This is a genomic window from Sphingopyxis sp. HIX (assembly GCF_001468285.1).
Taxonomy (GTDB): domain Bacteria; phylum Pseudomonadota; class Alphaproteobacteria; order Sphingomonadales; family Sphingomonadaceae; genus Sphingopyxis.
In genome coordinates this window covers 55,361-147,321 of sequence record NZ_LNSB01000004.1, presented here as the reverse complement: position 1 = coordinate 147,321, position 91,961 = coordinate 55,361, and the positions used below count along the sequence as shown (strand labels likewise).

Below are 91,961 nucleotides of genomic sequence, written 5' to 3'. Positions count from 1 at the left end.
CCTCCACCACCCTGCGGGTGGTCCCCCTCCCCACGGCTTCGCCGCAGGGAGGATTAGAATGACCGCTCCCGCCCAAAACCCGCCGCACCGTTGCTACGACTTCAACCCCGCCACCACCGGCGCCAACGCCTTAGCCGCCGCTTCCTCCGCCGCCACCTCGGCCGCGCGATAGGCCGCCAGCACCGCCCGCGCCGCGTCGCTCAGCATCGCGCCCGCGCCCGGCCGTGTCTCGACCAGCGGCACCGCGAAGCAGCCATTCATTTCCTCGACGAGCAGCCACGCGCGGCGGTAGCTCATGCCGATCGACCGCGCCGCGGCCGAGATCGAGCCATGCGCGTCGATCGCCTCGAGCAGCGCCGCCTTGCCCGGCCCCATCGCGATGGCGTCGCCGCGCCGGACGCGCAGCCTGAGCGCGATCCGGCCGGCGTCCACCATCACAGCGCGCCGTGGCAGTGCTTGTATTTGCGCCCCGACCCGCACGGGCACGGCGCGTTGCGGCTGATCTCCAGCTCGGCATAAGGATTTTCGCCCTGCGGCAGGTCGGGCCGCGGGATCTGCATCGGCGGCAGCGTGTTGGCGATCACCCCCAGCGAGCCGCCGTCGATGTCGGCGCTGTTGTCGTCGCCGGTGAACGGGTCGATATGCGTCGTCAGGAAGTCGGGCAGGTCGGGGAGCGGCATCGGCTCGGGCTCCTCGAAGCGCAGGTCGAGCCGCGCCACGGTGCGCGTCACATCCTCGCGGATGTTCGAGAGCATGCGCTCGAACAGGCCGAAGGCTTCCTGCTTATATTCGTTGATCGGCTGCTTCTGCGCATAGGCGCGCAGGAACACGACCTGGCGCAGCGCGTCGAGCGTCGAGAGATGCTCTTTCCAATGATGGTCGAGCGTCTGGAGCAGCACCGACTTCTCGATGCTCTTCCACGTATCGCCGTCGACCAGCGCGGCCTTTTCGGCGGCGACCGCGTCGGCGCGTTCCTGGATGCGTTCCTCGAACACCTCGGGGTCGACCGCATCTTCCTGCATCCAGGCGTCGATCGGCAGGTCGAGGTCGAGGATGTTCGCGACGCGCATCTTCATGCCCTCGACGTCCCACTGCTCGGGATAGCTGCCCGGCGGGCAGGCGTCGGCGACGATCGCGTTCACCGTCTCCGCACGCATCGCATACATGACGTCGTCGACGGTCTCGCTGTCGATGATCTCGCCGCGCTGCTCGTAGATCACCTTGCGCTGGTCGTTCATGACGTTGTCATATTCGACGACCTGCTTGCGGATGTCGTAGTTGCGCGCCTCGACCTTCTTCTGCGCGGTCTCGATCGCCTTCGACAGCCATTTCGACCCGATCGCCTCGCCGTCCTCCAGATTCTTGTTCATCATCTTGGAGAAGAGCGTGTCGGGGCCGAAGATGCGCAGCAGGTCGTCGTCGAGGCAGAGGTAGAATTTGCTGAGGCCCGGGTCGCCCTGGCGCCCCGAGCGGCCGCGCAGCTGGTTGTCGATGCGGCGGCTTTCGTGGCGCTCGGTGGCGAGCACGAACAGCCCGCCGGCGGCCTTCACCGCCTCGCGCTCGGCGGCGACCTCGGCCTTGATCCGTTCGACCGCGGCATCGCGCTCGGCGCCCTCGGGCAGGTCCTTCAATTCGTCCTCGATGCGGAACTCCTCGTTGCCGCCGAGTTTGATGTCGGTGCCGCGGCCCGCCATGTTGGTCGCGATGGTCACCGCGCCGGTGCGCCCCGCCTGCGCGACGATATGTGCCTCGCTCTCGTGGAAGCGCGCGTTCAGGACGCTGTGCGGCACGCCTTCCTTTTCGAGGTAGGATGACAGCAATTCGGACTTTTCGATCGACACCGTGCCGACCAGAACCGGCTGGCCGCGCTCGTTCGCCTCGCGAATCGTCTTGGCGATCGCCCCGAACTTGTCGGTGATATTCTTGTAGAACTCGTCCTCGTCGTCCTTGCGCGCGATCGGGCGGTTGGTCGGGATGGTGACGCAGTTCATCTTGTAGATGTCGAAGAATTCGGCGGCTTCGGTCGCCGCGGTGCCGGTCATGCCCGACAGCTTCGGGTACATGCGGAAATAATTCTGGAAGGTGATCGACGCGAGCGTCTGGTTCTCGGGCTCGATCTGCACGCCCTCCTTGGCCTCGACCGCCTGGTGCAGGCCGTCGGACCAGCGGCGCCCGTCCATCATGCGGCCGGTGAATTCGTCGATGATCACGACCTTGCCGTCCTTGACGATATAGTCGGTGTCGAGCTTGAACATGATGATGGCTTTGAGCGCCTGATTGACGTGATGCACGACCTGCGTGTTCTCGATGTCGTAGAGATTGTCGCCCTGCAGCAGGCCCGCGGCCTCCAGCAGCCGCTCGACATGCTCGGTGCCGTCCTCGGTCAGGCTGATCGACTTGGACTTTTCGTCCTTCTCATAATCCTCCTCGACCAACTGATGCACGACCTCGTTGACGCGGATGTAGAGCTCCGACTTGTCGTCGGTCGGGCCCGAGATGATCAGCGGGGTGCGCGCCTCGTCGATCAGAATCGAATCGACCTCGTCGACGATGCCGAAATTGAACTGGCGGTGGACCATCTGCTGGCGGTCGAACTTCATATTGTCGCGGAGGTAATCGAAGCCCAGCTCGTTGTTCGTCGCATAGGTGATGTCGGCGTTGTACGCGTCGCGGCGCTGCATCTCGTTGAGGTTCGGCACGATCACGCCGGTGGTCAGACCGAGATAATTATAGATCGTGCCCATCCACTCGGCGTCGCGCTTCGCGAGATAGTCGTTGACCGTCACGACATGCACGCCCTTGCCCTCGAGCGCGTTCAGATAGCAGGGCAAGGTCGCCATGAGCGTCTTGCCCTCACCCGTCGCCATTTCGGCGATCTCGCCGCGGTGGAGCACGACGCCGCCGATCAGCTGGACGTCGAAATGGCGCATGCCGAGCGTGCGGACCGCCGCCTCGCGCACCGTCGCAAAGGCCTCGGGCAGGATGTCGTCGAGCGTCTCGCCGGCCTCCAGCCGCGCGCGCAGCTTGGTGGTCTGCGCCTGCAGTTCCGCTTCGCCCAGCGCCTGCATCGCGGGTTCGAAGGCGTTGATCTTGTCGACGATCTTGCGGATCGAGTTGACGTAACGGTCGTTGGACGAGCCGAACAGGCTCTTGGCAATGCTGCCGAACATGGCGAATTTCCTTGGGATATGAAGAGAGACGGGACCGCATTTGCGGCCAGGCGGCGGCGCACGGGGCGTCGCCGCGAAATCAGGGGTTCAGGCGCAATGCGCCCGGCAATCCGGCGCTATTCCAGCGCGCGGTCGCTGCCGATGAGCAGGCCGGGCAGGTGCGGCGGAGCGCTCTTGCGCGGCTTGCGGCCGGTGGTCACGGTACGGCGCGTCGGCGTCGTGGCGACGGGGCGGCGCTCGGCGTCGCTGCTTTCGGCCTGCCCGCTCGTTTCGGCGAGCAGGATCAGCGACCCCATGGCGGCCGGCGTCGCCGGCGCCGCCATGGCGCGATCCGCGCCGGCGAGTCCGGTGAGCAAAGCCAACAGGGTCAGCAACAAACGCAAAGAAAAAGGCCCCTTTTTCGTTCAACATGCGATTTATAGCACGCTGGATGCTGAACATAGGGTGAAAGCGGCGTCGCGTCCAGATGCCGCGGACTATTTCGGCACGTCAGCGGACGGCACATCCTCCACCTTGGTCTCCATGCTCATCCGGTAGCGCCGGCTCACCGGCTTTTGCGCCGCGTCGAGCGGCGGCAGGAAGGGCGCCATCTGGCGGATCGGACCGCAGCCATCGCGCATCTCGACACCGCGCATCCCCTTGGCCATGAAGCCGTCGACGCGCGCCGTACAATCGGTCACCGCCCCGGTCGCGTCGATGACATATTCGAGCAGCATGCTTCCCGATTCGGCGGGAAAGGGCGCGGGGCGGAGTTCGGGCCTCGACGCGGCGGGGGCAGCGTCCGCGCCCGCCGGCGGCAATCGCCAGACGAAATAATGGTTCACGCGTCCGGCCACCGGCTTGCCGTCGATATCGAGCGCGGGGTCGAATTGCCCCTTTTCCTTGAGGACCGCGCAGGTTGCAGCATCCAGCGCCGCATTGCCGCTACCCTGCGTGACCGTGCAGGCCTGCACCGCACCCGCCGCATCGATGTCCAGCCGGAAGCCGACGTCGCCCTCGGCCCCGGCGTCGAGCGCCGCCTTCGGGTACCGGCCCGCCATGTCGATGTTGCGCAGCGCCATACGCGGGGCGGGCGCGCGCGGGAAACTTTCGATATCGCCGTACTTGCCATAGCCCGTCGGCGGGCCCGCGGGGATGCCCCAGCGGATGCGGTTGGTGTAGGTGCCGCCCACCGGGTTGCCCGCCCGGTCCTTGCCCGGCTGGAAGCGCGCCCGGCTCATCGTCAGTTCGCAGGTTGCGGCGTCGAGGTCGGCATGCCCGCTGCTCGATACGATATCGCATTTTTGCGGCAGCCCGCTGGCGTCATAGGACAGGCGAAAACCCGTCGTACCTTCGCGCTCCTCGCGCATCGCCCGCGCCGGGTAATCGCTGTTGGTTACCCAGGTGCCCGGATTGGTGGTCGGGCTGCCGGGTTCCGACCGGTCGTCCTCCGCGCGCGCCGGCGGCAGCGGCGGCGCAGCCGAATCCGCCTGCATCGCCATCGCCGCAACCATCCACATCATCGCCCCGCCCGGCATCATAGTCCCCCTGTCTTTCCCTATCCGCCACACCGCCCGCCGATCGCGCGAGCCCGTCGCCGCTACCCCAATTCGGGATTCAATCCCTTCACTTCCAGAAGGAAGCTCTTCGGTTTCTTGAAGAATTTGCTCTTCCGGTTGACCTTCAGCCCGACGACCTCGGCCAGTTCCATCACGAAATGCACGCAATTGCCCTTGCCCAGGCTGTAGCTCGGCTGGTCGCGGTCCTGCCATTGCTGCACCTTCGCCAGCACCCGCGCATAGGTTCCGTCGTCGACGGTCACGCTGAACTGGCGGTCGCTCTTGCCGATATAGGCTTCGTCCTTGGTCTGGACATGGCCCTTGAGGATCGCCGGGCTGACCGATGTCGCGGTAAATCCATAGTTGAGATCCACCGCCTGCCCCGTCGCGTCGAGCGTGCCTTTGAGCGTGATGAAGGCGTGCGGGAAGCGATCGCCGAAATCATGGCTGTAGAAGCTGACGGTCACCGCCGCGGCCGCCGGCGCCGCAAAGCCGAGGCAAAAGGCGAGCAAGGTCAGGAGCATGCGGCCGAGGCGGGTCATCGCCCCCTGATAGCCAGCCGCCGCGGCGCTTGCCAAGCCGCGATTGCGGCTTGACGCGCGCGACTGCTTCGCATCATCTGTCACTGACATAAATGTAAGGAGAGGGCGCGGATGAGCAGGAAGGCGATTTTCATCACCGGCGGCGGATCGGGGATCGGCCGCGCGACCGCGCGCCATTTCGCTGCGCAAGGCTGGTTCGTCGGCATCGCCGACGTCAACGCGCAAGGGATCGACGAAACCGCGGCGCTGCTGCCCGAGGGCGCATCGTCGCGCCACGTCATGGACGTGCGCGACCGCGACCAGTGGCAGGCGGCGCTCGCCGATTTCGCCAAGGCGAGCGGCGGGCGGCTCGACGTGCTGTTCAACAACGCCGGCATCGGGTCGGGTGGGCAATATATGGACATGGATCCGCAAGAGGCCGACCGGCTGATCGCGATCAACTTCGGCGGCGTCGTCAACGGCATCTATATGGCGCTGCCCCTGCTCAAGGCGACCCCGGGGGCGACGATCCTCAACACCGGCTCGGCCTCGGGCTTCTATGGCGTCGCGGGACTCGCGGTCTATTCGGCGACGAAGTTCGCGGTGCGCGGGCTGACCGAGGCGCTCGAGATCGAATTCGCCAAGCATGGCATCAAGGTGCGCTCGCTGATGCCGGGCTTCATCGACACGCCGCTGCTCGACCAGGTCAGCGCCGACAGCAACGAACCCGCGCGCAACCGCCTGTCGGCGAGCGGCTTCGAGATCGTGCCCGTCGAGCGCGTCGGCGAAGCGGCGTGGGATGCGGTGCACGGCGCTAGCGTCCATGTCACCGTCGGCAAGATGGCGAAGCGCCTGTCGCGCCTCGCACGCTGGTTCCCGGGGCTGATCGTGCGCCAGTCGAAGAAGATCGACGCGCTGGGAGCAGCCGGAGGGCATTGAGCGGGCTGGTATCGGCTTTTGGGGTGGGGGGCGGACGTCTCCTAAACCGTCGCCCGCTACTTCGCCGCCCCGCACTGCACCGACCCGCTGCCGCTATTGCGCACGGTGCACACCGGCTTGCCCAGCACCACCACCTTGCCCAGCCCGCGCGTCGTCACCGCGGCGCTCTTCACCGCGCGGAAGACATGGTCGCCCGCGCCTTCGCTGTCGCTGACCAATGCGTCGACCGCCAGTGCGCCGGCATCGACCGCGCCCGCGCCCGACAGCGTCATCTGCGCGTCCTTGGCGGCACCGCCGAGCGTCATCGTGCCGTTGCCGATCATCGCGACCCCCAGCCGGTCGGCGGTCACCGTGCCGACGATCAGTCGCCCCGGCCCGCGCAGCCCGATCGACACGCGCGTGCCCTTGAGCTGGTCGATCTGCAGCGAGCCGGCGCCGACCAATGTCGCCGACCGCAAATTCGCGGCGTTGATCCGAACCGTCACGGTGCCCAATGGCGTGCGGCGCTTGTCGTCGCCCGCGAACTGCTTCATCCCGATCACCAGCCTGCCGTTCTGCGCCTCGACGGTCAGCCGGTCGAGCGCATCGGCGGGGCCGGTCGCGACCGCGCTGACCGGGCTCCGCGACACCACCTCGACGATGACGTCGGCGGTCACCTCGACCGCCTCGAAGCTGGTCAGGCCATAGCGTTTCTCGGCCGCCGACGCGGGCGCGGCGGCGGCGAACATCGCGGCGCCCAGCACCGCGCATCGGAAAATCGACGTCATGGCGCCACCCTAGCCCGCAGACTCAGGCGGCGCCAGCACGTCATTTGCAGGTCGCGGTGCCCGATCCCATCGTCTTGGTCGAACAGGTGCCGCCGCCCGTGATGTCGACGTCGCCCGAGCCCAGGATGCCGATATCGGCCTTGCCCGTCGCCTGCGCCGCGACATTGCCCGAGCCGGTGACCGAGACGTCGAGCGTCGCCGCGACCAGCCCGCCGGCGTCGATATCGCCCGATCCGGTGACGTTGAGGTCGCCCGAGCCGATGGTACCGCCCGCGATCTCGATATCGCCCGAGCCCGAGACGGTGAGCTCGGCGCTCTTGCCGGTGAGCTTCGCGACCTTGAGGTCGCCCGACCCGGTCAGCACGGCTTCGACCGCGTCGCCATCGACGGTGTCGGCGTCGATCGAGCCCGATCCGGTGAGGCGCACACCGCTGAGCTTGGGCATGGTGATCGCGATTTCGACATCGTCATGGTCGCGGCTCGAAAAGCTGAAGCCTTCGCGCTTGCGTCCGATCGACAGCGTCGTGCCGTCGAGCTTGATCTCGAGGTCGTCGATCTCGGCCTTCGGCCCCTTGGCGGTGATCGAGAATTTTTCGCCCTGGCGGATGGTGACGTCGTCGGGACCCGCAACCGCGACCGCCGTGAAGCCGGTGAGCGCGAAATCCTGCGTCGTCGGCGGACCCGCGTCGCGCGTCTCGCTCTTGGCGTCCTTGTCGCCGACGGTGACCTTGCCGTCGCACGCCGCCAGCGTCATCGCGAGAGCCAGCGGCAGCGCCGCGATCGTCCATTTCCACATAACCATCTCCTTTGTGTATTGCTTGTATAACACACGGCGAGCGGATCTGTCCACCCCGGCCTGCCATCTTGTCGCCACCTTCGCGCGCCACAGACGCCGCTCCCCCTCACCGAAAGCAGACGAAGATGAGCGTAGCGTTTCGCCGCGAAAGCGACGACGAGCATATGGAACCCGCGTTCGAATGGCCGATCCCGGTCGGTCCGAACCTGGTCACCCCGCGCGGATTGCGGCTGCTCGGCGAAGAGGCGGCGCGGCTCGCCGATGCCATCGCGAACGCCGCCGACGAGGAGGCGCGCAAGAAGCTGCAGAAGCGCCAGCGCTATGTCCACACGCGCCAGTCGACCGCCGAGGTGCAGGCCGCGCCCGGTGCCGATACCGTCGGCATCGGCAGCAAGGTGAGCTTCACGTTGAACGGCGCGACACGCGTGCTGACCATCGTCGGCCATGACGAGGCCGACCCGGCGCAGGGAACGATCGCCTTCTCGGCCCCGCTCGCCCGCGCGATGATGGGCGCCGAGGTCGGCGAGGCGCTCGACTATCAGGGCCGCGAGGATGCGATCACCATTCTCGCGACCGCGACCGATCCGGAGACGCAAGCATGAAGGACAAGTTCGAGCGCCACAAACAGCCGTGGACCGCGGCCGAGATCGACAAGCTGCATGCGCTCGCCAAGAAGGGCATGGCGCTCAAAGCCATCGCCAAGGCCCTGACGCGCAGCGAGGAATCGGTGAAGACCCGCGCCAAGGCCGACGGCCTGTCGATCGCGAAGCTGCACTGAGACACGATGTCCCTTTCGTGCTCCCCCTTTTCCCTCCCCCTCGATGGGGGAGGCAGCGAGACTTGGCGGCAAGGCCGCCTAGTCGCAGCGGAGGGGGTGCGCTCGCGGCCTGACACGGCGGCGCAAGGCCGCACCATCACCCCCATCCAACTCCGCCTAGCCGCCGAGCGGCAAGGCTTCGTATCCTTCCCCCATCAAGGGGGAAGAAAAGCGTGAGTGCCGCCGATTATGATGCCATCGTGCTGGGCGCCGGCGCGGCCGGGCTGATGTGCGCCGCGGTCGCGGGGCAGCGCGGGCGGCGCGTGCTGCTGCTCGACCATGCCGACCAGGTGGGCAAGAAGATCCTGATTTCGGGCGGCGGGCGGTGCAACTTCACCAACATCCATACGCGACCCGAAGCCTATATCTCGGCGAACCCGCATTTCGCCAAATCGGCGCTCGCGCGCTACACCGCCGCCGATTTCATCGCGCTCGTAGAGGCCTATGGCATCGCGTATCACGAGAAGACGCTGGGCCAGCTCTTCTGCGACGGCTCGGCGAAGCAGGTCGTCGCGATGCTGCTGGCGGAGTGCGCCAAGGGCGGCGTCGATGTGCGTGTCGGCCAGCCGGTCGGCGCGGTGTCGCACGTCGATGGCCGTTTCACCGTCCGTTTCGGCGATCAGGATTTTTCCGCCCCCGCGCTCGTCATCGCGACCGGCGGGCCCTCGATCCCCAAAATGGGCGCCACCGGTTTCGCCTATGAGCTCGCGCGGCAATTCGGCCTCAAGGTCGTCGAGCCGCGCCCCGCGCTCGTCCCGCTGACGCTGGGCGGCGACGATGTGCTGTTCCGCGACCTCAGCGGCGTCGCGACCCCGGTCGAGGCGCGCGCGGGCAAGGCGGCGTTCCGCGAAGCCGCGCTCTTCACCCACAAGGGGCTGTCGGGTCCCGCGATCCTGCAGGTCAGCAGCTACTGGCGCCACGGCGAGCCGGTGACGATCGACTTCCTGCCCGATGCCGCGCCCGGCTGGCTGCTGGGCGCCAAGCGTGCGCGCCCGCGCGCGACGCTAGCATCCGCCCTCGCCCTCCCCGATCGCCTCGCCCAGACGCTGGCCGAGCGCCTCGCGCTACCCGGCGAACTCGGCGCCCAGACCGACCGCAAATTGACCGATGCCGAAGCACGCCTCAGGCGCTGGACCTTCCACCCCAACGGCACCGAGGGTTTTGCCAAGGCCGAGGTCACCATCGGCGGAATCGCCACCGCGGGCCTGTCCTCGCAAACAATGATGGCCAAAAGCGTCCCGAACCTCTATGCGGTCGGCGAAGCCGTGGACGTCACCGGGTGGCTGGGCGGCTATAATTTTCAATGGGCCTGGGCCAGCGGACATGCCGCGGGACAGGCGCTTTAGGAAAAACCAAGAAAATTCCTCGGGATGCTGGCGGGACGAATAGCCCCGTCGTTGAGGCATCGATGGCCATGTGGCGGCGAGGGAACACAGAAAACGGCACAACGCCGCACAGGATAAGAAGAACAATGGCTTTCGATCACCTTTCCCCCGTCCTTTCGGACGCCCTCACCGCGCGCGGTTACGAAGCGCTCACCCCCGTCCAGGCGCAGGTCGTCGAAGCCGACGCGTCGGGCCGCGACCTGCTCGTCTCGGCGCAGACCGGCTCGGGCAAGACCGTCGCCTTCGGCCTCGCCATGGCCGAGCAGCTGATCGAGGACGGGCGCCTGCCCTTCGCCACCTCCCCGCTGGCGCTGATCGTCGCGCCGACGCGCGAACTCGCGCTGCAGGTCAGCCGCGAGCTGAGCTGGCTCTACGCCAAGGCCGGCGCGCGCATCGCGACCTGCGTCGGCGGCATGGACGCCAGCAAGGAACGCCGTAATCTCAATCAGGGCGTGCATATCGTCGTCGGCACCCCCGGGCGCCTGCGCGACCATCTCGAACGCGGCGCGCTCGACCTCGCGGCGCTGCGCGTCGCGGTGCTCGACGAAGCCGACGAGATGCTCGACATGGGGTTCCGCGACGATCTCGAGGAAATCCTCGACGCGACCCCCGACACGCGCCGCACCTTGCTCTTCTCGGCGACGCTGCCCAAACCCATCGTCCAGCTCGCCAAGCGCTACCAGCAGGACGCCCTGCGCATCTCGACCGTGGGCGAGGATCGCGGCCATGGCGACATCAGCTATCAGGCGGTGACCGTCGCCCCCGCCGACATCGAGGGCGCGGTGATCAACCTGCTGCGCCTGCACGATGCCGAGACCGCGATGCTGTTCTGTGCGACGCGCGACAATGTCCGGCGCCTGCATGCCAGCCTGACCGACCGCGGTTTCGCCGCCGTCGCGCTGTCGGGCGAGCATAGCCAGAACGAGCGCAACTCGGCGCTGCAGGCGCTGCGCGACCGTCGCGCCAAGGTCTGCGTCGCCACCGACGTCGCCGCGCGCGGCATCGACCTGCCCAGCCTCAGCCTCGTCGTCCATGTCGAGATCCCGCGCGACGCCGAAACGCTCCAGCACCGTTCGGGCCGCACCGGCCGCGCGGGCAAGAAGGGCACCGCGGTCCTCATCGTCCCCTATCCGCGCCGCCGCCGCGTCGATGGCATGCTGCGCGGCGCGCGGATCAACGCCGAATGGATGGACGCGCCGACCGCCGCCGATGTGCGGCTGAAGGATCAGGAACGGCTGATCGAAAAATTGCTCGCCCCCGTCGAGCACGAGCCCGAGGATATCGAACTCGCCCAGCGGCTGATGGCCGAACGCAGCGCGGAGGATATCGCCGCCGCGCTCGTCCGTGCCCACCGCGCGTCGATGCCGGCGCCCGAGGATCTGATCGACAACAGCGCTCGCCCGCGCGGCGAGCGTCCCGAACGCGGCGAGCGCGGCGACCGCTTCGAACGTCCCGAGCGCGGCGAACGGCGCGAGCAGTTCGACGACAGCGTCTGGTTCAAGCTCAACATCGGCCGCCGCCAGAACGCCGACCCGCGCTGGATCCTGCCCCTGCTTTGCCGCCGGGGCCATGTGACGAAGCAGGAAATCGGCGCGATCCGCATCGGGCCGAGCGAGACGATGTTCAACATCCCGCGCGCCATCGCCGACCGCTTCGCCGAAGCCGTGGTGCGCAGCGCCAATGCCGATGGCGAGGACGACAGCGGCGTCGCGATCACCCCCGCGCCCGACGGCCCGACCTATCCGCCGCGCCGGGAAAAGGGCGCGCGCGACACGCACCGCAGCGCCCCGCGCGGCGCCGGCGAACGCGCCGGTCCCCGCGGCCCGGGCGGCCCCGGCGGCAAGCCCGAACGCTACAAGCCCAAGCCCTATGGCCAGCGCAGCCCGCGCAAGTCCGGGAAATATTGAGCCCTAGCTCATCGTCATTGCGAGCGTAGCGAAGCAATCCAGGGCGGTTTACGCCCACTCTGGATTGCCGCGTCGCCTTCGGCTCCTCGCAATGACGATGATGTTGGACGATAGACACTTGCGCGCCTGCCTGCCCCGCCCCAAATCCGCGCCATCAGCAGGAGTATGGTCATGCAAGCAGTCCAGGCCTTCATCGAAACCCAGGGCGGTCCCGAGGTCATCGACTGGCGCGAGGTGACCCTCGGCGAAGCCGGCCCCGGCGAAGTGCTGCTGCGCCAGACCGCGATCGGGCTCAACTATCTCGACACCTACCACCGCGACGGCACCTACAAGATCCCGCTGCCCACCGGCCTCGGCGTCGAATCGGCGGGCGAGGTGATCGCGGTCGGCGAGGGCGTGCACGGCTTCCAGCCGGGCGACCGCGCCGCGACCTTCGGCCCCGCGATGGGCGCCTACGCGAGCGCGCGCCTGCTGTCCGCCTCCTCCCTCTTCAAGCTGCCCGCCGGGATCGACGACGAAACCGCCGCCGCGGCGCTGCTCAAGGCGTGCACCGTCGAAATGCTCGTCGAGCGCTGCGCCAAGGTCGAGGCGGGCTGGCCCGTACTCGTCCACGCCGCCGCGGGCGGGGTCGGGCTGATCCTCGTGCAATGGCTGAAGGCCGTGGGCGCGACCGTGATCGGCACCGTCAGCACCGAGGCCAAGGCCGAGGCGGCGCGCGAAGCGGGCGCCGACCATGTGCTGCTCTACAAGAGCGACGATGTCGCGGCGCATGTCCGCAGCCTCACGGACGGCCAGGGCGTGCCGGTGACCTTCGACGGTATCGGCATGGCGACTTGGGAGGTTTCGCTCAAAGCCACCGCGCGGCGCGGGCTGATCGTGAGTTACGGCAATGCCGGGGGGCCGGTCACGGGGGTCAACCTCGGCGTGCTCGCGCAGAACGGCTCGCAATTCGTCACGCGGCCGACCCTGTTCGACTATTATCTTACGCCCGGCGAACGCGCCGCGGGCGCGGCGCGGGTGTTCGAGATGATCGAGAGCGGCGCGGTGAAGATCAATGTCGGGCAGCGTTACGGCCTGCAGGATGTCGCGCGGGCGCATGCCGATCTGCAGGCGGGGCGCACCACCGGGTCGACGGTGCTGATTCCCTAGCACCACCCTCCCGCAGGCGGGAGGGAGCAATTACGCCTTCAACCTCTCCGCATGCCACGCGACATGCTCGGCCAAGAAGCTCGAGATGAAATAATAGCTGTGGTCATAACCCGGCTGCATCCGGATCTCGGCCTTCTGGCCGTTGCGCTCGCACGCCTCGGCCAGCAGATGCGTCTTCAACTGCTCGGCCAGGAAATTGTCGGCCTCGCCCTGATCGACGAGCAGGTCGGGCACGCGCAGCCCCTGTTCGAGCAGCATGCATGCATCATAGGCGTACCAGTCCTCGCGCTCCTGCCCCAGATAATGGCCGAGCGCCTTCTCGCCCCACGGGCACTCCAGCGGCGCGACGATCGGCGAGAAGGCCGACACCGAGCGGAAGCGGTCCTGGTTGCGGAGGCCGATCGTCAGCGCGCCATGGCCGCCCATCGAATGGCCGGTGATCGCCTGCCGCGACAGGTCCGCCGCCGGGAAATTGCGCAGGATCAGCGAAGGCAGTTCGTCCTCGATATAGCTGCGCATGCGGTAATGCTTCGCCCACGGCTCCTCGGTCGCATCGACATAGAAACCCGCGCCGAGCCCGAAGTCCCACGCGCCCTCGGGATCGTCGGGCACCCCCTCACCCCGCGGCGAGGTGTCGGGCGCGATGAAGATGATCCCATGCTCGGCACAGGCGGCGCGATATTCGCCCTTCTCCATCACATTGGCGTGGGTACAGGTCAGCCCCGACAGATACCAGAGCACCGGCAGCCGCGCGCCCTTTTCATGGTCGGGCACGAACACCGCGAAGGTCATGTCGGTGCCGGTCGTCGTGCTGGCGTGCTTGTACACGCCCTGCGTGCCGCCGTGGCTGCGGGTGGTGGAGAGGGTTTCGATGGGCATGGTCTCGTCCTGCTTGTCTTTTCGCGAGCCTAGTCCATGCTCGCGCAAAATCAAAAGGGGAGCGCCGCGTGCTGGGCAATAATATCCACGGGATCTGTCAGGACCGCTTCGCCGCCGTCCGCATGGGCATGGCGGCGAACCTCGCGAGCGGCGCCGATGTCGGCCTCTCCTTCTGCGCGACGATCGAGGGCGAGACGGTGGTCGACCTGTGGGGCGGCCACGCCGACGAAGCGCGTAGCCGGCCATGGGAAGCCGACACGATCGTCAACGTCTATTCGACCACCAAGACGATGACCGCGCTCACCGCGCTGCTCGTCGCCGACCGCGGCGAACTCGACTTTGCGGCGCCGGTCGCGCGCTACTGGCCCGAGTTCGCAGCGAACGGCAAGGCCGAGGTCACGGTAGCGCAATTGATGAGCCACAGCGCCGGCCTGTCGGGCTGGGAAGTGCCGATTGCCCACGACGATCTCTACGACTGGGCGAAGGTCACCTCGCTGCTCGCGGCGCAGGCGCCTTGGTGGCAACCGGGCAGCGCGCCGGGCTATCATGCGATCACCCAGGGCTATCTGGTCGGCGAGGTCGTCCGCCGCATCACCGGCAAGTCGCTCGGCACCGTCTTCCGCGAGGAGATCGCCGAACCCCTCGGCGCCGATTTCCACATCGGCCTGCCGGCGTCGGAGGACCACCGCGTCGCCAACCTGATCCCGCCGCCCGACAGCATCAGCGCCTTTTCGACCGACATCCAGCGCAAGACCTTCACCAACCCCGGCGTCGATGTCGCGGCGACGCGCACCCGCGCCTGGCGCGGCGCCGAAATCCCCGCGGCGGGCGGCACCGGCAATGCGCGCAGCGTCGCCGAAATCCACGCGCTGCTCGCCAATGGCGGCGTCGCCAAGGGCAAGCGCCTGCTGTCCGAGGCCGGCTGCCGCAAGGCGCTCGAGCTGCAGAGCGCGGGCACCGACCTGATCCTCGGCATCCCGATCCGCTACGGCATGGGCTTCGGCCTGCCCGGCGAGCTGGTGCCCTTGCCCAACCCCAATACCATCTATTGGGGCGGCTATGGCGGCTCGCTGATCATCATCGACATGGATGCCCGCGCGACCTTCAGCTACGTCATGAACAAGATGAACAGCGGCCTGACCGGCGACCCGCGCTCCTTCACGCTGATCGGTGCGATGTGGATGGCGATGGCCGCCGGCTGAGCCCCGCCGTTATCGCCCGGACGCGCCTTCCGGCTCCGCCCAACCCGCGTTCGAATGCGTTCGTCCCGCGGATACATGCTTTGCGGCGAACCGCGGAACTTTCGAACGAAGCCAAGGCTTTGGCTTGTCCGCCCTCGTGACAGATAGCGGGGGTGGATCATTGCGGGTCGCTCGCGGCCCCGTCCGACGTTCCACCATAGGGGAATTTATGCGCAAGATTTCGATCATGGCCGCCGCGGCGGCGAGCCTTCTCATCGCACCGCTGGCGAGCGCTTACGAGCCCGACGCGCCGAAGAAGGAAGAGCCGGCGCCCAAGCCCGACGAAAAGCCGGGCACCGACCCGGCACCGACCCCGTCGCCCGACGGCGAGCCCAAGCCGGACGACAAGCCGGCGCCCAAGGAAGAGCCGAAATCCGAACCCCAGCGGTAAGGGTCGCGCCGGAACACCCGGCACAGCAGGCCGTCGAAGCTTTGCGCTTCGGCGGCCTTTTTATGCGGCCTGAATCGGGATCGCCGCCACCTGCGGCGCATGCCCCCAGTGGCGCAGCAGGTCGAGGATCGCGGCGCCCGACAATCCCAGCGTGCCGGTGTTGCGCAGCGGGTGGACGTTGACCGTGTCGGCGGCCGCCAGCCCCGCGTCGATGACCACCCCGATGCTGCCCGGCTGCGCGTTGATCGCGGCCAGCGGGGTCACCGAACCCGGCTTGATCCCCAGCAAGCGCTCCATATCCTCGGCCTTGCCGAAGCTCATACGCTTGCTGCCAATCGCGGCGGGCAGCGCCTTCAGGTCGACGCGCGCCTCGCCCGGGACGGTGACGAGCCAATAGGCGCCGCCATTGTCCTTGAGGAACAGATTCTTGGTGTGCGCCCCCGGAATCGCGGCGTTCACTTCGTCGCTTTCGGCGACGGTGAACACCGCGACATGCTCATAGGAGCCGAAGGGGATGGCGAGCGCGTCCAAATCCGCCAGCAATCCCGCTTCGCCTCGCATGAAGGTCCTCAGACGATCCGGTGGAGCGCGCAGAGCTTGTTGCCCGACGGATCGCGCAGATAGGCGAGATACATCGCGCCGAAGCCGCCTTCGCGCACGCCCGGCGGGTCTTCGATCGAGGTGCCGCCATTGGCGACGCCCGCGTCGTGCCAGGCCTTGGCCTGCTCGGGCCCCTCCATCGCGAAACCGATGGTGCAGCCGTTGCCGACCGTCGCCGCCTCGCCGTCGATCGGCTTGCCGACGAGGAACAGCCCGCCGTTGTGCATGTAGATCAGCCGGCCCTTGTCGTCGACGATCGCGGGCTTGCCGCCCAGCGCCGCGAAGGTCGCATCGTAGAATTTCTTCGATGCCTCGATGTCGTTCGATCCGACCATATTGTGACTGTACATCGTTCCTGGCTCCTCCTGATTATGGTTGCGATTCGATACCTACCCTGCCCGTCCGCCCGGGGCCAGCCACGAAGATGTTGCGCGTTCACCGAAAACGACGAACTAGCGGAACACCACCGTCTTGCGCCCGTCGATCAGCACGCGCTGCTCGGCGACCCAGCGCACCGCGCGCGCCAGCACCTGCGCTTCGACGTCGCGGCCGATGCGGATCAGGTCGTCGACGCCGTCGCGGTGGTCGACGCGCTCGACCGCCTGTTCGATGATCGGTCCCTCGTCGAGGTCGCCGGTGACGAAATGCGCGGTCGCACCGATCAGCTTGACCCCGCGCTCGTGCGCACGGTGATAGGGTTTGGCGCCCTTGAAACCGGGCAGGAAACTGTGGTGGATGTTGATGCAGCGCCCCGCGAGCCGCGCCGACAGGTCGCTCGACAATATCTGCATGTAGCGCGCGAGGACCAGATATTCGGCCCCACCGCGCGCCATGACATCGAGGATCGCCTGTTCCTGTTCGGCACGGTTCGCGTCGCCGACGGGCAAATAATGGAAAGGCACGCCGTGCCATTCGGACAGGCGCCGCTGCGCCTCATGGTTCGACACCACGCCGACGATGTCGATCGCGAGATTGCCGGTCGACCAGCGGTGGAGCAAATCGTTGAGGCAGTGGCTGCCCTGCGACACCGCGATGACGAAGCGCGGCTTGGCGGCGCGGTCGCTGATCCGCGCGTCCATCGCGAAGCGGGTTACGATCGGCGCGAAGGCCGCCTGTACGCCCGCCAGTCCGTCGGGAAAGCGCGGGCCTTCGCCGCGAAACTCGACGCGCATGAAAAAGCGGCCGGTGTCGAGGTCGGCATATTGCTGGCTGTCGAGGATGAAGCCGTCGTGGTCGGCGAGCAGCCCGGTCACCGCCGCGACGATGCCCACCGCGTCGCCGCAGCTGAAGGTCAGGACATAGGGACCGGTCAAATCGTCACTCCCCAACTCCGTTCGCCCTGAGCTTGTCGAAGGGCCGCTCTTCTTCGTGCCGCCGCATGGAGGAAGAACGGTGCTTCGACAAGCTCAGCACGAACGGAAAATTAGAAAGCTCAGTAAACCACGACGCTGCGGATGCTTTCCCCCGCGTGCATCAGGTCGAAACCCTTGTTGATCTCTTCCAGCCCCATCACGTGCGTGATCATCGGGTCGATCTCGATCTTGCCGGTCATATACATGTCGACGATCTTCGGCACGTCGGTACGGCCCTTCGCGCCGCCGAAGGCGGTGCCCCGCCAGTTGCGCCCGGTGACGAGCTGGAACGGCCGCGTCGCGATTTCCTTGCCCGCCTCGGCGACGCCGATGATGATCGAGGTGCCCCAGCCGCGGTGGCAGGCCTCCAGCGCAATCCGCATCACCTCGGTATTGCCCGTCGCGTCGAACGTATAATCGGCGCCGCCGTCGGTCATCGCAACGATCGCCGCGACGACATCCTCGCGGCTCATGCCCTTCGAATTGAGGAAGTCGGTCATGCCGAACTTGCGGCCCCATTCCTCTCGGGCCCCGTTGATGTCGACGCCGATGATCTTGTCGGCGCCCGCCAGCCGCGCGCCCTGGATCACGTTGAGTCCGATGCCGCCCAGCCCGAAGACGACGACATTGTCGCCGACCTGCACCTTCGCGGTGTTGATCACCGCGCCGACCCCGGTGGTCACGCCGCAGCCGATGTAGCAGCTCGACTGGAAGGGCGCGTCCGCGCGGATCTTGGCGACCGCGATCTCGGGCAGCACGGTGAAGTTCGAGAAGGTCGAGCAGCCCATATAATGGAAGATCGGCTGGCCCTTGTACGAAAAGCGCGTCGTGCCGTCGGGCATCAGCCCCTTGCCCTGCGTGGCGCGGATCGCGGTGCAGAGGTTGGTCTTGCCGCTGAGGCAGCTTTTGCACTGGCGGCATTCCGGCGTGTAGAGCGGGATCACATGGTCGCCGGGCTTCACGCTGGTGACGCCCGCACCGACCTCGCGCACCACGCCCGCGCCCTCATGCCCCAGCACGCTCGGGAAGATGCCCTCGCTGTCGAAACCGTCGAGCGTATAGGCGTCGGTGTGGCAGATGCCCGTCGCCATGATCTCGACCAGCACCTCGCCCGCCTTCGGGCCTTCGAGGTCGAGTTCGACGATTTCGAGCGGCTTCTTCGCTTCGAATGCGACGGCGGCGCGGGTCTTCATGGGGCGGTCTCCTTCTCGGCGGCTCCAATCAGGCAAATGCAGCGGCAATGCAAGTGCGGCGGCCGCTCGTAGCGCCTCCGCCGGGCATTCGGCTCCGCGGCGAAACATGTGGTCGCCCGATTGGCGGCGGCGGGGAACGGCGACAAGCAGGGGCGCATTGCTCGATGAAAGACCCCAAGCGAGAGACGAGATGCCCGCCACCGATACAACCCACCGCTGGATCGACGCTGGAACCCACCGGATCTTCGTGCGCGAGGCGGGGCCGCCCGATGCGCCGGTCCTGCTCCTCCCGCACGGCTATCCCTGCTCCTCCTTTCAATATCGCCGCCTGATGCCCGCGCTCGCCGACCGCTGGCGCACGGTGGCGTTCGACTGGCCGGGCTTCGGCTATAGCGACACCCCCGACCCGCAGGCCTTCGCTTATGATTTCGACGCTTATGCCGCGGTGCTCGCCGACGTCGCCGACGCGCTAGGGCTCGACCGCTACGCGCTCTGGCTCCACGACTATGGCTCGCAGATCGGGCTGCGCCACGCGATCGCCTTTCCGGGGCGCGTCGCGGCGCTGATCGTCCAGAACGGCGACATCTACGAGGATGTGCTCGGCCCCAAATATGCGACGATCAAGGCGTGGTGGGCCGACAAGACGCCCGAAAAGCACAAGCCGCTGGAGGAAGCCGTCAGCGAGGAAGGCTTCCGCGACGAGTTCATCGGCGAGGTCGCGGACGAGATCGCGGCGCGCGTGCCGCCCGACTTGTGGAAATTGCACTGGCCGCTGATGGACACGCCCGTTCGCCGCGCGATGGCGGTCGGGCTGATGGAAAAGCTCGAAGCGAACCTCGCCTGGTTCCCGCGCTATCAGGCGTATCTGCGCGAGCATCGGCCGCCGGCGCTGATCGTCTGGGGGCCCGAGGACGGCTATATGCCCGCGGAGGCGGCGCGCGCCTATCTGCGCGATTTGCCCGATGCCGAACTCCACCTCATCGAGGGTGCGGGGCATTGGCTGCTCGAAACGCATTTCGAGGAAGCGCTGCCGCTGGTGCGCGATTTTCTTGGACGTAATCTCGGCTGAGCTTCCCGCGCCACTCGTCTGCTAGCTTTCTTCCGAACGTCGCAATTGCCGTCATTCCAAAGCCCAAGTACAGCAACGTCATGTTGCTGTCTTACTATCGCTGTGATTGGCGCCATCAGGAGAGCGAAGATCCCGTAGTGATCTTTTACGAAGTCGATGCTCACGGCGACGTCCCGCGCATGATTGATATTTTCTCTAGTGGCCGCAGGGATTGCGTATCGACGGCCGACTTTGTCGGCCGAGAGAACGAAATGCCAGGCATAAACAGCTTGGTCGAAGGCGATTTCCGAGAGACTGCCAAAGAACTTCTGAATGGCAATCTCAACGATGACGGAATCACGTTAGTCGTAAGCGACCATGCGACCTTCGAATTCGAGTGGCTTGCAGGCAAGTAACCGAAAGCGACGCGCGCCCATCAACACTCCACCACGCTGACCGCCAGCCCGCCCTTCGACGTTTCCTTATATTTGTCGCGCATGTCGCGGCCCGTCTGCAGCATCGTCGCGATCACCGTGTCGAGGCTGACGACATGCGTGCCGTCGCCGATCATCGCGATGCGGCTGGCATCGATCGCCTTAATCGCGCCCATCGCGTTGCGCTCGATGCACGGGATCTGCACCAGCCCGCCGATCGGATCACAAGTGAGGCCGAGGTTATGCTCCATGCCGATCTCGGCGGCGTTTTCGACCTGCGCGTTGGTGCCGCCCAAGGCTGCGGTCAGCCCCGCCGCCGCCATCGAACAGGCGACGCCGACCTCGCCCTGGCAGCCGACCTCGGCGCCCGAGATGCTGGCGTTGCGCTTGTAGAGCGCGCCGACCGCGCCCGCGGCAAGCAGGAAGATACGCACGCCCTTCGCGTCGCCGCGATAGCTGCGTCTATAATAGCGGATCACCGCCGGGATGATCCCCGCCGCGCCGTTGGTCGGCGCGGTGACGACCTTGCCGCCCGCGGCATTTTCCTCGTTCACCGCCATCGCCCACAGGTTGATCCAGTCCATCATCGCCATCGGATCGGACAGATTTTGCTCGTGGCGCGCGCGGATGTCGGCGGCGATCTGCGGCGCGCGGCGTTTGACCTTCAGCCCGCCGGGCAGCACCCCCATGCTCGAACAGCCCGCGTCGATCGACGCGTCCATCGCCCCCGCGATCGCATCGAGCCCCGCCTCGACTTCTTCCAGCGACCGGTGCGCCAGCTCGTTGTCGAGCATCATCTCGGCAAAGCTCTTGCTCGACGCCGCGCCCATGGCGAGCAGGTCGGCGCCCGAGGTGAAGGCGTGAGGAAGTTCGACCTCGTCCTCCGCGCCGCGGCTGTTGCGCCCCGCCTCGTCCTCGTCGACGACGAAGCCGCCGCCGATCGAGAAATACATGCGTTTCGCGAGGATTTCGCCGTCGCCGTCGCGCGCGGTGAAGCTCAGCGCATTGCTGTGAAAGGGCTGGCGCTGGCGCATCTGGAAATGCAGGTCGCGCGCCGGCTGGAAGCGCACGCGCTGGCGCCCGAGCAGGTAGAGGAAGCCCTCGCTCTCCGCCCGGTCCCAATGCGCCTTGATCGCGGCAAGGCTGGTCGAGGCGGGGATCTCGCCGGCGAGCCCCGCGACCACCGCGGTATCGGCGGCGTGCCCCTTCCCGGTCAGCGCGAGCGAGCCGTAGAGGTCGGCCTCGACATGCGCGGTCCGCGTCAGCAGCCCCTGCTCGTCGAGCCACACCGTGAAGCGCCGCGCCGCGACCATCGGACCGACGGTGTGCGAACTCGACGGGCCGACGCCGATCTTGAACAATTCGAACAGGCTGATGGTCATGGTTTCGTCTGCGCGGGCGCTAGCGCCTCAAGGGGGATCGCCGCGACGATCTGGCGCGACGCGGGCAGCGTATAATGGCCATAGTCGAAATGGAAAGGCGAACCGTCCGACGCGAAGAGCGGACAGACGCCTTTCGGACATTCCACATCCTGCATCGACACATAGGTCGCGCCCGTGGAGCGGACCTGCGGCACGAGGCGACGGTCGAGCGCGATCGGCTCCTGCGCCCGCCCGGCGCGCGCCACCGCCAGGTCGCCGCGCGCCACCGCGCGGGCGAGCAGGCGCGGCAACGGCTCGTCATATTCGACCGAGGGGCCGAGCACGGTGACCGGCACGCCGCGCGCCTGGAAATGGCGCACCGCGCGCAGCAGCCCGTCGATATCCTCGTCGTGCCAGCGCCCCGACAGGATCACGCGGCCGAGCCTGCCCTCGCCCGGCAGCTGGCCGAAGCCGATGTCCATCACCTCGGTACAGCGCTTCTCGCCCGCCGTCGGCCACACCGGGCGGCAGCCCGACCCGGTGACCTGCAGTACATGCGCGCCGTCCAACCGCTCGGCGATCGCCTGCACCACCTGCCCAGCGTGGCTGTCGCCCAGCACCATCACATTGGGGCGGTCGGGGCGGAGCGTCGCGCAGCGGCCCACGTCGAAATGCGGGTTGATGCTGTCGGCCATGCAGAGGCCGCTCTTGAACTGGAGCTCGCCCTCGGGCGAGAAATCATAGTCGAGGTAGGTCAGGATGCGCTCGATCCGCGGGTCGCCGATGCGCGCCTTGCTCGCCTGCACCGCGAGCGCCGCTGCAGCGCCCGCGACGACGAGCATCGCGATCACCGCGCCCCATAGCACGCGCGGGGTCGCCCACGCCTTGCCGCGCTCGAGGAAGGGCTGCTCGATCAGCCGGTAGCTCAGCACGGCCAGCACGAAGGAAATCGCGATCGTCGCCGCCATCTCGCCCGCGTCGAGGGTCAGCCCGCGCTCGAAGCGCCAGAAGGCCATCACCGGCCAATGCCAGAGGTAGAGCGAGTAGCTGATGTCGCCGACGAAGCGCATCGGCGCGAGCGACAGCAGCCGCGCGGTGCCGCCCGTTTCGCCATAAGCGATCAGCAGCGCGGTGCCGGCGCACGGCAGCAGCGCCCAGGGCGCGGGAAAGGCGCTTTCCTCGGTGATCACGAACAGCCCCGCGATCACCAGCGCGAGGCCGAGCCACGCCGCCACCGGCTTGGCGCGCTCCCCGAGCTTCGGGAAACCGCCGGTCGCGACGAGCGCCCCCAGCCCCAGCTCCCACGCGCGCGCCGGCAGCAGGTAGAAGGCGGCGGCGGCCTTGTTCACCGCGATCAGCGCGAAACCTGCGGCGAGCGACACCGCGACGATGACCCACAGCGCCGCCACGATGCGCTTCGGCAGCCAGCGGTGCAGCGCGATCAGCAGCAGCGGGTAGAAGATATAGAACTGCTCCTCGACCCCCAGCGACCAGGTGTGGAGCAAGGGCGTCAGCTCGGCATCGCCGAAATAATTGACCGTGCGCCAGAACCAGATGTTCGACCCCGACAGCGCCGTCGCCGCGGTGCTCCACGACAGGTCGCGCATGTCCTGCGGGAAGAGCCGCCACCAGCCGACGGCGAGCACGACCGCGAGCATTACGAGCAGCGCGGGCAGGATACGCAGCGCGCGGCGGCGGTAGAAACCCGCGAGGGTGAAGCGACCCGCCTCCATCTCCTTCAGGATGATGCGGCTGATCAGATAGCCCGAGATGACGAAGAAGATGTCGACGCCGATGAAGCCGCCGGGGATGGCGGTCAGTCCGGCGTGGATGAGCAGGATCGGCAGGACGGCAAGCGCGCGCAGCCCGGCGATGTCGTTGCGATACTGCATGGTCCCCCGAAAGCTGGCCGGCGCGTGCGCTCTAGCCTTTTGGGGTCATTTGGGAAAGGGCGGATTGGCAGCGAGCGCCGCGGCGGGGATCTTCGCGACCAGCTCGCGCGACGCCGCGATCGTGTAATGATCCTTGTCGAAATGATAGGGTGAGCCGTCGGCGGCGAACAGCGCACAGGTGCCGGCCGGACATTCCAGATCCTGCATCGACACATAGGTCGCGCCCCACGCCGCCGCCCGCCGGGCCATTGCGCGGTCGAGCGCGATCAGGTCGCGGCGGCGGCCCTGCCGCACCAAGGCCCAGTCGTTCCCCCGTGCCATCGCGCGCGCGATCAGGCGCGGCACCGGCTCGTCATATTCGACCCCGGGACCCAGGATGGTGACCGCGACGCCGCGCGCGCGGAAATGCCGCACCGCGCGTTCGAGCGCAGGCGCGTCCCCCGCCTCCCAGCGCGCCGACAGGATCGCCCGCGACAGCGTTCCGTCGCCCGCCGGCTCGCCGAAACCGCGCTCCATCACCTCGGCGCAATGGACCGGGTCGGGGTCGGGCAGCAACGGGCGGCACAGCGGCGTCGCGACGCGCATCGCATGAACCCCGTCCAGCCGCTCGGCGAGCGCCGACGCGATATGCTGGGCGTGGCTGTCGCCGAATATCAGGATATTGGGCCGATCGGCGCGGGTGGTCGCACACGGCTGCGCCAGATAGCGGCCGTCGGTCCGGCAGGCGGTATCGTTGAAATAGAGCTCGGCGTCGCGCGACAGCGGATAATCGATGAACGCCATCACGCGCGCGACGCGGGGGTCGGCGATCGGCGTTCGCGCCGCCGCCAGCGCCAGCGCGGCCGCGCTTCCCGCGACGACCAGCATCGCCGCCGCCGCGCTCCACAGCACCCGCCGGGTCGGTGCCGCGCGGCCCCGATCGAGGAAGGGCCGCTCGACCAGCCGGTAGCTGAGAATCGCAAGCGCGAAGGAAATGGCAATCGCCGCCGCCATTTCGCCGGCGTCCAGCGTCAGTCCACGCTCGAGCCGCCAGAACGCCATCACCGGCCAGTGCCACAGATAGAGCGAATAGCTGATATCGCCGACGAATCTCAGCGGCGCGAGCGCCAGCAGCTTTGCGGTACCGGCTGCCTCGCCATAAGCGATCAGCAGCGCGGTGCCGAGGCATGGCAGCAGCGCCCAGGGCGCGGGCACCGCGCTTTTTTCGGTGACGAGGACCAGGCTGGCGGCGATCATGGCCAGCCCCGCCCAGGCTGCGACGCCCCTGATGCGCGCGCCGAGCGCGGGGAAGCCGCCCGCCGCGACAAGCGCGCCGAGCCCCAGTTCCCAGGCACGCGAGGGGAGCAGGTAAAAGGCGGCGGGCGCCTTGCCCGCGAAGACGAGCCCGTAGCTCAAGACGAACGAACCGATCGTAAGCCCCCAAAGGCAAGCAACGATGCGCCGCGGCAGCCAGCGATGCAGCGCGAGCAGCAGCAGGGGATAGAAGAGGTAGAATTGCTCCTCGACCCCCAGCGACCAGCTGTGGAGCAAAGGGGTAAGCTCGGCATCGCCGAAATAGCTGACGTTGCGCCAGAACCAGATGTTCGATCCCGACAGCGCGGCGGCAGCGGCGCTCCACGACAGGTCGCGCATGTCCTGCGGGAACAATCGCCACCAGCCGACCGCGAGCACAGCGACCAGCATAACGAGCAACGCGGGCAGGATGCGCAGCGCGCGGCGGCGATAGAAGCCCGCGAGCGTGAAGCGCTGCTCGGTCATCTCGCCGATGAGGATGCGGCTGATCAGATAGCCCGAGACGACGAAGAAGATATCGACGCCGAGGAAACCGCCCGGAATCGCGTCGAACCCGGCGTGCAGCAGCAGGATCGGCAGAACCGCGACCGCGCGCAGCCCGGCGATGTCGTTTCGATAATGCATGGCCCCCAGCCCGCTCGTCGGCGTCGGTGCTGACTAGCGGCTGGCGGGGTTCAGGGAAAGCGCCGATTGGCGGGTGCAGCCTGCCCCCGCCAATCGGCGCGGAACCGGATCAGCCCGGATAGGTCCAGGTGCCCTCGCGCGCGAAATTCTCGGCGGCGAAATCCCAGTTCAGCAGGTTGTCGACCGTCGCATTGACATAGTCGGGACGGACATTCTTGCGGTCGATATAATAGGCATGTTCCCACACATCGACGACGAGCAAGGGCTTGATCCCCGCGACCAGCTCGGTACCCGCATCGTGCGTGTCGGTGACCGACAGCGTGCCGTCGCGCGAGACGAGCCACGCCCAACCCGACGCGAAATGGTTGATCGCGGTTTCCTTGAGCTTCTTCTTGAGCTCGTCAAGCGACCCGAAGTCGCGCTCGATCGCCGCGGCGAGATCGCCCTCGGGGGCGGTCGCGTTCGGGCTCAGGCTGTTCCAGTAGAAGCCGTGGTTCCACGCCTGGGCCGCGTTATTGAATAGGCCCTTGTTGCCCGAACCCTCGGCGTGGTGGATGATTTCCTCGAGCGGCTTGTCGGCGAGCTCAGTGCCCTCGATCGCGGCGTTGAGCTTGTCGACATAGGTCTTGTGATGCTTGCCATGGTGCGTCTGCAGCGTTTCGGCCGAGATGTGCGGTTCGAGCGCGTCCTCGGCATAGGGCAGGACGGTGAGAGCGATCGTCATGGCAGTCTTCCTTTTTTGTAGGGGGTTCGCGGCCTTAAACTCGGTATCGGGCGACGCGGTTGCAACCCGTGCAGGCAAATTTCCCTTCCCAGCCCAAACAATTTCGTCATTGCGAGCGAAGCGAAGCAATCCAGAGCGGGTTTACGCAGTCTCTGGATTGCCGCGTCGCCTTCGGCTCCTCGCAATGACGACGCCTGTCACGTCGCCATCGCCAGCAGCGTCGCGATGCGGTCGGCCTCCTCGGCGGGTTTGTCCCGCCTGATGCGCGAAATACGCGGGAAGCGCATCGCGAGCCCCGACTTGTGGCGCTTCGAGGCATGGATCGAATCGAAGGCGACCTCGAGCACCAGCGACTTCTCGACTTCGCGCACCGGGCCGAAGCGATTGAGCGTGTGGTCGCGCACGAACTTGTCGAGCCACTTCAGCTCCTCGTCGGTGAAGCCCGAATAAGCCTTGCCCACCGGCAGCAGCTCGCCCTCAGCGCTCCAGCAGCCGAAAGTATAATCCGAATAGAAGCTCGCGCGGCGTCCGTTGCCGCGCTGCGCATACATCATCACGCAATCGGCGGTGAGCGGGTCGCGCTTCCATTTATACCAGAGGCCGGCGCGGCGCCCCGCCACATAGGGCGCATCGCGGCGCTTGAGCATCACCCCCTCGATCGCCGCATCGCGCGCGCCCGCGCGGCGCTCGGCGAGGTCGTCGAAATCCTTCGCATCGATGACTTGCGACAGGTCGAAATGGCTGGCGGCGAGGCGCGGCATGAAGGCCTCCAGTCTGGCGCGCCGCTCGCTCCACGGCAGGCCGCGCAGGTCTTCGCCATCGACGCCGAGCAGGTCGTAGACGCGCACGAACGCCGGATAATCGGCCAGCATCTTCTTCGACACCGTCTTGCGCCCGAGCCTTTGTTGCAGCGCGTTGAAGCTCGCCGCCTCACCCCCCTGCGCCTCGCCGCGCACGAGCAATTCGCCGTCGATCACCGCATCCTGATCGAACGCCGCCACCAGTTCGGGAAAGGCCGAGCTGATCTCCTCGCCGCCACGGCTGTAGATGCGCGTCTCGCCGCCTCCGTGAACGATCTGGACGCGAATGCCGTCCCATTTCCACTCGGCGGCATAGTCGGCGAAGTCGATGCTCTCTTCCGCGAGCGGATGCGCGAGCATGAAGGGACGGAAGAAGGCGACATCGGCGAGGTCGGGCCGCTCGGCGCGACCCTCGCCCCAGGCGAAGAGCGGCGCATAGGGCGGCGGGATCGCATGCCACAGCTCCTCGACATCGTCGACGGGCACGCCGAACGCCTGCGCAAACGCCTGTTTCGCGAGCCGCGCCGACACCCCGACGCGCATCCCGCCGAGCGCGAGCTTGAGCAAGGCATAGCGCCCGTCGGCATCGAGCCGGTCGAGCAGCGAGGCGACGATGGCGGGGGCGTCGCTGCGGCTCGCGGACGCAAGCGCATCGACCGCCTGGCTGACGCTGGGATCGTCCTTCGCCCCCGGGGCATCGGGCCACAACAGCGCCGCGGTCTCTGCGGTATCGCCGACGAAATGCCGCGACAGGCGAAACAATTCCTCGTCGACCCGCGTCGCGAGCAGCGCCCTTACCGTCCCGGCCTTGACCGCCGGGAAGTCGAGGCTCTCGGTCAGCGCGGCGATCGCCCAGCCGCGGTCGGGATCGGGGGTGTGCTTCAGATAATCGACGATCAGCGCGAGCTTCGAATTGCGCGAACGCGTGTAGATCAGCCGGTCGATCAGGGCCGCGAAGCGCTTCACGCCTCCTCCTCCAGGTCGCGGCCGACGAGGTGCAGCGCGCGTGCTTTCCGCTGATGAAGCTCGCACCAGCGCAGCAGCCCATCTTCGCTGCCATGGGTGATCCACGTCTCCTTGGGGTTCACGTCGATTATCGTCGCGGTGAGTTCGTCCCAGTCGGCATGGTCCGAGATGACCAGCGGCAGTTCGACCATCCGCTGCCGCGCGCGCTGGCGCACGCGCATCCAGCCCGACGCCATCGCGGTCACCGGATCGGGCAGCCGCCGCGACCAGCGGTCGTTGAGCGCCGACGGCGGCGCGAGGACGATCTGCCCCGCCATCGCGGCCTTGTCGGTCTCGCTGACCAGCCGCAATTCGCCGAGGTCGACGCCGTGGATGGCATAGAGGTGGCACATCTTCTCGAGCGCGCCGTGGATATAGATCGGCGCATCCCACCCCGCGCCGCGCAGCTCGGCGATCACCCGCTGCGCCTTGCCGAGCGCATAAGCGCCGACGAGCACGCTCCGCTCGGGCTCGGCGCGCACCGCGCCGATCAGCTTGGCGATCTCGTCCTCGGTCGGCGGATGGCGGAAAACCGGCAGGCCGAAGGTGGCCTCGGTGACGAAGATATCGCACGGCACCACCTCGAAGCGCGCGCAGGTCGGGTCGGCGCGGCGCTTGTAATCGCCGGTGACGACGATCCTTTCGCCCGCATATTCCATCAATATCTGCGCGCTGCCGAGCACATGCCCCGCGGGATGAAAGCTGAAGCGCACGCCGCCGCGCTCGAAGCCCTCGCCATAGGGAAAAGCGGCATTGTGGCTCGCCTCGGCATCGACTCCGTAACGCAGCGCCATGATCGCCAGCGTCTCGGGCGTCGCATAGACCGACCCATGCCCGCTGCGCGCATGGTCGGCATGGCCGTGGGTGACCGCGGCTCGCTCGACGGGGCGCGAGGGGTCGATCCACACATCGGCGGGCTTCACATAGATCCCGCTCGGATGCGGCTCGATCCAGGTTTTCGCCTTGGCCATCAGGCCGCGAGCTTTCGCGCCCAGGCGAGGTCCGCCACAAACGCTGCCCGCTCCTCGGCAGCGCGCTCGCGGTCGGGCAGGCGCAGCAGGAAGGAGGGATGGATCGTCGCGACCAGTTTTGTGCCCCCTGCCAGTTCGTGCACCTGCCCACGCATCGACTTGATGCTCGCGCTCTTGCCCGTCACCCCGCGCAGCGCGCTCGCGCCGAGCGTGACGATCAGGTCGGGCTGCACCAGCGCGCGTTCCTTGTCGAGCCACCAGCGACAGATGTCGATTTCGCCCGCGGTGGGGTTCTGGTGCAGCCGGCGCTTGCCGCGCGGCTCATACTTGAAATGCTTGACCGCGTTGGTGAGGAACAGGCGCCGCCGGTCGAGCCCTGCCTCGTCGAGTGCTTCGTCCAGCACCTGTCCCGCCGGGCCGACAAAGGGCCGCCCCTGCAGATCCTCCTGGTCGCCCGGCTGCTCGCCGACGACCATGATCCGCGCCGCCGCCGGTCCCTCGCCGACAACCGCCTGCGTCGCGTTGCAATAGAGCGGGCAGCGTGTACAGCGCCCGACCGCCTTCGCCAGATCGCCCAGCGTCTTCACATCTTCATCGAGGGCCAGTTCGTCGGGCACGCGCGTCCGCCATTTCTCCGTTCGCGGGTTCGCAGCCGAAACGGCGGCCGCGCGCATCCGTTCCACCCGCGCGCCCGCGCCCGCGAGCAGCGGCGCAATATCCTGCGCCTCGGGCAGGTTGTGCCAATATTTCTTCGGCATCTCGGCGCGCATCGCGTCGATCTTGACCCGCGCGGGGTTGAAGATCGCGCCATAATAGGTGCGCCACTGGTCCTCGACGACGTCGCTGTCGGGCACCTCGCCGCGCGTGCCGCCGGGGCCGTAGCTGAGTTCCTCGTTCTCCCAGATCGCGCGCGCGTCGGGCGTGACGATGGCCCAGTCCATCCCGTAAAAACGCCGTTGAAAGAAGGGTGCGGTCAGCCGCAATATCCGGTGATCGGGCTCGAACCACGCCGCGAACCGCTCGCGCCCCTCGCCCTCGCCCAATCGGCGGAAGCGCACGAAGGCGTGCATCTTGTGAATGTCGCGGCGGATCGCCTTGTCGGTCTTGCGCAGCCAGTCGACATCGGCGTCGGTCGTCCGCGCGAGCAATTGCCGCTCGCGCGCCGCGCGCCAGACGAGGCGATAGAGCCGCGCCGGAACCTCGGCGCCGCGATGACAGATCACCCGGTCGGCCATGGCGAGCAATTCGCGCGGCAAGGTCACCGCGCCACCCTCTGCGGACGGCATCTCGTGGCCGAACAGCGACGCGCCCTCTTCCGCCCCGCGCCAGCTCACATCCTCGGGCGCCACCCCGCCCGCGAGCAGCGCGCGCGCCACCGCGCGCCACTCGGCGAAATCGCCGGGCCGCTCGAGCACCACTTCCCTCATGGAACGGGCCTCACAGCGCGAGCGCCAGCTGCTCCGCCGGCGGCGCAAAGCGCGCGCGCAGGTCGGCGCTGTCGGTGAGCCTGCCCGGCCGCCAGTCGGGGGTGACGATGAAAGGCAAAACCTTCTTCACCGACGCGGTCAGCTTGGCGAGGTCGCCCAGCCGCAGCGCGCCCGTCCGCCGCACCGCGACGATCCGGTCGACCGCGCGCGTGCCTAGCCCCGGCACGCGCAGCAGCAATTCGCGCGGCGCGCGGTTGATATCGACGGGAAAGATGTCGCGCTTCATCAAGGCCCAGGCGAGCTTGGGATCGATCGCGAGGTCGAGCATGCCGCCGCTCGCCCCCTCCATGATCTCGTTTCGCGCGAAGCCATAGAAGCGCAGCAACCAGTCGGCTTGATACAGCCGATGCTCGCGCATCAAGGGCGGGCGCACCGGGGGCAGCGCGCTGCTCGCGTCGGGGATCGGGCTGTAGGCCGAATAATAGACGCGGCGGAGGTGATAGCCCGAATAGAGATTGTCCGCCGCCGCGAGGATATCGTCGTCGCGCGCCGCGTCCGCCCCCACGATCATCTGCGTCGATTGCCCCGCAGGCGCGAAGCGCGGCGGCTCCGCCTTGCCGATCAGCCGGCCCTTCGCCGCCTCCATCGCATCCTCGGCGCCGACGCGCACCGACGCCATCGTCTTGCGGATCGTTGCGGGTTTCTTCTCGGGCGCGAAGCTTTCGAGCCCCGCTTCGGTCGGCAGCTCGACATTGGTCGACAGCCGATCGGCATAGAGCCCCGCAAGCGCGACCAGCGCCGGGTCGGCGCCCGCGATCGTCTTGAGATGGATATAGCCCTGAAAGCGATGCTCCTCGCGCAGGATGCGCGCGACCTCGACCAGCTGCTCCATCGTATAATCCTCGGACCGGATGATGCCCGACGACAGGAAAAGCCCCTCGATATAATTGCGCTTGTAGAAATCGAGCGTCAGCGCGACGACTTCGTGCGGCGAAAAGCGCGCGCGCTCGACATTGCTCGATGCGCGGTTGATGCAGAAGCGGCAGTCGTAGACGCAGAAATTGGTCAGCAATATCTTGAGCAGCGAAATGCAGCGCCCGTCGGGCGCATAGCTGTGGCAGATGCCCATGCCCTCGGTCGACCCGATGCCCTTCGAGCCCAGCGAGTCGCGCTTCACCGTCCCCGACGAAGCGCAGGACGCGTCATATTTGGCGGCATCCGCCAGCACCGCGAGCTTCTGGAGAATCGTCTTGCTGCTCATGGCTCGCACCATAGCAGGTGGAACAAAGAAAGAACAAACTTAGGTTAGCCCCCCCGCCCGAGCCGCATCCGGAACGCGTCGAGGTGAAAATAGCTCGGGTCGAAATCGCACATCGCCGCCAGCGCATCGGCGTCGAGGAAGCGGATCCACTGGCGGTTGGTCTCGATATAGCCCTCGCGCACCAGCCGCCGCAGCACCCGGTTGGTGTGGATCGGCGTCAGCCCCAAAGTGTCGGCGATCTGCGTCTGCGTCATCGGCAGGCGCAGCGTGTCGGCGCCCGCGAGATTGACGATCTGCGCGCGGCGGTGGAGTTCGAGCAGCAGATGCCCGATCCGCTCCTGCGCGCTCTGCCGCCCGTTGCGCACGATCTGTTCGCGCAGGAACGCCTCTTCCTGCACCTGCGTCCACCAGAAGGCCATGGTCAGCGCCCCCGACCCCGCGAGCAGGTCGCGCACCGCGGCGGGGGCGATCGCATAGGCCGAACCCGCGGTCAGCGCGACGACGCCATGGTCCGCCTCGGCCGCGACGAGCACCTGCAGGTCGAAGATGTCGCCGGGGAGCAGGATGTTGAGGATCTGGCGCCGCCCGTCCTCCAGCTCCTTGAAGCGCGCCGCCCAGCCCTCGCGCATCACGAGCACCGCGTCCATCGGCTCGCCCGCGCTGACGATTTCCTGCCCCGCGGCAAAGCTTCGCACCTTGCCGCCGAGCGCGAGCAGCTGCGCGCGATCGGCGTCGCCGATGTCGCTGTAGAAGGATAGCCGCGCGACCAGCGCTTCCAATGTCATGTTCAGGCCCCCGCCCATGTTTATGCCGGCATATTACGCTTCGCGCCACTTCGCGGGAAGCGTGATCGTGCACACCAGCCCGCCCGGCTCCCAGCGCCGCTCGATCGTGCCGCCGAGATTGTTGCGCACGCTGCGCTCCATCAGCAAGGTGCCGAAGCTGGTACGCTCGGGCGCGGCGACCGCCGTATCGCCGCCGCTCTCGGTCCAGGTGAGGCGGAAGCGGCGATCCTCGCCGTCGCTGTCCTGCGTCCAGGCGATATCGACCTGCCCCTCCCTGCCCGACAGCGCGCCATGCTTGACCGCGTTGGTCGCGAGCTCGTTGAACAGCAGGGCCATCGCGACCAGCGCATTTTCGGGCAGCTCGAGGTCGGGACCCGACCAGTGGATACGCGGAAAGGCCGCCTCGACCTCGCGCATCAGCGCGTGCATCGACCCGGTCAGGAAATTCGCGCCGAGCAGCACATTCTGCGCGCGGTTGAGCGCGTCGAGCCGGCTGCTGATCCGTTCGACATAATCGTCGACGTCGGTCGCGGCGTGGCGCGTCAGCGAGATGATCGCACCGACCGTCGCGAACAGGTTGCGCATGCGGTGGTGCAGCTCGCGCATCAGCACCGCGTCATTTTCCTGCCGGCTCTTCTGCTCGGTGATATCGATGCTGATCCCGGTCAGCACCGCGTCGTTGCTGCGCACGTCCCAGTCGGCACGCGCCGCCATCCAGCGCACCCCCTTTTCGGGATGCACGATGCGATATTCGGTCGCATAGGGCGTGCCGTTCTCCACAGCGTCGCCCAGCGTCACGCGAACCGCGTCGCGGTCGGGCGGATAGAGCCGCTCGAAAAAGCCCTCGCCGGTCGACAGCGCGGTCGCATAATCCTCGCCCCACAGTTCGGCGACCGCGCCGCGCCAGTTCAGCGCATCGGTCTGGGCGTCGAACTGCCACGTCGCGATGCGCGAGAAGTCCATCGCGCGCTCGAGCATGTGGCGCGCCTCGTCGCGCTCGATCACCGTGCGGCGGAGGTCCGCCTCGGCCATGATGATCGCCGCAAAATCGCCGAGCCTCTCGAGTTCGCGCGCATCGAGCGCCGCGCGCGGCTCGCGATCGATGATGCACAGGGTACCGAGCACCGCGCCATTATAGGCGCGCAGCGGCACCCCGGCGTAGAAACGGATGAAGGGATCGCCCGTGACCAGCGGATTATCGACGAAGCGCAAATCCTCGCGGGCATCGGGGACGATCACCGGCCGCTCCTCGATCACCGCATATTGGCAGAAACTGATGTCGCGGTGCGTCTCGGCGACATCGAGGCCATAGGAGGATTTGAACCATTGGCGGCAGTCGTCGACCAGCGACACGAGCGCGATCGGCACGTCGAACAGGTCGGCGACCAGCTTGGTCACGCGGTCGAACGCCGGCTCGGGCGCGGTGTCCATGATGCGATATTCGCGCAATGTGCGCAGCCGGCGCGCCTCGTCGTGCGCGCGGTCGCGGTCCCCACCGTCGGCCAATGCCTGCCCCCTGTCTTCCAGCGTCATCCCGTCGCCGTCCTGCCCCCGGGTCGCTCTGCCATGCTATATATCCTCAAAACCAAATGGCGAGCCGGCAACGAAGGCGGATTTCCGGCCCCGATCGTCGCAACCCGTTAGCGTCCCGTCCTTTTCTACGCACGCCGGGCCGACAGGTTGCGCAAAAACCGACTCTTTCCCGGGAACCCGATCGCGCGCGGGGGCGTATGACGGCTACCAAGAGGGAGGATTTGATGAGTCTGGGTGAAGAAATCCGCGGCCACCTGCCCTTTCTGCGCCGCTACGCGCGCGCGCTGACCGGCAGCCAGCAGCATGGCGACAATTTTGTCCACACGATGCTGGAAGTCATCGTCGCCGCGCCGGGCGAGTTCCGCAGCGACGACGGCATCCGCATCGACCTCTACCGCACCTTCCACCGCATCTGGGAAAGCGCCTTCATCGAGGATGGCGAGGGCAGCGACGACGACGCCTTCGTCCGCGCCGCGACGCGCCGCCTGTCGCGCCTCACCCCGCTCGGCCGCCAGATCCTGCTGCTCACCGCGCTCGAAGGCTTTTCGGCCGAGGAAGCCGCGCTGATCACCGCCACCGACACCCCGACGGTCGAGGTGCTGCTCGCCGAGGCGGTCGACGATCTCGACCGCGAGGCGCGCACTTCGGTGCTGATCATCGAGGACGAGCCGCTGATCGCGATGGACCTCGAACAGATCGTCCGCGATCTGGGCCACGAAGTCGCGGGCGTCGCGACCACGCACGAGGATGCGGTCGCGGCCTTTGCGAACAGCGATGCGGGGCTCGTCCTCGCCGACATCCAGCTCGCCGACGGCTCGTCGGGGATCGACGCGGTGCAGGACATCCTCGCGATCGCCCCGGTGCCCGCGATCTTCATCACCGCCTTCCCCGAAAAGCTGCTCACCGGCCACCGCGTCGAGCCAACCTTCCTGATCTCGAAGCCGTTCCGCGAAAACACCGTCCGCGCCGCGATCAGCCAGAGCCTGCTCTTCACGCCGCAACTGGCGGCGTAGGCCAACCTACACCGAGAGGCGCTCACGGCCTTGGGGGTGGGAGCGGCCCTTCTAATCCTCCCTGTCGCGAAGCGATGGGGAGGGGGACCATGCGAAGCATGGTGGAGGGGTGGCGGCCTCGAGCTGAGCTTACGGCATCGACCCCTCCACCACCCTGCGGGTGGTCCCCCTCCCCACGGCTACGCCGCAGGGCGGATTGGAAGGGCCGCCCGCACCGACACCTCTCCCCACCCCGCAAATCCCCTTGCCCGCGGCAGGCCGATGCTTACATATCGGCGAAAGAATATTTCCCCCGCGCATGAGGATCGCCTTGCCATGTCCCGTAAATCCCTGTCGGCGCCGCTCGCGCTGGTCGCCCTGTTCATGACCCCCGCCGCCGCGCAGGCCGCGGGCGATGCCGCGAGCGCGACCACGCCCGATGCACTCGCCTATCCCGCGACCGAGCGCGGCACCACGGTCGATCCGCAGTTCGGCGTCGACGTCGCCGACCCCTATCGCTGGCTGGAGGACGATGTCCGCGTCAATCCGAAGGTCGCCGCGTGGGTCGCCGACCAGAACAAGGTCACCGACGCCTATCTGGATACGCTGCCCGGCCGCGATGCGTTCAAGAGCCGCATGACCGAGCTCTATAATTACGAACGCTTCGGCCTGCCGCGCAAGGCGGGTACGCGTTACTTCTACACCCGAAACGACGGGCTACAGCCGCAGTCGGTGCTCTATGTCCGCGAAGGGCTGAAGGGCGAAGGGCGGGTCCTCATCGACCCCAATGGCTGGGCCAAGGACGGCGCGACCGCGCTCGCCGAATGGACTCCGTCGGAGGACGGCAAGCACCTCCTCTATTCGGTGCAGGACGGCGGCACCGACTGGCGCATCGTGCGCGTCATGGACGTCGCGACGGGCAAGGATTTGTCGGACGAAGTGCGCTGGGTCAAATTCTCGGCGCTCGACTGGGCGAAGGACGGCAGCGGCTTCTATTATTCGCGCTTCCCCGAGCCCGCCGAGGGCGCGGCCTTCCAGTCGCTGAACGAAAATCACACCGTCTATTTCCACAAGCTCGGCACGCCGCAGAGCGCCGACGTGCCGATCCACGCGACCCCCGACAAGCCCAAGCTCAACAACAGCGCGATCGTCAGCGACGATGGCAAATATCTGATCGTCGTCGGCTCCGAAGGCACCGACGAGCGCTATGGGCTGACGCTCTATCCGATCGGCCCCAAGGGCGCAGGCAAGCCGGTGACCTTGGTCGACGACTTCGCGAACAATTGGGAATATGTGACCAACGCGGGCACCCGCTTCACCTTCCTCACCAACAAGGGCGCGCCGCGCCAGCGGCTGGTGTCGATGGACATCAAAAAGCCCGAGGCGCTGACCCAGCTCGTCGGCGAACAGGAGGCGACGCTGGTCGGCGCCTCGCGCGTCGGCAATCGCATCATCCTCTCCTATTTGGGCGACGCCAAGTCGGAAGCGCGCATGGTCGCGCTCGACGGCAAGCCCGTTGCGAACATCAAGCTCGCCGACATCGGCTCGGCCTCGGGCTTCGGCGGCAAGTCGGCCGATCCCGAAACCTTTTACGCTTTCTCGAGCTACGCCCGCCCGACGACGATCTACCGGCTCGACACCGCGACCGGAAAGAGCGAGATTTTCGCCGAGCCCAAGCTGACCTTCGATCCGCAGGACTTCGCCGTCGAGCAGCGCTTCTATACCTCGAAGGACGGCACCCGCGTGCCGATGTTCCTGGTGATGAAAAAGGGCCTCGACCGCAGCAAGGGATCGCCGACGCTTCTCTATGGTTATGGCGGCTTCAACGTCTCGATGACCCCGGGCTTTTCGCCGACGCGGCTCGCTTGGGTCGACAAGGGCGGCGTCCTGGCGATCGCGAACCTGCGCGGCGGCGGCGAATATGGCAAGGCGTGGCACGATGCCGGCCGCCTCGACAAGAAGCAGAATGTCTTCGACGATTTCATCGGCGCGGGCGAATATCTGATCGCCGAGGGGATCACCGGCAAGGGCCAACTCGCGATCGAGGGCGGCTCGAGCGGCGGGCTGCTCGTCGGCGCGGTGACCAACCAGCGCCCCGACCTGATCGCCGCGGCGCTGCCCGCGGTCGGCGTGATGGACATGCTGCGCTTCGACCGCTTCACCGCCGGGCGTTACTGGGTCGACGATTATGGCTATCCGTCGAAGGAAGGCGATTTCCGCAACCTGCTCGGCTATTCGCCCTATCATAATATCAAGGACGGCGTTTCCTATCCGGCGGTGCTGGTGACGACCGCCGACACCGATGATCGGGTGGTCCCCGGGCACAGCTTCAAATATACCGCCGCGCTCCAGCATGCGCATGCGGGCGACAAGCCGCACCTGATCCGCATCGAGACGCGCGCCGGCCATGGTTCGGGCAAGCCGACCGACAAGGTCATCGCCGAAGCCGCGGACAAATATGCCTTTGCGGCCAAATGGACCGGCCTCAGCGTCGAATAGGCCGCCGGCTCGCGATCGCCGCCGTCGCCCTCTTCGGGCTGGCGGCGGCGATCTGGTCCGTCCTGCCCAACGGCAAGCTGGCGCGCGTCGAGCGCCACGCCCGATGCTATGACCCGGCGGCGCTGCCGCAGGTCGAGACGCTCGCGGGCGGTCGCAAGGCGATCCGGCTGCGCGTCCTGCTCTGGAATGTCGAGGGCCTGCCCTGGCCGATCCGCAGCGGCCGCGAGCCGAAGCTCGCCGCGATCGCCGACTGGATCGCCAAACGGCGCAAGGCCGGCCTCGGCCCCGACATATTGATCCTGCACAAGGCGTTCACCCCCGAAGCCTCGCGCATCGCCGCTGAGGCCGGCTTTGCCAACATCCTCCCCGGCCCCGCCGTCGACCGCCCGCGGCATATGCCCGTGCCGATCCCGCGGTCAGGACATGCCGAGGCCGGCCGCTGGTGGAAAGGCGAAGGGATCGGCAAATGGCTCGACAGCGGCCTCTATGTCGCGACCGACCTGCCGTTGCCCAGGACAACGGGCGATCCGCCCCTGCCCGCTTATGCGAGCGACGCTTTCTACGCGGGCAGCTGCGCGGGCTATGACTGCCTGTCGAACAAGGGCGGCATGGTCGTCCATGCCGCGCTGCCAGGCGCACCCGAGCCGCTGACGATCTTCAACACCCACCGCAATTCGCGCGAGCCGTCGGGCGTGAGCATCGCGCGCGCCGAAACCGCGCATGTCATGCAGACACTCGAAAACGACGCGCTGCTGCACGGCTTCGGCGGCGACGGCGCGATGATCGCCGCGGGCGATTTCAACAATTATCGCGCGGGCGACAAGACGGGCCGTTTCGCCGCCGACCCCGCCTTCCGGCTCGCCGCCAAGGGCCCCGGCCTCGCCGCCCGCGTCACCCCGATGACCGACGCCAGAGCCTGGACCGACGCCTACGACCTGCTCGGTTTTCACAGCTCGGATGCGCTGCGGGTCGAACCCCTCGCGGTTGCGACGCTCTTCGACGGCAAAAATGGCCCTGTTCTTTCGGACCATGCCGCCCAATATGTGATCTTCCGGCTGAGCTGGCGCGCTGACGCGCCCGCCGCGCCGGTCTTCCTGCCGACCTGCACGCTCTGATCCCGAAAGAAGCCCATGTCCTTTGCCTTCGCCCCCACCGCCACCACCGCCGACGCCCTTTGGGCCGAAACCGCCGATGCCGCCGCAGCGCTCGTCGCGGGCGAGCCCGACGGCATCGCCAATATGGCCAATGTCGCGGCCTTGATCTGGCAGGCGATCCCCGATTTGAACTGGGCGGGCTTCTATCGCTTCGACGGCAGCGAGCTCGTGCTCGGCCCCTTCCAGGGCAAGGCGGCGTGCATCCGCATCCCGCTGGACAAAGGCGTGTGCGGCGCGGCGGCGCGCACCCGCGCGACCCAGCGCGTCGAGGACGTCCACGCCTTCCCCGGCCATATCGCGTGCGACGCCGACAGCCGCAGCGAACTCGTCGTGCCGATCGTCGCCGAAGGGCGCCTGATCGGCGTGCTCGACCTCGACAGCCCGCTACCCTCGCGCTTCTCTCCCGACGACCAGAGCGGCGCTGAGGCGCTGGTCGCGCGCATCGCAGGGGCGCTGGCTGGCTGAAAATCTGCCCCAAATCGAGACAAACCAGTCAAGGTAAACGGATTCGCCGACAGACTGTGCTTTTGCTAAACACTTTGTTAACCAATGGCCCTCGCCGCCCCCGGCAAGGCCCACGGAAACAGGGAGTTACGCCATGCGACGCACCGCACTTCTTCTGGGAATCGCCGCCGGATCGCTGCTGCTGGCCGGCCAGGCGCACGCCGGCGACAAAAAAGGCCGCCTCGATTACGGCGCGCCGACCGCGTCGGACACGCGCGTCTATACCGGCTATCCCGACCGTGTGCCGAGCGAGGTCGACTATCGCCAGGTGAACGGCACCTACGACGCCGAGGGGCGCTGGACCGGGACGTGGAACGGCACCTACGAGGCGCCCGACGGCCGCCGCTACGACGGCGAATATGAAGGCACGATCGAAGGCGCGGGCAGCAGCTATGCCCCGCCGCCGCCGGCCTATGATCCCTATTATGACGGCGACGACGGTTATCGCGGCGGTTACGACGCGAGCTACGACGCCGACATGGAGCGCCGCTGTGGCCGGGGGGGCACAGTTGGCGGGGCGGTTGTCGGCGGACTGGTGGGGGGCATCGCCGGCAACCGCATCGCCGGCAAGGGCAACCGCACCGAAGGCACGATCATCGGCGGCGCGCTGGGCGCGGTCGCGGGCGGCGCGATCGGCAGCGCCGCGGACAAGAAGCGCTGCGACGACTGGTGGGCCAGCCGCGGCGGCCACTACCGCCAGGGTGGCAGCTATTACCGGCAGGAAAGCTATTCGCACGGCGGCTATCCGCCCCCGCCGGCCTATCATGGCAATGGCGCGACCACCGTCTATCAGCAGGGCGGCTACGGCCACTACGGCTATGGCGCGCCCTATGGCTATTACACCCCGGGCGTCGTCGTCACGACGGTGATCACCACCGGCGCGCCCGTGGTGACCGAGACGATCGAAACCTCGACGCGTACCTATTACGAGAATGTGCCGGTGAAGAAGAAGCGCTACGTCGCGAAGAAGAAGTGGAAGCCCCGGCCCAAGCCGCGCTGCGTCTGCTGAGCCACGGACCAGCCAGACCAGAGGGCCCGCCTCGCAGCCGCGACGGCGGGCCTTTTTGCTGCCCGCCAACGCTTCGCCGCCGCTCTTGAACGGTTCAGCGGCGCGAAAGCATCGCGCCCCTATTGCCGGATCACAAGCGGGCGGGGCGTTCCCGTGCCCGCAGCTTGGGGACTATTCTCTATGCGCCGTTTCATGAGCTTCGCCGCCGCCACCGCGGTCCTGATGACCTCCTTCGCCGCAACCCCGGCCGAAGCGCGCAAGCGCTACGGCGGCTGGCACCACCGCGACCGCGACAATATCAGCACCGGCGAAGTGCTCGGCGGGCTGTTCGTGATCGGTGCGATCGCGGCAATCGCCAGCGCCGCGAGCAAGGACAAGAATGAGCGCCGCGAACAGCGATACGACCCGCCCTACCGGAACGACGACGAATATCGCGAAGTCCCGCGCTACCAGCCCGATGCCAATGCCGACGACGGCAGCGACATCTCCGGCGGCGCCTATGGCCGCGGCGAGGCCGAGGCGCGCGCCGCCGACGCGTGCAGCTGGGCGGTCGAGGGCGAGATGGGCGACGACGCACGCGTCGACAGCGTCACCGGCACCGAGCCCAACAACGGCGGCTGGTACGTCACCGGCACCGCCTCGCGCCTCGGCGGCGAGACGCGCAGCTTCGGCTGCAGCTACCGTGGCGGCCGCGTGGTGGATGTGACGTTTAACGGCTGACCATCCAGATCCTCCCCATCGCGAAGCATTGGGGAGGGGGACCGCCCGCGAAGCGGGTGGTGGAGGGGTCTGGCCTCGCACCGACGCCTGCGGCGTCGAACCCCTCCGTCAGCCCTACGGGCTGCCACCTCCCCATCGCTTCGCGTGGGGAGGATTTTTTTGCCTGAACCCCCGCTAAACCAAGTCTGAACCCCAGATAAGCGGGGGGTTCAGACCCGCGACACCCCCCTCCTTCTATACCCGTATCAACAGGCGGCGAATCATTGCCCCCTGCGTTGAAGGAGACCGAACCATGGCTATGACCAAGATGACCAAGGCCGCAGTTGGTGCGGCCACCGCCGGCGCATTGATGCTCGGCAGCACCCCCGCAATGGCCCGCGACCGCGACGGCGACGGGATCAGCGCGGGCGAAGTGATCGCCGGCGCCGTCGTCCTCGGCGGCCTCGCCGCGATCCTGTCGAGCGGCAACAACGACCGCTATGATTCGCGCTACGACGGCCGTTATCGCGACGACTATCGCGGTCGCTACGACAACGACCCGCGCTACGGCTATGGTTATGACTATGGCCGCTACGGCAACAGCCGCAGCGCGGTGAACCAGTGCGTCAACGCCGTCGAACGCGGCAGCCGCCGCTATGGCAACACCGACGTCACCCAGGTGACCAGCATCGATCGCAAGCGCGACGGTTACAAGGTCAAGGGCCAGGTCGTCGTCCGCGACGGCTACGGCGGCCGCTGGGGCCGCGGCGGCTATTACGACCGCGGCCGCTTCAGCTGCGACGTCCGCTACGGCCGCGTGCAGGACATCAAATTCTCTGGCCTGCGCTAAAAAACCGGAAAGCCCCTCCCCTCGACGGGAGGGGCTTTTCCCTGTCCGCGACGCCCCCGTCCAAAAATGAGACGAGCCGTCGGTGCCGCTATCCGAATATTTACCATCTGCCTTTAGGACGATGGGCGGGACCAATATCGTCGCCCGGAGTGGGAACCGGGCGGCCTGTATTGGGTCGCGCATGTCATATCCTGCAGACAATTCTGCTTCCGAACAGCGCCAGCCGCGCCAGTCGCGGCTCGTCAAGGCGTCGCTCGAAAGCGGCCGCCTCGGCCGCTTCGACGTCACGGTGCGCAACGTCTCGCAAACCGGTATCGGCGGCCAGGGGCCGCACCCGCTGCAGAATGGCGAGCGGCTGACCGTTCACCTGCCCGGCCACCCGCCGATGGCGGGCACGGTCCGCTGGGTCTGCGACCAAAGGTTCGGGATCGAGACCGACGGCGAAATCCACATCGACAAGCTGCGCACCGCGCACGGCGGCAGCGTGCCGTCGGCCGATCAGAGCGTCGAGTTCCGCATCGTCCCGCCGCCCAAGATCGTCGCCAAGCGCCCGGGTCTGCATCTCGGCGCGGCGACGCCGACCGATCCGCACAAGAGCGACTGGCGAACGCGGTAGGACCCCACAGGGGCTTCATTGACACATTGTTGTTGTCGGGGCATTTTTTGCCTCCCCCCAAAGATGGAGCCCGCGCCATGCCCAAGGACCGAAACAGCAAGCCGACTGCCCGGCCGCGCGAGCACAAGGCCTGGCGCACACCCGCCATCCGGTCGGTCATTCCCTCGCGCGCGACAGCCGGCGGACCGATCAGCAACGGCCTTCAGGAAGACGCCCAATATTCGATTTCCTGATTTCGCACATCGGACAACGGAAAACCGGCGCGGATCGCTCCGCGCCGGCTCCCCCGTGTGTAACTTGTGAAAAAGGCGCCGGGCGTCAGGCGACGCGGCGCACTTCATTTCCTTCTTCGTCGATGTCGCGCAGCACATAGCCGCGGCCCCAGACGGTCTCGATGTAGTTTTCGCCGCCGCACGCCAGCGCGAGCTTCTTGCGCAGCTTGCAGATGAAGACGTCGATGATCTTGAGCTCGGGCTCGTCCATGCCGCCATAGAGGTGGTTCAGGAACATTTCCTTGGTGAGCGTTGTGCCCTTGCGGAGGCTCAGCAGCTCGAGCATCTGATATTCCTTGCCGGTCAGATGCACGCGCGTCGAATCGACCTCGACCGTCTTGGTGTCGAGATTGACCGCCAGCTTGCCCGTCTTGATCACGCTCTGGCTGTGACCCTTCGAGCGGCGGACCACCGCATGGATGCGGGCGACCAGTTCGTCGCGATGGAACGGCTTGGTGACATAATCGTCGGCGCCAAAGCCGAACGAGCGCACCTTCGAGTCCATCTCGGAAATGCCCGACAGGATCAGCACCGGCGTCTGCACCTTGGCGGTGCGCAGCTTCTTCAGCACGTCGTAACCGTGCATGTCGGGCAGGTTCAGGTCGAGCAGGATGATGTCGTAATCGTAGAGCTTGCCGAGATCCAAGCCCTCTTCCCCCAAGTCGGTGGTGTAGACGTTGAAGCCCTCGGTCGTGAGCATCGTGTCGATCGCCTTGGCGGTCGTCGGCTCGTCCTCGATCAGCAATACGCGCATTGGGCACCCCTTGATTGTTTCCCACGATGACCCCGCGACCCGTCGCCTGATCACCTGCGTGATGCGCCGACGGAACCCCTGTTGCGGGACTGCCGGAACATTAACCATGAAAGCAATGAAGGGAAAAGGTTAATTTTGATTTAACCCGCAGGAATCCGCGAGTCGCGGGGATTCCATGCCACAGTCTTAACCTTCTAGACGCCCGTACCGAGCGCCAGATGCTGGGCGTGCGCGCCGGTGCACGAGCGTTTGAGCGTATCGACCAGATGGTCCGACAAAGCCTTCACCCGCGCGGGGCGCAGCCGCGATGGTGGCGAAAGAAGGTGAAGATAGGCTTGCGGCAGCGACCAGTCGGTCAGGATGCGCACCACCGCGCCCGTCTCCAGCGCCTCGGCCGAGATGAAATCGGGCAGCACCGCAATCCCGCCCCCCGCGATCAGCAGCGGGATCATGACATCGCCATTGTTGGTAAAGAGCGGCCCGGTCGGGATCACCGTCGCTTCTTCGCCCGCGCGGTGGAAGCGCAGCGGCATCGCCTTTTCGCGGTGGCCATAGCCGATCAGCCGGTGGCGGCCGAGGTCGAGCGGGTGGCGCGGGGTGCCGTGCTTCTCCAGATAGGCGGGGCTCGCGATCACCGACGCCGCGACCGGCGCGATCGTCCGCGCGAGCAGGCTCGAATCCTCCATGCTCGCGATGCGCAGCCCCAGGTCGATCCCTTCGCCGACCAGGTCGTGGCGCGCGTCGCTCAGCATCACCTCGATCTCGACCGCCGGATGCATTTCGAGGAAGGAGGCGAGCGGGTGGCCGAGCACCTTGATCCCGAAGCTCATCGGCGCCGCGAGCCGGATCGGCCCCGCCAGGTCGACGCGGTCGCCGCGCGCTGCTTCGGTGGCCGCGGTCGCCGCCGCGACCATCGCATGCGCCTCGCCGAGCAGCCCCGCCCCCGCGGTCGACACGGTGACCGTGCGCGAACTCCTATGCAGCAAGGTGATGCCCAGCGACGCCTCGAGCCGCGTCACCGCCTTCGATACGCTTGCCTTCGACAAGCCCAGACTGGCCGCGGCGGCGGTGAAGCTGCCGCTGTCGGCGACGGCGGCGAAACAGGCCCAGCCTTCATAATCGGGAAGCGCCATACATACTCCAAATGGAAACGATCCATTTCCATCTACGCTATTTTAGAAACAATCGCCATCGCTATCTTGTCCCCAACAGCTCAGCCCCATCCACGATGGGCGTGACAATCGACACGATACGAAAGGACGACGCCATGATCGACATCCGCAAATTCGACAGCCTCGGCCACGCCAACCACGGCTGGCTCGATGCCCGCCATCATTTCTCCTTCGCCAGCTACCATGACCCGAAGCGCATGGGCTGGGGCGCGCTGCGCGTGTGGAACGACGATGCCATCGCGGCGCAGGCGGGTTTCCCCCCGCACCCGCACCGCGACATGGAAATCATCACCTATGTCCGTAGCGGCGCGATCACCCATCGCGACTCGATGGGCAACAGCGGCCGCACCGCGGCGGGCGATGTCCAGGTGATGAGCGCGGGCACCGGCGTGACGCACAGCGAGTTCAACCTCGAGGATGAGGAAACCACGCTGTTCCAGATCTGGATCATTCCCGACCGCGAGGGCGGCAATCCGGGCTGGGGCGCGCGCCAGTTTCCCAAGGCCGACCGTTCGGGCCAGTTCGTGACGCTGGCGAGCGGGATCGAAGGCGATGACGCGCTGCCGATCCGCGCCGACGCCCGCGTGGCGGCGGCGACGGTAAACGCCGGCGAGAAGGTCGCCTACGACCTCGGCACCGGGCGCCACGCCTATCTGGTCGCCGCCAAGGGCCGCATCCGCGTCAATGGCGAGGATGCCGATCCGCGCGACGGCATCGCTATCCGCGATTTGGATCGCATCGAGGTCGAGGCGATCGACGACGCCGAACTGGTGCTGGTCGACAGCCTCTAGACGAAGCCCCCCCGGGCCGCCGCCCCTTCTCCTCCCTGACGGCGGCGGCCCACCTTGTGCCGCGAGTTCACCCTTCCCCCCGATCCCCGAACTCGCGGCACCCCCTTCCTTCCCGTTCAAGTCCAAAGGAGTAAGCTCATGTCCCATATTCTTCGCATCGACGCCTCGGCCCGCAACGCCGGCTCGACCACCCGCCAGCTGACCGACCAGCTCGTCGCCCGCCTTGTCGAACAGGGCTATGGCGCCGCGGTAACCCAGCGCGACTTGGCGCTCACCCCGCCCACGCTGCTCACCGAAGCCTGGGTCGGCGCCAATTTCACCGACGATAGCGAGCGCAGCGACGACCAGCGCGCCACGCTCGCCGCCTCGGACGAGCTGATCGCCGAGCTCGAAGCCGCCGACACGATCGTCATCGGCGTGCCCGTCTATAATTTCGCGATCCCCGCGTCGCTCAAGGCCTGGGTCGACCTGATCGCCCGCGCCCGCCGCACCTTCCGCTACACCGAGACCGGCCCCGAGGGCCTGCTCAAGGGCAAGAAGGCCTATCTGGTCGTCGCCTCGGGCGGCGTGCCCGTCGGCAGCGACTATGATTTCGCCACCGGTTATCTGCGCCACGTCCTCGGCTTCGTCGGCATCACCGACGTGTCGATCATCGACGCCGGCCAGCAGATGATGGACGGCGAAGCGATCGCCCGCGCGACCGCATCGATCGACGCGCTGCAGCAGGCGGCCTGATCCGATGCGCCGTCTCCCGAGCCTTTTCGTTTCGCACGGCTCGCCGATGATGGCGCTCGAGCCCAGCCCGGCGCGGGACTTCCTCGCCGGGCTGGGTGCCCAATTGCCGCGCCCGCGCGCGATCCTGATGGTGTCGGCGCATCATGATGCGGCCTATCAGGACGGCCGGGCCACCGTGACCGCCTCGCCCAATCCGTCGACGATCCACGACTTCGGCGGCTTTCCCGACGAACTCTTCGCGATGCGCTATCCCGCGCCCGGCGATCCGGCGCTCGCGGCGCAGATCGTCGAGCTGCTCGGCGCACACGGCCTGAAGGTCACCGCCGATCCCGACCGCGGGCTCGACCATGGCGCGTGGGTACCGCTGTCGCTCGTCTACCCGGACGCCGACATCCCCGTCGCCCAGCTCTCGATCGCGTCGAACGCCCCGCCCGAATGGCATTATGCTCTCGGCCAGGCGCTCGCCCCCTTGCGCGACGACGGCGTGCTGATCGTCGGGTCGGGCAGCATCACCCACAACCTCCGCGCGCTCTTTTCCTCGCGCCTGCCGATCGACGCCCCCGCGCCGGCGTGGGTCAGCGATTTCACCGACTGGGTCGCCGAGCGCATGGCGGCGGGCGCGGTCGATGATGTGCTCCACGCGGTCGAGCTTGCGCCGCACGGCGAGGACAATCATCCGACGATGGACCATATCCTGCCGCTGTTCGTCGCCATGGGCGCGGGCGGCTCGCCCTTCGCGGCGGAACGCCTCCACGCCAGCACGACCTACGGCCTGCTCGGCATGGACGTTTATTCTTTCGGCTGAGCCGCGCGCGGCCTATAGGCCGCCGATGCTGCTCACCGACCGCATCCTTTTCCTCGACGGCGAGGCGATCGTCCTCGACAAGCCCGCCGGCCTGCCGGTCGATCCGCCGCGCGACGGCGGTCTCAGCCTCGAAAACCATCTCGATTCGCTGCGCTTCGGTTTCCAGCGCTGGCCGCTCGCGGTGCACCGGCTCGACCGCGACACCTCAGGCTGTCTGCTGCTCGCGCGCAATCCCAAGGCGCACAAGCGCTTCGGCGCCGCCTTCGAGGGGCGCGAGGCGAAGAAGTCCTATCTCGCGGTCCTCGACGGCATCCCGCAGGAGCCTAGCGGCACGATCGACCTGCCGCTTGCGAAGCGCTCGACGCGCGAGGCCGGCTGGCGGATGGCGGGCGACCCCGGCGGCAAGCCCGCGCGCTCGCATTGGGAGGTGCTCGCGACCGTCGGCGCCTGCACGCTCATCCGCTTCCGCCCCGAAACCGGCCGCACCCACCAGCTGCGCGTCCATGCGCTCGAAGGGCTGGGTTTCCCGATCCTCGGCGACCCTGTCTACGGCCGCGGCGGCCCCAAGGGGCAAACCCTGCTCCACGCCGAACGCCTCGAAATCGCGCGCGACGCAAAGCCGCCGGTGATCGCCGAGGCGCCCTTTCCCGAACGCTTCGTCGCGCTGGGTTTTGCCGCGCCCGAGGGCGCGGAGCCGACGCGTGGCTGAGATTCCCGAGGCCGCGATCAGCGAGAAATTCCTCGCCGGATCGGGGCCCGGCGGCCAGAATGTCAACAAGGTCGCGACCGCGTGCCAGCTCCGCGTCGACGTCTTCGCGCTCGGGCTGGCCCCCGACGCCTATCGCCGTTTGAAAACGCTGGCGGGCAGCAAGATGACCGGCGACGGCGAACTCATCATCCTCGCACGCCAGTTTCGTACGCAGGAAGCGAACCGCGCCGACGCCCGCGCGCGGCTGAACGCGCTGGTCGACCAGGCGCTCGTCCGCCCCGAGAAGCGCATCAGGACCAAGCCGAGCAAGGCGGCCAAGGCTAAGCGCGTCGACACCAAGAAGGCGCGCAGCGCGGTGAAGGCAGGGCGCGGCCGCGTTCGCCCCACAGAGTAAACCTCAAATTTACCTTGGCGCGCTATCCCGCTCGCATGTTCAGCATGGGGCGCCTTCAATGACCGATATCGTCCGTTCGATCCTGATGGGGCTCGGCTGCCTCAGCATCCTCGGCCTCGTCGGTTGCGGCATGATGGGTGCGGGGGTGATGGTCGCGGCCGACCGGGCCGCCGATCGCGCCTATGAAGAATCGCACGGCGGCGGCAGCCGCGACGCCGAAAAGTCGCCCTGGGACAAATAAGCGTCCCGCCGCGGGACGAATAACCCCATCATTAAAGAAATTTACGACGTCCGTTTACGCCGCGGAAAGCATCGGCGCCTAGGGTGGCGGCTCGACCTTCTATGGCCACCTTCTATGGGACGCAGCGGACCGTGACGTACCAGCCCAATTTCACCATCAAGGATGGCGGCCAGACGCGCCGCGACGAACGGACGCAGGTCGGCGGCCGCGCCCGCATGCGCGAGGCCGGGTGCAACCCCTTCGACGTCGAGCTTTTCGACCTGTCGGCGACGGGCTTTCGCGTCGTCACCTTCGCGCGGCTGCGCATCGGCATGCACGTCTGGGTGAACCTGCCCGGGCTGCAAGCGATCGAGGCGGTGGTCCGCCGCAACGAGGGCATCGGCTTCGGCTGCGAATTCGTGTCGCCGCTCCACCCGTCGGTCGCCCAGCATATGCAGGCGACGCTGAGCCGCCTTAAGGGCTGAGCCTCAGCCCTCGGGCTCTTCCGACTTCTTCAATATATGTTTCCACTCGGCGGGCGTGACGCGCCCGACCGACAGCCGCGACTGGCGAATGAGGTCCATGTCGGCGAGCTTGGGGTCGGCCTTGATCGCCGCCAGCGTCACCGGGTTGGCAAGCGCGCGCACCGGCGCGACGCGCACGATGACCCAAGGCGATCCTTCGTCGGCGGTCGGATCGGGCGAATGCTCCTCGACGATCTCCATGATCCCGACGCATTCCTTGCCGATATTGCTGTGATAGAAGAGCGCCTCGTCGCCGGTCTTCATCGCCATCATGTTGAGCTTGGCGGTGTGGTTGCGCACCCCGTCCCACATGCCCTTGCCGTCCTTGACCAGCGTTTCCCACGCATAGGCGTCGGGTTCGGATTTCATCAGCCAATATTGTTTTGCCATGGCCGCGGGTCTAGCCGAGCGATGCGCGGGACGGAACCGCCTTTTTCCCTTTAACCGCGCCGCCGCAGCGCCTAAATCGCATCGCATGACGCGCGCCACCGGCGCCGCCCCAGACAGATGGAATGAAGACATGACCGCCGCCGTCCCCGTAATCTCCATGGCGCTTCCCGCCGACCGCTTCGCGCAGGAGTTCGGCGCGTCGTTCGAACGCTTCGGCTTCGCGATGATCACCGACCATGGCATCGACCCCGACCTGATCGACGAGGCGTGGGACAAGGCGAAGCAATTCTTCGCACTCGATGAGGGCAAGAAGCGCGCCTATCATATCCCCGGCGGCGGCGGCGCCCGCGGCTACACGCCTTTCGGGACCGAGATCGCCAAGGGCGCGAAGGAGGTCGACCTCAAGGAATTCTGGCACGTCGGCCGCGACCTGCCCGCGGGCCATCCTCTCGCCGCGCAGCAACCGAACAATGTCTGGCCGGCAGAGGTCGCGGGTTTCCGCACCGCATACGACAAGCTCTTCGCCGAATTCGACCGTGTCGGCGGGCGCCTGCTCTCGGGCATCGCACGCTATCTGAAGCTCGATCCCGATTTCTTCGACGACACGGTCAAGGACGGCAACAGCGTGATGCGCCTGCTTCATTATCCGCCGGTCGAGGCCCCGGCGAAGGGCATCCGCGCCGAGGCGCATGAGGATATCAATACGATCACCTTGCTGCTCGGCGCCGAGGAAGCCGGGCTCGAGATCCTCGACAAGGACGGCAGCTGGCTCCCGGTCAGCCCGCCGCCGGGCGCGATGGCGGTCAATGTCGGCGACATGCTCCAGCGGCTGACCAACAACCGCCTGCCCTCGACCACCCACCGCGTGCGCAACCCCGACGAAGGCCGCGCGAGCGTCGCGCGCTATTCGATGCCCTTCTTCCTCCACTTCCGCTCGGACTATCCGATCGAGACGCTGGAAAACTGCGTCAGCGCGTCGCACCCGAATCTCTACCCGACGCCGATCACCGCCGACGACTATCTGCAGGAGCGGCTGCGCGAGATCGGGCTGAAGAATTAGGGCGTCCCGGAGCCGATCGATGCGTTCGACCACCCGCCTCCTGGCGCTCGGCGCGCTGCTGGCTTCGCCCGTCCAGGCGGCGGCACAGGCGTCGCCGCCGCTGCCGTGGAGCGCCCCCGCGACGACCCGCGTCACCGTCGAAGATCGCAAATTCGCGAGCGGCGATGCCGAGCTTTCGGGCACGCTCTACATGCCCGCCAGCGCCAAACCCGTCGCCGCGATCGTCGTGACGCACAGCGCCTCGTCGCCGCTGCGCGGCGCGTCGCTCTACGATCATCTGAAGACGATCCTGCCCGCGCTCGGCATCGCGGTCTTCGTCTACGACCGGCGCGGATCGGGCGAATCGGGAACGCAGAGTGCCGGGGGCAATTTCAACATCCTCGCCGACGATGCGATCGCCGCCGCGCAGAGCCTGAAAGGCGACCCGCGCATCGATCCGCGGCGCATCGGGACCTGGGGGCTGAGCCAGGGCGGCTGGATCTCGCCGCTCGCCGCATCGCGCAGCCGCGACATCGCCTTCGTCGTCTCGGTCTCGGCCCCCGTCGTCACCGCCGACGTCCAGATGATCTTCTCCTCGACCAACCATCTGCGCGCCAACGGCTATTCGGACGCCGACGTCGAACAGATGGTCGCGGCGCGCAAGGCCGTCGATGGCTATATGCGCGGCACGGTCAGCCGCGCCGACGCCCAGGCCAAGCTCGACGGCATCAAGACCAAGCCCTGGTTCAAATATCTCTACATGGGCGAGACCTTCCGCGACCGCGAAATATCGGGCTGGCGCAAGGAGATCGAGAACGACCCGCTCGCCAATCTGGGGTCGGTGACGGTACCGACGCTGATCCTCTACGGCGCCGACGACGCGGTCGTGCCCGTCGCCGATTCGACCGAGCGGCTGAAGGGCGTCGCGGCGAAAATGCCCAAGATGCAGGTGCATGTGATCGGCGGCGCCGACCATGCGATGCAGATGTCGCCCGACCTCAAGGTCGCGCTCGACCCCAAGCACGACGGCACCGAGCGGCCGGATTCGCCGGAATATTTTGCGGTGTTGGCGAGCTGGCTTGCGGCGCAGGGGCTGGTCGCGGATTGACGGGCGAAGCGGGGTGGCGGTTTTGGGGTGGGGACCGCCCTTCTTAATCCTCCCTGTCGCGAAGCGATGGGGAGGGGGACCATGCGAAGCATGGTGGAGGGGTGCTCGCACCCGACAACGACGCTCTTGGCATCAACCCCTCCACCGCCTTCGGCGGTCCCCCTCCCCACGGCTTCGCCGCAGGGAGGATTAGGAAGCCCGAAACCAGCCCTACCGCCCCGCCCAAAAGTCGAACACCGCCTGCTGCTGCTCCCTGATAAACCGCGCCGCCGCGGCGCCCTCCCACGGCCCGTCATAGCCCAGCAGCAGCGCCGTGCCGCCGACCCACCAGCCCTGCCCCGGCAGCCGGTCGCTCTCGCGCACCACCAACACCGCCATGTCTGGCTTGCCGTCCACGGCACAGAGCCGGTCGACTTCCTCGAGCGTCTTGCACACCGCGCGCATCTTGGGCCGCGTGAAGCGGAACCCCAGTTCGCCGAGCAATTCGGAGTAGCTGACGCTGCGCCCTTCGCGCGCCGCTTCGGTCAGGATCGCGCGGATGCGCGGCGCGTCGCCGAGCGCGCTCGCGTCGGCCGGAGCCGGCGCCGCGCCATCGAGGCCGGGGTCAAGCGCCACGCTTCTTGGGCGGCCAGGGAATGAAGCCCGAGGTGCGCGCGATATAATCGTCATAGCCCGGCCGCGTATGCTTCATGCCGCGTTCGAGCAAAGCCTTGCCCGACCATCTGGTGAGGGTGAAGGTCAGGAACAACGGCCCGATCACGCTCGCCGCCGCGACCCAGAAGGCGGCGTCGGCGGCAACGAGAAAGATGCCCCACCAGGTCAGCGCGTCGCCGAAATAATTGGGATGCCGCGTGTAGCGCCACAGCCCGGTGTCGAGGACCCTGCCATGATTGTCGGGGTTGCCGCGAAAGCGGTGCAGCTGCCAATCGCCGATGGTCTCGAACAAGATGCCGGTGAGCGCGGCGCCGACACCGATCCAGCCGAGCAGGCCGATCGCCGATGCCGGCGCCGCGGCGCTCGCCCAGATGCCGATCTGTGCGGGCAGGCTGGTGATGAAAAGCAGCGGCGCCTGCGTCAGGAAGACGCTGACCAGCGCGGTCATTTCCCAACCCCAGTGGCGCTTCTTCATGATGCTGGCGATGATCTTCTGGTAACGCGGGTCCTCGCCCGTCGCGCGCCAGCGCAGCAGGAGATGGATCGACAGCCGCAGCCCCCACAGCGTCGTGAGCCCGAGCAGCAGTTGCGCGCGCATCCCCTCGCTGCCGACCTGCACCGCGGTGCCCCAGGCGAGCAGCACCATGCCGAAGGCCCAGAAGGCGTCGATGAACGACACGTCGCGAATCTGCAGCGCGATCAGCCAGAGCAGCCCGATGACCAGGATCAGCCCGAAAAAATTGGTCGCCAGCACAATCGCCACACCCGTCATCGCCACGCTCCTTGGCCTAATCGGTCCCCACGATATCATCGATCGACGTCACCGCACGCTCCGGAAATTTGGGGATGCAGCTTTTATAGACTTCGAGCACCTTCATCATGTCGGCGCGGAAATCGCCGGTCGGCCAGATGAGGGGGCCGAGGCCGCCGGTCTTGGTGCCATAGTCCATCATGCCGACGACCATCGGCACCTTCGCCGCGAGCGCGATCTGGTAGAAGCCGGTGCGCCATTTCCTGGCCTTGCTGCGCGTCCCCTCGGGCGCGACGGTCAGCATGAATTCGGCGCGGCGCGCGAATTGCTCGACCATCTGCTGCACGGCGTTCGATGCATTGTGGCGGTCGACCGGAATGCCGCCCATCTGTTTCATGAAGCCGCCGATCGGCCATTTGAACAAAGACAATTTGCCCATGAAATGCGCGCGCACCTTGAGATCGGCGGTGAGCCCCAGGAAGTTCACGAAATCCCAGTTGCTGGTGTGCGGCGCCGCGATGATGATGAAGCGCCGCGGCTCCGGCACCTCGCCCGACGCCTTCCAGCCGCGCATCCGGTAAAGCAGCAGCAACAGCCCCCGCACGGCGCGCGCCACCAGTCCCGGCGGATGATCGTCATAAGCTGTCACAAACGGTCCTCTCCCGCCGCCGGGATGCGCGAAAGGCGAAGGGCGCGCAAGAAAAACAAAGCGCCTTGCGGGGCTTGGCGCTTTCTGCTCCCTTCACCTGCGAAGGGGATTTCCATGATCAAGAAAATCTGGTTGCCGATGCTGTCCGCGCTGGCCTTTGCGGCACCCGCCGCCGCGCAGGAGGCGCCGCGCCCCGACCAGCTCGCCTTCCGCGAGATTTTCAGGGAACTGATCGAAACCAACACAACCTTGTCTTCGGGCAGCTGCACCCTCGCCGCCGAACGCATGGCGACGCGGATGAAGGCGGCGGGCTTTCCCGAGAGCCAGCTCCATCTTTTCGCGACGCCCGAAAATCCCAAGGAGGGCGGACTCGTGGCGGTCTATCCGGGCACCTCGAAGACCGCCAAGCCGATCCTGGTGATGGCGCATATCGACGTCGTCGAGGCCAAGCGCGCCGATTGGGAGCGCGATCCCTTCACCCTGTTCGAGGAGAATGGCTATTTCTACGGCCGCGGCACGCTCGACGTGAAGTCGCAGGCCGCGGTGTGGGTCGACATGCTGATCCGTTTCCAGCAGGCGGGCTACAAGCCGAAGCGCACGATCAAGATGGCGCTGACCTGCGGCGAGGAGACCAACGGCGCGTTCAACGGAATCCAGTGGCTCGCGGCGAACAAGCGCGACCTGATCGACGCCGAATTTGCGCTTAACGAAGGCGGCGGCGGCGACAGCGACGGCAAGGGCAAGGGCAAGGTCATCGGCCAGGCGGTGCAGGTGGGCGAAAAGACCTTCGCCAACTTCCGCCTCGAAACGCGCAACCCGGGCGGGCACAGCTCGGCGCCGATGCCCGACAATGCGATCTACGAGCTCGCCCGCGCGCTGAGCCGAATCGAGGCGCATGAATTCCCGGTCGAGATGACCGACGTGACGCGGCGTTATTTCGCCGAGGCCGGCGCGGTGCGCGGCGACGACATAGGCAAGGCGATGACCGCGCTGGCGAAGGATCCGGCCGACAAGGCGGCCGAGGCGATCGTCAACAAGGATCCCTTCCTGCACAGCAATTTGCGCACCACCTGCGTCGCGACCCTACTCGACGGCGGCCACGCCGCCAACGCGCTGCCGCAGCGCGCGGGCGCGAACATCAATTGCCGCATCTTTCCCGGCCACAGCATCGAATCGATCAAGGACGCGCTGGCCAAGGTCATCGACGATCCCAAGGTGACGATCACCCAGCTGCCCCCCAAGCGCCCCGCCCCGCCCGCGCCGCCGCTCGACCCGAAGATCATCGGGCCGATGGCGAAACTCGTCGCCAAATATTGGCCGGGGCTGACGGTCATCCCGTCGATGGCGAACGGCTATACCGACGCCACCTTCCTCGGCGCGGTGGGCATTCCGACCTATGGCATCCCCGGCATGTGGGGCGATCCCGACGGCAATGGCGTCCACGGCCTCAACGAGCGGATCGCGGTCCAATCGCTCTACGTCGGGCGCGACTATATGGTCGACCTCGTCAGGGCCTATGCGGACTAGTGCTATCCTTCTCCCTTGATGGGAGAAGGATACGCAGCCTTATCGCGGAGCGATTAGGCGAAGTTGGATGAGGGTGATGGCGCGTCCTTGCGCCGCCGCTTCAGACCGACGCCGCACCCCCACCGCTGCGACTAAGGCAGCAAGCTGCCAAGTCTCGCTACCTCCCCCATCGAGGGGGAGGGGGTCACCCCACGAACGCCCGTTCGATCACGAAATCGCCGGGCGCGGCGTTCGAGCCTTCCTTGAAGCCGAGGCTTTCGAAGCGCGCCTGCAGGTCGCGGATCATCGCCATGCTGCCGCACATCATGATGCGGTCGGTTGCGGGGTCGAAGGCCGCGGGGCCGGTCAGCGGGTGGCCGAACAGCGCGCCATTGTCGATCAGCGCGTCGATGCGGCCGCTGGTGCGGAAGGGCTCGCGCGTCACCGTCGGCAGGTAATGGAATTGCAGCAGCGCCTGGTCCTGCACCAGCGGATCGCCCGCGAGCTGGCTTTCCAGATCGTCGCGGAAGGCGAGGTCGCTGACCTGGCGCACGCAATGGACGATCATGATCTGGTTGAACCGTTCGTAAATGTCGGGATCGCGCGAGAGGCTAAGGAAGGGTGCGAGGCCGGTGCCGGTCGAGAGCAGGAACAACCGCCGCCCCGGGGTCAGCGCGTCGGCGACGAGCGTGCCGGTCGGCTTGCGCCCGAGATAGACCGGATCGCCCGGCTGGATCAGCTGAAGCCGCGAGGTCAGCGGGCCGTCGGGGACCTTGATCGACAGGAATTCCAATTCCTCGGCCCAGGCGGGGCTGGCAATCGAATAGGCGCGCAGCAGCGGCCGGCCCTCGCCGCCAGGCAGGCCGATCATCACGAACTCGCCCGAACGGAAGCGGAAGCTCGCCGGACGGCTGATCGTGAAGCTGAACAGATGCTCGTTCCAGTGGCGGACGCTCTTCACTTCCTCGACGGTCAGCGAGGCGGAGGGGGCCAGCTTGGCGGCGGCGGCGATACGGTCGCTCATCACTTGGTTTCCTGATGGTCTTGAGAAATTGGGGAGGAAAGCCGCGACAGGTCGAAACCCGCGGCGGAAAGGCTGGTGGTGGCAGCCGCGAAGGCCTTGGCGATCGCCACGACCGATGCCGGTTCGACGAGCAGTTCGAGCGTCGAGCGAAGCCGATCGGCCTGCCCGCGCGCGGCGTCACGCCACAGCGCGATCAGCACCGCCTCGTCTTCGGCGATGGTACGGCACGGCATCGGCGCGAGCGCGAGGCAGCGGCGGCCGTCGCTCGCGAGCAACCCCATCGCGACGTGGAAATCGGGCAGCGCAAGCCGCGCGTCGACCGCCGCAAACCCGCGGTGCAGCGCGCGCGGCGGGCATTGCCCGCGCTCGGCCGCGCCGACCCAGCCGCGCATCGCCCACAGCAGGAAACGGCCGCCATTGCCGAGGCTTTCGACGGGGCGGTAGACAAAGGCGTACATGCGAATCTCCAGGCTGCTTGGCCGCGGCTTTTATGTTATTGCGAGGCATTTGCAACTATGAGATAATCTTTTCATTGTGGTAGCAAGGCTATGGGTCGCCCACGCGCGACCGCAGGAGAGGAGCAAGCCGCCATGACGGCCATCGACAGCATCGCCGCGCTCGAAGCCGTGGTCGGCAAGCCTTCGCCGGCGATCGACCTCAAGGTCATCGACCGCGTCGATCCGACCGCGCAGCGCTGGCTGGCGGCCTCGCCGCTGATGTTCGCCGGCGTCGGCGACGGCGACGGCGGCATGACGATCACGCTGGCGGGCGGCGCGCCCGGCTTCGTGCATTCCGACGGCCCGACGCTGTCGATCCCGCTCGACCATATCGACGATCCCGCGCTGCTGCGGCCGGGCGAGGGCTTCGGGTCGCTCCTCCTTTTGCCCGGCATCGGCGAGACGCTGCGGATCAACGGCCGCGTCGCCGGGATCGCCGAAGGCGCAGCGCGGATCGCGGTCGAGGAATGTTATGTGCACTGCGCCAAGGCGCTGATCCGCTCCGACTTCTGAAAGGCCGAACCGCATGACGACGCGCCCGCGGCCACCGACGGCTTCGTCGCGGCGAGCCGCTTCATGGCGCTGGCGACGATCGACCCCGCTGGTGGCGGCGACCTCAGCCCCAAGGGCGACCCCGCCGGGCGGCTCGCGCGCATCGACGGCGGCACGCTCGCCTTTCCCGACCGCCCCGGCAATCGCCGCACCGACAGCTTCCGCAACATCATCGCGCAGCCGCGCATCGCCGCCGCGCTGCTGATCCCGGGCTCGACGATGGTCGCGACGCTGACGGGCACCGCGACGCTCAGCAGCGACGAAGCCGCGCGCGCGCCCTTCGCGGTCGGCGACAAGCAGCCGTTGCTCGCCGCGCGCGTCCACGATCTGACCATCGCGCTCGCCCCCAGCGCGGCGCTCGCCCGCGCGCGTCTCTGGCCCGCTGCTCCGGCGCCCGCCGACGTCAGCCCGGCCAAGATGCTGGGCGAGCATCTGCGCATCAACCGCGGCAAGGGCATCGGCGCGCGCATCGCGAGCGCGGTCGTCACCCCCGGCATGATCCAGAAGGGCCTCGACCAGGATTACAAGAACAATCTCTATTGATCCCTTTCGCCCTTTGCCATGCGGCGCGGGGCTTGCTATCCGCGCCGGACAATGGCGACCAACGACGACGACCTTCCTCCTTCCGACCCCGTACCCGGCATGAGCGACACCCCCTTCGACAGCGCGCTGTCGGAGCGCTACCTCGTCTATGCGCTGTCGACGATCACCGCGCGCTCGCTGCCCGACCTGCGCGACGGACTGAAGCCCGTCCACCGCCGCCTGCTCTGGGCGATGCGCGCGATGCGGCTCGACCCGAGCCAGGGCTACAAGAAATCGGCGCGCGTCGTCGGCGACGTCATCGGCAAGTTCCACCCGCACGGCGACACCGCGGTCTATGACGCGATGGTCCGCCTCGCGCAGGATTTCTCGCTCCGCTACCCGCTCGTCGACGGCCAGGGCAATTTCGGCAATATCGACGGCGATAATGCCGCGGCCTATCGCTACACCGAGGCGCGGCTGACGCGCGTCGCGGTCGATCTGATGCAGGGGCTCGACGAGGGCACTGTAGACTTCAAGCCGACCTATAATGGCGAGGACGAAGAGCCCGAGATCATGCCCGGGCTGTTCCCGAACCTGCTCGCCAATGGCGCGAGCGGGATCGCGGTCGGCATGGCGACGAACATCCCGCCGCACAATGCCGCCGAGGTGATCGGCGCCGCGCTGCTGCTGATCGAGAACCAGAATGCCGAGCTTGGCGAGCTGCTCGCGCATGTGAAGGGCCCCGATTTCCCGACCGGCGGCATCGTCGTCGACAGCCCCGAGGCGATCGCCCTGGCCTATGAGACCGGGCGCGGCGGCTTCCGCGTCCGCGCGCGCTTCTCGACCGGCAAGGTAGGCGATGCCTGGGAAGAAACGGGCGTCGAAAAACAGGCGGGCGGCACCTGGCAGCTCGTCATCAGCGAAATTCCCTATGGGGTCGCCAAGGGCAAGCTGATCGAACAGATCGCGCAGCTGATCGCCGACAAGAAGCTCCCGATCCTGGAAGATGTCCGCGACGAGAGCGCCGAGGATCTGCGCATCGTGCTGGTGCCCAAGAGCCGCAACGTCGACCCCGATATCCTGAAGGAAAGCCTCTACCGGCTGACCGACCTCGAAAGCCGCTTCGCGCTCAATCTCAACGTGCTCGACGCGACGCGCACGCCCAAGGTGATGGGGCTGAAACAGCTGCTCACCGAATGGCTGCAGCACCAGATCATCGTGCTCGTCCGCCGTGCGCAGCACCGGATCGCGAAGATCGACGACCGGCTCGAACTGGTCGCGGGCTATATCATCGCCTTCCTCAACCTCGACCGGATCATCGAGATCATCCGCACCGAGGACGAGCCCAAGCCGGTGATGATCGAAGAGTTCGTTCTCACCGACCGTCAGGCCGAGGCGATCCTCAACATGCGGCTGCGCAGTCTGCGCAAGCTCGAGGAAATGGAGCTCAAGCGCGAGCAGGCCGACCTAACCGCCGAACGCGAGGAACTCGCCAAGCTGGTCGAGAGCCCCGCGCGGCAGAAGACGCGGCTGCGCAAGGATCTCGAGAAACTCCGCACCGTCTATGGCCTCGACACTTTGCTCGGCGCGCGGCGGACGACGATCGCCGAAGCCGCGCCGGCGCGCGACATCCCATTGGACGCGATGATCGAGAAGGAGCCGGTGACGGTGATCCTGTCGAAGCGCGGCTGGATCCGCGCCCAGCGCGGCCATGTCGCGCCCGAGCAGTGGGGCGAGTTCAAGTTCAAGGAAGGCGACGAGCTGCTGTTCGCGGTGCGCGCGCAGACCACCGACAAATTGCTGATCGCCGCGAGCGACGGGCGCTTCTACACCGTCGGCGCCGACAAATTGCCCGGCGGACGCGGCTTCGGCGAGCCGCTGCGGCTGATGGTCGACATCGATCCCGAGGCGCGCATCGTCGCGCTGCTCCCCGCGAGCGCCGAAGGCCGCCTGCTGCTCGCCTCGACCAGCGGGCACGGCTTTATCGCGCAGATGGCCGAACTGATCGCCGAGACGCGCAAGGGCCGCAACGTCGTCAACCTGAAGCCCAAGGCGCAGCTGACGGTCGCGCGCCCGATCGCCGCGGGCGACGACAGCGTCGCGGCGATCGGCGAGAACCGCAAGCTGGTCGTCTTTCCCTTGAGCGAAGTGCCGGTGATGGCGCGCGGCCAGGGCGTCGCGCTGCAGCGCTTCCGCGATGGCGGGCTGTCCGACGCGACGACGATCGTGCTGGCCGAGGGGCTAAGCTGGAAAATGGGCGGCGAAAGCGGGCGGATGCGCAGCAATGTCGACGTCACCCTGTGGCGCGTCGCGCGCGGCGCCGCGGGGCGCAATCCCCCCGAGGGCTTTCCGAGGAGCAACCGCTTCGACTGATCGCTTTTCCTTATTGCCGTAAATAGCTTTTTTACCCCCCGCCCCTAGGCCGATGAAGCCATGGGGAAAGGTCGCACAAAACCCTCTTTTATGCCCATCGATCGCACCGGCGAGGACCGGCCGCTTCTGTTCGTCGGTTGGATCGACGCCCTTCCGGTACCCGCCGCGCTGATCCGGCCGCTGCCGCGCGGCAATTTCCGCCTGCACGCGAGCAACGCCGCCTTCGACCGGCTGAACCTGTCGCCCGCGGGTGCAAACGCTCCGATCGAGCTGCGCCGCGCGATCGAACGCACCGCGCAGAACCCCGACGACAGCCAGGAATTCTCGTGCCAGCTGGGCGACGGCCCCGCCGCGCGCGACCTGCGCGCGTCGATCGGCCCGCTGCCCGGCGAATATGGCGACGAAGACCTGTTCCTGCTGACGCTGATCGACCGCACGCAGGAAATGATGACCGAGCGCAATTTGCGCCGCGAACTGGTGTCGGACAGCCTGACCGGGCTCCCCAACCGCGCCGGTTTCGAGGAGCTGGTCGAACAGCGCATCGCCGCCGACGCCGAATCGGACCATGCGATCCTGCTGCTCGACCTCGCGCGCTTCAGCCGCATCAACGAACATATCGGCCCGCTCGCGGGCGACGAGCTGATCATCACCGTCGCGCGGCGGCTGAAATCGAGCCTGCGCAGCGGCGACATCCTGGCGCGCACCGGCGGCGACGAATTCGCCATCTCGTCGCGTATCGCCGGCGGGCGCGCCGATGTGCGCGAGATCGCACGCCGCATCCGCGGCTGTTTCGACCATCCCTTCCGTATCGGCGAATTGAAGGTCAGCGTCGATTGCGCGCTCGGCTGTACGATCCAGCCCGGCGGCGACACCGATGTCGCGGACCAGATCCGCCACGCGCAGATCGCGCTGAAGCGCGCCAAGCAGACCGACCGCATCGAGATTTACGAGCCCGAAGCCGCAATGCTCTCGGACAATCGTTTCGGGCTCGAGACCGCGCTGCGCAACGCGATCGAGGAAGACCGCCTCCACCTCGCCTTCCAGCCGCTGGTCGAGCTATCGACGGGCAAGGTCGCGGGTTTCGAGGCGCTGGCGCGCTGGGAAGATGACGGCGACCGCTCGATATCGCCCACCGAATTCATCCCCGTCGCCGAGGATTCGGGGCTGATCGTCCCGCTCGGCCAATGGGCGATCGCCAAGGCCGCGTGCACGCTCGCCAAATGGGACGCGCAAAACGGCGGCGCGCCGGTCGACTGCTATTTTTCGGTCAACGTCTCGGCGATCCAGCTGGTGCGCGACGACGTCGCCGCGGTGGTGCGCCAGGCACTCGCCGCCAACGCCATCGGCGGCGAGCGGCTGATGATCGAGCTCACCGAAAGCGCGATCATCGGCGACCCCGACCTCGCGCTGTCGGTGCTGAGCGAACTGAAGGCGCTGCAGACGCGCGTCGCGATGGACGATTTCGGCACCGGCTATTCGAACCTCGCCTATCTCCAGCGGCTGCCGCTCGACGTGCTCAAGATCGACCGCAGCTTCGTCGAGCATATGGTCGACGACCGCGACAAGGTGGCGATCGTGCGCACGATCCAGAGCCTGGCCGAAGCGTTGGGCATGAAGACCACCGCCGAGGGCGTCGAGACCGCCGACCAGGCGCGGCTCTTGTCGGCGCTCGGCTGCGACTTCGGGCAGGGCTTCCTCTTCGCGCGGCCGATGGCCGAGGGCGAAGCCTATGCTTATTGGCGTCAGTCGTTGAGCCGCCCGATCTTCTGATCGAGCAGTTCGGCGACGCGCGGCGCGCCGGGAAAATCCTCCGCCACCCATTCGGCTTCGACTTCTTTCAGGATGCGCGCAACCTCGGGGCCTGCGGCTATCCCGCGCGCGACGATGTCACCGCCCTTGAGCGGCAGGTCGGGGACGGACCATTGCGAGAAGGACCGCAAGGCTTCGGACGCCGCCGCGGGATCGGCGGCGAGCAGATAGACGTCCCCGGCCGCTTCTACGCCGATCGCATGCGCGAGCTGGCGCGGCGGCGGGAGCGCTTTAGCGCGGTGTCCGGCGAGCGCGGCGAGATGCTTGCGCTGGCGCGTCGAGAAGCGCAGCCGGCTGGCGACCTGCTCGGCGGTTGGCGCATCGGCAGGTAGCAGCGCCGCGAGACGGCGCAGCGCCGACGGTTCGGCTGCGGCCGCGCTCTCATTGGCGAGCAGCCGGTCGAGCGTATCCGCGAAATCGGGCGCCAGTTCGGGCAGGATCACCGCGAACATCCCGTCGGCCGCCATCTGCCCGACGATCGCGCGCGGATCGGGGAGCGCCAATATCTTGGTGAGCTCGTCCGCCACCCGCTCGCGCGACAGGCTTTTCAGCGACTGGCGCGCCGCGATCACCGCGGCGTGACTGGCCGGGTCGAGGTCGCCATGCCCGAAGCGCGCGACGAAGCGATAGAAGCGCAGGATGCGGAGGTGATCCTCGGCGATGCGCGTGGCGGCGTCGCCGATGAAGCGGATACGGCCGTTTTCGAGGTCGGCGAGGCCGCCGAAATAATCGTCGATCGCGCCGGTCTTCGGGTCGGCGTAGAGCGCGTTGATCGTGAAGTCGCGCCGCGCCGCGTCGTCGCGCCAGTCGTCGGCGAAGGCGACGGTGGCGCGGCGGCCGTCGGTCTCGACGTCGCGGCGCAAGGTCGTGATCTCGTGCCGGTCGTGGCTGGCGATTGCGGTGACGGTGCCGTGCGCGATGCCGGTGGGCACGACCTTGATCCCGACCGCCTCGAGCTTTTCGGTCACCTTGTCGGGGGTGAGCGGGGTCGCGAGGTCGATGTCGGCGACAGGGAGGCCGAGCAAGGTGTCGCGCACCGCGCCGCCGACCAGCCGCACCGCGCCGCCGCGCGCGGTGAGCGCCGCGACGATGCGCTTCAGACCCTCGCGGTGGCGCCATTCGGCGTCGGGCAACAGGGTCATCGGTGCCAGCCCGCGGGCAGCCGCCGCGCCAGATTGACGATGATGCCCGCCGTCACGCCCCAGATCCGCCGCCCCTGCCACATCATGTCATAATAATGCCGATCATGGCCCTGCCAATGCGCTTGCTGGCGGTCGTAGTTGGCGGGATCGAACAGCGTGTCGAGCGGCACTTCGAACCAGTCCTCGACCTCGTCGGGGTTGGGATCGAGCGGCAGGTCGGGTGGGATCACCCCGAGCACCGGGGTGATGTGATAGCCACTGCCCGAACGATAGGCCTCGGTCGTGCCCGCGATCGTCACGTCGCGGCGGTGGAGCCCGATCTCCTCCTCGGCCTCGCGCAGCGCGGCGTCGACCGCGTCGCGGTCGCCCGGATCGATCTTGCCGCCCGGAAAGGCCACTTGTCCGGCGTGGCTGCGCAGCCATTGCGGGCGCTGGGTCAGGATGACGCCGGGGTCGGGGCGGTCGGTGAAGGCGATCAGCACCGCGGCATCGCGTAGCGTCGGGGTGCCGAGATAGGTCTCGTCCTCATCCTCGCCGGGGAGCAGATTCTCGAGCGCGACGCGCAATTTTTCGAAGAGCATCAGGCGGCGCCCACCAGCGGGAAGCGCGCGCCGTTCGACCAGATGGCGGGCGGGTCGCCGCCCTCGGCGAGCGCCAGTTCGGCGATCTCGTAGTAGAGCGCCCTGTCGATGCGCGCTTCGAGGCCGTTGCCGAGCTTGCCCCGAACATGGAGTCGCGGGTCGGGATGGTCGGGGTCGCTGCCGAAGCTGAGCGGATGCTCGGGGCCTGCCAGCACGAGGTCGTCTGTGTCGAGGCGGAAGACGAGCTTTCGCGTTTCGCCCTCCCCCTCGCTCTTCATCTCGACCGCGCGGAAGGGCGTGTCCTCGACCGCGATGACGAGCTTCTCGGCGGGGGTGACGAGGACATGGCTGCCGTCGGCTTCGCGGCGCAGGATCGTCGAGAAGAGCTTGACCATCGCGGGGCGATTGATGCGCCCGCCCTCGTGATACCAGCTGCCGTCGCCGCGGATCTCCATCGCGCTGTCGCCGCTGCGCTCGGGGTGCCAGCTCTCGACCGGCGGCAGCTTGCGCGCGGCGAGCAGCTCGGCAGCCTCGGTCAGCGAAAGCTGCGAAAACTCTTTGGGGAGCGATGGCGCGGGGGTGACCATCCCTCCGACATAGGCGGACCTGCGCGCCGCGCAACCCCAGCCGGATCAGCGCGGCCCGATCATCCCTGCGCTCGTCGGCAAGCCATGCCCGTTCACCGCTCGCGCCAGCAGGCGGCGCTTCTCATAGGGTCCGGGCAGGTCCCACGCCCCCGTCGCATCGGCGGTGAAGCCGAAGAAGCGGCCATAATATTCGGGGTCGCCGATCATCATCAGCGCGCTGTCGGACTCATGCTCCGCCGCTTCCAGCATATGCGCCATCAGCAAACGGCCATGCCCGCCGCGCTGGACGTCGGGGCGCACCGCCACCGGGCCGACCATCACCAGCGGGGTCGCGGTGCCGTCCGGCGCATGGTGCGCGACGGGCCAGCACTGGATCGTGCCCGCGAGTTCGCCGTCTTCGATCAAGGCGAAGCTCAGTGCCGGAACCGCATCCATGCCCTGGCGGATGCGGTAGGCGGTTCGTCCAAAGCGGTCCGCCCCGAATGCGGCGTCGAGCAGATGCTCGACCGCCGACGGTGCAATATCCGACAATGGAAGTAACTCGACCAATGTGCGCCCTTTCGCTAATGCGGCGGCGCTTTAGGGTCCGGGGTCGGCGTTGGAAAGCCGAATGTCGCACCCGCCGAACAGGAATGTCTTGTGACCGATACATTGTGGCTGGAGGTGAACGGGCTGACCGTCGACGTCCTCACCGGCATCTATTCCGAAGAAACGCACCTGCCGCAGCCGCTGCGCATTTCGGTGCGCGCGCGACTGGCGATGGCCGATCATTACGAGCCGACGACGCCGCTCAGCCGCTCGAAAAACTACATGCACCTCAAATTCGCGGCCACCGAAGGGCTGCCCAAGGATGTGCATTTCGTGCTGATCGAAAGCGTCGCCGACCATATCATCGACACTTTGTTCCTGCAGGACGACAAGGTCGAGGAGGTCGAGGTCAAGATCGTCAAGCTCGCGATCGCCGAAGAAGGCGAAGAGATAGGCATCACGATGCGCAGGGCGCGCAAGTGACGGCGAAGCTGGCGCTGGTGACGGGTGGGCTCCACCGCGTCGGCGCCGCGATTTCGGCGCGGCTGGCGCGCGAGGGCTATGCGCTGGCGCTGCACAAGCGGAGCGCCGCCGAGGCCGATCCGCTGCTGGCGGAGGCGCTGGCCGAAACGGGCGCGTTGAGCCATCGTTTTGCCGCCGACCTGGGCGATCCCGCCGCGGTCGACGCGCTGGTCCCGGCGGTGATCGCGAAATTCGGCCGCGCGCCCGACTTGCTCGTCAACAATGCCGCACATTTCGCCGAGGGCGAGTGGGCCGACCTGTCGGCCCCGGCGCTCGCCGAGATGATGCAGGTCAATCTGTCGGCGCCGGTGATGCTCGCCAAGGCGCTCGTCGCGGCGAGCGAAGGCAAGCGCCCCGCGATCGTCAACATCGTCGACCAGCGCGTGCGGCATCCGGTGCCCGACCAGGTCGCCTACAGCCTGTCGAAATCGGCACTGTGGCAGGCGACGGCGACGCTGGCGGTGGCCTTCGGCGGCCGCGCGCGGGTCAATGCCGTCGCGCCGGGGCTGACGATGGCGACCGGGGATTATTCGGCGCCGCAGGTCGAGCGGCTGGCGGGGCTCATGCCGCTCGGCGCGCTGCCGACGCCGGGGCAGATTGCGGACGCGGTCGTCTATCTCGCGCGCGCCGAGGCGGTGACGGGGCAGACGCTCTTCGTCGACGGCGGCGCGCATCTGGCGCCGATGGCGCGCGATTTCGTGCAGTTGGAGCGGGACTGAAAAGATCCTCCCCATCGCGCAGCGCTGGGGAGGGGGAGTGCAGGGTTGGATTGCCCCCGGCAATCCAAGTCCAGTCCGGGGGACTGGACGACCCAGCACTCCCGCGAAGCGGGTGGTGGAGGGGTCTGGCCTTGCACCGACGCCTGCGGCGTCGAACCCCTCCGTCAGCGCTTCGCGCTGCCACCTCCCCATCGCTGCGCGTGGGGAGGATCTTGGGTCTCAGTAAATATGCACCGCCTTGGTCACCAGATAACCATCCAGCCCCTCGGGGCCGCTTTCGCTGCCGAAGCCCGATTCCTTGATGCCGCCGAAGGGCATGTCGAGCGTCGAGATGACGAAGCTGTTCACCCCGACCATACCGCTCTCGATCACGTCGACGATGCGGTTGATGCGGCGGCCGTTCTCGGTGAACGCGAACGCCGCTAACCCATAAGGCAGCCGGTTCGCTTGTTCGAGCGCCTCCTCCTCGGTGCCGAACGGGCGGATCAGCGCCATCGGGCCGAAGGGTTCGTGGTTCATCGCATCGGCCTCGACCGGCACGTCGGCGATCGCGGTCGGCTGGAAAAAATAGCCGTTGCCGGTTGCCTCACCGCCCGCGATGACGCGCGCGCCCTTCGCCTTCGCGTCGGCGACCAGCGCCTCGAGCGCCGGGATCCGCCGAGCGTTGGCGAGCGGGCCCATCTGCGTGTCGGCGTCGAGGCCGCTGCCGATCTTCACTTTCGCAGTGCGCTCGGCGAAGCCCTTCACGAACGCGTCGTAGATGCCCTGCTGGACATAGAAGCGCGTCGGCGAGATGCACACCTGGCCCGCATTGCGGAACTTCTGCCACACGACCTTGTCGAGCGTCGCCTGAAGGTCGCAATCGTCGAAGATCAGCACCGGGGCGTGGCCGCCGAGTTCCATCGTGATGCGTTGCGCACGGTCGGCGGCGAGCCGCATCAGATGTTTGCCGACCGCGGTCGAGCCGGTGAAGCTGACCTTGCGGATTACCGGGCTGGCGAGCAGGTGGCGGCTGATCATGTCGGGGTCGCCATAGACGAGCTGCACCGCGTCGCCGGGAATGCCCGCGTCGATCAGGCAGCGCATGATCGCGCTGGTGCAGCCCGGGGTTTCCTCGGGCGCCTTGGCGATCACGACGCAGCCCGCGGCGAGCGCGGGGGCGATCTTCTTGACCATCAGGTTGACCGGGAAATTCCAGGGCGAGAAGCCCGCGACCGGGCCGACCGGATGCTTGGTAACCATCGCACGCTGACCGAGCGGACGCTGGAGCACGCGACCCTCGATGCGCTTGCCCTGCTCGGCGAAATAGGCGAGCAGCCCCGCGGCCGACAGCACCTCGCCGCGCGCCTCGCCGATCGGTTTGCCCTGTTCGAGCGTCATCAGCGTCGCGATATGCTCGACGCGCTCGCGGATCAGCCCCGCGGCCTTGTGCATCAGCGCGGCGCGCTCGTCGGGGGTCTTGGCGCGCCATGCCGGCCAGCCGCGTTCGGCAGCGGCGAGCGCTTCGTCGAGGTCGGCGGCGGTCGCCACCGGCAGCTCGGCGATCGTGCCCGCGGTCGCGGGGTTGAACACCGGCCGCGCCTCGCGCCCCTCCCCACTCCGCCAGGCACCGGCGATGAAAAGCTGGAGGTCGGCGTCGTAAGTCGCGGTGTCGGTCATCGGGGATCCTTATGGGGGCTGAGGATGCGCCCCATATAGGCCGCCTCAGCGATAGTTAAAGCTGATGCTGATCCGCTCGCCCTTGCCGCTGTGCGGCATCACCTCGTGGCGGAGCCAGCTTTCCCACAGGAAGACGCGGCCCGCCGCAGGTTCGGCATAGACGAAGGGATGCAGATGCTCGGGCGCACCGTCGGTGCGGCCGGGCGCCGCCATCAGCATCGCGAGCCGCGGATCCTCGAGCTTGAGCGCGCCCGATCCCGGCGGGACCGCGACGTAGAAGGTGCCCGACACGATGCTGTGCGGGTGGATATGGCCGCTGTGCGTGCCGCCGGGCTTGAGGATATTGACCCACAGGCTGTCGAGCTTCAGCGGTTTGGCGAGGTCGAAATGCGCGGCTTTGGCAAAGGCCTTGACCTCCTTGTCGAGCAGGCGCTTGAGGTCGTGAAACGCCGGATCGCGCTCGGGCAGGTCGCCGAGGCTCGCATAGCTCGTATAACCCTTATAGCCATGCTCGCGGCTCCAGCGCCGGCCGGCGAGGTCATCCTCGGCAAGTTGGCGGCAGCTATGCTCCAACTCTTCCAAAAGGTCCGCCGACCCGGCGTCGGCTTCGTAGAAAAGGCTGGCGAAGAGCGAACGAACGGGCATGATGGCCGCAAAGCACAGCAGCAAAGCACAAGCAAGGGAGACGAGGATGGCCGAGTTTGAACTGATCGCCGACGGATTGCGCTTTCCCGAGGCCCCGGTCGTGATGGAGGATGGCAGCGTCATCGTCGTCGAGATCGAGGCGGGGCGCATCACGCGCTGCTGGCCGGGCGGGCGCAAGGAGGTCGTCGCGACCCCCGGCGGCGGGCCCAACGGCCTCGCGATCGGCCCCGACGGCAAGCTTTACTGCTGCAACAACGGCGGGTTCAACTATGTCGAATCGAATGGCTATCTCGCGCCGCACGGCATCGCCGACGATTATTCGGGCGGGCGGATCGAACGGATCGACATCGACACCGGCGAAGTCGAAATCCTCTACAAGACCGGCGACCAGGGCATCGTGCTGCGCGGCCCCAACGACATCATGTTCGACGATCATGGCGGCTTCTGGTTCACCGACCATGGCAAGGTCGATTACGAGAAGCGCTGCCACGACATCGTCGGCATCTTCTATGGCAAGGCCGATGGCAGCTTCGTCGAGGAGGTGATCTTCCCGAGCTACAACCCCAATGGCATCGGCCTGTCGCCCGACGGGACCAAGCTCTACACCGCCGAGACCTATACCTGCCGCCTGACCCAGTTCAACATCATCGCCCCCGGCAAGGTCGCGCCCGACGCGGGGCCCGGCGGCCCGGGCATCCCGCTCTATCGCCCCGCGGGCTATAAATTCTTCGACAGCCTGGCGATGGAAGCGAACGGCAATATCTGCGTCGCGACGATCGGCGAGAGCGGCATTTCGGTCGTCGGCCCCGATGGGTCGCTGGTCGAATTTGTCGCGACCGACGATATCTTCACGACCAACATCGCCTTTGGCGGACCCGACATGCAGGATGCCTATCTCACCTTGTCGGGCACCGGACGGTTGGTGAAGACGCGCTGGGCCAGGCCGGGGCTGAAACTGCCCCACTGATCCCGCGCCCCGCGAGGGAGGCAAGGGATGAGGATCATGGGAATGGCCGCGCTGCTAGTCGCGGCCCCGGCAGCCGCGCAGGGGCTGACCGCCGCACAGGCCGACGCCATCGTCAAAGGCTGCGCCGCGCATGCGCGCGCCAAGGAGCAGAGCCATGCGATCGCGGTCGTCGATACCGGCGGCCAGATCGTGGCCGCATGGCGGATGGACGGCAATGCGTTCGGGATGATGGATTTTTCGATCGAAAAGGCCCGCGCCGTCGCGGCCTGGGGTTTCCCGACGAGCGGAATGGAGGAAGCGGCCAAGAGCACGCCGGGCTTTGCCGACGCGCCGCATGTCGTGACCGTCGCAGGCGGGGTGCCCGTCTTCTCCGCCGACGGACGCACACGGCTGGGCGGCGTCGGCGCGTCGGGCGAAGCGCCGGCGGACGATGCCGCTTGCGCCGCCGCGGGAATCGCGGCGGCTGGACTGAAATCCGAGCGCGCCCGCTGACCGGCGTGGCGCCAGAACCCCGCTCGATATTGACTTAGTCAAGTGACTTAGCTAAGTTCATGGCATGACGATCGTGACCATTCACGAAGCGAAGACGCATCTGTCCCGCCTGATCGCGCGCGTGCTCGCGGGTGAAGAGGTGACGATCGCGCGCGGCAAGGAGCCGGTGGTCAAGCTGATGCCGGTGAAGGAGCTGCCGAAGGCGAAGCGCGTCCTGGGCACGCTGAAAGGCAAGATCGATCTCGACAAGGGATTCTGGGATCCCCTGCCCGAGGAAGACCTGGCGCTGTGGAACGGCGAAGGCGGCAACTGACGCGCGATGAACCTGCTGCTCGACACGCACGCGCTGATCTGGGCGGCCAACGAACCGGAACGACTGCCGGATGCGGTGCGGGCCGCCATCGAGGACGCCGACAATCGCATCTGGATCAGCGCGGTGTCCGCGATCGAGGTCGCGATCAAATTCCGGATCGGCAAGCTGGAAGGCGCCGACGAACTCGCCGAGCGGTTCGAAAAGGTTATAGCGGGTTTCGGCTTCGAGCAACTGCCGATTTCAGTCGCGCACGCCAGCCTGGCGGGCCTGCTGCCGTTCGAGCATCGCGATCCCTTCGATCGCATATTGATCGCCCAATCGCAGATCGAACAATATTCGCTGGTGTCCAACGAGAAGCTGTTCGACCAGCTCGGCGTCATTCGCTTCTGGTAGGGGGAGCCCGCGCATGCACGAGGAAACCCACGCCGTCACGCGGATCGGCTGGCTACGCGCCGCGATCCTCGGCGCCAACGACGGGATCGTGTCGACCGCCAGCCTGATCGCGGGCGTGGCGGCGGCGGGCGCGCCGCAAGCGTCGATCCTCGTCACCGGCGCGGCAGGGCTGGTCGCCGGGGCGATGTCGATGGCGGCGGGCGAATATGTGTCGGTGAGTTCGCAGGGAGATGCCGAGAAAGCCGATGTCGAGCTGGAGAAGCGCCACCTCGCCGCCGACCCCGAGTTCGAGCTGGAGGAATTGACGCAAATCTACGAGCAGCGCGGGCTGGATCGTGCGCTGGCCGAGCAGGTCGCGCGGCAGCTTACCGACCATGATGCGCTCGACACGCATCTGCGTGACGAGCTCGGATTGACCGACGCGATGGCGGCGCGGCCGGTGCAGGCGGCAATTGCGTCGGCGGCGAGCTTCGCGGCGGGGGCGGCGCTGCCGCTGGCGGTCGTGCTGCTCGACCGGAGCCAATCCTTGCCTCTGACCGTCTCTGCCTCTTCGCTCGTCTTCCTCGCCATCCTCGGTGCGCTCGGCGCCCGCGCGGGCAACGCGCCGATGCTGCGCCCGGTGGTACGCGTGACCTTCTGGGGCGCGATGGCGATGGCGGCGACGATCGCGATCGGATCGCTGCTCGGGACGACGGTGGGTTAGCGGCGCTCCAGCCACTCGCACAGCGCGACGGCATTGTTCCGCGCTGGGTCCTTGGCGGCATAGAGCAAAGTTACCGGCCCGGCGCTCGCCGCGGCGTCGAGGGTGAAAAGCGCCGCCTTCGCCTCGTCGCTGCCGACATCGAGTTCCGCGAAATAGTCGCGCCGGAACGCATCCCAGGCCTCGTCCGATTCGGCGGTCGCGCCGTGATAGGTCTTGCGCAGCGCGTCGCTCGGCGACAGCGGCTTCAGCCACGCCGCCAGCGCCGCCTTCTCCTTCGACACCCCGCGCGGCCACAGCCGGTCGACCAGGAAGCGCGCGCCGTCACCTGCCGCTACGGGATCGTGGATGCGTTTGACCGCGATTGTCAGGGGCGCTGCCATCTGTATGACTATCGTCCATCCCGCGTCCGCGGGCAAGCAGCCGGAGGGGTCCGCAGATGAGTGAAACCGGATGGGCGATCGACATCGATCGCGACGATATTGCGCGCGCCGAACTGGTCAGCGATCCCGCCGCGCCGCTCGAGCCCGGACAGGTGCGCGTCGCCGTCGACAGCTATGCGATGACCGCGAACAACATCACTTACGCGGTGTTCGGCAAACCCGCGGGGCTGTTCGGCAACGACCAGGGCTATTGGGATTTCTTCGCCGAGCGCGGCGTGCCGGGGCGCCTGCCCGTCTGGGGTTTCGCGACGGTGACCGAGAGCGCCGCCGAGGGAATCGCGGTCGGCGAGACTTTCTACGGCTATTATCCGATGGCGAGCCACGCGGTCCTCACGACCGCGAACGTCGGCCCCGGCGGCTTCACCGACGTCACCCCGCGCCGCACCACGCTGCCGCCGATCTACAACCAGTATCAGCGCGTCGGCGCGCTCCACGATTATCGCGCGACCGACCATGATTATTGGCCGGTGTTCCGTCCGCTGTTCCTCACGGGCTGGCTGATCGCCGACCAGTTCGAGGACGAGGGCGATTATGGCGCGGCGCAAATCCTGATCGCCAGCGCGTCGAGCAAGACCGCGATCGGGCTCGGCTTCTCGCTCGCGCAGCGGAGCGGGCATCGCCCCGAGACGATCGGGCTGACCAGCGCCGCCAACGTCGAGGCGCTGGCCGCGCAGGGCATCTACGACCGCGTGATCGCCTATGACCAGATCATGACGCTCAATCCCGGCACCCCATCGGCGCTGGTCGACATGGCGGGCAATGGCGCCGTGACGCGCGTCGTGCACAGCCATTTCGGGGGCCAGCTCAAGGCCTCGATCATCGTCGGCAAGTCGCATTGGGACGCGCAGGCCGACGATGCCGGCCTGCCCGGCCCCGAGCGCCAGGGCTTCTTCGCCCCCGGCCGTAGCCAGAAGCGGATCGCCGACTGGGGCGGGCCGGCGTTCGGGCAGAAGATCGCCGAGGCCTGGCTAGGCTTCATGGACGTCGCTCCGCGGCTCGCGGCGATCGACAAGCGCCGCGGCGGCGAGGCGGCGCTCGGCGCGTACCAGGAAATGCTGTCGGGCCGCGCCGACCCCAAGGCGGGGATTGTCGTTTTGCCATGACCATCACCACCATCATCTTCGACTTCGGCGGGGTCATCACCGCCTCGCCCTTCGAGGCGTTCAACCGGCTGGAGGCCGAGCGCGGGCTGCCGCGCGATTTCGTGCGGCGGGTCAATGCGGCCAATCCCGACGACAATGCCTGGGCAAAGTTCGAGCGCGCCGAGATCGACGCCGCGACGTTCGACAGCCTGTTCGCCGAGGAGGCGCGCGCGCTGGGGCACGAGTTGGAAGGCGAGGCCGTGCTCGCGGTGATCGCGGGCGCGGTGCGCCCTGCGATGGTCGCGGCCCTCGACACGCTGAAGGCCAAGGGCTTTCGCATTGCGTGCATCACCAACAATGTTCCCGGCGGCAAAGGCGTCAAGGGCGCGGGCATGACGCGTAGCGACGAGGCCGCGACCGTGGTCGCCAACATCATGGCGCGCTTCGAGCATGTCATCGAATCGAGCAAGGCCGGGGTGCGCAAGCCCGATCCCGCCATCTATCGGATGATGTGCGAGACGCTGGGCGTCGAACCCGCCGAATGCGTCTATCTCGACGACCTCGGCATCAACTGCAAACCCGCCGCCGCGCTCGGCATGCACGCCATCAAGGTGACGAGCGGCGAACAGGCGCTCGCCGACCTGTCGGCGGTGCTGGGGGTCGCGCTGCCCTGACGAGCGATTTCCCAGAGGCGAACGGGTGTCGGCTTTGGGTGGGGAGCCTGCCTTGCCTTGTTCCAAAGTTCAGGGAAGTTCAGCCCAGTGAGCCTCCCGAATAGAGGCCTCGGAGATTGCTGTATTCGCCGAACGGAAGAGTCGAGGTCGACGCTGGCATAGCCAGATTTATTAGGAAAGGCCTTTTTTGAAGGTGGCGGTTTTGGGGTGGGGAGCGGACGTTCCTAATCCTCCCCGCGGCGAAGCCGTGGGGAGGGGGACCGCCCGCAGGGTGGTGGAGGGGTAGAAGCCTCGATCGTCAGTTTCAGGCCGCCACCCCTCCACCATGCTTCGCATGGTCCCCCTCCCCATCGCTTCGCGACAGGGAGGATTAAAACGGCCGCTCCCGCCCGATACCAGCCATTCGCGACTAATCCCGGACCGTCACATCCGACAGATCGAGTTCGGCGGCGCGGCCGAAGATCTGCGCGAGCAGCGGCTCGCTGTCGGCGACGCGCATCGCGACGTGGAATTCGACCGGGGCGAGCGCGGGCATGCCGGCGATCTCGACCAGCGCGCCGCCGACCAGTTCGCCGCGCACCATCGGTTCGGGGAAGATGCCGATCCCGCCGCCGGTGCGCGCGATGTCGATCATCGTGCGCGCGTTGTTGCACAGATTCAGCGATTTCTGCGCGATGCGCGACGCGGTGATCGCCTCGCGCATGCGGCCGTGGATCGGCGACGGGCTGGCGAGCGACCAGACGGGCACGCTCGCGCCCTCGCCGAACGCCGCCGCGACCGCAGGGCTCGCGAGCCAGACGAGCGCGACCTGACCGATCGGGCTGGTCTTGAGCGCGGGATGCGCGACCGGCCCCGCGGCGAAGACCATGTCGGTGCGCCCGGTGAGCAATTGCTGGATCAGGTTGGCGGTGAGGTCGATCTCGATCTCGAGCCCGACGTTGGGCATGTCGGCCTTGAGCGCCGCGACGAAGCCGGGGAGGCAGCTCGCCGCCGCGATCTCGCCCGCGCCGATGCGCACCACCCCGCTCGCCTCGCCATAGCCGCCGCTGCCGAGCAGCGCGAGTTGCATGTCGCGCAGCAACGGGTCGCAGTCGCGCACCAGCTTGCGCCCCGCCGCCGTCAAGGACATCGTCCGCCCGTCGCGGCGGAACAGCGTCGAGCCAAGGCGTTGCTCGAGCTCGCGCATCCGCGCCGACACCGCGGGCTGCGTCGTGTTCAGCCGCTCGGCGGCGGCCGAAAAGGTGCCCAGCCGGTCGATCCATAGCAGGGTTTCGAGATGGTAGAGCGAGACGCGACTGATAGACATTGTTTATGCATAATCGAAAAATAGAATAATTAGAATTGATGGATTTTGTCGGCCAAAACCGTCGCGCCGCAACCACGAGGAGTCCGTTCATGGGTAACAAGCGCTACGCCGACGCAGCCGCCGCACTCGAAGGGCTGCTCTTCGACGGCATGCAGATTTGCGCGGGCGGTTTCGGCCTCTGCGGCATTCCCGAACGGCTGATCGATGCGATCCGCGACGCGGGCACGAAAGACCTGACCATCGCCAGCAACAATGCCGGGATCGACGGCGAAGGGCTCGGCAAGCTGCTGCGCACGCGGCAGATCAGGAAGATGATCAGTTCCTACGTCGGCGAGAATAAGGAGTTCGAGCGGCAATATCTGGCGGGCGAGCTCGAGGTCGAATTCTGTCCGCAGGGCACGCTCGCCGAACGCTGCCGCGCCGGCGGTGCGGGCATCCCCGGCTTCTACACCAGGACCGGCGTCGGCACGCTCGTCGCCGAGGGCAAGGAAGTGAAGAATTTCGACGGGCAGGATTATATCCTCGAACGCGGCATCTTCGCCGACCTCGCGATCATCAAGGGATGGAAGGCCGACGAAAGCGGCAACCTCATCTTCCGCAAGACCGCGCGCAACTTCAACCAGCCGATGGCGACCGCGGCGAAGATCTGCGTCGCCGAGGTCGAGGAAATCGTGCCGACCGGCAGCCTCGACCCCGACGCCATCCACCTGCCCGGCATCTATGTGAAGCGCATGATCGTCGGCGCGCCCTACGACAAGAAGATCGAATTCCGCACGACGCGCCCGCGCGAGACGGCGTGATGCGCGGTCTCGCCATTGCGGCGTCGCTGTTACTGGCCGGGTGCGCGAGCGCGCCCGCCGAGATGGCGACAACGCCGCCGCCGCCTGCCCCTCCCCCTGCCGAGGCCGCCAAGCCGCCGGTCGCGCTGCAATATCTCTATGGCTCGCCCGAAGCTGCGGTCGCGGTGCGCGCGACCAATGCGCGGATCGCCGATTATGGTGTTTGGCGGATCAAGGAGCGGCCGAAGGATAGCGTCGTTCTTGCGCCGGGCGCCACAATGGATGCCCCGGCGTTCGAGCCGTGCGGCGACAAACCCTTCGCCGCAGTCTTCGACGCCGATGAAACGCTGATCTGGAACCTCGGCCCGATGCGGTATTTCGCGCAGGAAGGCACCAGCTTCGACCCCAAGGTCTGGGACCAGTGGGAAAAGACCGGCGCGGGCAAGGCGGTCGCGATGCCGGGCACGGTCGAGATGGTGAGCAAGCTCCGCGCCGCGGGGATCGCCGTCATCGCCAACACCAACCGCAGCGCCGCCAATGCCAAGGGCAGCGAGGATACACTCCGCGCCGCCGGGCTCGGCGACTTCAAACATGGCGAGACCTTGTTCCTGATGGGCGACGACGCCGGCGGGTCGAGCAAGGACGGCCGCCGCGCGACCATCGCTTCGAAATATTGCGTCATCATCTTGGGCGGTGACCAGCTCGGCGACTTCAGCCAGCAGTTCAACGTCAAGGACCTGCCCGCCGCACAGCGCATGGCGCTCGCGACGAGCGCGACCGCACTCTGGGACAAGGGCTGGTTCCTGTTCCCCAACCCCGTCTATGGCCCGTGGGAAAAACTGGGCTGGGACGACGCCTTCCCCTCCGACAAAAATTGGGAGCCGAAATAATGCCCTGGACGCGCGACGATATGGCGGCACGCGCCGCGAAGGAACTGCAGGACGGCTATTACGTCAACCTCGGCATCGGCATCCCGACGCTGGTTGCGAATCATATCCCCGCGGGGATGACGGTGACGCTGCAGTCGGAGAATGGCATGCTCGGCATCGGCCCTTTTCCCTATGAGGGCGAAGAAGATGCCGACCTGATCAACGCGGGCAAGCAGACGATCAGCGAAGTGTCGCAGTCGGCCTATTTCAGCTCTTCGGACAGCTTCGCGATGATCCGCGGCGGGCATATCGACCTGACCGTCTTGGGCGCGATGGAGATTGCCGAGAATGGCGACATCGCCAACTGGATGATCCCGGGCAAGATGATCAAGGGCATGGGCGGCGCGATGGACCTGGTCGCCGGCGTGAAGAAGATCATCGTCGTGATGGAGCACAACGCCAAGGACGGCAGCCCGAAGTTCATCCCCGAATGCACGCTGCCGCTGACCGGCCAGAATGTCGTCGACATGATCATCACCGACCTCGCGGTGTTCAGGCGCGACGATCATAAGAGCCCGTTCCGGCTGATCGAACTCGCCCCCGGCGTCACCGCCGAGGAAGTCGCCGAAAAGACCACGGCGCATTATATTGCCTGACGTCGCCGCCAGCCCCGGCTCCAGCTGGCTGATCGTCGGCGGGTGGCTGTCGGTGCTCGCCGCGCTGCTCCATCTCGCCTGCATCTTCGGCGGGCCCGACTGGTACCGCTTCTTCGGCGCCGGCGAGGGCATGGCGCGCGCCGCGTCGCGCGGCGACCTGCGCCCGACCCTGATCACATTGGGCATAACCGCCGTTCTGCTGATCTGGGCCGCCTATGCCTTTTCGGGCGCGGGGTCGCTGCCGCGCCTGCCTTTGCTGCGCACGGGGCTGGTCGTGATCACCGCCATCTATCTGCTCCGCGCACTGCTGTTCGTGCCGCTGCATTTCTGGCGGCCGCAGCACAGCGACGCTTTCGCGATCTGGTCGTCGCTGATCGTGCTGGTCTATGGCACGGTCTATGCCGTCGGGACCTTCAAGGCGTGGCCCTTTATGGGGCGTTGATCGCAGCGGGGGTGACGGCGGCGCCCGGCGCGGCTAAGACGGCGCCAAAATATGAAGTCGCAACCGTCCAAGAAGAAATCCACGAAGCGCGTGATCGCCGCGCTGGTAGCAGTCGCCGCGCTGGGATCGGCCGGCTGGTTCGGCCTGCGCGCGCCCGGCGGCGACCATCATGCGCTCGCCAGCGTCGCGATCCCGATCAGGCCGCCCGCGAACCTGCCCGACACCCCCGCCGAATGGCGCGGGCGGATCGACTATCGCGCGCTCGACAAGCAGCTGACCGACCTCGCGCAGCGCCCCGAAATGGCGGGGCTGGCGGTCGCGGTGGTCGAGGACGGCAAGCTCAGCTTCGTGCGCGGCTATGGCGTCGCCGACGCCGCGACCGGCGCACCGGTCACCCCGCATACGCTGTTCCGCTGGGCCTCGGTCTCGAAGACCGCGACCGGCGTGCTCGCCGCCAAGCTGGCGAAGGACGGCACCGTCGACCTCGACCGCCCGGTCGCGGGATGGCGTAGTTCGTCGCTGCGCCTGCCGGGCGGGGCGGAGACGCAGCTCCGCCTCGACGACCTGCTCGCGCAGCGCACCGGGCTCACCAAAAACGCCTATGACGAAAAACTGGAGGAGGGGCAGAACCCGCAGTTCCTGCGCGCCGGTCTCGCCACTGCGCCGCTGCAGTGCCAACCCGGTACCTGCTACACCTATCAGAATATCGCCTTCGACACCGCCAGCGAAATCCTGGCCGAGGCCGCGAACGAGCCCTTCGCCGACGCGGTCGAGGATCGTTTCTTCCGCCCGCTCGGCATGGTCAGCGCGGGTTATGGCATGGCGCGGCTGACCGGCGCCAAGGACTGGGCGCGGCCGCACCGCAACGGCCAGCACGTCCGCGAGGTCAAGGAAGCCTATTGGCGCGTCCCCGCCGCCGCGGGGGTCGAGAGCGACATCGTGGATTTCGCGACCTGGATGCAGGCGATGATGGGCGCGCGCCCCGACGTGCTGCCGGGCAAGGTGCTCGAGATCGCGCACAGCCCGCGCGTCGGCACCGGGCGCCTCTATGGCGGCACGCTGCGCCAGGCGACGAGCAATGCGTCCTACGGCCTCGGCTGGCGGCGCTTCAGCTATGGCGATCGCCAGCTCGAAGGGCATTCGGGCGCGGTCGCGGGGTATCGCGCGACGATGATCTTCGAGCCCGCGACGCGGACCGGCGTCGTGGTGCTGTGGAACAGCGACTGGGGCTTCCCATTCCGCGTCCCCTTTGCGGTGATCGACAGCTATCACCGGCGCGAAGGCACCAACTGGCTCGACATGAGCGAACTGCCGCATCGCGGCGCGGCGCCGGTGGCGGCGCCCGCGGCGACCGAGCACAGCAACGGGTAGGCGCCGGTCCGGGCACGGAAAATCCGGGGCTGGCGGCCTCCCCTGCCGCGCGCTAGGACTATGGTCTTGGCCGACGAATCATCCCTGCCCGCGCAACGCCACACCGCTTCCGAAGGGGGCGCTTTCCACATCTGGCTGGTCAAGCCGACGCGCTACGACGACGACGGCTATCCGCTGCAATGGTGGCGCTCGATCATCCCGTCGAACTCGCTCGCCTGCCTGACCGGGATCATCGAGGATGCGCTGGCGCGCGGCGTGCTCGCGGGCCGCGAGGTGCGCATCGAGGTGATCGACGAAATCCACAGCAAAGTCGACGCCGCGAAGATCGCACGCTCGATCCGCCGCGCCGGCGCGGGTTTCGTCGGGCTGGTCGGGGTGCAGTCGAACCAGTTCCCGCGCGCGCTCGACCTCGCGCGTATATTCCGCGCTGGCGGCGTGCAGGTCGCGATCGGCGGCTTCCACGTCTCGGGCTGCCTGTCGATGCTCAAGACGATGCCCGCCGAACTGGTCGAGGCGCAGGACATGGGCGTCTCCTTCTTCGCCGGCGAGGCCGAGGAGGGCCGGATCGACGAAGTGCTGGTCGACGCGGCGAACGGCGCGATGAAGCCCGTGTACAACTGGCTGGGCAAGACCCCGCACCTCGAAGGCGCGCCGCTGCCGCTGCTGCCCAAGGCGCAGGTCGACCGCAACATCAACCGCTACGCCAGCTTCGACCTGGGGCGCGGCTGCCCCTTCGAGTGCAGCTTCTGCACGATCATCAACGTGCAGGGCCGCAAGAGCCGCTTTCGCACCCCCGACGACCTCGAGGCGATCGTCCGCGCCAATGCCGCGCAGGGGGTGTCGCGCTTTTTCCTGACCGACGATAATTTCGCGCGCAACCGCCATTGGGAGCCGCTGCTCGACCGGCTGATCGCGCTGCAGGCCGAGGGGTTGGGCGTGCGCATGGCGATCCAGGTCGACACGCTCGCGCACCGCATCGACGGCTTCATCGACAAATGCGTCGCCGCGGGCGCCGACCAGATCTTCATCGGGCTGGAGAATATCAATCCCGACAATCTGGAGGCGGCGAAAAAGCGCCAGAACCGCGTCGAGGAATATCGCGAGATGTTCCTCGCGTGGAAGCGCCATCCGGTGGTGATCACCTGCGGCTATATCATCGGCTTTCCGAACGACAGCTATGCTTCGGTGATGCGCGACATCGCGATGCTGAAGGAAGAGCTGCCGGTCGACACGCTCTATCTCAACTATCTGACCCCGCTGCCCGGCAGCGAGGATCATCGGCGCCTGCTCGACGGCGGGGTGTGGATGGACCCCGACCTCAACAAATATGACCTCAACCACCGCGTCACCCATCATCCGGCGATGAGCGACGAGGAATGGGAGCGCGCCTATCGCGACGCGCACCGCAGCTTCTACAGCTGGGACCATATGGAGCGCATCCTGCGCCGTATGGCCGCGCTCGGCTCGAACAAGAAGCGCACGACGGTCAACCGCCTGCTCGCCTATCGCGAAGCGGTGCGCCTGGAGGGCGTCGCCAAGCTCGAATCGGGCTATGTCCGGATCAAGCGGCGGACCCAGCGGCGGCCGGGCCTGCCGCGCGAGAACCTCTTCGCCTTCTGGACGGGCTATGCAGCGCACACATTCCATGCGCTCGGCGGCAGCCTCGTCACCTATGTGCGCCTCTACCGGATGATGCGGCGGATCGTCACCGATCCGAACCGCTTCGCCTATCGCGACCGCGCGATCAGCGCCGACGCGGGCGACGCCGCCTCGCCGCTGGTCGACGAAACGCGCGCGACCGACCATTCGCAGCGCCGCGCGGCGCGCGCCAAGGCCGCCTGACCGGCGATCGGGGACCGGCCTTGCATTGCTATCGCTCGCAGCGATATGAGGCGCTCGGCTTTCTGACGGAGAATCATCGATGCGCGTGCTGCTCACCGGGTCGACGGGCTGGCTCGGCCGCTTCCTCGCGCCCGCGCTGCGGCGCGCGGGGCACCGGGTCACCGGCCTCGACGTCGTGCCCGGCCCCGACACCGACATCGTCGGCACCGTCGCCGACCGCGCGCTGGTCGAGCGCGTGATGGGCGAGCATGGCATCGAAGCGGTGATCCACGGCGGCGCGCTGCACAAGCCCGACATCGTCCGCTATCCCCGCCAGGCGTTCGTGGACGTCAACGTCAGCGGCACGCTGAACCTGATCGAGGCGGCGGTCGCGGCGGGCAACGACCGTTTCCTCTTCACCTCGACCACCTCGCTGATGGTGCGCGCCGATGTGCGCGAGGGCGCGGGCGCCGAGGGCGCCTGGTGGATGGACGAGGATTTCGGTCCGATCGCGCCGCGCAACATATACGGCATCACCAAGCTCGCCGCCGAGCAGGCGTGCCGTCTGGTCCACCGCGAGCATGGCATCAATGTCGCGATCCTGCGCACCGGGCGTTTCTTTCCCGAGGACGACGACACGCATGCGGTGCCGAGCGGCGAAAACCTCAAGGCGAACGAGCTGCTCAACCGCCGCCTGACGGTCGAGGATGCAGCGGCGGCGCATCTCGCGGCGCTGGAGGCCGCGCCGGCGATCGGCTGCGACACCTTCATCCTCTCGGCCCCGCCGCCCTTCGCGCGCGACGAGGCCGCGGAACTGGCCCGCGACGCGCGCGCGGTGATCGCGCGCCACCATCCCGACGCTGCCGAGCTCTACGCCGCGGCGGGCTGGGTGCTGCCCGAGGTCATCGACCGCGTCTACGACCCGTCGCGCGCCGAGCGCCGCTTCGGCTGGCGCGCCCAGACCGACTTCGCCAGCGTGCTCGCCGCGCTGCGCGATGACACCGCGCTGCCTTTCGCGCACGACCCCGCCTACACCTCCCCCATCGTCGCCCAGGAGCGCGAAACATGTATGTGCTGATCACCGCCAACCGCAATTATTCGAGCTGGTCGCTGCGTCCGTGGATGCTGATGCAGGGCCTCGGCATTGCCTTCGACGACCGCATCGAGCCCTTTGCGCAGCCGGTGAATTACGAGGCGTTCCGCAGCTTCTCGCCGACCGGACAGGTGCCCGCGCTGCTGCACGAGGGGCGCACCATTTACGACTCGCTCGGCATCGCCCTCTATCTCGCCGACCGGCACGCGGGCGTGTGGCCGGCCGATGCCGACGCGCGCGCCTGGGCGCAGTGCGCGACCGCCGAAATGCACAGCGGCTTTGCGGCCTTGCGCAACGATTGCACGATGAACGTCGGGGTGCGCGTGACGCCGAAGCCGATGTCCGACGCGCTGCGCGCCAATGTGACGCGCATCCGCGAATTGTTCGGGGACGGGCTGGCGCGCTTCGGCGGACCGTGGCTCGCGGGTCCCGATTTCTCGGCGGTCGATGCTTTCTTCGCGCCGGTCGCTTTCCGCATCCGCACCTATGGCCTCGACGTCGGCGCCGGGCAGGCGTGGGTCGACCATATGCTCGCGCATCCGGCGATGCAGTTATGGGAGCGGCAGGCGCTGGCCGAAAGCTGGCGCGAGGAAAGCCATGAGGAAGAGCTTGCCGCGGCGGGCGCGATCACGGCAGACTATCGCCATGGCTGACACGAAGATGGACACCACCGAAGCGACGCGCCTCGCGCAGCAGGGCGGCGCCGCGCTGCAGAAGGGCGACGTGGCCGAGGCGCGCGACACGCTGCAGCGCGTCGTCGATGCGGGGCACGCCAACCCGCAGATCCTGCTGATGCTGGGCGAGGCGTACCGGCTGGCGGGCGACCGCACGGGGCAGGAAAAAATGGCCGACGCGCTGCTCGAACAGGATGGCGGCGCGATCCGCGCGCTCGTCTGGAAAGCCGACTGCCGCCGCGCGGCAGGCGAACGGCGCGTCGCCGCGAGCTGGTACAAGACCGCGCTGCGCCGCGCCGAGATGGTCGCGCTGCCGCCCTCGCTGGTCCCGCTGGTCGACGACGCGCGCGCCGCTGCCGCCGAGCTGGAAGTCGAATTCAGCGTCGGGGTCGAGGAAGGGCTCGCCGCGCGCGGACTGCCGCCCGAGGCGCGCAGCCCCGGCTTCGCGCGCGCGCTCGCGGTGATGCGCGGCAAAGAGCATGTCGAATATGAACTGCAGCGCCCGTCGAGCTTCCTCTTTCCCGGCCTGCCCCAGCGGCGCTTCTACGAGCGCGAGGAGTTCGACTGGGCTCCGGCGTTCGAGGCGGCGACCGATGCGATCCGCACCGAATTGCGCACGGCGCTCGCCGATCCCGACCTGTTCAAGCCCTATCTGACCCATGCCCCCGACCGGCCGCGGGTCGAGTTCAACGGCATGCACGACAATGCCTCCTGGTCGGCGCTGCACCTCGTCCACAACGGCACGGTGGTCCCCGAACTGGTGGCGCGTTTCCCCGCGACCTTCGCGGCGCTCGATGCGGTGCCGCAATGCCGCATCTCGGTGCGCTCGCCGTCGATCCTCTTTTCGCTGCTCCAGCCGAGCGCGCATATCGCGCCGCATTACGGCATGATCAACGCGCGGCTGATCTGCCATCTGCCGCTGATCGTGCCCGGCGACGGCGCGCTCACCGTCGGCGGCGAGGCGCGGCAGTGGCAGGAAGGCAAGCTCATCATCTTCGACGATTCGATCGAACATGAGGCGATCAACCACGCCGACAGCGACCGCGTCGTGCTGATCTTCGACATCTGGCGCCCCGAACTCAGCGAAGGCGACCGTCGGGGCGTCGCGGCGCTGTTCGAAACGGTCGACGCCTACCGCTAGTCGGTCAGCGCCTCGCGCACGACCGCGATCCCCGCTTCGCGCTGCGCCTTCAATTCGGCCTTCAGTTTCGCCGGGTCGCGCGCAAAGACGAAGCCGAAGCTGACCCCGCCCTCCTTGCCGATCGTCGCATGGTGGAGCTTGTGCGCCTGTACCAGCCGTTTGGCGTAGCCGCGCCGCGGGACCCAGCGGAAATAGCGCTGGTGGACGAGCCCGTCGTGCACCAGCGTGTAGATGATGCCGTAGAAAAGCACGCCGAGCCCGATCCACGTCCCCGGCTCCCACGCCGCGGCGCCCATGATTATCGGGCTGCCAAGCGCGAACATCGAAATGCTGAGCGCCGCGCCGAAGATCGCGAAGAGGTCGTTTTTCTCCAGCAGATTGTCATGCGGTTCGTGATGGTCGCGGTGCCACGCCCAGCCGAAGCCGTGCATGATATATTTGTGGCTGCCCCACGCGACGAACTCCATCGCCACGACGGTGGCAAGGACGAGCAGGAGGATGGCGAGCAGCGACATGCGGCGATTATAGGCCGATTATGGTAGCCACACCATCATCTCCTCGTCACCCCGGACTTGATCCGGGGTCCCGCTTGTCGACGTCGCAGAGCGGGACGCCGGACCAAGTCCGGCATGACGAGGGGGAATCGGAGCGGCGCGACCGAAAATTGCGTTTTTGATCGCCACTCGCTTGCAAAGTTATCCGGCAGGCGTAAGTGAACCCGCATGACTCGGCCCCGCACCCTTTATGAGAAAATCTGGGACGCGCATGTCGTCGAACAGCGCCCCGATGGTACCTGCCTGATCTTCATCGACCGCCACCTCGTCCATGAAGTCACCAGCCCGCAGGCCTTCGCCGGGCTTCGTGCGAGCGGCCGCACGGTGCGCCGCCCCGACCTGACGCTGGCGGTGCCCGATCACAATGTTCCGACCACCGCGCGGCTCGATGCGAGCGGCAACAAGTTGCCGATCGCCGATCCCGAAAGCGCGGCGCAATTGGCGGCGCTCGAAAAGAACGCGCCCGAATATGGCATCCGTTACATCGACGCGGTCGCGCCCGAGCAGGGCATCGTCCATGTCGTCGGTCCCGAGCAGGGCTTTTCGCTGCCCGGCACCACGATCGTCTGCGGCGACAGCCACACCGCGTGCCACGGCGGCATCGGTGCGCTCGCCTTCGGCATCGGGACGAGCGAGGTCGAGCATGTGCTGGCGACCCAGACCCTGCTGCTCCAGCCGTCGAAGACGATGGAAGTGCGCGTCGAGGGCGAGGTCGGCCCGGGCGTCAGCGCCAAGGACATCATCCTCCACATCACCGGCACGATCGGCGCCGCGGGCGGCACCGGCCATGTCATCGAATATACCGGCAGCGCGATCCGCGCGCTGAGCATCGAGGGACGCCTCACGATCAGCAACATGGCGATCGAGGGCGGCGCGCGCGCGGGGCTGATCGCGCCCGACGAGACGACCTTCGACTATCTCAAGGGCCGCCCCTATGCACCCAAGGGCGCCGACTGGGACGCCGCGGTCGCCTGGTGGAAGAGCCTCGCGACCGATCCCGGCGCGACCTATGACAAGGTCGTCATCATCGACGCCGCCGATATCGCGCCGAGCGTCACCTGGGGCACCAGCCCCGAGGATGTCGTGCCGATCACCGGGGTCGTCCCCGACCCCGCGAGCTTCGCCGATCCGTCGAAGCAGGTCGCCGCCGCGAAGTCGCTCGCCTATATGGGCCTCGAACCCGGCACGCGGATGCAGGATGTGCCGGTCGAGAATATCTTCATCGGCAGCTGCACCAACAGCCGCATCGAGGACATGCGCGCCGCCGCGGCGGTGATCAAGGGCCGCAAGAAGGCCGCCAGCGTCAAATGGGCGATCGTCGTCCCCGGCTCGGGCCTCGTGAAAGCACAGGCCGAGGCCGAGGGGCTCGACCGCATCTTCACCGACGCCGGCCTCGAATGGCGCGAGCCCGGCTGTTCGGCGTGCCTCGCGATGAACCCCGACAAGGTGCCCGCAGGCGAACGCTGCGCCAGCACCAGCAACCGCAACTTCGTCGGCCGCCAGGGCCCCGGCAGCCGCACGCACCTCGTGAGCCCGGCGATGGCGGCGGCGGCGGCGGTGACCGGCAGGCTCACCGATGTGCGGGAGTTGATGGCATGACCCCGCTCAACGAAGTCGATGGTCGCGCGATTCCGCTGGGGCTCAAGAATGTCGACACCGACGTGATCATCCCCGCGCACTGGCTGAAGACCACGACGCGCGAGGGCATGGGCCGCGGCGCGTTCGAGGCGATCCGCAAGGACCCCGACAATATCTTCGACAGCGCCGAATATAAGGGGGCGCCGATCCTGATCGCGGGGGACAATTTCGGCTGCGGATCGAGCCGCGAGCATGCCGCCTGGGCGCTCGGCGACCTCGGCATCCGCGTCGTCATCGCGCCCTCTTATTCGGACATCTTCTCGGGCAATGCGGTCAAGAACGGCATCCTGCCCGTGGTGCTGCCGCAGGCGGCGATCGACCGCTTGATGGAGGTCGCCCAAACCGACCCGGTGCATGTCGACCTCGAAAACCAGACGGTGACGACGCAATTTCAGGACCGCTTCACCTTCGAAATCGACCCGTTCCGCAAGATGTGCCTGCTCGAAGGGCTCGACGAGATTTCGATCACCGAAAAGAGCGCCGCCGCGATCGGCGCCTATGAACAGAAACTGGCGCAGGACCGGCCCTGGCTGCAACCTTCGCTGTAAAACCCGTGTGAGGAGAAGATGATGAAGGCTCTCTTGTCGACCGCCACCGGCGGCCCCGAAACGCTGACGCTGGGCGAATTGCCGCGCCCCACCGCGGGGGTCGGGCAGATCGTGATCGACGTGAAGGCCTGCGCGGTCAATTTTCCCGACGTGCTGATCATCGAGGATAAATATCAGTTCAAGCCCGAACGCCCCTTCGCGCCGGGCGGCGAGGTCGCGGGGCTGGTTTCAGAGGTCGGCGAGGGCGTGACCGACTTCAAGGTCGGCGACCGCGTAATCGCGGGCTGCGGCAACGGCGGCATGTCGGAAGCGATCGCGGTGTCGGTGCACAATGTCTATCATCTGCCCCAAGCCCATGATTTCGCGGCGGGCGCCTCGCTGCTGATGACCTATGGCACCAGCATCCACGCGCTGGTCGATCGCGGCCACATCAAGGAGGGCGACACCCTGCTCGTCCTCGGCGCCTCGGGCGGGGTCGGCATAGCCGCGGTCGAGCTGGGCAAGGCGTTCGGCGCGCGCGTCGTCGCCGGCGTGTCGAGCGAGGAGAAGGCCGGGATCGCGCGCGAGGCCGGTGCCGACGAAGTCGTCGTCTATGGCCGCCAGCCGTTCGACAAGGACCAGTCGAAGGAACTCGCCAACAAGTTCAAGGAGGCCGTCGGCCCGGGTGGCGCGAATGTCATCTACGACGCGGTCGGCGGCGATTATGCCGAACCCGCGCTGCGCTCGATCGCGTGGGAGGGCCGTTATCTCGTCGTCGGTTTCCCCGCGGGCATCCCGCGCCTGCCGCTGAACCTCACCCTGCTCAAGAGCTGCGACGTCGCGGGGGTCTTCTGGGGCGCCTTCGTCGCGCGCGAGCCGAAGCGCAACCGCGCCAATATCGCGCGGCTCTTCCAGCTGTGGGAGCAGGGCAAGATCGGCCCGCGCGTCACCGAGAGCTTCGCGCTCGCCGACGGCGGCAAGGCGATCGCCAAGCTGGGCGACCGCAGCGCGGTCGGCAAGCTGGTGATCACCATCTGACACGGCGGCGCTTTGCGACGAACCGAGTGCAGCGGGCTTGCGCGGGTTAACGCTTTGTCAGGGGCTGGTCCCTATTGTGGAAGGCCTGACATTAGCGTTTTGCGCAGGGTAGGGACGATGGCGACTCGCCGACCGACGAGTGACGACCAGAGCGCGAGCATCGCGAATATTTCGCGTACCCGCCGCGCGCAGTTGGTGGCCGAATTCGAAGGCGACCTGGGCATCGACTACAAGGCGCGCGCCCGCGCAGCCTATGAGGCGAAGCGCTGGCAGGTCATCAAGACGATCATCGTGTGGACGATTGCGCTGATCTTTTTCACCATCGCGTGCCAGAAATTGTGGATCCTCGGGCAGAATGTCGACGAGCCATTTTCCGACCTGAATTTCATGCACGGCTGGTTCGAATAGGCCCGCTTAGCGATCGACCGGCGCGCACGCCGGATCGACCGTCCGTTCCGACGGCAGCTTTGAAAGATCGTCGGGGTGCGGCGGGATCGGAACCCCGATATCGACCTGCGTCAGCGTGGCTCCGCTTGCAGCCAGCGCGCCGCTGATGCGCGGCCAGTGCGCGGCATCGGCAAGAAAGCGCATGTCGACGCCGACCAACTGGCCGGGCTTGATCTTTTTCGCGGCGCGCTCGACCTCCGCGACGAGCATGTCCTGGTCGCGCGCGGCGAACCAGCGCCGCCGCAGGTCGGGCAGCGGCGCTGCCAGCGCTTGCCGGAAGTCGTCGCGAAAGTCGTCTGCCATATAGGCGTCTTTGTCGAGCAGTTCGAAGGTCGTTTCGCCGAACAGGCGGGCATAGGGATCGGCGGCGCGGGCGTCGGCGTCCTTCGGCTCGCCGCGCGGTTTCAATCGCTCGGTGGCATGATGCAGGTAGCGACGCCACACGTCCTTGTCGGGCGATGTCGGATAAGCGAGATCGCCCCGCGCATAGGCGATATAGCCGTTGAACGCGGCAACTCGCTCGATATGCGTGGCGCACATTTTCGGGGCCAGCGCCGCCAACCGGTCCGGCGCGATGGGTTCGACCGCCGCATCGGCAAGCGCGATGCGGACCGGGAAGCTGCCCTCACGCCCCGCTTCCGACACCGCCAGCTCAAGCATGCCGCCGGCGAAGCGCGGTTCGCCATTGCGCCAGTGAATGCTGCTCGTCGATGCCGGCAGCCCATCGATGAAATAGGCGGGCACGATCTGGTCGAGCCGCAACGAGCGAATGAGCCCGCCATCGGCGCCGTAGAGCACGACGACATGGTCGCCGTGCCCGACGCTATGCCAATTGTCGAAGGTGACCACGCGCTGACCGTCGTCGCTGACCAGGGCATCGACCGGGGCGACCTCGTTGAGGAGCGCGCGGCTCCACACCGACACCCACTGCCCGCCCTCGAGCCGTTCGAAACGGCCGAGCGGCCCTTCGGGCTCGGGCAACGTCTCGCCGCGCACCTTCGCCTCGAAATAGGCAAGCTGGCTGCCGATCTCACGCGGGACGACGGTCAGCCGGTACTGGCCGCTGGCCGAAACATAGGTCGCGATTTGGGGTGACATCCAACTGTCCGCGCGCGCCGGCGCGACCGCCAGCGCAAATAGCGCGGCCAGCGCCACCACCATGCGCAATATCGCTATCGAATAACGCATCACGACTCCCTGCTTATGCAATGATATAACGTTATTTCACAGACGAAAGCAATCGCCCGCATGCGAAACCGGAAGTTTTGGGCCTTCGGGGAAGGCGATGGGACGGAAGAGAACCGCCCCATCGATCAATAAACGCGCGCCTTCGGCTTGATATATTCGGCGTCGTCCGACAGCGTATATTCGTGGACCGGGCGGTAATCGAGGCGGACGCCGCCGCCCTTGCCGCCCCAGCCGTCGAACCAGCTGATCGTGTGCTTCATCCAGGTCTTGTCGTCGCGGTTGGGGAAATCCTCGTGCGCGTGGGCGCCGCGGCTTTCCTTGCGGTTGAAGGCCGAATGCATCGTCACCGTCGCCTGGCTGATCAGATTGTCGAGCTCGAGCGTTTCGACGAGGTCGGTGTTCCAGATCAGGCTGCGGTCGGTGACGCCGATGTCGTTCATCCGCTGATAGGTCTTGGTCAGCTTTTCCTTGCCCTCGGCCATCAGCTCGTCGGTGCGGAACACCGCCGCATGCTGCGACATGGCGCGCTGCATCTCGTCGCGGATCACCGCGGTCGGCGAGCCGCCCTTGGCATTGCGGAAATGGTCGAGGCGGCCGAGCGCCAGATCAGCGCTGTCCTTGGGCAATGCAGCCTGCGCGGCGCCGGGCTTGACGATGTCGCGCAGGCGATGCCCGGTCGCGCGGCCGAAGACCACGAGGTCGATCAGGCTGTTCGAGCCCAGGCGGTTCGCGCCATGGACCGAGACGCACGCGGCCTCGCCGACCGCGAACAGGCCGGGGACGACGGTGTCGGGGTTGCCGTCCTTCAGCGTCACGACCTCGCCATGATAGTTACAGGGGATGCCGCCCATATTATAATGGACCGTCGGCACGACCGGCAGCGGCTGCCGCGTCAGGTCGACGCCCGCGAACACCTTGCCGCTCTCGGTGATGCCGGGCAGGCGTTCGTGCAGCACCGCGGGATCGATATGGTCGAGGTGCAGGTAGATATGGTCCTTGTGCGGGCCGACGCCGCGGCCTTCGCGGATTTCGAGCGCCATCGAGCGCGACACGACGTCGCGCGACGCGAGATCCTTCGCCGACGGGGCGTAGCGTTCCATGAACCGCTCGCCTTCGGAATTGGTGAGATAACCGCCCTCGCCGCGTGCGCCCTCGGTGATCAGCACGCCCGCGCCATAGATGCCAGTCGGGTGGAACTGGACAAATTCCATGTCCTGCAGCGGCAGGCCCGCGCGCAGGACCATGCCGCCGCCGTCGCCGGTGCAGGTATGCGCCGAGGTCGCGGTGAAATAGGCGCGGCCGTAGCCGCCGGTCGCGAGCACGACGGCTTGGCTGCGGAAGCGGTGGATGCTGCCATCCTCCATGCAGAGCGCGATCACGCCGCGGCACGCACCGTTTTCCATGATCAGGTCGAGCGCGAAATATTCGATGAAGAAGTCCGCGTCATATTTCAGCGACTGCTGGTAGAGCGCGTGGAGCATCGCGTGGCCGGTGCGGTCGGCCGCGGCGCAGGTGCGCTGCACCGGCGGGCCTTCGCCCATATTCTGCATATGGCCGCCGAAGGGGCGCTGGTAGATGGTGCCGTCCTGGTTGCGCGAAAAGGGCACGCCAGCGTGCTCGAGCTCGTAGACCGCGGCGGGCGCCTCGCGCACCATATATTCGATCGCGTCCTGGTCGCCGAGCCAGTCGGAGCCCTTGACGGTGTCGTACATGTGCCACTGCCAATGGTCGGGCGAATTGTTGCCCAGCGACGCGGCGATGCCGCCCTGCGCGGCGACGGTGTGGCTGCGCGTCGGGAACACCTTGGTGATGCACGCGGTCTTGAGCCCCGCCTCGGCGCTGCCCATCGTGGCGCGCAGGCCCGATCCGCCGGCGCCGACGACGACGGTGTCATAGACATGGTCGATGATCTTGTACGCGTCGGTCATCTCACATCCCCCCCGGGCCGGGCACCACGGGCGCCAATGCGATGCGGGCGATGGTGAAGATCCCGAAGGCCGCGCCGCCGATCGCGTAGAAATTCAACGCGACGAGCGCGAGCAGCCGCGTCGCGTCGCCATGGACATAGTCCTCGATCAGCACCTGCAGCCCGAGGCGCAGGTGCCAGAAGACGCTGACCACGAGCATGATCAGCGCGAAGGCGACCAGCGGGTCGGCGGCCCAGCGCGACACCGCGCCATGGTCGCCGAGCGGCAGGCGGAGCAGCGAGGCAACGAGGAAACCGACGAGCAGCAGGTTGCCGAGCGCCGAGAGCCGCTGCTGCAGCCAGTGGTGCGAACCATGCTGCGCCGAGCCGAGCCCGCGGACCTTGCCGAGGTGCGTGCCGTTACCCATTGAGGTTCCCCCACAGGATGAAGAGCCAGGTCGCGGCGGTGGCAAACAGCCCGGCGGCGATCACGACCGCCGACCAGAGTTTGTTGGTCTTGAGCTCGTACCCCGCGCCGGCGTCGAGCACGAAGTGGCGCAGGCCCGAGAAGAGATGCTGGAAGAAGGCCCAGGTCAGCCCGACGAGCACGACCTTGCCCAGGATGTTGGTCACCTGGTGAAAGAGCGTGATCTCGGGGCTGGGGTCCTTCCACACGATCGCCACGAAGGCCGCATAGGCCTCGGGTCCCGCGGCGATGGCATAGAGCCACCAGAGGAACATGCTGGCGCCGACGATCGCGAGACCGTCGCCGCTGATGCGGTGGAGGATCGAGACCGTCATCGCCGGTCCCCATTTATACACCTGTAAATGCGGCGAGCGCGGTCGCCCGCTCGTTTCCTTGCCAGCCATATCAGCCCCGCTTTTCTGACTCTAATCGGTCGATGGGGCCGGTTAAGCCTTCCGCGCGGGATATGCAAATGCTTAGGGCGCTTGGGGTGCAATTTTGGGGGGTGGGACAGATCACGTGGAAACTGCCGCTGGGCTCCCCTCCCGCAGGTGGGAGGAGTTGGAGGTGGGCAGCCACGTCTGAATAACCCACCCCGCTACGACTAGGGCGCAAGCGCCCAAGTCTCGCTGCCCCTCCCGCTTGCGGGAGGGGATAGCCTTTTACTTGATCTTCCCGCGGTTCGCGTAGAGCAAAGCCGCCAGCACCGCGGCCGAGCCGATGCCGATGCCCGCGGCCGCCGCGGCGGTTTTCCAGCCGATCTTCTTGCCGCCCGCGGCGCCCTTGTCGGCGGCTTCGGTCGCCTCGGCGGCTTCCTTCTGCGCCTGGAGTTCGCGCGCGGCGCGCAGCACTTCATTCTCGGTCTCTTCGCCGGTGCCGGTGTCGGGGAGGTCGTCCTGGGGGGTCATGTCCGTCTCAAGTCCTTGTTTTTACAGCAGCGCCTGCTCGACAGGCACATAGTCCGTCCCGACCGCCTCGGCGACGGCTTCGAACGTAACCTTACCATTCCAGACGTTGAGTCCCTGCGCAAGATGCACGTCGCGCTTCAGCGCTTCCTTCCAGCCGAGATCGGCGATGCGCAGCGCGTGCGGCAGGGTGACGTTGTTGAGCGCATAGGTGCTGGTGCGCGCGACCGCGCCGGGCATGTTGGCGACCGCATAATGGACGATGCCGTCGACCACGTAAGTCGGCTCTGCGTGCGTCGTCGCATGGCTGGTCTCGA

Annotated in this window: 99 protein-coding genes and 1 pseudogene (1 of these 100 cut by a window edge); 55 read left to right on the top strand and 45 right to left on the bottom strand. The window is 67.3% G+C overall.

The features are described 5' to 3' along the window. Nucleotides 1-93: 93 nt before the first annotated feature. The 5 genes from ATE62_RS03715 to ATE62_RS03695 all read right to left on the bottom strand — a co-directional run bounded on the left by ATE62_RS03715 (nt 94) and on the right by ATE62_RS03695 (nt 5,250). Nucleotides 94-435, bottom strand: a complete 342-nt coding sequence (locus ATE62_RS03715; protein WP_058806545.1) for a winged helix-turn-helix domain-containing protein — start codon at nt 433-435, stop codon at nt 94-96. Then, nucleotides 435-3,170: a preprotein translocase subunit SecA gene (gene secA, locus ATE62_RS03710; RefSeq protein WP_058806544.1), complete on the bottom strand. Its 2,736-nt coding sequence runs from the start codon at nt 3,168-3,170 to the stop codon at nt 435-437. Before secA ends, ATE62_RS03715 begins: the two co-directional genes overlap by 1 nt. Before the next feature lie 116 nt (nt 3,171-3,286). Further along, the gene (locus ATE62_RS03705) at nt 3,287-3,553 is read right to left on the bottom strand and encodes a hypothetical protein (protein ID WP_231736063.1); all 267 of its coding nucleotides are present in this window, start codon (nt 3,551-3,553) and stop codon (nt 3,287-3,289) included. 93 nt (nt 3,554-3,646) lie between these two features. Next, nucleotides 3,647-4,672 carry an energy transducer TonB gene (locus tag ATE62_RS23525; protein WP_231736061.1) on the bottom strand — a complete coding sequence of 342 codons (1,026 nt, stop codon included), beginning with the start codon at nt 4,670-4,672 and terminating at the stop codon, nt 3,647-3,649. A gap of 77 nt (nt 4,673-4,749) precedes the next feature. Beyond that, the gene (locus ATE62_RS03695; protein WP_058806542.1) at nt 4,750-5,250 is read right to left on the bottom strand and encodes a hypothetical protein; all 501 of its coding nucleotides are present in this window, start codon (nt 5,248-5,250) and stop codon (nt 4,750-4,752) included. A 111-nt stretch (nt 5,251-5,361) separates the two neighbouring features. Here ATE62_RS03695 and ATE62_RS03690 point away from each other — a divergent pair, with 111 nt between their 5' ends. After that, the gene (locus ATE62_RS03690) at nt 5,362-6,168 is read left to right on the top strand and encodes an SDR family oxidoreductase (protein ID WP_058806541.1); all 807 of its coding nucleotides are present in this window, start codon (nt 5,362-5,364) and stop codon (nt 6,166-6,168) included. A gap of 56 nt (nt 6,169-6,224) precedes the next feature. Here the strand turns inward: ATE62_RS03690 and ATE62_RS03685 are convergent, their stop codons facing one another. Together ATE62_RS03685 and ATE62_RS03680 are read right to left on the bottom strand one after the other, a co-directional pair. Beyond that, a complete protein-coding gene (locus ATE62_RS03685) occupies nt 6,225-6,935 on the bottom strand; it encodes a head GIN domain-containing protein (RefSeq protein ID WP_058806540.1) in 711 nt (236 codons plus the stop codon). Nucleotides 6,936-6,975: 40 nt separating this feature from the next. Beyond that, on the bottom strand, nt 6,976-7,731 hold the full coding sequence (locus ATE62_RS03680; RefSeq protein ID WP_058806539.1) for a head GIN domain-containing protein: 756 nt from the start codon (nt 7,729-7,731) through the stop codon (nt 6,976-6,978). 125 nt (nt 7,732-7,856) lie between these two features. On the opposite strand from ATE62_RS03680, the gene ATE62_RS03675 reads away from it, so the two are divergent. From ATE62_RS03675 to ATE62_RS03655, 5 genes are all read left to right on the top strand, one after another. Then, on the top strand, nt 7,857-8,333 hold the full coding sequence (locus ATE62_RS03675) for a GreA/GreB family elongation factor (protein ID WP_058806538.1): 477 nt from the start codon (nt 7,857-7,859) through the stop codon (nt 8,331-8,333). Beyond that, nucleotides 8,330-8,509: a hypothetical protein gene (locus ATE62_RS03670; RefSeq protein WP_058806537.1), complete on the top strand. Its 180-nt coding sequence runs from the start codon at nt 8,330-8,332 to the stop codon at nt 8,507-8,509. Before ATE62_RS03675 ends, ATE62_RS03670 begins: the two co-directional genes overlap by 4 nt. A gap of 212 nt (nt 8,510-8,721) precedes the next feature. Then, entirely contained in the window at nt 8,722-9,894 is a 1,173-nt protein-coding gene (locus tag ATE62_RS03665; RefSeq protein ID WP_082662577.1) for an NAD(P)/FAD-dependent oxidoreductase, read from the top strand. A 125-nt stretch (nt 9,895-10,019) separates the two neighbouring features. Then, nucleotides 10,020-11,840 carry a DEAD/DEAH box helicase gene (locus ATE62_RS03660; protein WP_058806536.1) on the top strand — a complete coding sequence of 607 codons (1,821 nt, stop codon included), beginning with the start codon at nt 10,020-10,022 and terminating at the stop codon, nt 11,838-11,840. 171 nt (nt 11,841-12,011) lie between these two features. Continuing rightward, on the top strand, nt 12,012-12,989 hold the full coding sequence (locus ATE62_RS03655; protein ID WP_058806564.1) for a quinone oxidoreductase family protein: 978 nt from the start codon (nt 12,012-12,014) through the stop codon (nt 12,987-12,989). A 30-nt stretch (nt 12,990-13,019) separates the two neighbouring features. Here ATE62_RS03655 and fghA read toward each other — a convergent pair whose 3' ends face one another. Beyond that, nucleotides 13,020-13,868: an S-formylglutathione hydrolase gene (gene fghA / locus ATE62_RS03650; protein ID WP_058806563.1), complete on the bottom strand. Its 849-nt coding sequence runs from the start codon at nt 13,866-13,868 to the stop codon at nt 13,020-13,022. Nucleotides 13,869-13,936: 68 nt separating this feature from the next. Here fghA and ATE62_RS03645 point away from each other — a divergent pair, with 68 nt between their 5' ends. Together ATE62_RS03645 and ATE62_RS23135 are read left to right on the top strand one after the other, a co-directional pair. Continuing rightward, on the top strand, nt 13,937-15,070 hold the full coding sequence (locus ATE62_RS03645; RefSeq protein ID WP_231736059.1) for a serine hydrolase domain-containing protein: 1,134 nt from the start codon (nt 13,937-13,939) through the stop codon (nt 15,068-15,070). A gap of 208 nt (nt 15,071-15,278) precedes the next feature. Beyond that, nucleotides 15,279-15,500, top strand: coding sequence for a hypothetical protein (locus ATE62_RS23135; protein WP_058806535.1), 222 nt, complete (start codon nt 15,279-15,281; stop codon nt 15,498-15,500). Nucleotides 15,501-15,560: 60 nt separating this feature from the next. Here ATE62_RS23135 and ATE62_RS03635 read toward each other — a convergent pair whose 3' ends face one another. The 4 genes from ATE62_RS03635 to ATE62_RS03620 form a co-directional block, all read right to left on the bottom strand. Next, entirely contained in the window at nt 15,561-16,043 is a 483-nt protein-coding gene (locus tag ATE62_RS03635; RefSeq protein WP_331458537.1) for a prolyl-tRNA synthetase associated domain-containing protein, read from the bottom strand. Nucleotides 16,044-16,069: 26 nt separating this feature from the next. Beyond that, nucleotides 16,070-16,450 (bottom strand): VOC family protein, encoded by a 381-nt coding sequence (locus ATE62_RS03630; RefSeq protein ID WP_058806533.1) that lies wholly within the window; start codon nt 16,448-16,450, stop codon nt 16,070-16,072. A gap of 102 nt (nt 16,451-16,552) precedes the next feature. Then, nucleotides 16,553-17,413 carry a formyltetrahydrofolate deformylase gene (gene purU, locus ATE62_RS03625; RefSeq protein ID WP_197411597.1) on the bottom strand — a complete coding sequence of 287 codons (861 nt, stop codon included), beginning with the start codon at nt 17,411-17,413 and terminating at the stop codon, nt 16,553-16,555. 119 nt (nt 17,414-17,532) lie between these two features. After that, nucleotides 17,533-18,645 (bottom strand): S-(hydroxymethyl)glutathione dehydrogenase/class III alcohol dehydrogenase, encoded by a 1,113-nt coding sequence (locus ATE62_RS03620; protein WP_058806531.1) that lies wholly within the window; start codon nt 18,643-18,645, stop codon nt 17,533-17,535. Between the two features lie 190 nt (nt 18,646-18,835). On the opposite strand from ATE62_RS03620, the gene ATE62_RS03615 reads away from it, so the two are divergent. After that, entirely contained in the window at nt 18,836-19,714 is an 879-nt protein-coding gene (locus ATE62_RS03615; protein ID WP_058806530.1) for an alpha/beta fold hydrolase, read from the top strand. Between the two features lie 80 nt (nt 19,715-19,794). Beyond that, nucleotides 19,795-20,109 (top strand): DUF6881 domain-containing protein, encoded by a 315-nt coding sequence (locus ATE62_RS03610; protein WP_058806529.1) that lies wholly within the window; start codon nt 19,795-19,797, stop codon nt 20,107-20,109. A 20-nt stretch (nt 20,110-20,129) separates the two neighbouring features. On the opposite strand, the gene ATE62_RS03605 is transcribed toward ATE62_RS03610, so the two are convergent. The 10 genes from ATE62_RS03605 to ATE62_RS03560 all read right to left on the bottom strand — a co-directional run bounded on the left by ATE62_RS03605 (nt 20,130) and on the right by ATE62_RS03560 (nt 33,803). Then, nucleotides 20,130-21,509, bottom strand: coding sequence for an L-serine ammonia-lyase (locus ATE62_RS03605; protein ID WP_058806528.1), 1,380 nt, complete (start codon nt 21,507-21,509; stop codon nt 20,130-20,132). Beyond that, a complete protein-coding gene (locus ATE62_RS03600; protein ID WP_058806527.1) occupies nt 21,506-23,380 on the bottom strand; it encodes an acyltransferase family protein in 1,875 nt (624 codons plus the stop codon). The genes ATE62_RS03605 and ATE62_RS03600 overlap by 4 nt, the downstream gene beginning before the upstream one ends. A gap of 45 nt (nt 23,381-23,425) precedes the next feature. Further along, nucleotides 23,426-25,297: an acyltransferase family protein gene (locus ATE62_RS03595; RefSeq protein ID WP_058806526.1), complete on the bottom strand. Its 1,872-nt coding sequence runs from the start codon at nt 25,295-25,297 to the stop codon at nt 23,426-23,428. 109 nt (nt 25,298-25,406) lie between these two features. After that, nucleotides 25,407-26,021 carry a superoxide dismutase gene (locus ATE62_RS03590; protein WP_058806525.1) on the bottom strand — a complete coding sequence of 205 codons (615 nt, stop codon included), beginning with the start codon at nt 26,019-26,021 and terminating at the stop codon, nt 25,407-25,409. Between the two features lie 197 nt (nt 26,022-26,218). Further along, nucleotides 26,219-27,787, bottom strand: coding sequence for a cisplatin damage response ATP-dependent DNA ligase (locus ATE62_RS03585; RefSeq protein ID WP_058806524.1), 1,569 nt, complete (start codon nt 27,785-27,787; stop codon nt 26,219-26,221). Beyond that, a complete protein-coding gene (locus tag ATE62_RS03580) occupies nt 27,784-28,797 on the bottom strand; it encodes a ligase-associated DNA damage response exonuclease (protein ID WP_058806523.1) in 1,014 nt (337 codons plus the stop codon). The genes ATE62_RS03585 and ATE62_RS03580 overlap by 4 nt, the downstream gene beginning before the upstream one ends. Then, complete coding sequence (locus ATE62_RS03575; protein WP_058806522.1) at nt 28,797-30,224, bottom strand: UdgX family uracil-DNA binding protein; 1,428 nt, start codon at nt 30,222-30,224, stop codon at nt 28,797-28,799. Before ATE62_RS03575 ends, ATE62_RS03580 begins: the two co-directional genes overlap by 1 nt. A gap of 10 nt (nt 30,225-30,234) precedes the next feature. Next, entirely contained in the window at nt 30,235-31,485 is a 1,251-nt protein-coding gene (locus ATE62_RS03570; protein ID WP_058806521.1) for a putative DNA modification/repair radical SAM protein, read from the bottom strand. A gap of 44 nt (nt 31,486-31,529) precedes the next feature. Beyond that, nucleotides 31,530-32,270 carry a Crp/Fnr family transcriptional regulator gene (locus tag ATE62_RS03565; protein WP_197411596.1) on the bottom strand — a complete coding sequence of 247 codons (741 nt, stop codon included), beginning with the start codon at nt 32,268-32,270 and terminating at the stop codon, nt 31,530-31,532. A 33-nt stretch (nt 32,271-32,303) separates the two neighbouring features. Next, complete coding sequence (locus ATE62_RS03560; RefSeq protein ID WP_058806519.1) at nt 32,304-33,803, bottom strand: sensor histidine kinase; 1,500 nt, start codon at nt 33,801-33,803, stop codon at nt 32,304-32,306. 224 nt (nt 33,804-34,027) lie between these two features. Here ATE62_RS03560 and ATE62_RS03555 point away from each other — a divergent pair, with 224 nt between their 5' ends. The 9 genes from ATE62_RS03555 to ATE62_RS23130 all read left to right on the top strand — a co-directional run bounded on the left by ATE62_RS03555 (nt 34,028) and on the right by ATE62_RS23130 (nt 42,359). After that, complete coding sequence (locus tag ATE62_RS03555) at nt 34,028-34,816, top strand: response regulator (protein WP_058806518.1); 789 nt, start codon at nt 34,028-34,030, stop codon at nt 34,814-34,816. Between the two features lie 315 nt (nt 34,817-35,131). Further along, nucleotides 35,132-37,294 (top strand): prolyl oligopeptidase family serine peptidase, encoded by a 2,163-nt coding sequence (locus ATE62_RS03550; RefSeq protein WP_058806517.1) that lies wholly within the window; start codon nt 35,132-35,134, stop codon nt 37,292-37,294. Further along, nucleotides 37,270-38,409 (top strand): hypothetical protein, encoded by a 1,140-nt coding sequence (locus ATE62_RS03545; RefSeq protein WP_058806516.1) that lies wholly within the window; start codon nt 37,270-37,272, stop codon nt 38,407-38,409. Before ATE62_RS03550 ends, ATE62_RS03545 begins: the two co-directional genes overlap by 25 nt. 15 nt (nt 38,410-38,424) lie before the next feature. Next, nucleotides 38,425-38,913 carry a GAF domain-containing protein gene (locus ATE62_RS03540; RefSeq protein ID WP_058806515.1) on the top strand — a complete coding sequence of 163 codons (489 nt, stop codon included), beginning with the start codon at nt 38,425-38,427 and terminating at the stop codon, nt 38,911-38,913. Nucleotides 38,914-39,046: 133 nt separating this feature from the next. After that, nucleotides 39,047-39,961 carry a glycine zipper 2TM domain-containing protein gene (locus ATE62_RS03535; protein WP_058806514.1) on the top strand — a complete coding sequence of 305 codons (915 nt, stop codon included), beginning with the start codon at nt 39,047-39,049 and terminating at the stop codon, nt 39,959-39,961. Between the two features lie 180 nt (nt 39,962-40,141). After that, nucleotides 40,142-40,681 (top strand): hypothetical protein, encoded by a 540-nt coding sequence (locus tag ATE62_RS03530; RefSeq protein ID WP_058806513.1) that lies wholly within the window; start codon nt 40,142-40,144, stop codon nt 40,679-40,681. 298 nt (nt 40,682-40,979) lie between these two features. Next, a complete protein-coding gene (locus tag ATE62_RS03525; protein ID WP_197411595.1) occupies nt 40,980-41,510 on the top strand; it encodes a hypothetical protein in 531 nt (176 codons plus the stop codon). Between the two features lie 181 nt (nt 41,511-41,691). Continuing rightward, the gene (locus ATE62_RS03520; RefSeq protein ID WP_058806511.1) at nt 41,692-42,126 is read left to right on the top strand and encodes a PilZ domain-containing protein; all 435 of its coding nucleotides are present in this window, start codon (nt 41,692-41,694) and stop codon (nt 42,124-42,126) included. A gap of 77 nt (nt 42,127-42,203) precedes the next feature. Beyond that, the gene (locus tag ATE62_RS23130; RefSeq protein WP_156420399.1) at nt 42,204-42,359 is read left to right on the top strand and encodes a hypothetical protein; all 156 of its coding nucleotides are present in this window, start codon (nt 42,204-42,206) and stop codon (nt 42,357-42,359) included. A gap of 85 nt (nt 42,360-42,444) precedes the next feature. Here ATE62_RS23130 and ctrA read toward each other — a convergent pair whose 3' ends face one another. Further along, nucleotides 42,445-43,152 carry a response regulator transcription factor CtrA gene (gene ctrA, locus ATE62_RS03515; protein WP_058806510.1) on the bottom strand — a complete coding sequence of 236 codons (708 nt, stop codon included), beginning with the start codon at nt 43,150-43,152 and terminating at the stop codon, nt 42,445-42,447. A gap of 194 nt (nt 43,153-43,346) precedes the next feature. After that, nucleotides 43,347-44,285 carry a LysR family transcriptional regulator gene (locus ATE62_RS03510; protein ID WP_058806509.1) on the bottom strand — a complete coding sequence of 313 codons (939 nt, stop codon included), beginning with the start codon at nt 44,283-44,285 and terminating at the stop codon, nt 43,347-43,349. Between the two features lie 134 nt (nt 44,286-44,419). Between ATE62_RS03510 and ATE62_RS03505 the strand changes: the two genes are divergently transcribed. The 7 genes from ATE62_RS03505 to ATE62_RS03475 all read left to right on the top strand — a co-directional run bounded on the left by ATE62_RS03505 (nt 44,420) and on the right by ATE62_RS03475 (nt 48,463). After that, a complete protein-coding gene (locus tag ATE62_RS03505) occupies nt 44,420-45,115 on the top strand; it encodes a pirin family protein (protein ID WP_058806561.1) in 696 nt (231 codons plus the stop codon). Between the two features lie 138 nt (nt 45,116-45,253). Beyond that, nucleotides 45,254-45,850, top strand: a complete 597-nt coding sequence (locus ATE62_RS03500; RefSeq protein ID WP_058806508.1) for an FMN-dependent NADH-azoreductase — start codon at nt 45,254-45,256, stop codon at nt 45,848-45,850. A gap of 4 nt (nt 45,851-45,854) precedes the next feature. After that, the gene (locus ATE62_RS03495) at nt 45,855-46,655 is read left to right on the top strand and encodes a DODA-type extradiol aromatic ring-opening family dioxygenase (protein WP_058806507.1); all 801 of its coding nucleotides are present in this window, start codon (nt 45,855-45,857) and stop codon (nt 46,653-46,655) included. 25 nt (nt 46,656-46,680) lie between these two features. Then, a complete protein-coding gene (locus tag ATE62_RS03490) occupies nt 46,681-47,364 on the top strand; it encodes an RluA family pseudouridine synthase (RefSeq protein WP_058806506.1) in 684 nt (227 codons plus the stop codon). Continuing rightward, nucleotides 47,357-47,758, top strand: coding sequence for an alternative ribosome rescue aminoacyl-tRNA hydrolase ArfB (arfB, locus tag ATE62_RS03485; RefSeq protein ID WP_058806505.1), 402 nt, complete (start codon nt 47,357-47,359; stop codon nt 47,756-47,758). The genes ATE62_RS03490 and arfB overlap by 8 nt, the downstream gene beginning before the upstream one ends. Nucleotides 47,759-47,816: 58 nt before the next feature. Then, complete coding sequence (locus ATE62_RS03480; protein ID WP_058806504.1) at nt 47,817-47,999, top strand: hypothetical protein; 183 nt, start codon at nt 47,817-47,819, stop codon at nt 47,997-47,999. Between the two features lie 101 nt (nt 48,000-48,100). After that, nucleotides 48,101-48,463, top strand: a complete 363-nt coding sequence (locus ATE62_RS03475) for a PilZ domain-containing protein (protein WP_058806503.1) — start codon at nt 48,101-48,103, stop codon at nt 48,461-48,463. 3 nt (nt 48,464-48,466) lie between these two features. Here the strand turns inward: ATE62_RS03475 and ATE62_RS03470 are convergent, their stop codons facing one another. Then, nucleotides 48,467-48,892, bottom strand: coding sequence for an EVE domain-containing protein (locus tag ATE62_RS03470; protein WP_058806502.1), 426 nt, complete (start codon nt 48,890-48,892; stop codon nt 48,467-48,469). A 130-nt stretch (nt 48,893-49,022) separates the two neighbouring features. On the opposite strand from ATE62_RS03470, the gene ATE62_RS03465 reads away from it, so the two are divergent. After that, nucleotides 49,023-49,952 carry an isopenicillin N synthase family dioxygenase gene (locus tag ATE62_RS03465; RefSeq protein ID WP_058806501.1) on the top strand — a complete coding sequence of 310 codons (930 nt, stop codon included), beginning with the start codon at nt 49,023-49,025 and terminating at the stop codon, nt 49,950-49,952. Between the two features lie 19 nt (nt 49,953-49,971). After that, entirely contained in the window at nt 49,972-51,039 is a 1,068-nt protein-coding gene (locus ATE62_RS03460; RefSeq protein WP_058806500.1) for an alpha/beta hydrolase family protein, read from the top strand. A gap of 210 nt (nt 51,040-51,249) precedes the next feature. Here the strand turns inward: ATE62_RS03460 and ATE62_RS03455 are convergent, their stop codons facing one another. From ATE62_RS03455 to ATE62_RS03445, 3 genes are read right to left on the bottom strand one after another with little or no spacing between them, the layout of a single operon-like run. Further along, a complete protein-coding gene (locus tag ATE62_RS03455) occupies nt 51,250-51,654 on the bottom strand; it encodes a ribose-phosphate pyrophosphokinase (RefSeq protein WP_156420398.1) in 405 nt (134 codons plus the stop codon). Next, nucleotides 51,644-52,465 carry a DUF1295 domain-containing protein gene (locus ATE62_RS03450; protein ID WP_058806498.1) on the bottom strand — a complete coding sequence of 274 codons (822 nt, stop codon included), beginning with the start codon at nt 52,463-52,465 and terminating at the stop codon, nt 51,644-51,646. The genes ATE62_RS03455 and ATE62_RS03450 overlap by 11 nt, the downstream gene beginning before the upstream one ends. Before the next feature lie 16 nt (nt 52,466-52,481). Continuing rightward, the gene (locus ATE62_RS03445; RefSeq protein ID WP_082662575.1) at nt 52,482-53,093 is read right to left on the bottom strand and encodes a lysophospholipid acyltransferase family protein; all 612 of its coding nucleotides are present in this window, start codon (nt 53,091-53,093) and stop codon (nt 52,482-52,484) included. 114 nt (nt 53,094-53,207) lie between these two features. Between ATE62_RS03445 and ATE62_RS03440 the strand changes: the two genes are divergently transcribed. Continuing rightward, a complete protein-coding gene (locus ATE62_RS03440) occupies nt 53,208-54,620 on the top strand; it encodes a M20/M25/M40 family metallo-hydrolase (RefSeq protein ID WP_058806497.1) in 1,413 nt (470 codons plus the stop codon). Nucleotides 54,621-54,804: 184 nt separating this feature from the next. On the opposite strand, the gene ATE62_RS03435 is transcribed toward ATE62_RS03440, so the two are convergent. Both ATE62_RS03435 and ATE62_RS03430 read right to left on the bottom strand, forming a co-directional pair. Further along, nucleotides 54,805-55,623 carry a ferredoxin--NADP reductase gene (locus tag ATE62_RS03435; protein ID WP_058806496.1) on the bottom strand — a complete coding sequence of 273 codons (819 nt, stop codon included), beginning with the start codon at nt 55,621-55,623 and terminating at the stop codon, nt 54,805-54,807. Further along, on the bottom strand, nt 55,623-56,081 hold the full coding sequence (locus ATE62_RS03430; RefSeq protein ID WP_058806495.1) for a hypothetical protein: 459 nt from the start codon (nt 56,079-56,081) through the stop codon (nt 55,623-55,625). Before ATE62_RS03430 ends, ATE62_RS03435 begins: the two co-directional genes overlap by 1 nt. A 132-nt stretch (nt 56,082-56,213) precedes the next feature. Between ATE62_RS03430 and ATE62_RS23520 the strand changes: the two genes are divergently transcribed. The 4 genes and pseudogenes from ATE62_RS23520 to ATE62_RS03410 all read left to right on the top strand — a co-directional run bounded on the left by ATE62_RS23520 (nt 56,214) and on the right by ATE62_RS03410 (nt 61,337). Further along, nucleotides 56,214-56,633 carry a hypothetical protein gene (locus tag ATE62_RS23520; protein ID WP_058806494.1) on the top strand — a complete coding sequence of 140 codons (420 nt, stop codon included), beginning with the start codon at nt 56,214-56,216 and terminating at the stop codon, nt 56,631-56,633. Nucleotides 56,634-56,675: 42 nt separating this feature from the next. Next, nucleotides 56,676-57,215: pseudogene (locus ATE62_RS23515) on the top strand (pyridoxamine 5'-phosphate oxidase family protein); the annotation flags it as partial. A gap of 51 nt (nt 57,216-57,266) precedes the next feature. Further along, nucleotides 57,267-59,567 (top strand): DNA topoisomerase IV subunit A, encoded by a 2,301-nt coding sequence (gene parC, locus ATE62_RS03415; protein WP_058806492.1) that lies wholly within the window; start codon nt 57,267-57,269, stop codon nt 59,565-59,567. Nucleotides 59,568-59,657: 90 nt separating this feature from the next. Next, complete coding sequence (locus tag ATE62_RS03410; RefSeq protein ID WP_231736057.1) at nt 59,658-61,337, top strand: putative bifunctional diguanylate cyclase/phosphodiesterase; 1,680 nt, start codon at nt 59,658-59,660, stop codon at nt 61,335-61,337. Here ATE62_RS03410 and ATE62_RS03405 read toward each other — a convergent pair. From ATE62_RS03405 to ATE62_RS03390, 4 genes are read right to left on the bottom strand one after another with little or no spacing between them, the layout of a single operon-like run. Further along, the gene (locus ATE62_RS03405; RefSeq protein ID WP_058806491.1) at nt 61,310-62,518 is read right to left on the bottom strand and encodes a CCA tRNA nucleotidyltransferase; all 1,209 of its coding nucleotides are present in this window, start codon (nt 62,516-62,518) and stop codon (nt 61,310-61,312) included. The genes ATE62_RS03410 and ATE62_RS03405 overlap by 28 nt on opposite strands. Continuing rightward, entirely contained in the window at nt 62,515-63,099 is a 585-nt protein-coding gene (locus ATE62_RS03400) for a CoA pyrophosphatase (RefSeq protein ID WP_156420397.1), read from the bottom strand. Before ATE62_RS03400 ends, ATE62_RS03405 begins: the two co-directional genes overlap by 4 nt. After that, nucleotides 63,099-63,686: a DUF1285 domain-containing protein gene (locus ATE62_RS03395; protein WP_058806490.1), complete on the bottom strand. Its 588-nt coding sequence runs from the start codon at nt 63,684-63,686 to the stop codon at nt 63,099-63,101. The genes ATE62_RS03400 and ATE62_RS03395 overlap by 1 nt, the downstream gene beginning before the upstream one ends. 45 nt (nt 63,687-63,731) lie before the next feature. After that, a complete protein-coding gene (locus ATE62_RS03390) occupies nt 63,732-64,235 on the bottom strand; it encodes a GNAT family N-acetyltransferase (protein ID WP_058806489.1) in 504 nt (167 codons plus the stop codon). Between the two features lie 90 nt (nt 64,236-64,325). Here ATE62_RS03390 and ATE62_RS03385 point away from each other — a divergent pair, with 90 nt between their 5' ends. Both ATE62_RS03385 and ATE62_RS03380 read left to right on the top strand, forming a co-directional pair. Continuing rightward, nucleotides 64,326-64,697 carry a dihydroneopterin aldolase gene (locus ATE62_RS03385; RefSeq protein ID WP_058806488.1) on the top strand — a complete coding sequence of 124 codons (372 nt, stop codon included), beginning with the start codon at nt 64,326-64,328 and terminating at the stop codon, nt 64,695-64,697. Beyond that, entirely contained in the window at nt 64,694-65,455 is a 762-nt protein-coding gene (locus ATE62_RS03380) for an SDR family oxidoreductase (RefSeq protein ID WP_058806487.1), read from the top strand. The genes ATE62_RS03385 and ATE62_RS03380 overlap by 4 nt, the downstream gene beginning before the upstream one ends. A 219-nt stretch (nt 65,456-65,674) precedes the next feature. On the opposite strand, the gene ATE62_RS03375 is transcribed toward ATE62_RS03380, so the two are convergent. Continuing rightward, nucleotides 65,675-67,114, bottom strand: coding sequence for an NAD-dependent succinate-semialdehyde dehydrogenase (locus ATE62_RS03375; protein ID WP_058806486.1), 1,440 nt, complete (start codon nt 67,112-67,114; stop codon nt 65,675-65,677). A gap of 45 nt (nt 67,115-67,159) precedes the next feature. Beyond that, the gene (locus ATE62_RS03370; RefSeq protein ID WP_058806557.1) at nt 67,160-67,759 is read right to left on the bottom strand and encodes a TIGR02466 family protein; all 600 of its coding nucleotides are present in this window, start codon (nt 67,757-67,759) and stop codon (nt 67,160-67,162) included. A gap of 46 nt (nt 67,760-67,805) precedes the next feature. Between ATE62_RS03370 and ATE62_RS03365 the strand changes: the two genes are divergently transcribed. The 5 genes from ATE62_RS03365 to ATE62_RS03345 all read left to right on the top strand — a co-directional run bounded on the left by ATE62_RS03365 (nt 67,806) and on the right by ATE62_RS03345 (nt 70,627). Beyond that, on the top strand, nt 67,806-68,726 hold the full coding sequence (locus ATE62_RS03365; protein ID WP_058806485.1) for an SMP-30/gluconolactonase/LRE family protein: 921 nt from the start codon (nt 67,806-67,808) through the stop codon (nt 68,724-68,726). 27 nt (nt 68,727-68,753) lie between these two features. Beyond that, nucleotides 68,754-69,218, top strand: coding sequence for a GlcG/HbpS family heme-binding protein (locus tag ATE62_RS03360; protein ID WP_082662573.1), 465 nt, complete (start codon nt 68,754-68,756; stop codon nt 69,216-69,218). A 64-nt stretch (nt 69,219-69,282) separates the two neighbouring features. Then, nucleotides 69,283-69,531: a type II toxin-antitoxin system Phd/YefM family antitoxin gene (locus tag ATE62_RS03355; RefSeq protein ID WP_058806483.1), complete on the top strand. Its 249-nt coding sequence runs from the start codon at nt 69,283-69,285 to the stop codon at nt 69,529-69,531. 6 nt (nt 69,532-69,537) lie between these two features. Further along, entirely contained in the window at nt 69,538-69,924 is a 387-nt protein-coding gene (locus ATE62_RS03350; protein WP_058806482.1) for a type II toxin-antitoxin system VapC family toxin, read from the top strand. 13 nt (nt 69,925-69,937) lie between these two features. Then, nucleotides 69,938-70,627, top strand: a complete 690-nt coding sequence (locus tag ATE62_RS03345; protein ID WP_058806481.1) for a VIT1/CCC1 transporter family protein — start codon at nt 69,938-69,940, stop codon at nt 70,625-70,627. On the opposite strand, the gene ATE62_RS03340 is transcribed toward ATE62_RS03345, so the two are convergent. Then, nucleotides 70,624-71,007: a DUF488 domain-containing protein gene (locus ATE62_RS03340; protein ID WP_058806480.1), complete on the bottom strand. Its 384-nt coding sequence runs from the start codon at nt 71,005-71,007 to the stop codon at nt 70,624-70,626. The genes ATE62_RS03345 and ATE62_RS03340 overlap by 4 nt on opposite strands. Nucleotides 71,008-71,063: 56 nt before the next feature. Between ATE62_RS03340 and ATE62_RS03335 the strand changes: the two genes are divergently transcribed. Together ATE62_RS03335 and ATE62_RS03330 are read left to right on the top strand one after the other, a co-directional pair. Continuing rightward, the gene (locus ATE62_RS03335; RefSeq protein WP_058806479.1) at nt 71,064-72,170 is read left to right on the top strand and encodes a DUF2855 family protein; all 1,107 of its coding nucleotides are present in this window, start codon (nt 71,064-71,066) and stop codon (nt 72,168-72,170) included. Beyond that, entirely contained in the window at nt 72,167-72,823 is a 657-nt protein-coding gene (locus ATE62_RS03330; RefSeq protein WP_058806478.1) for an HAD-IA family hydrolase, read from the top strand. The genes ATE62_RS03335 and ATE62_RS03330 overlap by 4 nt, the downstream gene beginning before the upstream one ends. Before the next feature lie 409 nt (nt 72,824-73,232). Here ATE62_RS03330 and ATE62_RS03325 read toward each other — a convergent pair whose 3' ends face one another. Next, nucleotides 73,233-74,129, bottom strand: coding sequence for a LysR family transcriptional regulator (locus ATE62_RS03325; RefSeq protein ID WP_058806477.1), 897 nt, complete (start codon nt 74,127-74,129; stop codon nt 73,233-73,235). An 89-nt stretch (nt 74,130-74,218) separates the two neighbouring features. Between ATE62_RS03325 and ATE62_RS03320 the strand changes: the two genes are divergently transcribed. The 9 genes from ATE62_RS03320 to ATE62_RS03280 all read left to right on the top strand — a co-directional run bounded on the left by ATE62_RS03320 (nt 74,219) and on the right by ATE62_RS03280 (nt 82,975). After that, a complete protein-coding gene (locus ATE62_RS03320; RefSeq protein ID WP_058806476.1) occupies nt 74,219-74,929 on the top strand; it encodes a CoA transferase subunit A in 711 nt (236 codons plus the stop codon). Next, entirely contained in the window at nt 74,929-75,798 is an 870-nt protein-coding gene (locus tag ATE62_RS03315) for an HAD family acid phosphatase (RefSeq protein WP_058806475.1), read from the top strand. The genes ATE62_RS03320 and ATE62_RS03315 overlap by 1 nt, the downstream gene beginning before the upstream one ends. Next, nucleotides 75,798-76,433, top strand: a complete 636-nt coding sequence (locus tag ATE62_RS03310) for a CoA transferase subunit B (RefSeq protein WP_058806474.1) — start codon at nt 75,798-75,800, stop codon at nt 76,431-76,433. Before ATE62_RS03315 ends, ATE62_RS03310 begins: the two co-directional genes overlap by 1 nt. After that, complete coding sequence (locus ATE62_RS03305; protein WP_058806473.1) at nt 76,426-76,875, top strand: hypothetical protein; 450 nt, start codon at nt 76,426-76,428, stop codon at nt 76,873-76,875. Before ATE62_RS03310 ends, ATE62_RS03305 begins: the two co-directional genes overlap by 8 nt. 51 nt (nt 76,876-76,926) lie before the next feature. Next, on the top strand, nt 76,927-78,246 hold the full coding sequence (locus tag ATE62_RS03300) for a serine hydrolase domain-containing protein (protein WP_058806472.1): 1,320 nt from the start codon (nt 76,927-76,929) through the stop codon (nt 78,244-78,246). Nucleotides 78,247-78,312: 66 nt separating this feature from the next. Beyond that, complete coding sequence (locus ATE62_RS03295) at nt 78,313-80,088, top strand: B12-binding domain-containing radical SAM protein (RefSeq protein WP_197411594.1); 1,776 nt, start codon at nt 78,313-78,315, stop codon at nt 80,086-80,088. Between the two features lie 79 nt (nt 80,089-80,167). After that, on the top strand, nt 80,168-81,145 hold the full coding sequence (locus ATE62_RS03290; RefSeq protein ID WP_058806471.1) for an NAD-dependent epimerase/dehydratase family protein: 978 nt from the start codon (nt 80,168-80,170) through the stop codon (nt 81,143-81,145). After that, complete coding sequence (locus tag ATE62_RS03285; RefSeq protein WP_058806470.1) at nt 81,133-81,813, top strand: glutathione S-transferase family protein; 681 nt, start codon at nt 81,133-81,135, stop codon at nt 81,811-81,813. Before ATE62_RS03290 ends, ATE62_RS03285 begins: the two co-directional genes overlap by 13 nt. Further along, complete coding sequence (locus tag ATE62_RS03280; protein ID WP_058818423.1) at nt 81,806-82,975, top strand: aspartyl/asparaginyl beta-hydroxylase domain-containing protein; 1,170 nt, start codon at nt 81,806-81,808, stop codon at nt 82,973-82,975. Before ATE62_RS03285 ends, ATE62_RS03280 begins: the two co-directional genes overlap by 8 nt. Here the strand turns inward: ATE62_RS03280 and ATE62_RS03275 are convergent. Beyond that, nucleotides 82,972-83,490 carry a sterol desaturase family protein gene (locus tag ATE62_RS03275; protein WP_058806468.1) on the bottom strand — a complete coding sequence of 173 codons (519 nt, stop codon included), beginning with the start codon at nt 83,488-83,490 and terminating at the stop codon, nt 82,972-82,974. The two genes, ATE62_RS03280 and ATE62_RS03275, sit on opposite strands and share 4 nt — an antisense overlap. Before the next feature lie 207 nt (nt 83,491-83,697). Here ATE62_RS03275 and leuC point away from each other — a divergent pair, with 207 nt between their 5' ends. The 4 genes from leuC to ATE62_RS03255 all read left to right on the top strand — a co-directional run bounded on the left by leuC (nt 83,698) and on the right by ATE62_RS03255 (nt 87,140). Further along, the gene (leuC, locus tag ATE62_RS03270; RefSeq protein WP_058806467.1) at nt 83,698-85,128 is read left to right on the top strand and encodes a 3-isopropylmalate dehydratase large subunit; all 1,431 of its coding nucleotides are present in this window, start codon (nt 83,698-83,700) and stop codon (nt 85,126-85,128) included. Next, nucleotides 85,125-85,715 carry a 3-isopropylmalate dehydratase small subunit gene (gene leuD, locus ATE62_RS03265; protein WP_058806466.1) on the top strand — a complete coding sequence of 197 codons (591 nt, stop codon included), beginning with the start codon at nt 85,125-85,127 and terminating at the stop codon, nt 85,713-85,715. Before leuC ends, leuD begins: the two co-directional genes overlap by 4 nt. A gap of 21 nt (nt 85,716-85,736) precedes the next feature. After that, a complete protein-coding gene (locus ATE62_RS03260) occupies nt 85,737-86,732 on the top strand; it encodes an NADPH:quinone oxidoreductase family protein (RefSeq protein WP_058806555.1) in 996 nt (331 codons plus the stop codon). A gap of 117 nt (nt 86,733-86,849) precedes the next feature. After that, entirely contained in the window at nt 86,850-87,140 is a 291-nt protein-coding gene (locus tag ATE62_RS03255) for a hypothetical protein (protein ID WP_058806465.1), read from the top strand. 6 nt (nt 87,141-87,146) lie between these two features. On the opposite strand, the gene ATE62_RS03250 is transcribed toward ATE62_RS03255, so the two are convergent. From ATE62_RS03250 to ald, 6 genes are all read right to left on the bottom strand, one after another. Next, complete coding sequence (locus tag ATE62_RS03250; protein ID WP_058818422.1) at nt 87,147-88,367, bottom strand: hypothetical protein; 1,221 nt, start codon at nt 88,365-88,367, stop codon at nt 87,147-87,149. Between the two features lie 125 nt (nt 88,368-88,492). Then, entirely contained in the window at nt 88,493-90,295 is a 1,803-nt protein-coding gene (gene sdhA / locus ATE62_RS03245) for a succinate dehydrogenase flavoprotein subunit (protein ID WP_058806463.1), read from the bottom strand. A 1-nt stretch (nt 90,296) separates the two neighbouring features. Further along, nucleotides 90,297-90,701, bottom strand: a complete 405-nt coding sequence (gene sdhD, locus ATE62_RS03240; RefSeq protein ID WP_058806462.1) for a succinate dehydrogenase, hydrophobic membrane anchor protein — start codon at nt 90,699-90,701, stop codon at nt 90,297-90,299. Then, the gene (gene sdhC / locus ATE62_RS03235; RefSeq protein ID WP_058806461.1) at nt 90,694-91,143 is read right to left on the bottom strand and encodes a succinate dehydrogenase, cytochrome b556 subunit; all 450 of its coding nucleotides are present in this window, start codon (nt 91,141-91,143) and stop codon (nt 90,694-90,696) included. Before sdhC ends, sdhD begins: the two co-directional genes overlap by 8 nt. A gap of 258 nt (nt 91,144-91,401) precedes the next feature. Further along, nucleotides 91,402-91,647, bottom strand: a complete 246-nt coding sequence (locus tag ATE62_RS03230; protein WP_058806460.1) for a hypothetical protein — start codon at nt 91,645-91,647, stop codon at nt 91,402-91,404. Nucleotides 91,648-91,668: 21 nt separating this feature from the next. Then, on the bottom strand, nt 91,669-91,961 hold the end of the coding sequence (gene ald, locus ATE62_RS03225; protein ID WP_058806459.1) for an alanine dehydrogenase. The gene runs 823 nt beyond the window's last position; the window shows 293 of its 1,116 coding nt (coding positions 824-1,116); its start codon lies off the right edge, out of view; its stop codon occupies nt 91,669-91,671.

Excerpts from the sequence above, each read along its gene's own strand:
- ATE62_RS03715 (WP_058806545.1), bottom strand. The coding sequence starts at position 435 with ATGGTGGACGCCGGCCGGATCGCGCTCAGGCTGCGCGTCCGGCGCGGC.
- secA (WP_058806544.1), bottom strand. The coding sequence starts at position 3,170 with ATGTTCGGCAGCATTGCCAAGAGCCTGTTCGGCTCGTCCAACGACCGT.
- ATE62_RS23525 (WP_231736061.1), bottom strand. The coding sequence starts at position 4,672 with ATGATGTGGATGGTTGCGGCGATGGCGATGCAGGCGGATTCGGCTGCG.
- ATE62_RS03695 (WP_058806542.1), bottom strand. The coding sequence starts at position 5,250 with ATGACCCGCCTCGGCCGCATGCTCCTGACCTTGCTCGCCTTTTGCCTC.
- ATE62_RS03690 (WP_058806541.1), top strand. The coding sequence starts at position 5,362 with ATGAGCAGGAAGGCGATTTTCATCACCGGCGGCGGATCGGGGATCGGC.
- ATE62_RS03685 (WP_058806540.1), bottom strand. The coding sequence starts at position 6,935 with ATGACGTCGATTTTCCGATGCGCGGTGCTGGGCGCCGCGATGTTCGCC.
- ATE62_RS03680 (WP_058806539.1), bottom strand. The coding sequence starts at position 7,731 with ATGTGGAAATGGACGATCGCGGCGCTGCCGCTGGCTCTCGCGATGACG.
- ATE62_RS03675 (WP_058806538.1), top strand. The coding sequence starts at position 7,857 with ATGAGCGTAGCGTTTCGCCGCGAAAGCGACGACGAGCATATGGAACCC.
- ATE62_RS03670 (WP_058806537.1), top strand. The coding sequence starts at position 8,330 with ATGAAGGACAAGTTCGAGCGCCACAAACAGCCGTGGACCGCGGCCGAG.
- ATE62_RS03660 (WP_058806536.1), top strand. The coding sequence starts at position 10,020 with ATGGCTTTCGATCACCTTTCCCCCGTCCTTTCGGACGCCCTCACCGCG.
- ATE62_RS03655 (WP_058806564.1), top strand. The coding sequence starts at position 12,012 with ATGCAAGCAGTCCAGGCCTTCATCGAAACCCAGGGCGGTCCCGAGGTC.
- fghA (WP_058806563.1), bottom strand. The coding sequence starts at position 13,868 with ATGCCCATCGAAACCCTCTCCACCACCCGCAGCCACGGCGGCACGCAG.
- ATE62_RS23135 (WP_058806535.1), top strand. The coding sequence starts at position 15,279 with ATGCGCAAGATTTCGATCATGGCCGCCGCGGCGGCGAGCCTTCTCATC.
- ATE62_RS03630 (WP_058806533.1), bottom strand. The coding sequence starts at position 16,450 with ATGTACAGTCACAATATGGTCGGATCGAACGACATCGAGGCATCGAAG.
- ATE62_RS03620 (WP_058806531.1), bottom strand. The coding sequence starts at position 18,645 with ATGAAGACCCGCGCCGCCGTCGCATTCGAAGCGAAGAAGCCGCTCGAA.
- ATE62_RS03615 (WP_058806530.1), top strand. The coding sequence starts at position 18,836 with ATGCCCGCCACCGATACAACCCACCGCTGGATCGACGCTGGAACCCAC.
- ATE62_RS03610 (WP_058806529.1), top strand. The coding sequence starts at position 19,795 with ATGTTGCTGTCTTACTATCGCTGTGATTGGCGCCATCAGGAGAGCGAA.
- ATE62_RS03605 (WP_058806528.1), bottom strand. The coding sequence starts at position 21,509 with ATGACCATCAGCCTGTTCGAATTGTTCAAGATCGGCGTCGGCCCGTCG.
- ATE62_RS03600 (WP_058806527.1), bottom strand. The coding sequence starts at position 23,380 with ATGCAGTATCGCAACGACATCGCCGGGCTGCGCGCGCTTGCCGTCCTG.
- ATE62_RS03595 (WP_058806526.1), bottom strand. The coding sequence starts at position 25,297 with ATGCATTATCGAAACGACATCGCCGGGCTGCGCGCGGTCGCGGTTCTG.
- ATE62_RS03590 (WP_058806525.1), bottom strand. The coding sequence starts at position 26,021 with ATGACGATCGCTCTCACCGTCCTGCCCTATGCCGAGGACGCGCTCGAA.
- ATE62_RS03580 (WP_058806523.1), bottom strand. The coding sequence starts at position 28,797 with ATGGCCAAGGCGAAAACCTGGATCGAGCCGCATCCGAGCGGGATCTAT.
- ATE62_RS03575 (WP_058806522.1), bottom strand. The coding sequence starts at position 30,224 with ATGAGGGAAGTGGTGCTCGAGCGGCCCGGCGATTTCGCCGAGTGGCGC.
- ATE62_RS03570 (WP_058806521.1), bottom strand. The coding sequence starts at position 31,485 with ATGAGCAGCAAGACGATTCTCCAGAAGCTCGCGGTGCTGGCGGATGCC.
- ATE62_RS03565 (WP_197411596.1), bottom strand. The coding sequence starts at position 32,270 with ATGACATTGGAAGCGCTGGTCGCGCGGCTATCCTTCTACAGCGACATC.
- ATE62_RS03560 (WP_058806519.1), bottom strand. The coding sequence starts at position 33,803 with ATGACGCTGGAAGACAGGGGGCAGGCATTGGCCGACGGTGGGGACCGC.
- ATE62_RS03555 (WP_058806518.1), top strand. The coding sequence starts at position 34,028 with ATGAGTCTGGGTGAAGAAATCCGCGGCCACCTGCCCTTTCTGCGCCGC.
- ATE62_RS03550 (WP_058806517.1), top strand. The coding sequence starts at position 35,132 with ATGTCCCGTAAATCCCTGTCGGCGCCGCTCGCGCTGGTCGCCCTGTTC.
- ATE62_RS03545 (WP_058806516.1), top strand. The coding sequence starts at position 37,270 with ATGGACCGGCCTCAGCGTCGAATAGGCCGCCGGCTCGCGATCGCCGCC.
- ATE62_RS03540 (WP_058806515.1), top strand. The coding sequence starts at position 38,425 with ATGTCCTTTGCCTTCGCCCCCACCGCCACCACCGCCGACGCCCTTTGG.
- ATE62_RS03535 (WP_058806514.1), top strand. The coding sequence starts at position 39,047 with ATGCGACGCACCGCACTTCTTCTGGGAATCGCCGCCGGATCGCTGCTG.
- ATE62_RS03530 (WP_058806513.1), top strand. The coding sequence starts at position 40,142 with ATGCGCCGTTTCATGAGCTTCGCCGCCGCCACCGCGGTCCTGATGACC.
- ATE62_RS03525 (WP_197411595.1), top strand. The coding sequence starts at position 40,980 with ATGACCAAGATGACCAAGGCCGCAGTTGGTGCGGCCACCGCCGGCGCA.
- ATE62_RS03520 (WP_058806511.1), top strand. The coding sequence starts at position 41,692 with ATGTCATATCCTGCAGACAATTCTGCTTCCGAACAGCGCCAGCCGCGC.
- ATE62_RS23130 (WP_156420399.1), top strand. The coding sequence starts at position 42,204 with ATGCCCAAGGACCGAAACAGCAAGCCGACTGCCCGGCCGCGCGAGCAC.
- ctrA (WP_058806510.1), bottom strand. The coding sequence starts at position 43,152 with ATGCGCGTATTGCTGATCGAGGACGAGCCGACGACCGCCAAGGCGATC.
- ATE62_RS03510 (WP_058806509.1), bottom strand. The coding sequence starts at position 44,285 with ATGGCGCTTCCCGATTATGAAGGCTGGGCCTGTTTCGCCGCCGTCGCC.
- ATE62_RS03505 (WP_058806561.1), top strand. The coding sequence starts at position 44,420 with ATGATCGACATCCGCAAATTCGACAGCCTCGGCCACGCCAACCACGGC.
- ATE62_RS03500 (WP_058806508.1), top strand. The coding sequence starts at position 45,254 with ATGTCCCATATTCTTCGCATCGACGCCTCGGCCCGCAACGCCGGCTCG.
- ATE62_RS03495 (WP_058806507.1), top strand. The coding sequence starts at position 45,855 with ATGCGCCGTCTCCCGAGCCTTTTCGTTTCGCACGGCTCGCCGATGATG.
- ATE62_RS03490 (WP_058806506.1), top strand. The coding sequence starts at position 46,681 with ATGCTGCTCACCGACCGCATCCTTTTCCTCGACGGCGAGGCGATCGTC.
- ATE62_RS03480 (WP_058806504.1), top strand. The coding sequence starts at position 47,817 with ATGACCGATATCGTCCGTTCGATCCTGATGGGGCTCGGCTGCCTCAGC.
- ATE62_RS03475 (WP_058806503.1), top strand. The coding sequence starts at position 48,101 with ATGGCCACCTTCTATGGGACGCAGCGGACCGTGACGTACCAGCCCAAT.
- ATE62_RS03470 (WP_058806502.1), bottom strand. The coding sequence starts at position 48,892 with ATGGCAAAACAATATTGGCTGATGAAATCCGAACCCGACGCCTATGCG.
- ATE62_RS03465 (WP_058806501.1), top strand. The coding sequence starts at position 49,023 with ATGACCGCCGCCGTCCCCGTAATCTCCATGGCGCTTCCCGCCGACCGC.
- ATE62_RS03460 (WP_058806500.1), top strand. The coding sequence starts at position 49,972 with ATGCGTTCGACCACCCGCCTCCTGGCGCTCGGCGCGCTGCTGGCTTCG.
- ATE62_RS03450 (WP_058806498.1), bottom strand. The coding sequence starts at position 52,465 with ATGACGGGTGTGGCGATTGTGCTGGCGACCAATTTTTTCGGGCTGATC.
- ATE62_RS03440 (WP_058806497.1), top strand. The coding sequence starts at position 53,208 with ATGATCAAGAAAATCTGGTTGCCGATGCTGTCCGCGCTGGCCTTTGCG.
- ATE62_RS03435 (WP_058806496.1), bottom strand. The coding sequence starts at position 55,623 with ATGAGCGACCGTATCGCCGCCGCCGCCAAGCTGGCCCCCTCCGCCTCG.
- ATE62_RS03430 (WP_058806495.1), bottom strand. The coding sequence starts at position 56,081 with ATGTACGCCTTTGTCTACCGCCCCGTCGAAAGCCTCGGCAATGGCGGC.
- ATE62_RS23520 (WP_058806494.1), top strand. The coding sequence starts at position 56,214 with ATGACGGCCATCGACAGCATCGCCGCGCTCGAAGCCGTGGTCGGCAAG.
- parC (WP_058806492.1), top strand. The coding sequence starts at position 57,267 with ATGGCGACCAACGACGACGACCTTCCTCCTTCCGACCCCGTACCCGGC.
- ATE62_RS03410 (WP_231736057.1), top strand. The coding sequence starts at position 59,658 with ATGCCCATCGATCGCACCGGCGAGGACCGGCCGCTTCTGTTCGTCGGT.
- ATE62_RS03405 (WP_058806491.1), bottom strand. The coding sequence starts at position 62,518 with ATGACCCTGTTGCCCGACGCCGAATGGCGCCACCGCGAGGGTCTGAAG.
- ATE62_RS03400 (WP_156420397.1), bottom strand. The coding sequence starts at position 63,099 with ATGCTCTTCGAAAAATTGCGCGTCGCGCTCGAGAATCTGCTCCCCGGC.
- ATE62_RS03395 (WP_058806490.1), bottom strand. The coding sequence starts at position 63,686 with ATGGTCACCCCCGCGCCATCGCTCCCCAAAGAGTTTTCGCAGCTTTCG.
- ATE62_RS03375 (WP_058806486.1), bottom strand. The coding sequence starts at position 67,114 with ATGACCGACACCGCGACTTACGACGCCGACCTCCAGCTTTTCATCGCC.
- ATE62_RS03370 (WP_058806557.1), bottom strand. The coding sequence starts at position 67,759 with ATGCCCGTTCGTTCGCTCTTCGCCAGCCTTTTCTACGAAGCCGACGCC.
- ATE62_RS03365 (WP_058806485.1), top strand. The coding sequence starts at position 67,806 with ATGGCCGAGTTTGAACTGATCGCCGACGGATTGCGCTTTCCCGAGGCC.
- ATE62_RS03360 (WP_082662573.1), top strand. The coding sequence starts at position 68,754 with ATGAGGATCATGGGAATGGCCGCGCTGCTAGTCGCGGCCCCGGCAGCC.
- ATE62_RS03355 (WP_058806483.1), top strand. The coding sequence starts at position 69,283 with ATGACGATCGTGACCATTCACGAAGCGAAGACGCATCTGTCCCGCCTG.
- ATE62_RS03350 (WP_058806482.1), top strand. The coding sequence starts at position 69,538 with ATGAACCTGCTGCTCGACACGCACGCGCTGATCTGGGCGGCCAACGAA.
- ATE62_RS03345 (WP_058806481.1), top strand. The coding sequence starts at position 69,938 with ATGCACGAGGAAACCCACGCCGTCACGCGGATCGGCTGGCTACGCGCC.
- ATE62_RS03340 (WP_058806480.1), bottom strand. The coding sequence starts at position 71,007 with ATGGCAGCGCCCCTGACAATCGCGGTCAAACGCATCCACGATCCCGTA.
- ATE62_RS03335 (WP_058806479.1), top strand. The coding sequence starts at position 71,064 with ATGAGTGAAACCGGATGGGCGATCGACATCGATCGCGACGATATTGCG.
- ATE62_RS03330 (WP_058806478.1), top strand. The coding sequence starts at position 72,167 with ATGACCATCACCACCATCATCTTCGACTTCGGCGGGGTCATCACCGCC.
- ATE62_RS03325 (WP_058806477.1), bottom strand. The coding sequence starts at position 74,129 with ATGTCTATCAGTCGCGTCTCGCTCTACCATCTCGAAACCCTGCTATGG.
- ATE62_RS03320 (WP_058806476.1), top strand. The coding sequence starts at position 74,219 with ATGGGTAACAAGCGCTACGCCGACGCAGCCGCCGCACTCGAAGGGCTG.
- ATE62_RS03315 (WP_058806475.1), top strand. The coding sequence starts at position 74,929 with ATGCGCGGTCTCGCCATTGCGGCGTCGCTGTTACTGGCCGGGTGCGCG.
- ATE62_RS03310 (WP_058806474.1), top strand. The coding sequence starts at position 75,798 with ATGCCCTGGACGCGCGACGATATGGCGGCACGCGCCGCGAAGGAACTG.
- ATE62_RS03300 (WP_058806472.1), top strand. The coding sequence starts at position 76,927 with ATGAAGTCGCAACCGTCCAAGAAGAAATCCACGAAGCGCGTGATCGCC.
- ATE62_RS03290 (WP_058806471.1), top strand. The coding sequence starts at position 80,168 with ATGCGCGTGCTGCTCACCGGGTCGACGGGCTGGCTCGGCCGCTTCCTC.
- ATE62_RS03285 (WP_058806470.1), top strand. The coding sequence starts at position 81,133 with ATGTATGTGCTGATCACCGCCAACCGCAATTATTCGAGCTGGTCGCTG.
- ATE62_RS03280 (WP_058818423.1), top strand. The coding sequence starts at position 81,806 with ATGGCTGACACGAAGATGGACACCACCGAAGCGACGCGCCTCGCGCAG.
- ATE62_RS03275 (WP_058806468.1), bottom strand. The coding sequence starts at position 83,490 with ATGTCGCTGCTCGCCATCCTCCTGCTCGTCCTTGCCACCGTCGTGGCG.
- leuC (WP_058806467.1), top strand. The coding sequence starts at position 83,698 with ATGACTCGGCCCCGCACCCTTTATGAGAAAATCTGGGACGCGCATGTC.
- leuD (WP_058806466.1), top strand. The coding sequence starts at position 85,125 with ATGACCCCGCTCAACGAAGTCGATGGTCGCGCGATTCCGCTGGGGCTC.
- ATE62_RS03260 (WP_058806555.1), top strand. The coding sequence starts at position 85,737 with ATGAAGGCTCTCTTGTCGACCGCCACCGGCGGCCCCGAAACGCTGACG.
- ATE62_RS03255 (WP_058806465.1), top strand. The coding sequence starts at position 86,850 with ATGGCGACTCGCCGACCGACGAGTGACGACCAGAGCGCGAGCATCGCG.
- ATE62_RS03250 (WP_058818422.1), bottom strand. The coding sequence starts at position 88,367 with ATGCGTTATTCGATAGCGATATTGCGCATGGTGGTGGCGCTGGCCGCG.
- sdhA (WP_058806463.1), bottom strand. The coding sequence starts at position 90,295 with ATGACCGACGCGTACAAGATCATCGACCATGTCTATGACACCGTCGTC.
- sdhD (WP_058806462.1), bottom strand. The coding sequence starts at position 90,701 with ATGGGTAACGGCACGCACCTCGGCAAGGTCCGCGGGCTCGGCTCGGCG.
- sdhC (WP_058806461.1), bottom strand. The coding sequence starts at position 91,143 with ATGGCTGGCAAGGAAACGAGCGGGCGACCGCGCTCGCCGCATTTACAG.
- ATE62_RS03230 (WP_058806460.1), bottom strand. The coding sequence starts at position 91,647 with ATGACCCCCCAGGACGACCTCCCCGACACCGGCACCGGCGAAGAGACC.